The 114,910-nt window shown below is 53.9% G+C and carries 113 protein-coding genes, 1 tRNA gene and 1 pseudogene (2 of these 115 only partly in view); 49 read left to right on the forward strand and 66 right to left on the reverse strand.

Features of this window, described 5'->3' with window-relative positions:
- The 9 genes from murD to ftsZ form a co-directional block, all read left to right on the forward strand.
- A protein-coding gene (gene murD, locus GQF03_RS09535; protein ID WP_161339035.1) for a UDP-N-acetylmuramoyl-L-alanine--D-glutamate ligase crosses the window boundary here: on the forward strand, positions 1-743 show its 3' portion. Its footprint begins 646 nt before the window's first position; only the last 743 of its 1,389 coding nucleotides appear in the window; its start codon lies beyond the left edge, outside the window; its stop codon occupies positions 741-743.
- Positions 740-1,864, forward strand: a complete 1,125-nt coding sequence (gene ftsW, locus GQF03_RS09540; RefSeq protein WP_161339036.1) for a putative lipid II flippase FtsW — start codon at positions 740-742, stop codon at positions 1,862-1,864. Before murD ends, ftsW begins: the two co-directional genes overlap by 4 nt.
- Entirely contained in the window at positions 1,861-3,000 is a 1,140-nt protein-coding gene (gene murG, locus GQF03_RS09545) for an undecaprenyldiphospho-muramoylpentapeptide beta-N-acetylglucosaminyltransferase (protein WP_161339037.1), read from the forward strand. Before ftsW ends, murG begins: the two co-directional genes overlap by 4 nt.
- Complete coding sequence (murC, locus tag GQF03_RS09550; protein ID WP_161339038.1) at positions 2,997-4,421, forward strand: UDP-N-acetylmuramate--L-alanine ligase; 1,425 nt, start codon at positions 2,997-2,999, stop codon at positions 4,419-4,421. The genes murG and murC overlap by 4 nt, the downstream gene beginning before the upstream one ends.
- Positions 4,422-4,426: 5 nt before the next feature.
- On the forward strand, positions 4,427-5,380 hold the full coding sequence (gene murB, locus GQF03_RS09555; protein WP_206376179.1) for a UDP-N-acetylmuramate dehydrogenase: 954 nt from the start codon (positions 4,427-4,429) through the stop codon (positions 5,378-5,380).
- Positions 5,377-6,285, forward strand: coding sequence for a D-alanine--D-alanine ligase (locus GQF03_RS09560; protein WP_161339040.1), 909 nt, complete (start codon positions 5,377-5,379; stop codon positions 6,283-6,285). The genes murB and GQF03_RS09560 overlap by 4 nt, the downstream gene beginning before the upstream one ends.
- Positions 6,273-7,322, forward strand: a complete 1,050-nt coding sequence (locus tag GQF03_RS09565) for a cell division protein FtsQ/DivIB (RefSeq protein WP_161339041.1) — start codon at positions 6,273-6,275, stop codon at positions 7,320-7,322. The genes GQF03_RS09560 and GQF03_RS09565 overlap by 13 nt, the downstream gene beginning before the upstream one ends.
- A 50-nt stretch (positions 7,323-7,372) precedes the next feature.
- A complete protein-coding gene (gene ftsA / locus GQF03_RS09570; RefSeq protein WP_161339042.1) occupies positions 7,373-8,614 on the forward strand; it encodes a cell division protein FtsA in 1,242 nt (413 codons plus the stop codon).
- A 107-nt stretch (positions 8,615-8,721) separates the two neighbouring features.
- Positions 8,722-10,425: a cell division protein FtsZ gene (gene ftsZ / locus GQF03_RS09575; RefSeq protein ID WP_161339043.1), complete on the forward strand. Its 1,704-nt coding sequence runs from the start codon at positions 8,722-8,724 to the stop codon at positions 10,423-10,425.
- 367 nt (positions 10,426-10,792) lie between these two features.
- Here ftsZ and hemF read toward each other — a convergent pair whose 3' ends face one another.
- Together hemF and GQF03_RS09585 are read right to left on the reverse strand one after the other, a co-directional pair.
- Entirely contained in the window at positions 10,793-11,644 is an 852-nt protein-coding gene (gene hemF, locus GQF03_RS09580) for an oxygen-dependent coproporphyrinogen oxidase (protein ID WP_161339044.1), read from the reverse strand.
- Positions 11,641-12,126: a tRNA (cytidine(34)-2'-O)-methyltransferase gene (locus GQF03_RS09585; RefSeq protein ID WP_161339045.1), complete on the reverse strand. Its 486-nt coding sequence runs from the start codon at positions 12,124-12,126 to the stop codon at positions 11,641-11,643. The genes hemF and GQF03_RS09585 overlap by 4 nt, the downstream gene beginning before the upstream one ends.
- A 148-nt stretch (positions 12,127-12,274) precedes the next feature.
- Between GQF03_RS09585 and petA the strand changes: the two genes are divergently transcribed.
- The 7 genes from petA (at position 12,275) to GQF03_RS09620 (ending at position 17,938) form a co-directional block, all read left to right on the forward strand.
- Positions 12,275-12,802 (forward strand): ubiquinol-cytochrome c reductase iron-sulfur subunit, encoded by a 528-nt coding sequence (gene petA, locus GQF03_RS09590; RefSeq protein WP_161339046.1) that lies wholly within the window; start codon positions 12,275-12,277, stop codon positions 12,800-12,802.
- Positions 12,803-12,813: 11 nt separating this feature from the next.
- Complete coding sequence (locus GQF03_RS09595; protein ID WP_161339047.1) at positions 12,814-14,052, forward strand: cytochrome b; 1,239 nt, start codon at positions 12,814-12,816, stop codon at positions 14,050-14,052.
- Positions 14,045-14,812, forward strand: coding sequence for a cytochrome c1 (locus GQF03_RS09600; protein WP_161339048.1), 768 nt, complete (start codon positions 14,045-14,047; stop codon positions 14,810-14,812). Before GQF03_RS09595 ends, GQF03_RS09600 begins: the two co-directional genes overlap by 8 nt.
- 103 nt (positions 14,813-14,915) lie before the next feature.
- Positions 14,916-15,797, forward strand: a complete 882-nt coding sequence (locus GQF03_RS09605; protein ID WP_161339049.1) for an S-methyl-5'-thioadenosine phosphorylase — start codon at positions 14,916-14,918, stop codon at positions 15,795-15,797.
- A 13-nt stretch (positions 15,798-15,810) separates the two neighbouring features.
- Positions 15,811-16,338: an adenine phosphoribosyltransferase gene (locus GQF03_RS09610; RefSeq protein ID WP_161339050.1), complete on the forward strand. Its 528-nt coding sequence runs from the start codon at positions 15,811-15,813 to the stop codon at positions 16,336-16,338.
- An 80-nt stretch (positions 16,339-16,418) separates the two neighbouring features.
- Positions 16,419-17,042 carry a LysE family translocator gene (locus GQF03_RS09615; RefSeq protein WP_161339051.1) on the forward strand — a complete coding sequence of 208 codons (624 nt, stop codon included), beginning with the start codon at positions 16,419-16,421 and terminating at the stop codon, positions 17,040-17,042.
- A gap of 35 nt (positions 17,043-17,077) precedes the next feature.
- Complete coding sequence (locus GQF03_RS09620; RefSeq protein ID WP_161339052.1) at positions 17,078-17,938, forward strand: VOC family protein; 861 nt, start codon at positions 17,078-17,080, stop codon at positions 17,936-17,938.
- 2 nt (positions 17,939-17,940) lie between these two features.
- On the opposite strand, the gene GQF03_RS09625 is transcribed toward GQF03_RS09620, so the two are convergent.
- From GQF03_RS09625 to lgt, 13 genes are all read right to left on the reverse strand, one after another.
- Entirely contained in the window at positions 17,941-18,597 is a 657-nt protein-coding gene (locus GQF03_RS09625) for a dienelactone hydrolase family protein (protein ID WP_161339053.1), read from the reverse strand.
- A 13-nt stretch (positions 18,598-18,610) separates the two neighbouring features.
- Positions 18,611-19,078 (reverse strand): NfeD family protein, encoded by a 468-nt coding sequence (locus tag GQF03_RS09630; protein ID WP_161339054.1) that lies wholly within the window; start codon positions 19,076-19,078, stop codon positions 18,611-18,613.
- Positions 19,079-19,083: 5 nt separating this feature from the next.
- On the reverse strand, positions 19,084-20,061 hold the full coding sequence (locus GQF03_RS09635) for an SPFH domain-containing protein (protein ID WP_161339055.1): 978 nt from the start codon (positions 20,059-20,061) through the stop codon (positions 19,084-19,086).
- 108 nt (positions 20,062-20,169) lie between these two features.
- A complete protein-coding gene (locus tag GQF03_RS09640; protein WP_161339056.1) occupies positions 20,170-20,619 on the reverse strand; it encodes a MaoC family dehydratase in 450 nt (149 codons plus the stop codon).
- Entirely contained in the window at positions 20,616-21,083 is a 468-nt protein-coding gene (locus tag GQF03_RS09645) for a MaoC family dehydratase (protein WP_161339057.1), read from the reverse strand. The genes GQF03_RS09640 and GQF03_RS09645 overlap by 4 nt, the downstream gene beginning before the upstream one ends.
- Before the next feature lie 72 nt (positions 21,084-21,155).
- Positions 21,156-22,253, reverse strand: coding sequence for a redox-regulated ATPase YchF (ychF, locus tag GQF03_RS09650; protein ID WP_161339058.1), 1,098 nt, complete (start codon positions 22,251-22,253; stop codon positions 21,156-21,158).
- Between the two features lie 2 nt (positions 22,254-22,255).
- The gene (pth, locus tag GQF03_RS09655) at positions 22,256-22,864 is read right to left on the reverse strand and encodes an aminoacyl-tRNA hydrolase (protein WP_206376176.1); all 609 of its coding nucleotides are present in this window, start codon (positions 22,862-22,864) and stop codon (positions 22,256-22,258) included.
- 10 nt (positions 22,865-22,874) lie between these two features.
- On the reverse strand, positions 22,875-23,540 hold the full coding sequence (locus GQF03_RS09660; RefSeq protein WP_161339059.1) for a 50S ribosomal protein L25/general stress protein Ctc: 666 nt from the start codon (positions 23,538-23,540) through the stop codon (positions 22,875-22,877).
- 95 nt (positions 23,541-23,635) lie between these two features.
- Positions 23,636-24,571: a ribose-phosphate pyrophosphokinase gene (locus GQF03_RS09665; RefSeq protein ID WP_161339060.1), complete on the reverse strand. Its 936-nt coding sequence runs from the start codon at positions 24,569-24,571 to the stop codon at positions 23,636-23,638.
- A gap of 161 nt (positions 24,572-24,732) precedes the next feature.
- Positions 24,733-25,548 (reverse strand): hypothetical protein, encoded by an 816-nt coding sequence (locus tag GQF03_RS09670; protein WP_161339061.1) that lies wholly within the window; start codon positions 25,546-25,548, stop codon positions 24,733-24,735.
- Between the two features lie 130 nt (positions 25,549-25,678).
- Positions 25,679-26,443: a peptidoglycan editing factor PgeF gene (gene pgeF / locus GQF03_RS09675; protein WP_161339062.1), complete on the reverse strand. Its 765-nt coding sequence runs from the start codon at positions 26,441-26,443 to the stop codon at positions 25,679-25,681.
- Position 26,444: 1 nt separating this feature from the next.
- A complete protein-coding gene (locus GQF03_RS09680; protein ID WP_206376174.1) occupies positions 26,445-27,434 on the reverse strand; it encodes a class I SAM-dependent methyltransferase in 990 nt (329 codons plus the stop codon).
- Between the two features lie 71 nt (positions 27,435-27,505).
- A complete protein-coding gene (lgt, locus tag GQF03_RS09685; RefSeq protein ID WP_161339064.1) occupies positions 27,506-28,315 on the reverse strand; it encodes a prolipoprotein diacylglyceryl transferase in 810 nt (269 codons plus the stop codon).
- Positions 28,316-28,429: 114 nt separating this feature from the next.
- Here lgt and GQF03_RS09690 point away from each other — a divergent pair, with 114 nt between their 5' ends.
- From GQF03_RS09690 to GQF03_RS09715, 6 genes are all read left to right on the forward strand, one after another.
- A complete protein-coding gene (locus GQF03_RS09690; protein WP_161339065.1) occupies positions 28,430-28,744 on the forward strand; it encodes an accessory factor UbiK family protein in 315 nt (104 codons plus the stop codon).
- A 238-nt stretch (positions 28,745-28,982) separates the two neighbouring features.
- Positions 28,983-29,489 carry a type III secretion system chaperone family protein gene (locus GQF03_RS09695; protein ID WP_161339066.1) on the forward strand — a complete coding sequence of 169 codons (507 nt, stop codon included), beginning with the start codon at positions 28,983-28,985 and terminating at the stop codon, positions 29,487-29,489.
- A 3-nt stretch (positions 29,490-29,492) separates the two neighbouring features.
- Positions 29,493-30,305 (forward strand): pyrroline-5-carboxylate reductase, encoded by an 813-nt coding sequence (gene proC, locus GQF03_RS09700; RefSeq protein ID WP_161339067.1) that lies wholly within the window; start codon positions 29,493-29,495, stop codon positions 30,303-30,305.
- An 81-nt stretch (positions 30,306-30,386) separates the two neighbouring features.
- Positions 30,387-30,857 (forward strand): hypothetical protein, encoded by a 471-nt coding sequence (locus GQF03_RS09705; protein WP_161339068.1) that lies wholly within the window; start codon positions 30,387-30,389, stop codon positions 30,855-30,857.
- 62 nt (positions 30,858-30,919) lie between these two features.
- Positions 30,920-31,261 (forward strand): tRNA-binding protein, encoded by a 342-nt coding sequence (locus GQF03_RS09710; protein WP_161339069.1) that lies wholly within the window; start codon positions 30,920-30,922, stop codon positions 31,259-31,261.
- 24 nt (positions 31,262-31,285) lie between these two features.
- On the forward strand, positions 31,286-31,651 hold the full coding sequence (locus GQF03_RS09715; RefSeq protein WP_161339070.1) for a hypothetical protein: 366 nt from the start codon (positions 31,286-31,288) through the stop codon (positions 31,649-31,651).
- Between the two features lie 15 nt (positions 31,652-31,666).
- Here GQF03_RS09715 and GQF03_RS09720 read toward each other — a convergent pair whose 3' ends face one another.
- The 3 genes from GQF03_RS09720 to GQF03_RS09730 are packed head-to-tail and all read right to left on the reverse strand — an operon-like array spanning position 31,667 to position 34,226.
- On the reverse strand, positions 31,667-33,034 hold the full coding sequence (locus GQF03_RS09720) for an ATP-binding protein (RefSeq protein ID WP_161339071.1): 1,368 nt from the start codon (positions 33,032-33,034) through the stop codon (positions 31,667-31,669).
- Positions 33,022-33,705: a response regulator gene (locus tag GQF03_RS09725; protein WP_206376168.1), complete on the reverse strand. Its 684-nt coding sequence runs from the start codon at positions 33,703-33,705 to the stop codon at positions 33,022-33,024. Before GQF03_RS09725 ends, GQF03_RS09720 begins: the two co-directional genes overlap by 13 nt.
- Before the next feature lie 26 nt (positions 33,706-33,731).
- Positions 33,732-34,226, reverse strand: a complete 495-nt coding sequence (locus GQF03_RS09730; protein WP_161339072.1) for a MarR family winged helix-turn-helix transcriptional regulator — start codon at positions 34,224-34,226, stop codon at positions 33,732-33,734.
- Positions 34,227-34,330: 104 nt separating this feature from the next.
- Between GQF03_RS09730 and GQF03_RS09735 the strand changes: the two genes are divergently transcribed.
- Positions 34,331-35,215 (forward strand): branched-chain amino acid aminotransferase, encoded by an 885-nt coding sequence (locus GQF03_RS09735; protein WP_161339073.1) that lies wholly within the window; start codon positions 34,331-34,333, stop codon positions 35,213-35,215.
- 177 nt (positions 35,216-35,392) lie between these two features.
- Positions 35,393-36,808, forward strand: coding sequence for an SEL1-like repeat protein (locus tag GQF03_RS09740; protein ID WP_161339074.1), 1,416 nt, complete (start codon positions 35,393-35,395; stop codon positions 36,806-36,808).
- Between the two features lie 2 nt (positions 36,809-36,810).
- Here GQF03_RS09740 and GQF03_RS09745 read toward each other — a convergent pair whose 3' ends face one another.
- From GQF03_RS09745 to GQF03_RS09790, 10 genes are all read right to left on the reverse strand, one after another.
- Positions 36,811-37,281, reverse strand: coding sequence for a molybdenum cofactor biosynthesis protein MoaE (locus GQF03_RS09745; protein WP_161339075.1), 471 nt, complete (start codon positions 37,279-37,281; stop codon positions 36,811-36,813).
- Between the two features lie 2 nt (positions 37,282-37,283).
- Positions 37,284-37,535: a molybdopterin converting factor subunit 1 gene (moaD, locus tag GQF03_RS09750; RefSeq protein ID WP_161339076.1), complete on the reverse strand. Its 252-nt coding sequence runs from the start codon at positions 37,533-37,535 to the stop codon at positions 37,284-37,286.
- Entirely contained in the window at positions 37,532-38,785 is a 1,254-nt protein-coding gene (locus GQF03_RS09755) for a molybdopterin molybdotransferase MoeA (RefSeq protein ID WP_161339077.1), read from the reverse strand. Before GQF03_RS09755 ends, moaD begins: the two co-directional genes overlap by 4 nt.
- Positions 38,769-39,329: a molybdopterin-guanine dinucleotide biosynthesis protein B gene (gene mobB / locus GQF03_RS09760; protein ID WP_240958687.1), complete on the reverse strand. Its 561-nt coding sequence runs from the start codon at positions 39,327-39,329 to the stop codon at positions 38,769-38,771. The genes GQF03_RS09755 and mobB overlap by 17 nt, the downstream gene beginning before the upstream one ends.
- Complete coding sequence (gene pgsA, locus GQF03_RS09765) at positions 39,316-39,879, reverse strand: CDP-diacylglycerol--glycerol-3-phosphate 3-phosphatidyltransferase (RefSeq protein ID WP_161339078.1); 564 nt, start codon at positions 39,877-39,879, stop codon at positions 39,316-39,318. Before pgsA ends, mobB begins: the two co-directional genes overlap by 14 nt.
- 74 nt (positions 39,880-39,953) lie before the next feature.
- Positions 39,954-41,864 carry an excinuclease ABC subunit UvrC gene (gene uvrC / locus GQF03_RS09770; RefSeq protein ID WP_161339079.1) on the reverse strand — a complete coding sequence of 637 codons (1,911 nt, stop codon included), beginning with the start codon at positions 41,862-41,864 and terminating at the stop codon, positions 39,954-39,956.
- A gap of 427 nt (positions 41,865-42,291) precedes the next feature.
- Entirely contained in the window at positions 42,292-42,702 is a 411-nt protein-coding gene (locus tag GQF03_RS09775; protein ID WP_161339080.1) for a dihydroneopterin aldolase, read from the reverse strand.
- The gene (locus GQF03_RS09780; protein ID WP_161339081.1) at positions 42,695-43,453 is read right to left on the reverse strand and encodes an SDR family oxidoreductase; all 759 of its coding nucleotides are present in this window, start codon (positions 43,451-43,453) and stop codon (positions 42,695-42,697) included. Before GQF03_RS09780 ends, GQF03_RS09775 begins: the two co-directional genes overlap by 8 nt.
- A gap of 22 nt (positions 43,454-43,475) precedes the next feature.
- Positions 43,476-44,450, reverse strand: coding sequence for a calcium/sodium antiporter (locus GQF03_RS09785; RefSeq protein WP_161339082.1), 975 nt, complete (start codon positions 44,448-44,450; stop codon positions 43,476-43,478).
- Between the two features lie 201 nt (positions 44,451-44,651).
- Positions 44,652-45,578, reverse strand: coding sequence for a TraB/GumN family protein (locus GQF03_RS09790; protein WP_161339083.1), 927 nt, complete (start codon positions 45,576-45,578; stop codon positions 44,652-44,654).
- Positions 45,579-45,677: 99 nt separating this feature from the next.
- Between GQF03_RS09790 and modA the strand changes: the two genes are divergently transcribed.
- Positions 45,678-46,463: a molybdate ABC transporter substrate-binding protein gene (modA, locus tag GQF03_RS09795; RefSeq protein ID WP_161339084.1), complete on the forward strand. Its 786-nt coding sequence runs from the start codon at positions 45,678-45,680 to the stop codon at positions 46,461-46,463.
- 3 nt (positions 46,464-46,466) lie between these two features.
- Here modA and uvrB read toward each other — a convergent pair whose 3' ends face one another.
- Entirely contained in the window at positions 46,467-48,641 is a 2,175-nt protein-coding gene (gene uvrB / locus GQF03_RS09800; protein ID WP_161339085.1) for an excinuclease ABC subunit UvrB, read from the reverse strand.
- Positions 48,642-48,803: 162 nt separating this feature from the next.
- Positions 48,804-49,034, reverse strand: coding sequence for a DUF1127 domain-containing protein (locus GQF03_RS09805; RefSeq protein WP_161339086.1), 231 nt, complete (start codon positions 49,032-49,034; stop codon positions 48,804-48,806).
- 150 nt (positions 49,035-49,184) lie between these two features.
- On the opposite strand from GQF03_RS09805, the gene GQF03_RS09810 reads away from it, so the two are divergent.
- On the forward strand, positions 49,185-50,114 hold the full coding sequence (locus GQF03_RS09810; protein WP_161339087.1) for a transcriptional regulator GcvA: 930 nt from the start codon (positions 49,185-49,187) through the stop codon (positions 50,112-50,114).
- A 10-nt stretch (positions 50,115-50,124) separates the two neighbouring features.
- Here GQF03_RS09810 and GQF03_RS09815 read toward each other — a convergent pair whose 3' ends face one another.
- Entirely contained in the window at positions 50,125-51,525 is a 1,401-nt protein-coding gene (locus GQF03_RS09815) for a methyl-accepting chemotaxis protein (protein ID WP_161339088.1), read from the reverse strand.
- A gap of 225 nt (positions 51,526-51,750) precedes the next feature.
- Here GQF03_RS09815 and GQF03_RS09820 point away from each other — a divergent pair, with 225 nt between their 5' ends.
- The 4 genes from GQF03_RS09820 (at position 51,751) to GQF03_RS09835 (ending at position 56,658) form a co-directional block, all read left to right on the forward strand.
- A complete protein-coding gene (locus GQF03_RS09820) occupies positions 51,751-52,953 on the forward strand; it encodes a pyridoxal phosphate-dependent aminotransferase (RefSeq protein WP_161339089.1) in 1,203 nt (400 codons plus the stop codon).
- Positions 52,954-53,143: 190 nt separating this feature from the next.
- The gene (locus GQF03_RS09825; RefSeq protein WP_161339090.1) at positions 53,144-55,159 is read left to right on the forward strand and encodes an elongation factor G; all 2,016 of its coding nucleotides are present in this window, start codon (positions 53,144-53,146) and stop codon (positions 55,157-55,159) included.
- 102 nt (positions 55,160-55,261) lie between these two features.
- On the forward strand, positions 55,262-56,233 hold the full coding sequence (msrP, locus tag GQF03_RS09830) for a protein-methionine-sulfoxide reductase catalytic subunit MsrP (protein ID WP_161339091.1): 972 nt from the start codon (positions 55,262-55,264) through the stop codon (positions 56,231-56,233).
- Between the two features lie 131 nt (positions 56,234-56,364).
- Positions 56,365-56,658, forward strand: coding sequence for an encapsulin-associated ferritin-like protein (locus tag GQF03_RS09835; protein WP_161339092.1), 294 nt, complete (start codon positions 56,365-56,367; stop codon positions 56,656-56,658).
- Positions 56,659-57,441: 783 nt separating this feature from the next.
- On the opposite strand, the gene GQF03_RS09840 is transcribed toward GQF03_RS09835, so the two are convergent.
- The 3 genes from GQF03_RS09840 to GQF03_RS09850 form a co-directional block, all read right to left on the reverse strand.
- On the reverse strand, positions 57,442-58,332 hold the full coding sequence (locus tag GQF03_RS09840) for a LysR family transcriptional regulator (RefSeq protein ID WP_161339093.1): 891 nt from the start codon (positions 58,330-58,332) through the stop codon (positions 57,442-57,444).
- Positions 58,333-58,384: 52 nt separating this feature from the next.
- Positions 58,385-59,353, reverse strand: a complete 969-nt coding sequence (gene trxB, locus GQF03_RS09845) for a thioredoxin-disulfide reductase (protein WP_161339094.1) — start codon at positions 59,351-59,353, stop codon at positions 58,385-58,387.
- A 114-nt stretch (positions 59,354-59,467) separates the two neighbouring features.
- Positions 59,468-60,493: a mitochondrial fission ELM1 family protein gene (locus GQF03_RS09850; protein ID WP_206376167.1), complete on the reverse strand. Its 1,026-nt coding sequence runs from the start codon at positions 60,491-60,493 to the stop codon at positions 59,468-59,470.
- Between the two features lie 119 nt (positions 60,494-60,612).
- Between GQF03_RS09850 and GQF03_RS09855 the strand changes: the two genes are divergently transcribed.
- From GQF03_RS09855 to GQF03_RS09865, 3 genes are all read left to right on the forward strand, one after another.
- A complete protein-coding gene (locus tag GQF03_RS09855; RefSeq protein WP_161339095.1) occupies positions 60,613-61,116 on the forward strand; it encodes an Lrp/AsnC family transcriptional regulator in 504 nt (167 codons plus the stop codon).
- A gap of 46 nt (positions 61,117-61,162) precedes the next feature.
- Positions 61,163-62,788, forward strand: a complete 1,626-nt coding sequence (locus GQF03_RS09860) for an acyl-CoA synthetase (protein ID WP_161339096.1) — start codon at positions 61,163-61,165, stop codon at positions 62,786-62,788.
- Positions 62,789-62,876: 88 nt separating this feature from the next.
- Entirely contained in the window at positions 62,877-63,149 is a 273-nt protein-coding gene (locus GQF03_RS09865; RefSeq protein ID WP_206376166.1) for a hypothetical protein, read from the forward strand.
- A gap of 409 nt (positions 63,150-63,558) precedes the next feature.
- Here GQF03_RS09865 and GQF03_RS09870 read toward each other — a convergent pair whose 3' ends face one another.
- Positions 63,559-63,741, reverse strand: coding sequence for a DUF1192 domain-containing protein (locus GQF03_RS09870; protein WP_161339098.1), 183 nt, complete (start codon positions 63,739-63,741; stop codon positions 63,559-63,561).
- A gap of 108 nt (positions 63,742-63,849) precedes the next feature.
- On the opposite strand from GQF03_RS09870, the gene GQF03_RS09875 reads away from it, so the two are divergent.
- From GQF03_RS09875 to GQF03_RS09890, 4 genes are all read left to right on the forward strand, one after another.
- A complete protein-coding gene (locus tag GQF03_RS09875; protein ID WP_174238727.1) occupies positions 63,850-64,848 on the forward strand; it encodes an NAD(P)H-quinone oxidoreductase in 999 nt (332 codons plus the stop codon).
- A 91-nt stretch (positions 64,849-64,939) separates the two neighbouring features.
- A complete protein-coding gene (locus tag GQF03_RS09880) occupies positions 64,940-65,704 on the forward strand; it encodes a DUF1013 domain-containing protein (RefSeq protein WP_161339099.1) in 765 nt (254 codons plus the stop codon).
- Positions 65,705-65,867: 163 nt separating this feature from the next.
- A complete protein-coding gene (locus tag GQF03_RS09885) occupies positions 65,868-67,769 on the forward strand; it encodes a propionyl-CoA synthetase (RefSeq protein ID WP_161339100.1) in 1,902 nt (633 codons plus the stop codon).
- A 16-nt stretch (positions 67,770-67,785) separates the two neighbouring features.
- Positions 67,786-68,556: an SDR family NAD(P)-dependent oxidoreductase gene (locus GQF03_RS09890; protein ID WP_161339101.1), complete on the forward strand. Its 771-nt coding sequence runs from the start codon at positions 67,786-67,788 to the stop codon at positions 68,554-68,556.
- Between the two features lie 12 nt (positions 68,557-68,568).
- Here GQF03_RS09890 and GQF03_RS09895 read toward each other — a convergent pair whose 3' ends face one another.
- Positions 68,569-69,054: a hypothetical protein gene (locus tag GQF03_RS09895; protein ID WP_161339102.1), complete on the reverse strand. Its 486-nt coding sequence runs from the start codon at positions 69,052-69,054 to the stop codon at positions 68,569-68,571.
- A 21-nt stretch (positions 69,055-69,075) separates the two neighbouring features.
- Positions 69,076-69,561, reverse strand: a complete 486-nt coding sequence (locus GQF03_RS09900) for a response regulator (RefSeq protein WP_161339103.1) — start codon at positions 69,559-69,561, stop codon at positions 69,076-69,078.
- 166 nt (positions 69,562-69,727) lie between these two features.
- Here GQF03_RS09900 and GQF03_RS09905 point away from each other — a divergent pair, with 166 nt between their 5' ends.
- Positions 69,728-70,114 (forward strand): cupin domain-containing protein, encoded by a 387-nt coding sequence (locus GQF03_RS09905; protein ID WP_161339104.1) that lies wholly within the window; start codon positions 69,728-69,730, stop codon positions 70,112-70,114.
- Positions 70,115-70,182: 68 nt separating this feature from the next.
- Here the strand turns inward: GQF03_RS09905 and greA are convergent, their stop codons facing one another.
- The 3 genes from greA to carA all read right to left on the reverse strand — a co-directional run bounded on the left by greA (position 70,183) and on the right by carA (position 75,174).
- Complete coding sequence (greA, locus tag GQF03_RS09910; protein WP_161339105.1) at positions 70,183-70,659, reverse strand: transcription elongation factor GreA; 477 nt, start codon at positions 70,657-70,659, stop codon at positions 70,183-70,185.
- A gap of 95 nt (positions 70,660-70,754) precedes the next feature.
- Positions 70,755-73,997: a carbamoyl-phosphate synthase large subunit gene (gene carB / locus GQF03_RS09915; RefSeq protein ID WP_161339106.1), complete on the reverse strand. Its 3,243-nt coding sequence runs from the start codon at positions 73,995-73,997 to the stop codon at positions 70,755-70,757.
- Positions 73,990-75,174: a glutamine-hydrolyzing carbamoyl-phosphate synthase small subunit gene (carA, locus tag GQF03_RS09920; protein WP_161339107.1), complete on the reverse strand. Its 1,185-nt coding sequence runs from the start codon at positions 75,172-75,174 to the stop codon at positions 73,990-73,992. The genes carB and carA overlap by 8 nt, the downstream gene beginning before the upstream one ends.
- A 220-nt stretch (positions 75,175-75,394) precedes the next feature.
- Here carA and GQF03_RS09925 point away from each other — a divergent pair, with 220 nt between their 5' ends.
- The 4 genes from GQF03_RS09925 (at position 75,395) to GQF03_RS09940 (ending at position 80,161) form a co-directional block, all read left to right on the forward strand.
- Positions 75,395-75,853 (forward strand): GatB/YqeY domain-containing protein, encoded by a 459-nt coding sequence (locus tag GQF03_RS09925; RefSeq protein ID WP_161339109.1) that lies wholly within the window; start codon positions 75,395-75,397, stop codon positions 75,851-75,853.
- 71 nt (positions 75,854-75,924) lie between these two features.
- Positions 75,925-77,814, forward strand: coding sequence for a DNA primase (gene dnaG, locus GQF03_RS09930; protein WP_161339110.1), 1,890 nt, complete (start codon positions 75,925-75,927; stop codon positions 77,812-77,814).
- 69 nt (positions 77,815-77,883) lie between these two features.
- Positions 77,884-79,956 carry an RNA polymerase sigma factor RpoD gene (rpoD, locus tag GQF03_RS09935; RefSeq protein ID WP_161339112.1) on the forward strand — a complete coding sequence of 691 codons (2,073 nt, stop codon included), beginning with the start codon at positions 77,884-77,886 and terminating at the stop codon, positions 79,954-79,956.
- A 128-nt stretch (positions 79,957-80,084) separates the two neighbouring features.
- Positions 80,085-80,161 (forward strand) — tRNA-Ile (locus tag GQF03_RS09940).
- Between the two features lie 177 nt (positions 80,162-80,338).
- On the opposite strand, the gene GQF03_RS09945 is transcribed toward GQF03_RS09940, so the two are convergent.
- The 7 genes and pseudogenes from GQF03_RS09945 to GQF03_RS09975 form a co-directional block, all read right to left on the reverse strand.
- Positions 80,339-82,021 carry a recombinase family protein gene (locus GQF03_RS09945; RefSeq protein WP_161339114.1) on the reverse strand — a complete coding sequence of 561 codons (1,683 nt, stop codon included), beginning with the start codon at positions 82,019-82,021 and terminating at the stop codon, positions 80,339-80,341.
- A 9-nt stretch (positions 82,022-82,030) separates the two neighbouring features.
- On the reverse strand, positions 82,031-82,444 hold the full coding sequence (locus GQF03_RS09950) for a DUF2924 domain-containing protein (protein ID WP_161339115.1): 414 nt from the start codon (positions 82,442-82,444) through the stop codon (positions 82,031-82,033).
- Between the two features lie 4 nt (positions 82,445-82,448).
- The gene (locus GQF03_RS09955) at positions 82,449-82,775 is read right to left on the reverse strand and encodes a DUF3489 domain-containing protein (RefSeq protein ID WP_161339118.1); all 327 of its coding nucleotides are present in this window, start codon (positions 82,773-82,775) and stop codon (positions 82,449-82,451) included.
- Positions 82,776-82,931: 156 nt separating this feature from the next.
- A complete protein-coding gene (terL, locus tag GQF03_RS09960) occupies positions 82,932-84,422 on the reverse strand; it encodes a phage terminase large subunit (protein ID WP_161339119.1) in 1,491 nt (496 codons plus the stop codon).
- A complete protein-coding gene (locus GQF03_RS09965) occupies positions 84,412-84,807 on the reverse strand; it encodes a DUF5681 domain-containing protein (protein WP_161339120.1) in 396 nt (131 codons plus the stop codon). The genes terL and GQF03_RS09965 overlap by 11 nt, the downstream gene beginning before the upstream one ends.
- Positions 84,800-86,308, reverse strand: coding sequence for a site-specific DNA-methyltransferase (locus GQF03_RS09970; RefSeq protein WP_161339122.1), 1,509 nt, complete (start codon positions 86,306-86,308; stop codon positions 84,800-84,802). Before GQF03_RS09970 ends, GQF03_RS09965 begins: the two co-directional genes overlap by 8 nt.
- Before the next feature lie 179 nt (positions 86,309-86,487).
- Positions 86,488-86,598: pseudogene (locus GQF03_RS09975) on the reverse strand (IS6 family transposase); the annotation flags it as partial.
- A 489-nt stretch (positions 86,599-87,087) separates the two neighbouring features.
- Between GQF03_RS09975 and GQF03_RS09980 the strand changes: the two are divergent.
- Entirely contained in the window at positions 87,088-88,101 is a 1,014-nt protein-coding gene (locus GQF03_RS09980) for an amidohydrolase family protein (RefSeq protein WP_161339123.1), read from the forward strand.
- An 8-nt stretch (positions 88,102-88,109) separates the two neighbouring features.
- On the opposite strand, the gene GQF03_RS09985 is transcribed toward GQF03_RS09980, so the two are convergent.
- From GQF03_RS09985 to GQF03_RS10005, 5 genes are all read right to left on the reverse strand, one after another.
- Entirely contained in the window at positions 88,110-90,134 is a 2,025-nt protein-coding gene (locus GQF03_RS09985) for an oxidoreductase (RefSeq protein ID WP_161339125.1), read from the reverse strand.
- 131 nt (positions 90,135-90,265) lie between these two features.
- Complete coding sequence (locus GQF03_RS09990) at positions 90,266-91,036, reverse strand: enoyl-CoA hydratase-related protein (RefSeq protein WP_161339127.1); 771 nt, start codon at positions 91,034-91,036, stop codon at positions 90,266-90,268.
- Positions 91,037-91,042: 6 nt separating this feature from the next.
- The gene (locus tag GQF03_RS09995) at positions 91,043-92,683 is read right to left on the reverse strand and encodes a class I adenylate-forming enzyme family protein (protein WP_161339129.1); all 1,641 of its coding nucleotides are present in this window, start codon (positions 92,681-92,683) and stop codon (positions 91,043-91,045) included.
- A gap of 115 nt (positions 92,684-92,798) precedes the next feature.
- Complete coding sequence (locus GQF03_RS10000) at positions 92,799-94,115, reverse strand: TRAP transporter large permease (RefSeq protein WP_161339131.1); 1,317 nt, start codon at positions 94,113-94,115, stop codon at positions 92,799-92,801.
- Entirely contained in the window at positions 94,112-94,630 is a 519-nt protein-coding gene (locus GQF03_RS10005) for a TRAP transporter small permease subunit (protein ID WP_161339133.1), read from the reverse strand. Before GQF03_RS10005 ends, GQF03_RS10000 begins: the two co-directional genes overlap by 4 nt.
- A 430-nt stretch (positions 94,631-95,060) precedes the next feature.
- Here GQF03_RS10005 and GQF03_RS10010 point away from each other — a divergent pair, with 430 nt between their 5' ends.
- Entirely contained in the window at positions 95,061-96,068 is a 1,008-nt protein-coding gene (locus tag GQF03_RS10010; protein ID WP_161339135.1) for a TRAP transporter substrate-binding protein, read from the forward strand.
- Positions 96,069-96,137: 69 nt separating this feature from the next.
- On the opposite strand, the gene GQF03_RS10015 is transcribed toward GQF03_RS10010, so the two are convergent.
- From GQF03_RS10015 to GQF03_RS10065, 11 genes are all read right to left on the reverse strand, one after another.
- Positions 96,138-97,649: a class I adenylate-forming enzyme family protein gene (locus GQF03_RS10015; RefSeq protein WP_161339137.1), complete on the reverse strand. Its 1,512-nt coding sequence runs from the start codon at positions 97,647-97,649 to the stop codon at positions 96,138-96,140.
- A complete protein-coding gene (locus GQF03_RS10020; RefSeq protein WP_161339139.1) occupies positions 97,649-98,839 on the reverse strand; it encodes an acyl-CoA dehydrogenase family protein in 1,191 nt (396 codons plus the stop codon). The genes GQF03_RS10015 and GQF03_RS10020 overlap by 1 nt, the downstream gene beginning before the upstream one ends.
- An 87-nt stretch (positions 98,840-98,926) precedes the next feature.
- Complete coding sequence (locus tag GQF03_RS10025) at positions 98,927-99,745, reverse strand: enoyl-CoA hydratase-related protein (protein ID WP_161339141.1); 819 nt, start codon at positions 99,743-99,745, stop codon at positions 98,927-98,929.
- A gap of 28 nt (positions 99,746-99,773) precedes the next feature.
- Positions 99,774-100,184, reverse strand: coding sequence for a MaoC/PaaZ C-terminal domain-containing protein (locus GQF03_RS10030; protein ID WP_161339143.1), 411 nt, complete (start codon positions 100,182-100,184; stop codon positions 99,774-99,776).
- A gap of 10 nt (positions 100,185-100,194) precedes the next feature.
- Positions 100,195-100,647, reverse strand: a complete 453-nt coding sequence (locus GQF03_RS10035) for a MaoC family dehydratase N-terminal domain-containing protein (protein ID WP_162858460.1) — start codon at positions 100,645-100,647, stop codon at positions 100,195-100,197.
- A gap of 67 nt (positions 100,648-100,714) precedes the next feature.
- On the reverse strand, positions 100,715-101,854 hold the full coding sequence (locus tag GQF03_RS10040) for a thiolase C-terminal domain-containing protein (RefSeq protein WP_161339145.1): 1,140 nt from the start codon (positions 101,852-101,854) through the stop codon (positions 100,715-100,717).
- Positions 101,855-102,265 (reverse strand): Zn-ribbon domain-containing OB-fold protein, encoded by a 411-nt coding sequence (locus GQF03_RS10045; RefSeq protein ID WP_206376165.1) that lies wholly within the window; start codon positions 102,263-102,265, stop codon positions 101,855-101,857.
- A 219-nt stretch (positions 102,266-102,484) separates the two neighbouring features.
- Entirely contained in the window at positions 102,485-103,255 is a 771-nt protein-coding gene (locus tag GQF03_RS10050; RefSeq protein ID WP_162858461.1) for an SDR family oxidoreductase, read from the reverse strand.
- A 157-nt stretch (positions 103,256-103,412) separates the two neighbouring features.
- Positions 103,413-104,414: an AraC family transcriptional regulator gene (locus GQF03_RS10055; protein ID WP_161339146.1), complete on the reverse strand. Its 1,002-nt coding sequence runs from the start codon at positions 104,412-104,414 to the stop codon at positions 103,413-103,415.
- Between the two features lie 44 nt (positions 104,415-104,458).
- The gene (locus GQF03_RS10060; protein ID WP_161339147.1) at positions 104,459-105,061 is read right to left on the reverse strand and encodes a TetR family transcriptional regulator; all 603 of its coding nucleotides are present in this window, start codon (positions 105,059-105,061) and stop codon (positions 104,459-104,461) included.
- 33 nt (positions 105,062-105,094) lie between these two features.
- Positions 105,095-106,255 carry an acyl-CoA dehydrogenase family protein gene (locus GQF03_RS10065; protein ID WP_206376164.1) on the reverse strand — a complete coding sequence of 387 codons (1,161 nt, stop codon included), beginning with the start codon at positions 106,253-106,255 and terminating at the stop codon, positions 105,095-105,097.
- Between the two features lie 191 nt (positions 106,256-106,446).
- Between GQF03_RS10065 and GQF03_RS10070 the strand changes: the two genes are divergently transcribed.
- Positions 106,447-107,562, forward strand: a complete 1,116-nt coding sequence (locus tag GQF03_RS10070; RefSeq protein ID WP_161339149.1) for a CaiB/BaiF CoA transferase family protein — start codon at positions 106,447-106,449, stop codon at positions 107,560-107,562.
- A 306-nt stretch (positions 107,563-107,868) separates the two neighbouring features.
- Here the strand turns inward: GQF03_RS10070 and GQF03_RS10075 are convergent, their stop codons facing one another.
- Complete coding sequence (locus tag GQF03_RS10075) at positions 107,869-108,567, reverse strand: IS6 family transposase (RefSeq protein ID WP_161339150.1); 699 nt, start codon at positions 108,565-108,567, stop codon at positions 107,869-107,871.
- Between the two features lie 591 nt (positions 108,568-109,158).
- Between GQF03_RS10075 and GQF03_RS10080 the strand changes: the two genes are divergently transcribed.
- The gene (locus GQF03_RS10080; RefSeq protein ID WP_161339151.1) at positions 109,159-109,983 is read left to right on the forward strand and encodes an SDR family NAD(P)-dependent oxidoreductase; all 825 of its coding nucleotides are present in this window, start codon (positions 109,159-109,161) and stop codon (positions 109,981-109,983) included.
- 140 nt (positions 109,984-110,123) lie between these two features.
- Here the strand turns inward: GQF03_RS10080 and GQF03_RS10085 are convergent, their stop codons facing one another.
- Complete coding sequence (locus tag GQF03_RS10085; RefSeq protein WP_161339152.1) at positions 110,124-110,633, reverse strand: MarR family winged helix-turn-helix transcriptional regulator; 510 nt, start codon at positions 110,631-110,633, stop codon at positions 110,124-110,126.
- A 299-nt stretch (positions 110,634-110,932) separates the two neighbouring features.
- Entirely contained in the window at positions 110,933-111,724 is a 792-nt protein-coding gene (locus GQF03_RS10090; protein WP_161339153.1) for an SDR family NAD(P)-dependent oxidoreductase, read from the reverse strand.
- Positions 111,725-112,398: 674 nt separating this feature from the next.
- Between GQF03_RS10090 and GQF03_RS10095 the strand changes: the two genes are divergently transcribed.
- From GQF03_RS10095 to GQF03_RS10105, 3 genes are all read left to right on the forward strand, one after another.
- Complete coding sequence (locus tag GQF03_RS10095) at positions 112,399-113,589, forward strand: ABC transporter substrate-binding protein (protein WP_161339154.1); 1,191 nt, start codon at positions 112,399-112,401, stop codon at positions 113,587-113,589.
- Positions 113,590-113,665: 76 nt separating this feature from the next.
- Positions 113,666-114,523 (forward strand): branched-chain amino acid ABC transporter permease, encoded by an 858-nt coding sequence (locus tag GQF03_RS10100; protein ID WP_161339155.1) that lies wholly within the window; start codon positions 113,666-113,668, stop codon positions 114,521-114,523.
- Positions 114,520-114,910 carry the start of a branched-chain amino acid ABC transporter permease gene (locus GQF03_RS10105; RefSeq protein WP_161339156.1) on the forward strand. It continues 557 nt past the right edge of the window, so only the first 391 of its 948 coding nucleotides appear in the window; it begins with the start codon at positions 114,520-114,522; its stop codon lies off the right edge, out of view. The genes GQF03_RS10100 and GQF03_RS10105 overlap by 4 nt, the downstream gene beginning before the upstream one ends.

The raw sequence follows: 114,910 nt of genomic DNA on the forward strand, positions 1-114,910 counted from the left end.
TTGCGATTATCAATATCGACGATCCACTTTGCGAACATATTGCATCCTGCCTCGCCATTCATGGCGACGGCAAGCTGGTTCCCATCTCGACCGAGTCTCCGGTTGCTGGGGGCGTGAGCGTTATTGACGGCCGTCTGGAGGACCAGACGGTAAGCGATCAATCTTGGACGATGGATATTTCAACGATTGGTTCTCTGCGCGGCCGTCATAACTGGCAGAATGCGGCCGCCGCCGTCGCCGCCGCAAGAAGCGTCAGCTTGACGCCTGCGGAAATACGCGAAGGGTTGCAATCCTTCGGCGGCCTTGCCCACCGGATGGAGGAGGTCGGGCGAATCGGAAAGATCCTGTTCATAAATGATTCCAAGGCAACGAACGCGGAAGCGGCCGAAAAGGCGCTGGTAAGTTTCAAGAATATCTTCTGGATCGCCGGCGGACGGGAGAAGGCGGGCGGTATCACGTCGCTTGAACCGCATTTCAATCGCATCCGCGAGGCCTTTCTGATCGGCGAGGCCGCGGATCATTTCGCGAATACGCTCGAGGGGAAAGTGTCATACCGGAAATGCCGCGATTTGAATGAGGCTGTGCACACAGCGGCGGACGCCGCCGGAAAGGCCATGGGCGAGCTCGCCGTTGTCCTGTTGTCACCCGCCGCCGCGAGTTTTGATCAGTTTACGAGTTTTGAAGCCCGTGGCGATGCCTTTCGCGACGCCGTCGCACGATTGGTCGGGGAGGAAATAACATGACCACCTTTACCCGTCTCGATCGGTCGGTTGTCGGCAGCTGGTGGTGGACCGTGGATCGCTGGACGCTGGTCGCCGTCGGCGTGCTGGTGCTGATGGGCGGCGTAATGGTGCTCGCCGCCAGCCCGGCCATTGCCGCCCGTCTTAATCTCGATAGTTTTCATTTTGTCCGTCGTCAGTTCATGTACCTGCCGATGGCGGTGATCATGATTTTTGCGATTTCGCTGCTTTCGCCACTTTGGGTCCGCAGGCTGGCGGTCGTCAGTTTCGGATTTTTCTCGCTCCTGACGATCGCGACACTCTTGGTCGGGCCTGAGGTCAAGGGCGCGCACCGCTGGCTGCAGTTCGGCAGCTTTACCTTGCAACCGACCGAGTTTTTGAAGCCGTCGTTTGCTGTGGTCGCCGCCTGGATGTTCGCGGAGCAGCGCCGCAGCGATGAAATTCCCGGCAATCTGATCTCGATCGCCCTCTTTGCATTTGTCATTACCCTGTTGCTCCTGCAGCCGGATGTCGGGATGACGCTGGTCGTTTGCGCCGTCTGGTTCGCGCAGTTTTTCCTCGCCGGCCTGCCGATTATCTGGGTCGTCATGTTCGTCGTCGTGGGCATTGTGAGCGCGGCGGCCGCCTATAGCCTGTTTCCCCATGTCGCAAGCCGCGTCGATCGTTTTATGGATCCGTCGGGTGGCGGCAACTACCAGATTGAACGCGCGATGGAGGCTTTCCAGACCGGCGGATTCTTTGGTGTCGGTCCAGGCGATGGCTCCGTGAAGCGCCAGTTGCCGGACGCGCATACAGATTTCATTTTCGCGGTGCTGGGAGAGGAATTCGGCGTTGTCGTCTGCCTTATCGTCGTCGCGCTGTTCGCCTTTATCGTCCTGAGGGGGTTCAGTCGCCTGCTGGAAGAGAAGAATTTCTTCGTCGTTCTTGCAGCGGCGGGGCTGCTTACCCAGTTCGGGTTGCAAGCTGTCATCAATATTGGTGTCAATCTCCGGCTTATGCCCACAAAGGGCATGACGCTGCCCTTTATCTCCTACGGCGGTTCCTCCATGTTCGCGCTGGCATTGCTCATGGGTATGCTGCTCGCGCTCAGCCGCCGCCGGGCCGGGACGGGGGAGCTTAAATGAACGCCGGGAAAAGACCGATAGTACTGGCAAGTGGCGGCACGGGCGGACATATATTCCCGGCCCGCGCACTCGCCGAGGAACTGACGGCGCGCGGATTCGCGGTGACGCTGATTACCGACATGCGCGGTGAAAAATATGATGATCTGTTTCCGGGCGTGGCAATTCTTCAGGTGAAATCCGGCTCGCCGTCCGTCGGCGGCCTTGTTGGTAAGATCAAGGCGGTGGGCGCGCTGCTGGTTGGTTTTCTGCAATCGAGAAAGATCCTTCGCCGTATCAAGCCCGTCGCCGTTGTCGGTTTTGGCGGCTATCCTTCGATGCCGCCCGCCGCGGCCGCCGCAAGTCTCGGCATTCCCTTGCTGCTCCATGAGCAGAACGCAGTGCTCGGGCGTGTCAACAAGCTACTCGCGGGTTATGCGCGGATAATCGCGACGTCCTTTGACAATACGGAAAGTCCCGATGATGAAATCGCGGGCAAGATGGTCTATACTGGAAATCCGGTGCGTCGCGCGATCCTGCCTCTCTTCGGCAAGGGATATCGGAGCCCCGCACCCGATGGTCCGATCAATCTTCTGGTGCTGGGCGGAAGTCAGGGAGCGACAATCCTTTCCGAAGTGGTTCCGGCTGCGTTGATCGCGCTTCCTGATGACCTGAAGTCGCGCCTGCATGTTACCCAGCAATGCCGCGCCGAGGATCTGGAGACGGTGCGTGCGCGTTATCAGGAAAACGGGATCGATGCGACCCTTGCCCGGTTTTTTGATAATATTCCGGAATTACTGGAAAATTGCCATCTCGCAATTACCCGCTCCGGGGCGTCGACCCTGTCGGAACTAACAGTCGCCGGACGGCCCTCGCTTCTCGTCCCCTACAAGCATGCGATGGATGACCACCAGCGCAAGAACGGTGAAAACGCCGTGGCGCGGGGGGCGGCACGTCTTGTCCTACAGGATAACTTTACGGTTGAGGAAGTCAGTCGCCAGCTTTCAGATCTCCTGCGTCATCCCGATCTGTTGTCGGTGATGGCGAACGCGGCGACGAGCCTTGGCGAAATCCACGCTGCCGAAAAGCTTGCCGATCTTGTGGAACGTTTTAAACCCGCGAACAACGACGCCAGGAAATCCGGAAAGGCTGCTGCATGAGAACGCTTCCTCTAGATATGGGCCTTGTTCATTTCGTCGGGATCGGCGGGATCGGGATGAGCGGTATTGCCGAAGTCATGCACACGCTCGGTTATCAGGTGCAGGGCTCCGACCTCTCCGCCAACGCGAATGTGGAGCGGCTTCGCGGCCTCGGCATTACCGTGTATGTCGGCCATGACGCCAAAAATCTCGGTGAGGCACGGGTCGTGGTGATTTCGTCGGCGGTGAAGCCTGATAATCCGGAAGTGCGCGAAGCCCGTAAACATCTGATACCTGTTGTCCGCCGCGCCGAAATGCTGGCGGAGTTGATGCGCCTCAGATGGGCGATTGCTGTTGGCGGCACCCATGGCAAGACCACAACCACGTCCCTGCTCGCCAGCCTGTTGGATGCCGCCGGAATGGAGCCGACCGTGATCAACGGCGGTATAATCAACGCCTATGGCACGAACGCGCGGCTCGGTAAAGGCGACTGGATGGTCGTGGAAGCCGATGAATCCGACGGTAGTTTCACTAAACTGCCGGCCACAATTGCGGTCGTCACCAATATCGATCCCGAGCATCTTGATTTTTATGGCGACTTCGATGGCGTCCGTGACGCGTTTCAGACCTTCGTTCAGAATATCCCATTCTACGGTTTCGCCGCTGTCTGCATCGATCATCCGGAAGTCCAGGCCCTGATCGGACGGATTTCGGACCGCCGGTTGGTTTCCTATGGCCGATCGCCGCAGGCCGATTACCGGGCGACAAATATTCGCTTCGAGGACGGGCATGCGCATTTTGATGTGGAGATCAGCGATCGCGTTGACGGGGACATCCGTCGGATGAAGGGCTTCGAGCTGCCGATGCCGGGGACCCACAATGTACTCAATTCCCTCGCCGCCATCGCCGTCGGAACGGAAATGGGATTTGCCGAAGCGGACATCAAAAAGGGCCTCCGCAATTTCGGGGGGGTCAAACGTCGCTTCACCAAGACCGGTGAGGTTGGCGGTGTAACTGTTATTGACGATTACGGCCATCATCCGGTGGAAATCGCATCGGTTCTGTCCGCGGCGCGTCAGGCTTATGACAAGAAAATCATTGCCGTCGTGCAGCCGCATCGCTATTCGCGCCTTCACGATTTATTCGAGGAATTCTGCACCTGCTTCAACGATGCGGACATTGTCATTGTTGCCGAGATCTATTCGGCAGGGGAGGCGCCAATTCCAGGCGTCGACAAGGACCATTTCGTTGAGGGGCTTCGCGCGCGCGGGCACCGCCATGTGCTGTCACTGGAAGGACCGGACGCTTTGGCACCGCTGATTCTGGAAAATGCGAGCCCGGGCGATGTTGTGGTCTGCCTTGGCGCCGGATCGATCTCCAACTGGGCGAATGCGCTACCGGTGGAGCTTGAAAAGCTGGCGACGGGGAAAAAGGCGGGATGATTGAGATGAGCGCAATGAAATCCACACTCCCGACAACGGAAAACCTGATGGACCGGATGCCGCCAGTGCGCGGACGGCTCCGTCAAAATGCGGAACTTGGTAAGGTGACATGGTTCCAGGTGGGCGGCCCGGCGGATATTCTGTTCAAGCCGGAGGATGAGGGTGATCTCGCAGATTTCCTCAAAAACCTGCCCGCCGATATACCGGTTTATATGATCGGCGTGGGCTCGAACCTTCTGGTCCGTGACGGGGGCGTGCGCGGCGTCGTTATCCGGTTGGGTCGGCATTTTGCCAAAATGAATACGGACGATGACAAGCTGATTGTCGGCGCCGGTGCGCTCGACGCCCATGTCGCACGCTTTGCCGCGGATGCCGGGCTTGAGGGCGCGGAGTTCCTGAGCGGCATCCCCGGCGGAATTGGCGGCGCGTTGCGGATGAATGCCGGTGCCTACGGTGCGGATGTCTCGGATATCTTCCTCTCCGCTATTGCCTATGACCGCGCCGGAAACCGCCATGAACTGTCGCTAAAGGACATGGGGTTTTCCTATCGCCATACGGATATTCCCAAGGACTGGATTTTCACGCAGGCGACCTTCCGCCTTTCCTTCGGCGACCGGCAGGAAATTCTCGACCGCATGGCGGATATTTCACGCAACCGGGAGGAAAGCCAGCCGGTGCGGAGCCGGACGGGAGGCTCCACATTCGCAAATCCATCCGGCAAAAAAGCATGGGAGTTAATTGACGATGTCGGCGGCCGCGGTTTGACCATAGGCGATGCCATGGTGTCCGACAAGCATTGCAATTTCCTGATCAACAAAGGCACCGCCCGGGCGGCCGATCTGGAGACGCTGGGGGAAGAACTTCGTCGCCGTGTCTTCGCCAAACATGACACCCTGCTCCGTTGGGAAATTGTCCGTCTTGGCGAACCCGCAGAGAAAACGCAAGGAAACAGGCCATGAAACATGTCGCCGTTTTGATGGGCGGCTGGTCCGCCGAGCGGGAAGTGTCGATGAACAGCGGCCTCGCCTGCAGCGAGGCCCTGAAGAAGTGCGGCTATCAGGTCACGCCGGTCGATGTCGGGCGCAACATTGCCCAGACGCTTGGCGAACTCAAACCCGATGTGTGCTTCAATGCGCTGCATGGCCGCTATGGGGAAGATGGCTATATTCAGGGCATGCTGGAAATCATGGGAATTCCCTATACCCATTCCGGCGTGCTTGCCTCGGCGCTCGCCATGGACAAGCCGGTTGCGAAGACATTGTTTGCCGAGGCGGGAATACCGGTCGCGGAAGGCCGGATCTTCACCCATCAGGAAGTAAAGCAAGGCGCGAGCTATCCGAAACCCTTCGTAGTCAAGCCGCTGAACGAAGGCTCCAGTGTCGGTGTCACGATCATTCTGGAAGGCGAGAATATTGCGCTTCAGGATCTGCCCTGGACCTTTGGCGAAAAGGTGCTGATCGAGACATTCGTTCCGGGCCGGGAAATCCAGGTCGCGGTGATGGGGGATGAAGCGCTCGGCGCCGTTGAAATCCGTCCGCTTGGACGCTTTTATGACTACGAAGCGAAATATACGGCGGGCAAGGCTGAACATCTGATGCCGGCCCCGCTTGATCCGGACGAGTACGAGGAAGCGCTTCGTCTCGCCCTGCTGGCGCATCAGACCCTCGGGTGCCGTGGCGTCAGCCGGAGCGATCTTCGCTTTGACGATACCGGGGAGGGGCCTGGTAAATTCTATATGTTGGAAACCAATACTCAGCCCGGCATGACATCGCTCAGCCTTGTGCCGGAAATCGCCGGCCATACCGGCATTTCCTTTGAAGAGCTTGTCCGCTGGATTGTGGAGGATGCATCATGCGACCGATAACCATAGACAAGGATGACCGCGTAGTTCCCGCGCCGCGTCCACGGAAATCGAAAAGGAAAAGCGGTCCGTCCAGAAGCTTTTTTGGTGGCGGCAAAAAGAAGAAAACTGCTAGCGGCAAGGCTGAACCGCGTTTTTCCACGGGGGCGGCTTTCTCCCGGCTTGGCGGAATGACTGTCGAGATTACGGACCGGATCAGCGCCCCGTTTAGAACCGAAAAGCCAAAGCGTGGCGGACGACGCAAGCCGGCACCGGCCTGGCGCAAGCCCACGCTGATCTGCGGCGCGGTGCTCCTGGCCGCTGTCATTATCGGCGGCGTCACAAACTTCATGGTCCGTACGGAAGTGCTGGATCGGAGTGCGGCCTGGATCGATGAGCAGCAACAGGCGCTCGCTGAGTTTTTTGGTCTGACGGTGCAGGAAATCAGTGTAATCGGCCGCGACAAGACCTCTGGCGACGATATTTTGAAAGTGCTGAATGTGAAGAGAGGCGACAGCATCCTCGGCGTCGATCCGGAGGCTGCGCGCGAGCGGCTTGAGACGCTAGGTTGGGTGGAGACAGCGTCCGTCATGCGCCGCTATCCAGACGAAATCTTCATCGAGATCAGGGAAAGGCGGCCCTATGCGCGGTGGCAGATCGACGGGCGCACGGGCGTGATCGATCGGACTGGCGCGGTTGTCTCGAAAAAGGATGAGGCATCGTTCCGCTATCTTCCGAAGGTCGTCGGCCCGAATGCGAATGAGCACGCCGCCGAACTGTTCGATATGCTGGCGCAGACCCCGGAACTGTTCACCCGGGTGCAGAACGCCGTACGCATTCGCGACCGGCGGTGGGATCTGGAATTCGATAACGGCGTGAAAGTGCTGCTGCCCGAGAAAGGGGCGCTGCAGGCCTGGAAACAGCTTAACAAGCTGCAGGATGAACAGAAGATTCTCGACAAGGATGTGGTGGCCATCGACATGCGCGCGGAAGACCGCATGTATGTCCGGCTCAATGCGGACGCGGCGAAATCTCGCCGTGTTGCCGGAAACGACACGTGAAAATTGATAAAGAAGCCAAATGAACAGAAGACGGAGCATGTGGAACGGTAATGGCAGCGGGACGTAACGGACCTTTGGCGGCACTTGATGTCGGCTCTACAAAAGTATGCTGCTTTGTCGCGTCGGAAGAAGCGGGGCGTCTTCGCGTGACCGGCATCGGCCATCAGGTTTCCCGCGGACTCCGGGCGGGCGGGATCACCAACATGGAGATGGCGGAAGAGGCAATCCGCTCCGCCGTGGATGCCGCGGAACGCATGGCCGGGGAAACGGTGCGGGAAGTCTTTCTCGGCGTCTCCGCCGGCAAGCCGGCGTCGCAGACTGTTGATGTGGAAATGTCGATCGGCGGCCAGGAAATTACGGAAAAGGACCTGCAGCGCACCCTGAAGGAAGCCCGGGCGAGCTACCAGCCGGAGGGGCGGACAGTGATTCATGCGCTACCGGTCGGATATACGGTGGATGGCAATCGGGGCATTCGCGATCCGCGTGGCATGTATGGGGAAACCCTCGGGATCAGCATGCATATGGTCTCACTGCAAAACAGCCATATGCGCAATCTCGCAAATTGTGTTGAACGCTGCCATCTCGGAGTCGCGGGTATGGTTTCCGCGCCCTATGCCTCCGGTCTTTCCTGCCTTGTGGAAGATGAAATGGATCTCGGGGTGACGGTCATCGACATGGGCGGCGGCTCAACCTCCTTCGCCGTCTTCTATGATGGCGAGATGGTCTATAACGAGGTTATCCCGGTCGGCGGCGGCCATGTCAGCAATGATATCGCCCGGGGCCTGTCGACGACTCTCGCCAATGCGGAGCGTATGAAAACCCTTTATGGCAATGCGCTTGCCAGCCCCGCCGACGAGAAGGAAATTATCGATGTGCCGCTCATCGGCGAGACCGATCACGACGTCGCCAATCATGTGCCGCGCTCGATGCTCGTTGGCATCATCAAGCCGCGTCTTGAGGAAATACTCGAGCTGGTCAGGGACCGTCTGACAGCCTCCGGATTCAACAAAGTGGCAGGACGTCGTGCGGTGCTGTGCGGTGGCGCGGCGCAGCTTGCCGGCGTACAGGAACTGACGGCGCGGGTCCTCGACAAGCAGGTGCGCATGGGTAAACCTATCCGTGTTAAGGGGCTGGCCGACGCAACGGACGGCCCGGCGTTCACGACCGCCGCAGGTTTACTGTCCTATGCCGTTCGCGAGCGATTTGATGAAGGGATCAAGATGTCGGTGGCGGAAAAGCCGCCCAAAAACCGGTTTTTAAAGGTCGGGAACTGGTTCAAGGAGAATTTTTAGGCAAAAATCTGTCGAAAAATTGTCAATATGTAAGAAGTGGGGTTTCATTAACCACAATATTTGGTATTAATTAGCTGTTCGTCAGCGTCTTTAAGGAGGAGAGTACCGTGAGTATCAATTTGTCAGTGCCGGAGCAATCAGAGCTGAAACCAAAAATCCTGGTATTGGGCGTTGGAGGAGCTGGCGGTAACGCGGTAAATAACATGATCACCTCTGAACTTCAGGGGGTCGAGTTCGTCGTCGCCAACACCGATGCGCAAGCGTTGAAGCAGAGTTTGGCGGAGCGTCGTATTCAACTAGGAGCTGAGCTGACGGAAGGTCTTGGTGCGGGATCAAAGCCCCATATCGGCGCCGGCGCAGCAGAAGAAGCGATAGAAGAAATTACCGGCCATCTTGAAGGCGTTCACATGTGCTTCATCACCGCTGGTATGGGCGGCGGCACGGGAACCGGCGCAGCGCCTGTTGTGGCGCGGGCAGCCCGGGAAAAAGGAATTCTTACGGTTGGCGTCGTGACGAAACCCTTCCAGTTTGAAGGCAATCATCGGATGCGGATTGCGGAAGAGGGTATCGAGGAATTGCAGCGCTATGTTGATACGCTGATTATCATCCCGAACCAGAATCTCTTCCGGATCGCCAATGAGAAAACGACTTTCGCCGACGCCTTCAACATGGCGGATGAAGTGCTGCATTCCGGTGTTCGCGGCGTAACCGATCTGATGGTTATGCCCGGACTGATCAATCTCGACTTCGCCGATGTGAATACCGTCATGAACGAAATGGGCAAGGCGATGATGGGTACTGGCGAGGCGAGCGGCGAAAATCGTGCGATCGAAGCTGCGGAAGCCGCCATCTCAAACCCGCTCTTGGACGACGTCTCCATGAAGGGCGCGCGTGGCGTGCTGATCAACATTACCGGCGGCATGGATCTTACATTATATGAGCTGGATGAGGCGGCGAACCGGATTCGCTCCGAGGTTGATCCGGAAGCGAACATCATTGTCGGCTCCACTTTCGATACGGAAATGGAAGGCCGTATGCGGGTTTCGGTTGTCGCGACAGGTATTGACGCGCTGGAAGTACAGAAGGCCAATTCACCCAATGTAACGTCGCTTCGCACTGTCAAGGGTGACGGAAAAGCAACGTCAGCGAATTCCGGTGGCGCCGGTGAGGCCGCCAGTCCGATGGTGCCTGCGGCGGCGGCTATTTCCGCATCCGGCTTCGGCGCAAGTGTTCCGGGCGGCAATTTCTCCGGTCAGCCGGTCGCTCAAGGCGCGGATGCATCTGGCGCGTCGGAAAGCTTTGAAATGGGATCAACGTCAGCTGACAATACGTCGGTAAGCGGCAATCTGGCGATTGATCGGGATCGTGATCTCCTCTCTGACATTGACGCGGAGATGGAGGAAAGCGACCGCACTCAGGACGAGACAACGGGAAAGGACAGCCCGTTCAAGGCACCGCCCGCGATCCGAGTCGATAAAAGCCCGGAGAAGCTTCTCAATCCCGATGCGCAGCAGGTAGCATCAGAGGCGTCCGATCCGAAGGCGAAAAAGCGCGGGGCCAGCCTGTTTGAACGGATGACTGGCGTCAGCCGCTCCTTCCGGAAAGAGACCGCAAAAGAGGAAGCGCCTGCTCCGGCCCGGCGCGAACCGACCAGCAGCCGCGTGGCGCCGCCCCCTGCGGCATCGGCGCCGGCTGCGCCGCAAAGCCAGCCTGTGAAGAAGGAGGTAACGTCTTCGGTCAAGATCGACCAGAAACAGGAAGACGAGGATCTGCTCGATATTCCGGCGTTTCTGCGCCGTCAGGCAAACTAGTCTGAGACAATAAAAAGAGGCGTGAAACATTTCGTTTCACGCCTCATATCGTTTACTCGGCAGTTACTCGTAAGAAACTCGTCTGTATTTAATCCGCGAAGGGAGGCAACGAGTCTTCCGGTCTAGAAACAATCGCAGCCGTGACAGGGCTTTGCGCCTGCGGTCGAGCCCATCAGGGCATCCCGCAAACTGCGAACGGCCTGTGCCACCAGTGTCAAAAGGCTGTATCTAATTCTGACCATCGTACCAATCCCCTAAAAAGTTCTCGATCACGGAAAGATATTACACCCGAAGGGGCGTTATCCCAAGCGAAAGAGATGTGCGCATTGTCACAGCTTGGTACGAAAAGCGGCTATTTATACCATATTTAGGGCCATTTCACCTCTGGCGGGAGGGACATGAGGATAGCCTCCGTGTTTCCTCCAGTCTTCAGGCCGAAAGTCGTGCCGCGGTCATAGAGCAAATTAAACTCGACATATCGGCCACGCCGGACGAGCTGATGTTCCCGCTGCTCGGCTGTCCATTCCCTGTTCATATGGCGGCGGACAATTTCAGGGTAAATATCGCGAAAGGCGCGACCGACATCCTGGGTAAAGGCAAAATCTTTCTCCCAGTCGGTTGCCAGGCGGTCAAAGAAAATGCCGCCGACGCCGCGCGGTTCATTCCGGTGCGGCAGGAAAAAATATTCGTCGCACCATTTCTTGAAGCGTGGATAGTAATCCGCGTCATGGCGGTCGCAGGCGTCTTTGAGGGCGGCGTGAAAGTCCTTGGTGTCCTGATCATCCGGATACATGGGCGTAAGGTCCGCGCCGCCGCCGAACCAGCCCGCGGTCGTGACGATATGCCGCGTATTCATATGCACGGCGGGGACGAGCGGGGACTGCATATGCGCGACGAGGGAAATACCGCTCGCCCAGAACCTGCCATCTTTCTCGGCACCGGGAATCGATTTGCGGAATTCTTCGGAAAATTCGCCATGGACCGTCGATATATTGACGCCCACCTTTTCAAATACGCGGCCTTTCATGACCGACATTTCGCCGCCGCCGCCGCCCGGCCGGTTCCATTCCGTCACCTCGAAACGACCCGGTTCACGATCGCTGAAACTGCCGGTCAATTCCGCTTCGAGGGTTTCGAAACTCTCGCGTATCTGATTCCGCAGCATACGGAACCAATCCGCCGCTCGCTGTTTTTGTAATTCTGTCGTTTCGTCTGTCATACAAGTCCCGTGGTTTCGGAGAGAGAGCCGATCTTCGGAAACCCGGCTGTCTGGCGAAGCGCTTCGCCAAGGACCATGGCCGCGGACACTGCGACATTAATAGAGCGCATGCCCGGAACCATCGGGATGACCAGCCGGTGGTCGACGATGGCGTGGATGTCGTCCGGTACGCCCGCACTTTCGCGCCCCAACATGAGAATATCCGATTCTGTGAATGTAAATTCCGTATAGGGGGCATCCACCCGAGTGGTCAATAAAACGAGGCGATTTCCGGCGATGCTCTTGTGAAAGGCCTGAAAGGAAACATGACGCGTGACATCGGCGGCGTCACGGTAATCCATTACCGCCCGCTTGAGGTCGCGGGCGCCGAAAGGAAAGCCGCAAGGCTCTATAATATCGACAGGAACGCCAAGGCAGGCGCCCAATCTGAGCAGGGTTCCGACATTGGGCGGAATATCCGGTTGGTAAAGTGCAAGTCGCATCTTGCTGTTGTACTGGGAGTGTTGTAACAAATACAGAAAAAATCCGCGCTTTATTGTCGCATTCGTCACGTTCGGGCTGGACATGACGGCATTATGATGACAAAAAGCGGTCGCAGTAGAATAATTTTTTAGGCTTTGGGGAAAGTAAATGACGACAACCACCCCTGAAGAAGAGAACGGCGTCAAACGCCGTGATTTTCTTTATATCGCTGCCGGCGGCCTTGGTGCCGTGGGGACGGCAGCCGCCATCTGGCCCTTTATCTCGCAAATGAACCCGTCTGCGGATGTTCTGGCGCTTTCTACGACGGAAGCGGATCTGGAAGGCATCGAAGTCGGTTCCGAAGTCACTGTCGTATGGCAGGGCAAGCCGGTCTTTGTAAGGCACAGGACAGAAGAAGATATTCAGCGGGCCGAAGATGTGGACCTCGCCGAATTGCGGGATCCCCAGCCGGACGCGGACCGCGTGATCAAGCCGGAATGGCTGATCATGGTCGGTATCTGCACTCATCTGGGCTGCGTGCCGTTGAAAGGGCAGGGAGAATATGGGGGATGGTTCTGCCCGTGCCATGGATCGCATTATGATACGTCAGGACGTATTCGCAAGGGACCGGCGCCGCTGAATCTGGCGATTCCACCCTACGAGTTCCTTGACGACAATAATATCAAGATCGGGTAGGGGGCCCCAAGATGTCTTTTGAACCGAAAAATCCTGTCGTTAAATGGGTAGAGCATCGCCTGCCGATTACCGGGATGTTGCATCACGCTCTATATGAGTATCCGACTCCGAAAAACCTGAGCTATTGGTGGACCTTTGGTTCTCTGGCCGGGTTCATGCTGGTTGTGCAGATTGTGACGGGTATCGTCCTCGCCATGCATTACACGCCGCATGTGGATTACGCTTTTACCAGCGTCGAACATATCATGCGCGATGTGAACTATGGCTGGCTTCTCCGGTATATGCATGCCAATGGCGCATCGATGTTCTTCATCGTTGTTTATCTGCATATTTTCCGCGGATTGTACTATGGCTCCTACAAGGCTCCTCGGGAACTTCTGTGGTGGCTTGGCCTGGTCATCTTCCTGCTGATGATGGCAACGGCCTTTATGGGCTATGTGCTTCCCTGGGGCCAGATGAGCTTCTGGGGCGCAACCGTTATCACGAACCTGTTCAGCGCCATTCCGCTGGTCGGCGACAGCATCGTCACCTGGCTATGGGGCGGTTTCGCGGTCGACAACCCGACCCTGAACCGGTTCTTCAGCCTGCACTATCTGCTGCCTTTCGTCATCGTCGGCGTGGTTATCCTGCATGTCTGGTCCTTGCACACGAACGGCTCCAATAACCCGACCGGGCTGGACATCAAGGACAAGCAGGACAGCATTCCGTTCCATCCCTATTATACGGTCAAGGATTTGTTCGGGTTGGCGATCTTCCTGATTTTCTTCTCCGCCTTCCTGTTCTATGCGCCGAACTACCTCGGTCATCCGGACAACTACATCCCGGCGAATCCGCTGGTGACGCCGGCGCATATCGTGCCTGAATGGTACTTCCTGCCGTTCTATGCGATCCTCCGGGCCGTTCCGGACAAGCTCGGCGGCGTTCTGCTGATGTTCGGCGCGATTGCGGTGCTGTTCGCGCTTCCCTGGCTGGACAAGAGCCGGATCCGCTCCGCTCGTTTCCGTCCGATCTACAAACAGCTTTTCTGGGTGTTTGTCGCGGACTGCGTTTTGCTCACCTACATTGGGGGCAAGCCGCCGGAAGGAGCCTTCATCATCTGGGGCCGGATTGCGACGATCTATTATTTCGTGCATATCCTGATCCTTCTGCCGCTGGTAGGTCTGTTTGAAAAACCAAGACCATTGCCGGCCAGTATTTCGGAAGATGTTCTGCCCAAGAAGGCGGCGAGCGGGGAGACGGCCAATGCGTAAATTACTGACGTCTTTAAGCATTTCGGTTGTGGTATCGCTCCTATCTCTGGGCTCGGCTCAGGCTGCGGGTGATGCGGTTGAACTGAAATCCGTTTCCTGGAAACACGGGGGCCTCTTCGGGACATATGATCGCGCAGCCGCACAGCGTGGCCTGCAGGTATATCGCGAGGTTTGCGCGGGCTGTCACGGCCTTGGCCTTGTCGCCTTCCGCACGCTTGCCGATCTTGGCTTCAGCGAAGAGGAAATCAAGGCACTCGCCGCAGAGTCCGAATTTGTTGACGGACCGGATGGCGACGGTGAAATGTTCGAACGGCCGGGTAAGCCGTCGGATAAGTTTCCGTCTCCCTTCCCCAACGAGCAGGCCGCACGTGCCTCCAATGGCGGGGCCTATCCGCCGGATCTGTCACTGATAACCAAGGCGCGCGCTCATGGTGACGACTATCTCTATTCGTTGTTGACCGGCTATACCGACGTTCCGGCAGATTTTACCCTCGCAGAAGGAATGAATTATAACGCGTACTTCGCTGGGCATCAGATTGCTATGCCGTCACCCTTGAGCGACGATGCGGTGGAATATGCTGACGGGACACCGGCAACGGTCGATCAGATGGCGAAAGACGTCACCGTGTTTCTTGCTTGGGCGGCTGAACCGAAGCTGGAACAGCGCAAGAGCGTCGGCCTGAAGGTCATCTTGTTCCTGCTGATCCTTGCGGCAGTATTCTATGCCGTAAAGCGGAAGGTCTGGTCCGACCTTCATTAAGTAACCGCGAATTCGGGAAAAGGGCGCTCAACGGGCGCCCTTTTTTATGGCACCGCGCGGATTTCAACGGTAAGTTTTCGGCGGCAACAAGGAGGAGAGGTGAATGGTTTCATCTGCGGGAAAACCGGTGATCGGAGTGATTGGCGGAAGTGGTGTCTATGAACTCGACGCCCTTGCCGACAAGCGCTGGCAACGCGTTGACAGTCCCTTTGGCGCGCCGTCCGATGAACTGCTTTTTGGTTCGCTTGACGGCGTTGAAATGGTGTTCCTTCCGCGTCATGGACGGGGCCATCGTATCCCGCCGGCCGAGGTTAATTACCGCGCCAATATCGATGCCTTGAAACGTGCGGGCGTCACGGACATTATCTCAGTTAGCGCTTGCGGCTCCTTTGAAGAAGAACTTGCGCCCGGCACCTTCGTGATCGTCGATCAGTTTATTGACCGGACCATCGACAGAAAGAAGAGTTTTTTCGGCACCGGGCTTGTTGCGCATATCAGCATGGCCCATCCGGTCTGTCCGCGCCTTGGCGATGCCCTGGAGGCGGCGGCACAATCTTTGGATATCCCCGTACATCGCGGCGGAACCTATCTTGCAATGGAGGGGCCGCAATTCTCAAGCCTCGCCGAGTCCCGGCTTTATCGAAGCTGGGATTGCCAGGTCATCGGGATGACCAATATGCCAGAGGCCAAGCTCGCCCGGGAAGCCGAAATGTGCTACGCGACCGTGGCCATGGTCACCGATTATGACTGCTGGCATCCCGATCACGATGCAGTGGAGGTCGCCACGATCATCGAGGTTCTGATGAAAAATGCAGACAACGCCCGAAGCCTTGTGAAAACGGTCGTGCCGGAGCTGAAACAACGAGACGCGGCATGCCCGGGCGGATGTGATCATGCCCTTGATAATGCGCTGATAACGGCGCCGGACGCGCGGGATCCGGACCTGATGAAAAAACTCGATGCCGTTGCCGGGCGCGTCCTTTAGGAAGGGAAGAACAATGGATATCAAAACGATCATTCGCACCATTCCCGACTACCCGAAAAAAGGGATTATGTTCCGCGATATCACGACGCTCTGGCAGGATGCCGGCGGTTTCCGTCATGTGATCGATCAACTCGTCTGGCCCTATGCAGGTGTCAGGATTGACAAGGTCGCCGGCATTGAGGCGCGAGGCTTCGTGCTGGGCGGCGCCATCGCGCATCAGCTGAGCGTGGGCTTTATTCCCGTCCGCAAGAAAGGCAAGCTTCCCGCAGCCGTTATCAGCGAAGAATACGACCTCGAATATGGAACCGATACTGTCGAAATACATGAGGACGCGATCAAGAAGGGTGAGAATATTCTTCTGGTCGATGACCTGATCGCAACAGGCGGGACGGCGGCGGCGGCAATTAACCTGATCCGCCATGCCGGGGGAACGGTCGTCGGGGCGGCGTTTGTGATCGACCTGCCGGATATTGGCGGCGCGCGGCGTATAGGGAAAATGGGCGTCAATGTCCGTACCCTCTGCGAGTTCGAAGGCGACTAAGCCGTCGTTCCAACAAGGCGCTTGTCAATTTTCCTGATCTATGTCTTTGCTGTTTTAAACACCAGAGAACAGGGAAAGCCATGTCGTTTGAAATATGGATATCTTTTTTTATTGCAAGCGCCGCACTTCTTGCCGTGCCCGGACCGACGGTGATGATTGTTATCAGCTATGCCCTGGGTCAGGGGCGCAGCACCGCCTGGGCAACGGTTCCGGGCGTCGCGCTCGGTGACTTCACCGCGATGACAGCTTCGCTGCTGGGCGCCGGCGCGGTTCTGGCGGCTTCAGCAACGCTGTTTACCGTGTTGAAGATCGCAGGCGCCGTTTACCTGGTTTGGCTCGGCATCAAGCTGTGGCGCGCGGATGGCGGAATGGGAACGGTACAGACGACAGAAAAGCAAAGCCGCCTTTCCATATTTCGAACATCATATATCGTGACGGCCTTAAACCCGAAAAGCATCGTTTTTTTTGTCGCTTTCGTTCCGCAGTTCGTTAATGTCCATGAACCGATATTCGTGCAATTCGCGATTTTGGAGGCGACCTTCCTCGTGCTCGCGGCGATAAATGTTGCAATATGGGCCTCCCTGGTAGGTAATCTGCGGGAGCGCTTCAAGAATCCGAGAACGCTGAAGATTGTAAATCGGATCGGAGCAAGTTTCTTGATCGGTGCAGGGCTGCTAACGGCGCTCGTCCGCCGGACGGCCTGATCAGTCAATGGAAAAACAAAAAACGGAGCGGAAGGATGCTGCATAATATCAAGGGTATAGATCATACACTCATCGGCGTGGCGGATTTGGAAGCCGCCCGGAGCGCATTCGAGAATCTGGGATTTACCCTGACCCCCCGCGGTTCCCATATCGGCTGGGGAACGGCAAACTACTGTATCATGTTCGACGAGGATTATATCGAGCTTCTCGGTATCGTGGATCCGTCGCTGGAGACCAACGGCCTTGACGTTGCACTCGAAGAACGCGGGCAGGGGCTCCTCGGCGTTGCGCTGGCGAGCGATGAGCCGGAGGCGACGCATCGATCCCTGATGGAGGCGGGACTGGAACCCTCCGGCATTCTGTCGCTGGAACGCAAGCTGGAACTGCCGGAAGGAGATGTCCTGCCGGCCTTTCAATTGATCCGGCTCACCTCGTCAGCGGGGCTTTCTGCAAAGAACTTGTTTATTTGCCATCATCTGACGCCGGAGCTTGTGCGCCGCCCCGAATGGCTGACCCATGCGAACGGCGCGAAATTCATCAAGTCGGTCGTCGTTGTTGTGGACAATCCCGGCGCGTTGGCGCCCTATTATCAACGCTTATGCGGGTCCATCAATGTCACCCTGACCGACAATACGATGACTGTCCGCTTTGGCCGCGGCAGCCTTATTTTCGTAAATGAGCGGGATATCGATCTGTTGTTTCCGGGTTTGACGATCATGGACGAGATGCCGCCGCTACCGCATCTGATTGCCATGACCATCGCCGTTGATAATCTTGAAGGGACCGAGACACTGCTCAAAAATAACGGTATCGGGCCGCAAAGAATTGCGAACGGCACTGTGCGGGTCGACCCGGAGGAGGCCTGTGGCCTGCTTCTGGAATTTACAGCAGCCTGACGTTAGCCAATAAATTCCAGCGTGCGTTCCAGGGCGAGCTTTGCCGATGCGGCATCATAGCTGCCGCGCTGATCGCAATTGAAGCCGTGACCCGCCTCATAGACATAGACGGGAATATCCGGCCGTTTCGCCTTTACCTCTTCGACCGCGGTCATTGGAATTGAGGCGTCCGTATCGCCGAAATGGAGTAACACCGGAACTTTGGGGGCTTCCGCGATATGCTGGGCGACCTGGCCGCCATAATATCCGACGGCCTTGTTGATCGAGGTGAGACGGCAAGCCGAAAGATAGGCGAGGCTGCCGCCCCAGCAATATCCGATCACCGTAATCTCGCCGGCATCGGAAATCGCCTTTGCCGCCGCGTCAATGTCCTTAAGCGCATCCTCATCGCTTACCTGCATCCTGTATTTGAGGCCTTGCTGGACGTCGTCTGGCTGGTAACCGAGGGTTATTTCAGGCTCGATACGATCGAAGAGCGCGGGGGCGATGGCAATAAATCCGTCCTTGGCATATCCGTCACAGACTTCCCTGATATGCGAATTGACGCCAAAAATCTCCTGAACGATGACGACGCCCCCTTTGGGCGCCCCCGCCGGGACCGCTTTGTAGGCGGCAAATTTGTGGCCATCGGTTGCCGTGAGGTCGATCATTTCTCCCATGATTATTTCTCCCTTATGTCTTGGCGACGGGTTCGACGATAAGAAGGGTTCCATCAACGCCCGTAACGCGGACAACGGCGCCTGCGTCGAGGTCGGGTCCCTCCACCGCCCATTGCGTGTCGTCCACATGAATTTTGCCCCGGCCGTTTTGTATGGCATCGGTCAGCGTGAATTGTCGGCCGATATATTGAACGCCGCGCTGATTTAACGTGATGTTATCCTCAACACCCGGATGTTTTCTGAGAAATAGGCGCGACAGCACGATACTGCCGACGGAGATGCCGGCGAAGATTATCCATTGATATTCCCAGCGCATGTCGGGAACGACCCAGGCGACCACGCCGACGACACCTGCGGAAATTCCCAGCCAGAGAAAAATCGTACTGGGCGCGAAAACTTCGAGAATGATCAGCACCAGCCCGAGAATCCACCAGGACCAGAATTCGAGGCCTGCGAGCCATGCTATAATCGTTTCCATCATGGCGATTACTCGACTGTCGGAACGGAACCGCTGGTGCGGCGGGCCGCCCCGTTGCCGTCTTTTCCGAACACTTCTTTCGCAATCGCACTGATGCCGCCAAGCGAACCGATGAGGGCGCTCGCCTCCATCGGCAGAAGCACAACTTTAGAATTTCGCGCCATGCCGATTTCCTTCATCGCCTCGGTATATTTCTGCGCGACGAAATAGTTGATGGACTGGATATCGCCGGCGGCAATGGCTTCGGAGACGTCATGGGTGGCCTTCGCTTCCGCCTGGGCGAGACGCTCGCGCGCTTCGGCGTCGCGGAACGCGGCTTCGCGGCGGCCTTCCGCCTCAAGGATCATGGCGCGTTTCTCACCCTCGGCCTTCAGGATTTCTGACTGGCGGACACCTTCCGCCTCCAGAACCACGGCACGCTTGAGCCGCTCCGCCTTCATCTGGCGTCCCATCGCTTCCACCAGGTCGATCGGCGGCGTGATATCCTTGATCTCGACGCGGGTGACCTTGATTCCCCAAGGGGTCGACGCCTGATCGATGACGGTAAGCAGGCGGACATTAATCGCATCGCGCTGGCTGAGTGCTTCATCAAGGTCCATTGACCCCAGAACGGTACGCAGGTTGGTCTGCGCAAGGTTCTGCACCGCGCGTTCCAGATCCCGTACCTCATAAGCGGATTTCGCGGCATCCAGCACCTGATAGAACAGAACGCCGTCGACCTGCACCATGGCGTTATCGCGGCTGATCACTTCCTGCGTGGGAATATCCAGCACCTGTTCCATCATGTTGATCCGGCCGCCGATGCGGTCGATAAAGGGAAGGATCAGGCCAAGGCCCGGATGCAGGCTGCGGGTGTATCTGCCGAAGCGCTCAATGGTGTATTGATAACCCTGCGGCACGATCGTAACGCCCATGAAAACGATAACAATCGCGAAAATGACCAGAACGACGACGAAAATTGCAAAGCCGGATAAGAAAAAATCCATATCGCATCCCCCAATAAACCGGATAATTAACTAGTCTGACGGACTATATAGCGGATCGCCGTCAGACCTAAGTTAAAAATCCACGGGCGGCGAATATCGCCGGCTATCTTAGTCGGGGCGCGTCTGCACCATCCCGATCGATGTGAAGTTGAGAACGACCTCGTCATTCTGGTTGAAGAGCTTGACGTCTGCCTTGATGATACCCATGTCGGGCCGGGATACAGAATTTCGTTTTTCGATGACGGTCGATTCATAGCGCAACCTGTCGCCGGGGCGCACCGGGCGGATCCAGCGCAGATTATCGAAACCGGGCGAGCCCAACCCGGCGCGCTTGTTGGTCATATTGTCAACGAGAAGGCGCATCAGGATGGCCGCCGTATGCCAACCGGACGCAATCAGTCCGCCATAGATGCTTTTCTTTGCCGCTTCTTCATCGATATGGAAAGGCTGAGGATCATATTTGCGGGCAAAGTCGAGGATCTCCGCTTTAGTGACCTCCTTGACCTTGGAAACCGTTTTTTCCCCGATCTCGATATCCTCGAAATATATTGTGCTCATCGGCCGGCCTCCTCGCCCTTGCGGGCCGGATCGCGGAGGAACATGCCGCTCGAGATCATGGTCATTTTGATTTCGTCATTCTGATTCAGGACGGTATGAGAGAATTTGACGAACCCGAGTTCCGGTCGGCTTTTGGGCAGGCTGCTGTCCAGGACCTCGGCCTTGACATGGAGAATTTCACCCGGCCGCACAGGTTTTTTCCAGCGGAGCTGTTCGATCCCCGGTGACCCCATCGACGCCGCGTCGATCAGGTAATTATCGACCATCATACGCATGCACATGGCGCCGGTATGCCATCCGCTTGCGATCAGTCCGCCGAAGAAATGCTCCTTCGCGGCCACCTTGTCCACATGGAAGGACTGCGGGTCGTAATCGGTCGCGAATTCGATGATTTCCTCTTCTGTAACTTCGTATCCGCCGAATTCCATGACCATGCCGACGGTGAAATCCTCCCAATAACGCATTTTCTATACCTTCTGATCTTGTTCCGATCGCTTACGCATTTGTTGCTTGTTCAAGGTTGGTGTCCGGCGCGTCTAGTTGGCAAATCTGAAATGCAGAACATCCCCGTCCTCGACGACATATTCCTTCCCCTCAAGACGCATGAGCCCGGCTTCCTTTGCGCCGGTTTCGCCGCCATGCGCCACATAGGCAGAATAGGCGATAGTCTCGGCGCGAATAAAGCCTTTTTCGAAGTCCGTGTGGATTACGCCTGCGGCCTGCGGCGCCTTGGTGCCTTTGGTGACGGTCCAGGCCCGGCATTCCTTCGGGCCGACGGTGAAATAGGTGATCAGATCGAGGAGGTCATAGCCGGCACGGATAATACGGCCAAGTCCGGTTTCCGTAAGGCCCAGATCGGCGAGAAATTCGGCTCGCTCTTCTGCGTCGAGTTGGGCAACTTCGGCCTCGATTGCTGCGGAAATCACGACCGTTCCCGCATGTTCGTCCGCCGCCTTTTTTGCAACCTTGTCGGAAAAGGCATTGCCCGTTGCCGCGCTTCCCTCATCCACGTTGCAGACATAAAGAACCGGCTTCTGCGTCAGGAGTTGCAGGTTGCGGAAGGCCTTCACCTCTTCGTCCGCAAGGGAGACGGCGCGCGCGGGTTTTCCATCACGTAAGGCCGCGAGGGCGCGATCAATAAGTTCCGCCTGCTTTTTCGCCTCCTTATCACCGCCGCGAATTTTCTTTATCAAAGCCTCCGAGCGTTTCTCGAGACTTTCAAGGTCCGCGAGCATCAGTTCCGTCTCGATGGTTTCAATGTCGGACAGCGGATCGATTTTGCCATCGACATGAGTGATGTCGTCATCTTCAAAACAGCGGACAACCTGGATAATCGCGTCGACCTCGCGGATATGGGCGAGAAACTTGTTGCCAAGGCCTTCGCCGCTCGCCGCGCCGCGAACCAGCCCCGCGATATCGACGAAGGTCAATTGCGTCGGAATGATTTCCTTGGACTTGGCCAGCGCCGCCAACGTTACCAACCGCTCATCCGGAACCGGTACCTGCCCGAGGTTTGGTTCAATCGTGCAGAACGGATAGTTTTCCGCCGCCGCCTGCGCGGTTTGCGTCAGGGCGTTGAACAGCGTCGATTTTCCCACGTTCGGCAATCCGACGATCCCGCATTTGAACCCCATCTTCAGTTTCCTCGTGTCGTATCAGTACTTTTGTTTTTTGGCGGAGAGACATCCAACGCCAGCTTGTTCATGAAGCCGGCGGCATCTCCGGCAACCAGCAGATCGATGTTGCGGGCGACGCTGTCGATTATTTTTTCGGCGACCGACTCTTCGGCCTTGGCAAAATCCTTGAGAACGTAGCCGGAAACGAGATGCTTTTCTCCCGGATGCCCAATACCGAGACGGACGCGGCGGAAATTCTCACCAAGATGCTCTATAATCGACCGGACGCCGTTGTTTCCCCCATGGCCGCCACCAGTTTTCACGCGAACCTTGCCCAGCGGCAGATCCAGCTCGTCATGGAGCACGATGATGTTCTCAAGCGGAATCTTGTAGAAGCGCGCCGCGTCACTGACCGACTGACCGGACAAATTCATAAAGGTGGTTGGCTTAAGGGCGAGAATTTTTTCACCGCCGATATTCCCCTCGGCGGCCAGACCCTGAAAGCGAACGCGCTCCGGCATAAAGGAATGGCGGCGGATAATCTCATCCACCGCCATATGTCCGAAATTATGCCGGTTCCCCGCATATCCCTTTCCGGGATTACCGAGACCCACCAGCAAAATCATCATTCAATCCCGATTATTCTTCGGTATCGCCGGCGTCTTCGCCTTCATCCTCGGCGCTTGCTTCCGTTTCGGCAGCGTCTTCACCTTCACCTTCCTCTTCCGGCTCCGGTTCTACGGTCGGCGCTGCGATCGTCGCAATCGTGAAGTCACGATCCGTAATTGTCGGCGCCGCGCCTTCCGGTAGAGCAACTTCGGAAATATGGACGCTGTCGCCGATATCATATTTGAGGAGATCGATATTGATTGCTTCCGGGATATTGCCTGCCGGCACCATCATTTCGATTTCATGGCGGACAATGTTAAGAACGCCGCCGCGTTTCAGACCCACGCATTCCTCTTCATTGAGGAAGTGAACCGGTACCATAACGGCGATCTGGGATTTCGCGGACACCCGCAGAAAGTCCACGTGAACGGGAATCTCATTCACCGGATGCAACTGCATGTCCCGGGGAAGTACGTTATGCTTCGTCGAGCCCACCTGAACCGTATAGACGGTCGCGAGGAAAGAGTCGCGATGGATTGCCTTCACCAGTTCCTTGGTTTCCAGGGAAATGGAAATCGGTTCTTTTTTATCACCATAAATGACGGCGGGTGTCCGTCCGTCACGACGCAATGCACGGGAGGTCCCCTTTCCGACCCGGTCACGCGTTTCTGCAATTAGCACTGCATTTTCGCTCATTGTTTATCTCCTAAGTAACGAGCAACACCGGGACGAACCCAGTGCCAAATTGGCGCGTGCCTCCAGGGGTGCCCGCGCCGCCTATGCCTGTCCGGTTAGTCGAACAGGCTGGAAACCGAAGTTTCCTTTGAAATTCTGTACATCGCCTCGCCGATCAGCGGGGCAACCGAAACCTGGCGCATCTTGCTGGAGGCGCGAAAAGCATCCGTCGCCATGATGCTGTCGGTCGTGACCATTTCATCAAGGGCGGAGTCATTGATACGCGCAATGGCACCACCCGAGAGAACGCCATGGGTGACGTATCCAGCAACGCTCTTGGCTCCTTTTTCCATCAAGGCCTTTGCCGCGTTGCAGAGCGTTCCCGCGCTGTCAACAATGTCGTCGACCAGGATGCAGCGTTGGCCCTTAACGTCACCGATGATATTCATCACTTCCGATACACCGGCTTTTTCACGGCGCTTATCCACGATTGCAAGGTCGGCGTCAAGCCTTTTGGCGTAGGCCCGGGCGCGGACAACACCGCCCACGTCCGGTGAGACAATCGTGATATCACTGCCCTTGCCGTAATGTTTCTCGATATCCGGGACAATTACCGGCGCGGAGTAGAGGTTGTCGGTTGGAATGTCAAAGAACCCCTGGATCTGCCCCGCGTGAAGATCCATGGTCAGAACGCGGTCAGCGCCGGCCGTCGTGATCAGGTTGGCGACCAGCTTCGCGGAAATCGGCGTCCGGGGTCCGGGTTTGCGGTCCTGCCGGGCGTAGCCGAAATAGGGGAGGACTGCCGTGATTCGTGCGGCCGACGCGCGCTTCAGGGCATCGATACAGACAAGAAGCTCCATCAGATGGTCGTTTGCCGGGAAAGATGTCGGCTGGACAACGAACAAATCCTCGCCGCGGACATTTTCATGGATTTCCACAAAAACTTCCATATCCGAGAAACGCCGGACATCGGCATCGGTCAGGGGGAGTTTTAGATAGCTTGTGATGGCTTCTGCCAACGGTCGGTTGCCATTTCCCGCAAGCACTTTCATAGGAACGTCCTTTAGTCAGTTGAGGGCTTTTCCAGTTAAAAAAACACACTGCCCCTCGCGCGAAAATGAACGAGTCGGCGTCGGCGCGCGGAACTTACCAAGGCCTTTTCCTCCTGTAAACGCTTTAAACGCCGTTTTTTTGCAGTATCGTGCAAATAACGTCAGGATTTCGATTTAAAGTAATCAGGTTCGCTTTTTTTCAGCAGGTTATACACGCCGTCCGCGCCGCCACGGGCCGCCAGACGGGCCGTATCGCCCCAGGCGCCGTTAAGTGACCCCGCCCTGATTCTGTTGCGCTGTCTGATCTGGCCGACCTGTTCGCCGTTTCGTCGCTCCAGGCTCCAAACCAGTTCGATCACTTGCGTCTCGAATTTCGGCGGCGTGATCTCCGCCCGGCCGCGAACAATGAAGTTGGCGCCGGTTTCCGTCGGCAGAACCTCAAGACCGAGACGCACCAGTTCGTCCTGGATGGCGGCGGCAAGGCTTTCCGACCCGTCACCCGGCGCACCTTCGACGATGGGAACGAAAATAACCGGCTTGTCGAGATTTGCGAAATTGATGCCGTCACCGCCAAGCAGCTTGTCGATATGGCTCGCAGAATTCACCGCCAGTCTTTCATATATCTCCGGCGGAATATTGGCCGCGTCTTCAGATACGGGCAGTTTTTCGCGGGTATAAAGGCCTGTATCGCGGTTTTGCGGATCAAAAATCGTCCAGTTGAGATAACGTGCGCCCGCCTCATCGACGATGTTTCCTCGGACAAAATAACGGTTGGGCAACGGTTGGCCCGGAAAGGCGGCAATGCCCAAGGTTTGCAGTTTGGCGGCGATGGCCTGTTCAAGTTCCGGCGGACCGTTCTTTACCGGCTCGACATAAAGTGCCGCGCGCGGACCCGGCGCTGCCCGCCACGAAGATTTTACTTCCGGTTGGAACGGCCGCTCCAATGGTTGGCAGGCGGTCACCGCGGCGATCGCCAATATCAGGCAGGCTCTTATGACGGCTTTACATGGCACAGGTAGCAAGGACCCCCAAAAGACACATCAAAATAAAGATCACCATATAAGGCATTTTTTTCCTCTTGTAAAAGCCGCGCTTATGCCAATTGACCTATGATTTGAGGGCGATGGCAGAGAGTTGGCGCCCGTAATCTGCTTCCCCGCGTTTTGTCATGCGTCGGTAACTGTAGAAAAGATCCTCTTCCGCGCAGGTGTCGTTGTCGATCAGATCAATGGCGCCTATACCCAGTTTTTCCAGTTCCGCCCGGACGTATCCTGTCAGGTCGAACATATGTCGTCCCGGATTTTCTGACGGGATAAAGAAACGCGCCGCCGATGGATCGGTCGCGAGAAAGGGTTCGGGAAACTCCGGTCCGACCTCATAAGACTTTTGCGCGATGGCCGGACCGATCGCGGCTGAAATCGCGGATCTGTCCGCACCGAGGTCGACCATTTGCTCGACAACCCGCTTACTGATATTGCCGACGGCCCCTTTCCACCCGGAATGCGCGGCGCCAATCACGCCGTTAGCGGCGTCAGCAAATAGGACAGGCACGCAATCCGCCGTCAGGATGCCGAGGGCGAGGCCGGGAATTTTGGTGACCATTGCATCCGCCTTGGGACGCGGCGTAAGCGCCTCCGTCCGGTCGAGGACGAGTACTTCGGTGCTGTGTATCTGATAAACAGTCCGGAGCGCCTCCGCCGGTTGCCCGATCATAGCCATGGCCCGGGCGCGATTCTCCTCGACCCGCGCCGGATCGTCTTTCGATCCCGGTCCGCAGTTGAGGCCCCGATAGACGCCTTCGGATACGCCACCCTCGCGCGTGAAAAATCCATGCACAACGGAATCGCTTTCCAATACCCGGCTCTTCAACATGTCAGTTCCCGAACCCTTCTCCGGCCGCCGCCATATTATGGGACAGCGCCATGGCTTTGAAAAGAGTGCCCATTTCTTTGGCGCTGATCAATCGCCGAAACTGTGCGTCCAACTTTTTTTTCTGCGCCTCGGTTGCTTCTTTTCTCAGCATGTAGTGACGTGCCTCAATCCCCAGGCGCTCAAGAAACCGGCCCTGTGGGGTCGGTCCCTGCACCGTTACGCCCTGTGATAGAGCGATTTTCTTGAAGATCGCAAATTTGACATGTGCGGTCAAATCGGCTTCGCCCGGCGCGACGAGGGGATCAACAGGCCTGTGCCCCCTTACAGCCTGAAAGCTGTCGCCGATCAGGGCATCCTCTGCACCGTAATCGATTATGAGCGCCGCGCCTCCTTCTTGCCTGAGGAGGTTGCTAAGGCGGCCGATCAACGCCTCTCCGTCGGGGCATCTTTCATAAATGTCTCCCTCCTTCGCCTCCGGGGCGTCTTTCAGATCGGACGGGCGGGCGGATTTCGTATATTCGAACCCGCCGTTCTGCCAGGTGACCAAACGCTCGAACCAGCGACCGCCGGTAAAGACGAACTGGCGTATGGGTAGCGCATCGAAGAATTCATTGGCGAGCAGGATGACGGGCGCGCCCGAGAGGGTCGGCAATTCTTCGTGCCAAGTGACATTATGATCGGCGAGGGCATCCGCCTGTTTCTTTCGAAGGCGCGCACTGGTTTCGACAAGATGGATGGTCGCCGACGAAAGGAATTCAGGCGCGATTCGGGCGCTTCGCAATATATCCGTCATCAGCGTGCCGTTGCCGGGTCCGAGTTCGACCAAGTGGAATTTCGTTGGGCCGCCGAGTTTGGCCCAGACATCCACGGCCCAAAGACCGATGAGTTCGCCGAACATCTGGCTTACCTCGGGGGCTGTGATGAAATCTCCTGTCTCGCCGAAAGGTTCCCGTTGCGCGTAATAACCCAGTTCCGGATGCCCAAGTGCCATTTTCATAAAGTCATGGACAGGGATAGGGCCGTCCTTTTCGATTTGCGACCTTAGTAACTCACCGAGCGGTGTCATGCGGTTTTTGGCGCGGAGCGGAACATGAAATAAAGGCCGATCACGAGCATCGGCAGCGACAGAAGCTGGCCCATGGTCAGCCCGCCGATCAAAAATCCGAGATAGGCGTCCGGTTCGCGGAACAGCTCGACAATGCTCCGGGCAACGGCATATCCGGCGAAGAACATCCCCATGATAAAGCCCTGCTTTTCTGCAAAACGGGTCCGCCGGAAGATGATCAGAAGGATAAAAAGGACAGCGCCTTCGAGGAATGCCTCGTAAAGCTGGCTTGGATGGCGGGGCATGTCTCCGCCTTCTGGGAACACCATTCCCCAGGGGACATCCGTTGTCCGACCATATAGTTCGCCATTAATGAAATTCGCGATGCGCCCGAAAAAGAGGCCAATAGGGACCACAGTCGCGAGCAGGTCGCCGAAGTCAAGAATGGCTATTTTCTGTTGGCGGCAATAGAGTATGGTCGCGAGCACGACACCAAGAAATCCGCCATGGAAAGACATCCCGCCCTGCCAGACCATGAATATCTCTGCCGGCGCGCTGAAATAATAATCGGGTTTGTAGAAGAGCACATAACCGAGACGGCCGCCAAGAATGACGCCAAGCGTGGCCCAGACCAGAAAATCATCGACCTGTTTCGCTGAAATTCGCGACCCTTCGGCGCGCGCAAAACGCATCATCATCTGCCACCCGATGATAAGACCGGCGACATAGGCGAGCGCATACCAGCGAATGGCAAACGGTCCGATCTGAAAAATGACAGGGTCAATTTCAGGGAAGGCGACGGCCGAAAAGAGGGTCGAAAATATCATGCGGGCTACTATATAAAGCTCTATAAGATAATCGCAAGCCTGTCGAAGCGTTGCGGTTGCTTTCCTCTGGCGCCACTGCCATTATGACGCAAATCTTTTTTGGGGTATAGGACCATGCAGACTAACTCGCGTCTTTTCGATGACCTCGCTCGTCTTGCCACCGGCGCGCTCGGGACGGCACAGGGCGTAAAGGCGGAATGGGAGAATCTTTTTCATCAACGGCTTGAGCGGTTTATCTCGGAAATGGATCTCGTTCCCCGTGAAGAATTTGATGCGGTCAAAGCCATGGTGGTTCTCGCGCGTGAGGAAAATGATGCGCTGAAAGAACGCCTCGCCGCGCTGGAGAAAAAAATAGACGGGCCTGCGAAGGCAGCGCGCGCGCGGAAGAACTCGCCGTCGAAGGGTAAGGCAACCGCATCCGAGAAGTGACCTCCCTCCGGTTTCGTACGTTGGGAGGGGCGTTTGGCGCGAACTTATCCACAAGAAAATACGCCGCCGGGATGTTTTCTTTGTTGCGCCGCACCGCAAGGCGGACTACGCTAGATTTATGGTGTTGATAATTTGAGTGCACCATATATGGCCTGTAGTAGATTTCCTTACCGGCTAGGCTTTGTGGGTAAGTAGCGGGGCGCAAACCGGTGGGGACGGTTCTGAAAGGAATGGCTCCATGACGTCCTTGTACCTCTCTCACGAAGAACTCGAAGACTCCAACCCCCTCGATCTCATAGAAAGCATCATCGCCGACAACGACTGGTCTTTTGATCGTCAGGGGAACAATGAACTGACTGTCGGGGTAGAGGGAAGCTGGTGTCAGTATCATCTCTGGTTTTCCTGGCGCGCCGACCTTCGGGCGATCCACTTTTCCTGTGCATATGACGTCAAGATCCCGGATCGCCAGTATACGGCAATTTACGAATTGCTGGCGCGGGTCAATGAAAGAATGGCGGTTGGGCATTTCGATACCTGGCGCGAAGAGGGTATGGTGCTGTTTCGGCACGCGCTGCTTTTGAGCGGTGCCTCAATTGTGACAAGCGAGCAAATCCAGACACTCGTTGAGATAGGCATGAGCGAGCTTGAGAAATTCTATCCGGCCATCCAATTCTGCCTATGGGGCGGAAAATCCCCGGAGGATGCCATCGAGGCTGCGATGTTCGAGACGATGGGAGAAGCTTAGAATATGGGTCTTTCTTTGCTTCTTGTCGGGTGCGGCAAGATGGGGCAGGCGATGCTCGGCGGCTGGATCGACGATGGGATAATTCCAGCCGAAATCGTCGTTATCGACCCGAATGCTGAGAACCTCGCTGTCGCGCTCGACTTGAAATGCCGGGGTGTAGAAGCCGCCGCGGACATGCCGACCGATTTCATGCCGGATGTCATTGTCCTCGCCGTCAAGCCGCAGATCATCACCGACGTGCTTCCGATTTTCCGGGCGTTTGCTGAAAAAGGCAGCCTGGTTGTGTCTATCGCGGCAGGCACTCGCCTCGCCACATTCGAGGCTGCTTTTGGAGAAAGTGCCGCGATTGTCCGCGCCATGCCGAATACGCCGGCCGCGGTTCATCAGGGAATGATCGTTTGCTGCCCCAACGGCCATGTTTCCTCCGCTCAAAAGTCAGATTGCGATCGGTTGATGCGGGCCATCGGGGAAGTTGCCTGGATTGAAGACGAAGAACTGATGGATGCGGTGACGGGCCTTTCGGGGTCCGGGCCCGCCTATGTCTTTTACATGATTGAGACGATGACAGCGGCGGGCGTAAAGGCGGGATTGCCCGAAGGACTGGCGGTTCAGCTTGCGCAGCAGACCGTCGCGGGGGCGGGCGCGCTCGCGCGGGCATCCGACGAGGACGCAGCGCAGCTCCGTAAGAATGTGACTAGCCCGAATGGCACGACCGCAGCCGGTCTTGCGGTATTGATGGACGATGCATCCGGGCTTGGCCCGCTGATGGAGAGGACTGTGGCGGCGGCGACCAGACGGTCACGTGAACTCGGCTAATCGGCCCGGCATTCGAGAATACTCTTTAAAATAGAATAATACATATTATATACTCCTTTATATCGAGATGATGGAGGAGTGATGAGCGATAAACCGGAAACGCCGGCCGCGTCCGCTGACAGCGGCAGTTCCGCATCGGCTGGGGGTGGCGCCGGTGCGCCAACGGTGGCAGGATGTCTGATTATTCCGGATCTCAGTGCGATAACCACCATGCAGAACGACAATATGCAGAAAATGACCGCGGCCGTTCAGTCGGCGTCGCAGGGTCTTCAGGATATTGTCTCCCAGCAGCGGGCGACACTGCAGCAAACCATCGGCAATTTGCAGAAATCCCTCAACAGCTCCGTTGGGACCGCGAAAGCGGGGACGGGCGCGGCGCCGGATATTCAGCCGGAAATCGATAATCTGAACCTGACGGTGGATAACCTCAGCAAGGCGGCGGATACGCTGACGGCGTCGACGAGTAAATCCTTCGACGCGATCAACAAATCCATGCAGCAATCGCTTGCCGCGATTGAGCAGGTCGCCCAGAAATTTTCGTCGGGTGGATAACCCTGATGATTTTTAGTCAAGTTTGTCCTAGCATCTGCCCAATCAAAGGAGATGCGACTGACATGACCAAAGAGATTACGATTGAAGATTTTCTGAAAGTGGATATCCGCGTTGGCAGGGTGCTTGAGGTATCGGAATTTCCGGAGGCGCGGAAACCGGCCTATAAACTCAAGATCGATTTCGGCGACGGCATCGGTATACGAAAAAGCTCGGCGCAAATAACAAAGTTATATGAACCGGGGGAATTGGTCGGCCGACAGGTAATGGCCGTCGTGAATTTTCCGCCCCGCCAGATTGGCCCCTTTATGTCCGAGGTTCTGGTGCTGGGTTTCAGCGATGCGGACGGAAATATTTCGCTCGCCGCGCCCGATCATGACGTGCCGATCGGCGGGCGGCTCCATTGAGCCTGATGGCGAGGAGGATTGGTAATGACGGATGATAATGCGACGTCGGTGGCGGACGGGGATGTAGATACAGACGACATGCCGACACCGCCCGACCTGACGGCGCTTTTCCAAAAGCAGACCCAGCAGATCAACGACGCCTGTCAGAAAGCCGGCCAGGCCTTTTCCGTTTTCAAATCAAGAGATCAGGATGTCGCGACGCAGACGCAAAGCCTAAACAGCGAGGTGAATGAGGTTTTTATGATGGCGCAGGCGGCAAAAACGCCGCAGCTTGCCATGGCAACGATCCCACCGGTTCTTGCTCTCGCCAATACCACCTTCGCGGCGGTACCTGTGACGGACCAGAAAACCCAGAGTGAAATCCAGCAGGCCTTTGCGCCGTTCAAGTAGGAACGAATGACGAGCCTAGAGGGGAAGGCGGATCTCTATGCGCAGGCCGCCAGCCGGTGACTCGCCAAGAGATATTTGCCCGCCATGCCCGTGAATGACGTCGCGGGCGATGGTCATGCCAAGTCCGCTGCCGCCGGTTTCCAGATTTCGTGACGGATCGAGACGGTAGAAGGGACGAAAGACGTCCTTCCGTCTGTCCGCAGGTATGCCCGGACCATCATCATCGATCAGGATAATGATTTCCGAGTTGCTTTGCTTGACGGTTATCCAGATTTCATTCGCGTAGCGCGTCGCGTTGTTAATCAGGTTGGTTATGCAGCGTTTGAAACCGTTGGGCCGGACTTCGGCGCGAAAACTTTCCGGCGCTTCCAGCGAGACCGCAACACCCTGGCGGCGGGCATTCATGACGACGTCTTGAAAGAGTTCCGGAATGTCCGTATCCTCGACCGCTTCCGCCTCCTGACCGCGGGCAAAGGCGAGATAGCCTTCGACCATTTTCTCCATGTCTGCGACGTCGCCCTCGAGGCTGGCCTTGCTTTCATCATTTTCCGGCATCATGGCAAGCTGGAGCTTCATGCGGGTAAGGGGGGTGCGAAGGTCATGGCTCACGCCGGCCAGCATTTCCGTCCGCTGGGTGATTTGTCGCAGGATGCGATGCTTCATGACATGAAATGCACGGGACGCGGAGCGAATTTCCTGGGCGCCGCTTGGCTTAAAGTCATCAACAAACTGACCTTTGCCGAATTGTTCAGCAGCGGTTGCAAGCTGGCGGATCGGACGCATCTGGTTGCGCAGGAACAATAACGCGACGCCAAGGAGGACGAGGGAAATCGCCACCATCCACATGACAAAAATATAGGTCGTCGTCGAAAACAGCCGTTTGTCACGGACGATCACCTGCAGCACTCCGTCCGGCAGCTGGATCAAAATAATGACGGACTCGAGTTTCTTGTTGGTGGAAATGTGAAAGGGGCGCGCCGGCAAACTCTCTTTGAGCGCGTTCACAAGATGACTTTCCAGGAAACCATAGCTTTGCTGCTTTTCGCTTCCTTCCGGCAATTTGCCTCCCATGTCGATACTGACGGCAAGACGCATTTGCCCGCGACCGATGCTGAGAATATCCGCCTCCGCGGCGTCTCCCGGGAAGCGATCGCGCAATGAAATAATGGCGGCGATATCGCCGGCGACGCCTTGCGCGAGACGGCGGGCGACATCGTCCCAATGCCGCTCGTAAAAGATATAGGTGACCAGAATTTGCAAAAGAAGGATTGGCAGGACGACAATCAGGATGGACCGGCCAAACAATGTTCTCGGCATCATATTCTTGATGAAGCTGCCCACAACCTTGTTATAAAAATCCCGTACCGCGACTAGTCCGCCCATAAAACATACCCTTCGCCGCGCACAGTTTGCAGATGCCGTGGCGTTTTCGGATCAATCTCTATTTTGCGTCTGAGGCGTGTAATCTGGACGTCGACGGCCCGGCCTTGACTGCCGCTTGAAAGAGACAGTTCCTCGCGGCTGATCGGTACGCCCGGTGTTGCCGCCAGGGACTTGAGAAGGACGGATTCACCTGACGTAAGATTGATAACTTCCCCATCTTTCAATAGTTCGCCCCGTTCAATATTGAAAGTAAAGGCGCCAAACCGCAGTTCTTCCTGTTTTTCCGTTTTCGATCGGCGCAAAATCGCATCGATACGGAGCAGCAATTCCCTGGGTTCAAAGGGCTTGCTGAGATAATCATCGACCCCGGCTTCAAGTCCGATGATGCGATCCTCCGCATCGCCCATTGCGGTCAGCATCAGGATCGGAATTCCCCTGTTCGCCCGGCTTCCATCACGCATTTTTCGCGCCAGATCGATGCCGTCGCCGCCCGGCATCATTCTATCCAATACGATCAGATCGAAGAAGAACCCGGTCATTTTCGTCTCCGCAGTATCGATGCTGGTCGCGGTGGAAATACGGTAGCCGTTATCCATAAGATATTTCTTCAACAGTGACAGCAGCCGCGTGTCGTCATCGACAACCAGAATATGCGGGGCGTTATCCATCATTACCGACTATCCTTTGACACCGCGCATCATGGTTTCAACACGCGTCCAAGGACGGTATCCCGATTGTCTTCATCAATCAGTCCCATGAGAACCTTGCGATATCCCGCAACCGCATCGCCACCGGCCTCGCGAAAGGCGCGGGCAACCAGATCGCGCTGCACACGGCTGACTTTCTGCTCAAGCTGGCGACCTTCCTCAGTCAAGTACAAGCAGCGTTGCCTCCGGTCTTCCTCGCCCTGGCGCTGTTCGATGAACCCGCGCTTGATCAGATTGCCGAGAACCCGGTTCAGGCTTTGCTTGGTGATCCTCAGGATGTCGAGAAGTTCGGATACCGTCATTCCCTCGTTCCGGCCGACAAAGTGAATCACCCGATGGTGCGCCCGCCCGAAATTATAGTCTTTCAGGATCTGGTCCGGGCCGGCAGTGAAGTCCCGATAGGCGAAAAACAGGAGTTCTATGGCCTGCCGAAGTTCTTCTTCGCGCAGAAAAAGCGGATTATTTGCTGATTTTACGTCAGTCATGTTGACATATATTTCTTATAATGTTACAAAATTATCATTCGATTCGACATAATCGAACTTTCAATGGGAATATACGATACTATAATAACTTAAGGTGCTTTGAAATGGATACCTCTTCTTTTGCCGATCGTGACGGCTTCATCTGGTTGAATGGTAAACTCGTACCATGGCGGGATGCAAACATCCATGTGCTTACGCACGGACTGCATTATGCCAGCAGTGTGTTTGAAGGGGAACGGGTCTATGACGGTGAAATTTTCAAGCTGCAGGAGCATACGGATCGGCTGATTGAATCTGCGCGCATTTTGGGCTTCAAGCTTGAACAGACGGCCGAGGAGATCAATGAGGCCAGCCGTCAAACCGTCGCCGCCAACAAGATTGTCGACGGATATGTCCGCCCCGTCGCCTGGCGTGGATCGGAAATGATGGGCGTCTCCGCGCAGAATAACCGTATCAATCTTGCGATTGCCGCATGGGTCTGGCCAAGCTATTTCTCGCCGGAAGCCCGCATGAAGGGAATCCGGTTGAAGCTGTCGTCCTGGAAGCGACCGTCGCCGGAAACCATTCCGACAAAATCGAAAGCGGCCGGGCTTTATATGATCTGCACCTTGAGCAAGCATCAGGCGGAATCCGAAGGGTTCGATGATGCGCTGATGCTCGACTATCGTGGCCGCGTTGCGGAAGCCACGGGCGCCAATATCTTTTTTGTTCGCGACGGCGTGCTTCATACGCCGACGCCGGATTGCTTTCTTGATGGCATCACCCGGCGGACGGTCATCGATCTTGCCAAGGCGCGCGGCATTGAAGTCGTGGAGCGGGCGATCATGCCGGAGGAGCTGGCGGATTTCACGGAATGCTTCCTGACGGGCACGGCGGCGGAGGTCACTCCGGTCAGTAGCATCGATACCTATCAATTCACGCCGGGAACGATCTGCGCGCAATTGATCAAGGACTATGATAATTGTGTTCGCCGTAAAATCGCCGCGTAAATCGAATAAGTAGGTTATACTTAAAACCCGTCTTAACCATGTTAGGACGGGTTTTTTGATTTTTGCGTAATTTCGACTAAAATAATGTATATATTGAGACAAGTTAATTAAGGCGCAGACCTTTTGGGATTAAAGGCAATTATGATCACGCACCGATTTTCACTGGCTCTAGGATTGATGCTTCTCAGCACGCATGTCGCCAACGCAAGTTATGAAACGGGACGCGAGGCGCTCGATCGTGATGATCCGGTTGCGGCCGTTGAGGAATGGCGGCCGGTGGCTCAGCGCGGCGACGCCAAGGCGCAACATGCGCTTGGCCAGATTTTCGAAAAAGGTGCAGACGGTGTGGCGGCTGATTTGGTCGAGGCCTATGCCTGGTTCAAACTGGCGGCTGCCCAGGATTTCGAGACCGCGAACGACGCCGTGGAACGTCTGAGGGCCGAGATGACGCCGGAGCAATTGCAGGAGGCCCAGTCCCGGTCTCTTGCCGCGCTTGGGTTCTGGTTCCGTGATCTCACCGGTCAGGACGAAGCCACGTTCCAGGAAACGAAGGCGGCAACGGTCGTCCAGCAGCCGCAGCAGACAGAAACGGTGGAATCTCTTGCAGAACAACGCGCCGCGGCGCAGCGTGAACTTATCGAACAGCGCAAGGCGGAGGCCGAAGCCAAGGCGAAAGCACTAGAGGAAAGTCGGCAGGCGGCCATCCGAGCCGCGCAGGAGCAGGCCGAAGAGGCAAAACGCCAGGCGGAACTTCGTGAAAAGCAGATCGAAGAGCAACGCCGCGCGATCGCCCCGAAAGATGCGCAGCAAAGCCAGAATGATATGGCGACGGCCCGCGCCCGCCTCGCTGCCCTGATGGCGAAGCAAACCGGCACGGACGCGTCCGCGGATACTGCACTCAAAACGGGAACGCCTGAGACTTCCGCGGCGGAGCAGGCAACCGCTGCCGCCGCAACCCCTCCGCAAAAAATGACGGCGGTTGAAGAGCTAAAACCGGAAACGTCCATAGAAAAGACCGCGGTGACGACACCTGCACCGGGACCGTCTCCACAAAAACTGGCATCGACCCCGGAAAAAACGCCGAATCCCGCCGCGGTTTCAGCGACGAAAATAGATAAGGTTGCCCCAACGGAAAAGGTTGAAGCGGCCGCCAGCCCAATGTCCGCCGCCAAAATGGAGGTTGCGCCGACGCCGAAACAGGAAGAGGCGGTGCAAAAAGTGGCGCTTGCCAAGGAACCGGAGCCGGTGAAATCGACGAGGGTTCAGAACCCGCCGGCTTCTGCCCTGTCGGAGGAAAAATCAGAGGCGCTCGCGTCGCTCAAATCGCTTGATGGTCTGGATCGGGATGCCGTTGAGCAAATTTTCGAACAGGCGAAGATCGCGGACCTTGATACCGCCGCCGCACAGGCCGAAATCGAAAAATCCCTGACCCGGATCGAGGCGCTGAAATGGTCTCTCATCTCCGGGGCAAAAGGAGACAAGGCGGCGCCGAAAATGAACAAGGTGCTGATGTCGAGAATGTCGGATGTGCAGATCGCCGAAGCGAACCGTCTTGCCGGCCAATGGCTGATCGACGAGCAGAAACAGCTCTGAATTTAGGATCTCTCGTTCGTTTTTGAGGACCAGCGGTTCGCAGCCATGAGGTCGCCTTCGCGCTCTTTTACCCAATTCTCCTGACCGTCAGCATTCATTTCCCGCTTCCAGAAGGGCGCTTTGGTTTTGAGCCAGTCCATAAGGAAATGCGCTGCTTCAAACGCATCCTTGCGGTGCGGGGAGGCAGTGATCACCAGCACAATAGGCTCGCCCAACGACATATCGCCGTGGCGGTGAATGATCAGGCTTTCCTGAAGCTCCCAGCGTTCGCGCGCTTCCTTCTCGATTTTCTCGAGCTCCTTCTCCGTCATTCCGGGGTAATGCTCGAGGCTGAGCCCCGTCACTTCCGCGCCATCGTTAAAATCGCGTACCAGGCCGATAAAGCTGACGATCGCGCCGATATCTGTGCGGCCGCGAGTGAGGCCATCGATTTCCTTTCCGACGTCGAAAATGTCGCGCTGGACACGGATCATTGCTATCCCCCTGTCACGGGCGGGAAGAATGCCACTTCGTCATTCTCGGACAAGGTGACGTTGCCGGTGATATATTCCTGATTGACGGCAATGCGCACAACTTCCAGATCGCTGAAAACTTCCGCAAAAGCGGGTCCGCGGCTTTTCATCCAGCGAACAAGGCTGTCCGTATCCCCGAGCTCCTTTGACCAGGGCACAGTCTCTTCGTTCATCTGCAGCTTCGCCTTGAGCCAGGCGAAATAAAGAACTTTCATCGCATCAACTCCGAAAAGGGGAGAAATTTGACCAGATCCCCTTTGTCAATATAGGTGACATCGTCGCCGATTTCGATCAATCCGTTTGCCCAGACGGCGGACGTAAGAATTCCGGAGCCGTCCGTAGCAAATTTTTGCACGGTGCCGATTCCCTCGCCGCCGGTGTAGTGGCCTCGCAGCCATTCCGTACGCCCGGCTTTCTTTTTCATGGCGAAGTCGGCTTTTGCCTGAAAGGTCAGCGGCTTCCTGGCGTTTGCGCCACTTAAAATGCCAATCAACGGCCGGACAAAAATGAGGGAGCAGACCAGCGCGGCAATCGGATTTCCCGGAAGGCCGACGAACGCCGTGTTGCCAATCTGCCCAAGCGCAAGCGGACGGCCCGGCTTGATGGCGATCTGCCAGAAATGAAGCTGCCCGACGTCGGTGAGAGCTGTCCTGACATGGTCTTCATCCCCCATCGAGACGCCGCCGGAGGTTATAACCAGATCGTGATTTCCGGCCGCGTCGTTTAACGCCGCGCGAACAACCGGCAGGCGGTCCTTGAGAATGCCGAGGTCGGTAACGGCGCAGCCAAAGGATTTCAGCAGGGCGCCCAGAATGAAGCGATTGCTGTCGTAGATATGACCGGAGGCGTAAGGCTCATCGGGGTTGAGAAGTTCATCGCCGGTTGAAAATAGCGCCACCCGAAGGGGTTTGTAGACTTTGACGGATGCCGCGCCGATAGAGGCGAGGTAGCCGAGTTCCTGCGGGCGAAGGCGGGTTCCCTTTTTTAGTAAAACCTGCCCTTCGCGTATATCTTCGCCGGCTTTGCGGCGGTTTGCGCCAGCCTTCATGCCGGCGGGGAGAATGATATGGCTCCCGTCGGAGGATATATCCTCAATCATGGCGACAGTATCGAAACCTTCAGGCATCATCGCGCCCGTCAGGATTTTTACGACGCCGTCCCCTTCAAGACTGCCTTTCCAAGGATGTCCGGCCTTGCTATGGCCGAGAATCGCGCGCCGCGCATCGGGGTTTTTTTCGTAATCGGCATGGCGAAAGGCGAAGCCGTCTACAGCCGAATTATCTGCAGGCGGCACATTTCGCGGGGCAATGACATCTTCGGCGAGGATGTGGCCCAGAGCGTCGGGCAGACGGCGGGTTTCCGCGTCAACGATGGCCGCGCCTGCCTCGGTGATTTTCTCAATCGCTTCCCGCGCGCTGATCATCTCCGAGGAATTCGCGAAGCAGTCGTTAGCCAGCCGTTCCATGGACAGTGGCCTCCAGCTTGAAATATTGAATGATAAACTCCGCGATGCTGTTTTCATCATTCAGATCGAGAATGGGCACATGGGCCTTGAACGACAGATCCGGTGTCGCCAGGGCGATAATACTGCTGTCCGACGCGACGCGTGGTTCCGTTCCGCTTTCCGGGCGCCAGACTTCAATTTTCGGAAAATCCTCAGACTTGAACCCCTCGACCAGCAGGATATCGACCGGCGCCATCTTGGCGATCAGCTCCTCAAGGCTCGTCTCCGGGCCATCGCGATTTTCATGCATCAGCGCCCATCGGCTTGAAGAGGAGATGAGAACCTCCATGGCTCCTGCCTCACGATGACGGAACGAATCTTTACCGGGCGTGTCGATATCGAATTTGTGGTGGGCGTGCTTGATGGTCGATACTCGGTAGCCGCGCGCAATCAGGGCCGGGATCAGACGCACGAGAAGGGTGGTTTTTCCGTTTCCGCTCCATCCTGAAATACCAATTATATTCATGATCGAACCGCGCGATTTCCAGAGGTCACGGACCTTCATCCATCATATGCTTGAGACCGAGGCGCAAATAGTCGTAGCCCGTCCAGACCGTCAGCGATCCGGCAAGCCAGAGCAGGACCTGGCCGATGATAATGGCGTCGAACTGTCCGGCGACCGCCGGTCCGCCAAGAAGAAAGCAGAGCGCAAAAATCTGCGCGGCCGTTTTCCATTTGGCGAGTTTGCTGACGGGCATGCCGACGCGCAATTCCGCAAGATATTCCCGAAGGCCCGAAACCATGATTTCCCGGCAGAGAATAATTGTCGCGGGAATAAGGTCCCATTCTCCTATCCGTCCGATGCCGACCAGCACAAGGAGAACCGATGCAACAAGAAGCTTGTCTGCGACCGGATCCATGAAACGCCCGAGATTGGACGTCTGGCGATAGCGGCGCGCAAAATATCCGTCGAGAAAATCAGTTATGCCTGCAGCGATGAAAAGTCCAAGCGGCACCCAGCTTCCCAGATCGCCGGGCAAAAACAGCGACGCCAGTAACAGCGGAATGACAACAATCCGTGAAAGTGTCAGTAAGTTCGGCAACCTAAAGAGCATGAGTTTTTTCGACGTCGGCGGTCTGGTGAAAAATCCAGTATAGGCACGGACCCACACGAATTAAAGAGCAGAAATCAGCTTTCTTCATGGAAAAAATTATAAATAGTTTCAGCGGTTGCCCGCGAAATTCCCTCGACGGCCTGCAAGTCGCCGAGCGCCGCCTGTTCGACGCCCTTGGCCGACCCGAAACGGTTGAGAAGCGCCTTCTTGCGTTTCGCGCCAATACCCGGAATTTCGTCGAGAGGCGACCGGCCGATGGCGCGGGAACGCTTCGCGCGATGCGTGGAAATGGCAAAATGATGCACCTCGTCACGGAGCCGCTGCAGGAAATAGAGGGTCGGGTCTTTTTCGGGCAGGGAGAAGGGCGCCTTTCCGGTCATGAAGAAACGCTCCCTGTCGGCATTGCGGTCCGGTCCCTTGGCGATGCCGACAAGCGCAACATCCGTTATGCCCAGTTCCTCGAAGACTTCCTCGGCGACATTGAGCTGGCCCTGTCCGCCGTCAATCAGGATGAGATCCGGCCATTGCTCCCGCGAACCCGAGACGGCCGGTCCGGCCCTGTCCGGATCTTCCTTCTGGAGGCGGGCGAAGCGGCGCGTCAAAACCTCCCGCATCATTCCGTAATCATCGCCCGGCGCAAGCGCGGTGTTCTTGATATTGAACTTGCGGTACGCCTTTTTCTCAAACCCCTCGGGGCCGGCGACGACCATCGCGCCTACCGAATGGGTGCCCGAAATATGACTGTTGTCATAGACTTCGATCCGCATCGGCGGCTCGCCAAGGCCGAAAGCTTCCGCCACTCCTTCAAGATGCCTGCGCTGCGTCGCGTTTTCAGCCATGCGTCGCGCAAGCGCGCCTTTTGCATTCAGCAGCGCATGCTCGACCATCTCCCGTTTTGCGCCGCGCCTCGGCGTTTCGATCTTCACCACCCGATCGGAGGCGATGGAAAGCGCCTCCCCGATCAGATCGGCATCCTCTAGCTCATGGCTGGTCCAGATGCGTCTTGGCGCGCTGCGCCCGTCATAGAACTGCCCGATAAAGGCGCTCAGGACCTCCGCAGGGCCATCCTCCCGATTATGGCTCGGGTAATGGGCACGGTTGCCGAAATTCTGACCGGAACGGAGGAAGAAAACCTGCACGCAGGTTTGGCCGCCTTCCTGATGCGCGGCGATGACGTCGACCTCTTCTTCCGTCGGTAGGTTGATCGTCTGTTTCGACTGAATATGCGCCATCGCTTTCAGCCGGTCGCGCAGAACGGCCGCCTGCTCGAAATCAAGCGCATCGCTTGCCGCCTGCATCCGGCCGGCAAGCTTTTCCTGCAGCATATGGCTTTTGCCGGAGAGAAAACTGCGGGCCTCATCGACGACGTCGAGATAGTCTTCCCGGCTAATCAAGCCCACGCAGGGACCGGAGCAGCGCTTAATCTGATACTGAAGACAGGGGCGGGTCCGGTTCTGAAACTCGGAGTCGGAGCAGGAGCGGAGGGGGAACAGCCGCTGGAACGTCGCGAGCGTTTCATTCACCGCTCCGGCGGAGGCGAAGGGGCCGTAATATTCTCCTTTGCGTGATCTTGCGCCGCGATGCTTGGTAATTTGCGGCCATTCATGGTCCCCGGTAATCAGAATATAGGGAAAAGATTTGTCGTCGCGCAGAATGATGTTGTAGCGCGGTTTCAGATTCTTGATCAGGTTGGCTTCGAGAAGGAGCGCCTCAACCTCGGTATGAGTCGACACGAATTCCATCGACTGGGTCAGGGACACCATGCGCATGATGCGCGTCGACTGGCCCGTCATTTTGACATAGGCGCCCACCCGCTTTTTCAGATTCTTCGCCTTGCCCACATAGAGAATCTGACCGGTGGCATCGATCATCCGGTAAACGCCAGGGGAGTTAGGGAGGTTTTTTAGAAACCGTTCGATCACCGTCGCGCCGCGGCGGAAGGGTGTTTCGTTTTCTTTGTCGGTCGATTCGGCTCTCTGGTCCATCAGCTTTATTTATCTGTCCGCGAAAAATTCCAGCCTAGGTTATTTGATGGAGTTAAAACGATCATCAGTAAAATAGCCTAACTCCCTTATACGTAAGAGACATTGGAAATGAAATTTTTGACCACTTAACATGTCTGTGACAGTTTTTTTACACTATCCACTGAATCTGTGGAAAACTTTGTGAATAAGCTGCCGACATAACGCTGTATGGCCAAGGAAACCTAGCGTTTGACGAAGATGCCTATTTTTTAAGCAATTTCATAAGCATTTGAATTATATATCATTTTTAAAAGTCAAGCCAGTGTTTCAGGGAAAATCAGGAATTTTTTCTGCTGTTGCACGAATATCAGGGCGTTTGCAACGCAATGTGCACAACTATCGCCGAGATTTCGTCAAATTTTATGAATTTGGCCTCCCCGCGCCGATTTTAGCTCTTTCCGCGAAGAATTTCGACACCGACGCTTGTCGTGTTTTTTATCGCGTTAAGCTTCTCGACTTTTACCTGCACAAGGCTAACCCGTTCATTGTTAAGGCAGATCGCGGCAGCTTTCTCCGCCAGCGTCTCAACAAGATTTACATGCTCGCCCTGCGCCATCTCAATAATGCGATTGGCGATGGTCTCATAGCAAACGACATTTTTGTAATTATCGGCGAGCGGTGCCAGCGTGTCGACGACTGTCATCTCGATATTGAACCGGACCGCCTGCGGTGTTGATTTTTCATGCGCATAAACGCCGATCAGCATGTCAACTAGGAGATCATTGATGAAAACCTTGTGGGTTGACGTCGGCCGGGTCATTTGTTCCGGATAAAGTACATTGGCGGTCGGTTTATTCATGCACACCTTCCTTCGCGTCAGCCCGATATATCGGCAGATGCTGGCCCCCATCAAGGGAAATAAATTCACCCGTCATCGATTTCGCTTCCACTATGAACTGCACGGCGCGGGCGATTTCCTCGGGCGTCGGACCATATCCTAGCGGCACTGACTGCTGCTGCTGTTTGAATTGCGCCGGGGTCTGTCTTGTATTGGCCAGCGTCGGTCCCGGCCCGATGGCATTCACCCGGACTTTGGGGGCAAGAGCCATTGCCGTTGTTTGCGTCAGCGTCCAGAGCCCGGTCTTGCTCAAGGTGTAGGAAAGAAATTCGGGCCGCAGATTAAAAACCCGCTGATCGGCAATATTGATCACATTGCCCTGCTCGTCATCCGGCAGTTGTTTCGCAAAGGCCTGTGTCAGCAGCAATGGCGCCAACAGGTTCGTATTCATGTGGCTATAAAAGCTATCCGACGTCGTATCCGTAATCGTATCCTTCTCGAACATCGCCGCGTTGTTGACGAGACAATGAAGCGGGCCAAGGGTGTCACCGACAGTGGAAACTATATGGGATACGGCGGCCGGATCGGCAAGCTCCGCTTTGATCAGCGCGATTTCGACGCCATGCGCCGACAATTCATCCTTGAGGGCGTCCGCCTCGTGACGAGATTGGCGGTAATGAAGGGCAATGCCCCATCCTTTTTCAGCGAAACCAAGGGCGATTGCACGACCGATGCGGCGGGCGGATCCCGTTATAAGAACGTTTCTCTGCATTTACGCGATTTTCCGGTTTTCGTCAGTGTATTGGTGCGGCATAGACGCCAGACATACCATAAAACTGAGCAGTTACATAGGCGACATAGGCGATGCAGAAGGCGCCGCCGAGAACCCGCCCGATGGGCTTCCGTGCGATAAAGATCGGAATCATCAGGAGCGAAACAAACAACATGATCCAGAGGTCGAAATGGAGAATTTGCTCCGGCGCCGCCATAGGCTCGACGATTGCCGTTGCCCCGATAATACCGGTAATATTAAAAAGGTTCGAGCCCAGCACATTCCCGATGGCGACGTCGCCATGACGGCGGAAGGCCGCGATGATAGAGGTTGCGAGTTCGGGAAGAGAGGTTCCAAGCGCGACGAGCGTGAGGCCGATAATTTCGTCGGAAACACCGGCGGCCTGCGCAATCAACTCGGCCCCCTTAACAAGCAGATGCGAGCCGAGCACGAGGCCGATGAGTCCCATCAAGATGAAAATCAAGCTGATCCAGAGGCTCTTCGGCATATTCTGCTCGTATTCCTCGAGAGCCTCGTCGGCGCTTTCGTCCCCTTCCTTCCTGGCACGGAAATAGGATCTCAGAACCACGGCTGCGAGGAAAGCGACAAGCAACACGCCCTGCCATAGTTCGATGGTGCCGTTCCAGGCCAAGACCATGAACAGAATAGACGCGGCAACCATGATAAGGCTGTCCCGAAGCGCCGAACGGGTGTCGCAGACGAGCGGATAGATTAACGCCGGGATGCCGATGACAAGCAGAATATTCGCGATATTGCTGCCGATGACATTGCCAAAGGCGATCCCCGGCACGCCGTCTATCGCGGCCTGAATACAAACCACCAGCTCCGGCGCGGACGTGCCAAAGGCAATGACCGTAAAGCCAATGACCAGCTTGGAGACGCCCATCTGCTCCGCCAGGGCCACTGAGCCCCGGACGAGAAGTTCACCGCAAACCAGAAGGATAACCAGACCAGCAGCTACTTGTAGGTACATCATCTTGGGTTTACATCCCGGGACATATTTCCCGTCACACTCATCCCGTCACCACTGTTCCTTGAAGACAATTGGTTGTTATATAGACATGCCCCCGTACCAGTAAAAGAGCAAAAGGCATTAATATGCCTTATTTTCCGGAGAGTAAGACGAAATGCGGATATAAGTTGATTGCTGTGCAATCGGGATTGACGGTTATTGTCCCTAGTATTTCCGCTCTATAGTATAGCCGAGTTCTTCAAGGAGGGAGAGGACGCCCGCGTCCCCTGGCAGGTGAAGGGCGCCAATCCCGACAAAGGCATTTCCGTTCACTAGCTCGGGTAACATCCGCTTTACCATACGGCGGTTTCTCAGGTAAATCAGATCATCGGTCATGATTTTGCCAAGTGCCGGGCTCACTGTCTCAAGAGTTTCCTCAAGGTTGCAAGCAATCCAGCCCGTATTTCCGGACAGGTAATAGCTGGTCATCTTCTCGATCTCCTCGTCCAGCTGCCCGTTTTCATTGATGGCCTGATCGAGATATTCAAGCTGGACTGTCTCCGGCATGGAATCGAAGACGTCGAGCTGCTCCTGATTGGTTTCAAGCGCCACGACCCGCTTCCCCGCCTGATGTGCGGATTTCTCAAGCTCCTTGTCAAGCAGCGTAAAACGCTGGCCGTCCTGCCCTTGGGGCGGCGGCTGGCTGATAATGGCCGCAGCCGCCCAGATCTTAACCCTATCCAGCGTCGCCGCATCCATTCTGTATGTTGACGCTATCCGTACCAGTGCGTCAAACCGGTCGGAGCCAATTTTCGCCCGTAGGCTTTGTCCTGGTGCGAGCAGCATCTGTTGCTGGTTTCGGATCAGTTCGTCGTCCTTCAAAGACGTTTCGAATACGGCGGTGGAAGACGCGATGAAGACCTGCATGACAACGCCCGGCAGATAGAGAATACGGGGGTCTTTTGAATGCATGGTGCCGAAAATGTAACTTGGCGGGGTGTTCTCCTTGCTGACCTTCCATAAACGGCCTTTGTCGAACGGCCGGTCGGCGCAGTTCTCCGGCGGCAGCGGCTTTGCGATGGAAGAGGGGGCAATGCCCAACAACAGGAACAGGAAAGCGAGACCCAAAAAAAGTCTTGAAAGAACGCTCATATCAGGCCTCGTTAATTGCGAATGCGGCGAATTGCCCCTAGACTAACATATAATAGGACGATTTCACCGATTTGCCGAAAAAAGGACGGAGCCGGGCTGTTGCAAAATCGATATAGAAAATATTTCCGATATTCTGCGATTTTGGGCGCCTTGTTCTCCGGTGCCGTCGGTTCGGCGCAGGCATCTGAGGAAGACGTTGTCGTTTTCGCGGCGGCCAGCACGACCGAAGTCGTTTCGGCCCTCGGCACGGAATTCGAGAAACGGACAGAAATCCCGGTCATCTCGTCCTTTGCCGGTAGCGGTACTCTGGCGCGGCAAATTTACGAAGGCGCGCCTGCCGATATTTTTATTGCGGCGAACATGGCCTGGTTGACCTATCTGGACGAGGCCCGGTTGCTTGAGGCCGGAAGCATTGTAAAGGTCGCGTCCAACAATCTGGTGCTGGTCGCCCCCAAGGATACTCTGGTCCCCGATCCGTTTGATTTTCAAAAACTTCCGGATCTGCTCTCAGGGCGGCGGCTCGCCATCGGCAATCCGGCACATGTGCCGGCAGGGAACTATGCCAAGTCGGCGCTGCAATTTCTCGATCTTTGGCGTGTGCTGCGGGACCAGTTTGTATATCTGCCGAATGTCCGGTCAGTCCTGGCACTTGTGGAACGGGGGGAGGTGCCGTATGCGATTGTCTATGCAACGGATGTGCGCCTGGCCAAAAATATCCGGATTGTCGCTGTTTTCCCCCGGGAATCCCATCCGCAGATTGCTTATGGAATGGCGAAGATCCGCGACAATGACGGGCATTCGACAAATCTTTTCTATGATTTTGTCAAATCAGGCGACGGACAGGAAATATTTCGCCGTTTCGGTTTCGTTACGAAAGTGAACTGAGATTTAGGATGACCTTGTCCGGCCGCCAAGTACATGGCCGTTTCCGGCGCGCCCTTTGCGCGAACGTCCCTGCGGTCGGCCGCTGTTTGGCCCGCCGATACCAAGCTCCCGGTCCTGCAATTTTTTGATCTCGTCTCGCAGGCGCGCGGCTTCCTCGAATTCCAAATTCTCGGCGGCGGCGCGCATTTTCTTCTCAAGCTCCTCGATATGGGTGGCAAGGTTATGGCCGATCATATGGCTCGCCTCTTCCAGGCCCAGATCGACATTATAGTGATCCTGCTCATAAACGCTCTGCATGACGTCGCCGATATTCTTCCGGATCGACATCGGGGTGATCCCATGCTCTGCGTTGAACGCCTCCTGCTTGTCCTTGCGTCGCTTCGTCTCATCAAGGGCGAATTGCATGCTGTTGGTAATCCTGTCCGCATAGAGGATTACGCGGCCATCGACATTTCGCGCTGCGCGGCCGATGGTCTGGATCAACGAGGTCGAGGAGCGCAGGAAACCTTCCTTGTCCGCGTCCAGAATGGCGACAAGCGCACATTCCGGGATATCCAGCCCTTCGCGCAGCAGGTTGATGCCGACAAGGACGTCGAACGTGCCCAGCCGTAGATCACGAATAATTTCAATGCGTTCCAGCGTATCGATGTCTGAATGGAGATACCGGACCTTGATTCCGTTCTCATGAAAATATTCGGTCAGATCCTCTGCCATTTTTTTGGTCAATGTGGTAACAAGGACCCGCTCTCCTTTTGCGGCGCAAAGCTTGCACTCGCGCATCAAATCATCGACCTGCTGGGCGACGGGGCGGATAATGCAGTCCGGATCGGTCAGGCCGGTCGGCCGGATGACCTGCTCGACAAACGCGCCGCCTGTCCGCTCCAGCTCCCAGGGGCCGGGGGTGGCGGAGACGAATATCGTTTGCGGCCGCATGGCCTCCCACTCCTCGAATTTCAGCGGCCGGTTGTCCATACAGGAGGGCAGGCGGAACCCATATTCGGAAAGAGTGGATTTGCGCCGGAAGTCGCCCTTGTACATGGCGCCGATCTGGCTGACGGTCACATGGCTCTCGTCGACCATCAGTATGGCGTTGTCCGGAAGATATTCGAAAAGGGTCGGTGGCGGTTGTCCCGGTCCGCGACCGGAAAGATAACGGGAATAATTCTCGATGCCCGCGCAGGCGCCGGTCGCCTCCATCATCTCAAGATCGAATGTCGTGCGCTGCTCCAGCCGCTGCGCCTCCAGCAATTTATTCTGCGCCTCGAACTCGGCAAGGCGGGACTTGAGCTCAGCCTTGATCAGTTCCTGCGCTTGTTTCAGGGTCGGTTTCGGCGTCACATAATGGCTGTTGGCGTAAATGCGCACTTCCGACAGGCTGCCCGCCTTCTCACCGGTCAGGGGATCGAACTCGGTAATGCTTTCAAGTTCGTCGCCAAACAGCGAGAAACGCCAGGCGCGGTCTTCCAGATGGGCCGGAAAAATCTCGATCGTATCTCCGCGCACGCGGAAGGTGCCCCGGGTAAAGCTAGCGTCATTTCGCCGGTATTGGATCTCGACCAGTTGCCGGAGGAGGTTCTGGCGATCGACCGTCGCGCCGACTTTCAGATCCAGCGTCATCTCGCTATAGGTCTCAACCGATCCGATACCGTATATGCACGAAACCGAGGCCACGATAATCACATCATCGCGTTCCAGGAGTGCCCGCGTTGCAGAATGTCGAAGCCGGTCGATCTGCTCATTCACCGACGCGTCTTTTTCAATGTAGGTGTCCGTCCGCGCCACATAGGCTTCCGGCTGGTAGTAGTCGTAGTAGGAGACAAAATATTCGACGGCATTATTGGGGAAAAATGCCTTCATCTCGCCATAGAGCTGGGCGGCAAGAGTTTTGTTATGCGCGAGGACGAGCGTGGGGCGCTGTAACTTCTCGATGACTTTAGCCATCGTGAAGGTTTTGCCGGAACCGGTTACCCCCAGCAGAACCTGGTCTTTTTCGTTTCGCTGCAGTCCGCTGACGAGTTCAGAGATTGCTTCCGGTTGATCTCCGGCGGGTTCATATTCCGAAACGACTTCGAAGGCGATGCCGCCCTCGGATTTTTCGGGTCTGACGGGCCGGTGAGGAATGAAGAGCGCCGAGGCATCTTCAAGGCCGGATGTTTCATTTTTGTTCTCAAACTGCATGAACTGGTTATAAGGTGCCTGCCGCTAAATTTCCATCCCTAATCACATGATTGGCGGTAAATTTTTCGACAGATATCTGTTCCGGTTCAAGATGGAGGGGCCGCCCGGACGTCTGGGGACAGGAAGGATACAGACGTTGGTCCGGGCGGTCGTTCGACAGGGTCAGGACTGCCAGAATGTTTTTTCGGTCTCGTTCTGCACCTGGGCGACGGTGAGACCCATGTCGGTTAAATAAACCTTATCCAAATCGGCGAGATGATGCCGCAGCGATGCCCGTTCCTGCCATTTCATGACAGTGGCGGCAACTGAACCAATGAAACCGGTCGTGCCGAACTGGCCCTTGGTCGGCGCAAAATGCAGTTTTCCGCCATTTGTGTACAAGTTCGTTGCCATTTTACTACTCCTTAAAAATTCAGGGGGTTCTCTCCGTCTGGAGATGCCCGTATGTTCGATGAACCTTATGTGCCAATTTCCGGTCTTGATTACAAACGACAAATTCTAATAGAATGATTTAGTTTTTCTAATCTGAAGCAGGATCATGATATGCGGCTTCCACCGCTGAAAGCATTGCGCAGCTTTGAGGCCGCGGCCCGGCATTTAAGTTTTTCTAAAGCGGCCGATGAGCTGTTCGTCACTCCGGCGGCGATCAGCCATCAGGTGAAAGCATTGGAAGACTGGCTCGGCATCACCCTTTTCAAGCGGCTCAACAGGGCGGTGATTCTCACGAAAGAAGGGCAGAATTACCTTGTCGGCGTGCGCAACGGGCTGGAAGTGATCGGCGCGGCGACTGAAAATGTCATGCGGCAGGACGCAACCGGGGCGCTGCATGTGGATACGTTGCCGTCATTCGCGGCGCGCTGGCTGCTCCCCCGCCTCAGCCGGTTCCGCGAGGCACATCCCGATATCGACGTCCGCCTGTCCGCGTCTGATCATCTGACGGATTTCAACCGGGAGGATGTTGATGTGGTTATCCGTTACGGCCATGGTAATTATCCCGGCCTCCGTGTTGATAAGCTGCTGACAGAAGAGGTTATGTTCCCGGTTTGCAGTCCCAGCCTGCTCGACGGCAAACATCCGTTGCGATCGCCAGCAGATCTGAAATACCATACGCTGCTCCATGACGATATGCGAATCGACTGGCAGGCTTGGCTGACCATGGCGGGCGTTACGGATGTGGATCCGAAAAAGGGGCCGAGCTTTAACGACAGTTCGATGTTGCTGACCGCCGCGATGGAGGGGCAGGGAGTAGCGCTCGGTCGCAGCACGCTGGCCGCCGATGATCTGCTCGCCGGACGTCTTGCCCAGCCGTTCGATGTTCAGCCGATTCAGGCGCATCACGCCTATTATCTCGTCAGTCCGGAGGAAATGGCCGATCGCCCGCGCATTGCCGCATTCCGCGAATGGATATTGGAAGAGGCGTCGGTCAGCTCTGGCCGCTTCAAATCACGTACGGAGCAGGCGCAATACCGCTGAGCCGGATCGGCTAGCGCTTCGGCTTGTAGCCGATACGAAAACCGCCCCAATGCCGGCCTTTGACGTAAATCGGCGCGGATAAATCCTTCATCATCGCAAAGGTCCCGCCGCCCATATCCCGACGATAGGTCTGCAGAAGGAAGGGTTTCGTATTGCGCCCGGCCGCCAGACCCGTGCGGTCGTCAAATATCCGCCGGTTGCGGCAGTTCGCCGCATTCCAGTCCGGATCGTTCGGCCGCTGCGGGTGCGAAAATTTAAGGTTATGCGTTGGCAAATAGCCGTTTCGATCAACCGCGGCACAGAAGACAATGCTCTCATCGCTTTCAAGCGCGGGCTCCTGTACCTCAGGAAAAAGGCGATCTGTCAGGTCAACGAACCTGGTCATTTGCTGCGGCGGGTCCGTGCCCTCGATATCCACATAATTTTCATCGAACAGGTCATCGATAGAGATCGTTCCCTCCTCAACGGCATCTTCAAGCAGCCTTGAAATTTCCGCGGCCTTTTCTGTTGCCAGCCGGATAAAGGGCGTATCCACGGTTTCATGCCCGCTTCCGGCAATCAGCTCGATCAGGGTTTCGCTGACCTGCAAGAGGCCGGTCGCCTTGGCATCCGCGAGTGAAATGTTTGTATCTGTTTCCGCGACACTCGACTTCAGGGAATCAAGTTCCGCCGATACGCGATCGCATTGGGCAAGATTACCGTCTGCGTCGCCGGCCATGGCGGTAATTTCAGTGCTGATCTGACGGAGGTTGTTTTCGACAGTCTCGAAAATTTCCGCAATATCGGCAGAGCCGTCCTGCGCAGACTGCGCGCGTTGGGAATTGCCGGCAACCTGTGTCTGCAGGCCGCCAACCTGATCGGTCAGAATCTTCACCGTATTGGTGATTTCAACGGTGGCTTTCTTGGTCTCATCAGCAAGGCTTTTGACTTCCGTCGCGACAACAGCGAAGCCTTTGCCCGCTTCGCCCGCACGTGCCGCTTCGATTGTTGCATTCAGCGCCAGCAGGTTGGTCTGGCTTGCGATGCCCTCAATGCCGGCGGCAACCTTTGCGACGTTGGCAAGCGCTTCACTCAGGCTCGCGAGCTGGCCTTCGAGCTGAGTCACGCCGGTGACAAGTTCCTGAATATCCTTGATGGCGTGGGTGATTTTCTCCTTAGAGTCATGAACCTCGGTCGCCGTTTGTGTCGTCGCACTCTTCGATGACTGGGCCGCATCACTGATCTTGTTGTTGGCGGCGATCATGTTGGCCGCGACATCGGAGAGATTTTCAAACTGTTTTGATTGCGCTTTGCTGCGCGCGGACACTTCAGCCAGATGGCCGGCAATTTCGGCGACTTCCACACCAAGGCTACCGACTTCGCTCGCCATTTTTGCAACGAAGGCGTCGGATTTGTTCGTCATTTCGGACATCCGGGATATCCTCCTCTTTCTCATCCCCCAACTGGATAGTGTCCGGCAGTATCGGCAAATATGGTAAAAATTTAGTGAATGAGGGAAGTCCCTTATTTTTTTGCCGCTTTAGGTCGGTTAAGGTGAAAAACGGGTGGTCTGGAAGCGCAATAAACGCTATAGACCAGTTGCTTGTTGGCGCCCGTTCGCGTCGTGATTTTGTCTAGCCTAGAGAGAAGCGAAACTATGTCTATTATTGCGGAAAGCCTGGGTCGTATCAAACCCTCCGTCACCATAGCGGTTACCACGAAGGCTGCGGAACTGAAGGCAGCCGGTCGCGATGTCATCGGTCTCGGCGCTGGGGAGCCCGATTTCGATACGCCGGACAATATCAAGGACGCGGCAATTCGCGCGATCACGGAAGGCAAGACGAAATACACGGCGGTGGACGGTATTCCGGAGCTGAAAAAGGCGATTTGCGCGAAATTCAAGCGCGACAACAATCTCGATTATGAGCCGTCGCAGATTTCCGTCGGCACAGGCGGCAAGCAGATCATTTATAATGCACTGATTGCGACGCTGAACCCGGGCGATGAGGTTCTGATTCCCGCCCCTTACTGGGTTTCCTATCCCGATATGGTGCTGCTTGGCGGCGGGGAGCCGGTCTTCGTGCCGACAACCGCGGCCAGCAAATTCAAGATGAAAGCGGAGGATCTGGAAGCGGCGATCACGCCAAAAACGAAATGGTTGATTTTCAACTCACCGTCCAACCCGTCGGGCGCAGGTTACAGCTACAACGAATTGAAGGCGTTGACGGATGTTCTTCTTCGTCATCCGCAAGTCTGGATCCTGACGGACGATATGTATGAGCATCTCGTCTATGGGGAGTTCAAATTCGCGACGCCAGCGGAAGTGGAACCGAAGCTCTATGATCGGACGCTGACCATGAACGGCGTCTCGAAATCCTATGCGATGACAGGCTGGCGGATTGGCTATGGCGCCGGACCGGTTGAACTGATCAAGGCGATGGCGAAAGTGCAGTCGCAGAGCACCTCCAACCCCTGCTCGATCAGCCAGTATGCGGCGGTCGAAGCGCTGAACGGACCGCAGGATTTTATTGCCGAGCGGGCGAAAGTCTTCGAAGAGCGGCGTGATCTTGTGGTCAGCATGCTTAATCAGGCGTCGGGTCTCAGCTGCCCGACCCCTGAAGGCGCGTTTTACGTCTATCCATCCTGCGCCGGATGCATTGGCAAGAAAACGCCGGAGGGCACGGTGATCAGCAATGATTTCGATTTCGTTTCGGCCTTGCTGGAAACAGAAGGGGTCGCTGTGGTCCATGGCGAGGCGTTCGGGCTATCGCCGCATTTCCGTGTTTCTTATGCAACGTCGACCGAGGCCTTGACCGAGGCCTGTGGACGCATCCAGCGGTTCTGCGCTAGCCTGATCTGACCGAATTCATTCTCCATTCACGGGCGGCCGATGATTCGGCCGCCTTTTTTGTGCGGCTGACTGACGCGAAAAAAAATAGTCGAGGCCCGCAGTTTTCCGCCCGGTCTATTCCTGTCGACAAGTTTTTCCTTGCACCCGTCGAGACGGAGGCAGAACATTAGACTTGTCTAACAAACAAGGGAGGCACGATATGGTCGTAGACAAACCTAAGGGGCCTCGCAGCATCGCGCTGGTAGGCCCCTATTCAAGCGGGAAAACAACACTTCTTGAAGCCATCCTGCATATCTGTAATGAAACCGACCGGAAAGGGAGTGTCACGGCAGGAACGTCCTGCGGCGACAGTTCCAAGGAGGCGCGGGAGCGCCAGATGAGCGTCGAGGTAAACACGGCGCATGCGCATTATCTGGATGACGACTTCACCATTCTCGACTGTCCCGGTTCCATCGAGTTTTTTCAGGAGACAGAAAATGCCTTAACCGGTGTTGATGCCGCGGTGGTGGTCTGCGAACCGGACAAGGATCGCGTCCTGACCCTTTCGCCGCTGCTGAAGACCTTGCAGGAAAGAGGTCTGCCAACCTTCATTTTCGTGAATAAGATGGATAAGGCCTACGGCTCGGTGCATGATTTGTTCAATTCGCTGCAGGCCGTTACCGATCGCGCCCTTGTTCTCCGTCAAGTGCCGATTTTCAAAGACAATATTATCAGCGGATATGTCGATCTCGCGTCCGAACGAGCCTATGTCTATAAGGAAGGGGAAGCCTCCCGTATTATCGACCTGCCACCGGAAATGGCGGAAGAGGAGGGGACGTCACGCTTTGCCATGCTCGAGAAGCTCGCGGATTTCGACGACCATCTGATGGAAGAACTGCTGGAGGATATTGAGCCCGAGCGCGAGGAGATTTATGCGCTTTTGCAAAATGATCTCCGCGAAGGTCTGGTAACCCCGGTCTTCCTCGGATCCGCCGAAAACGACAGCGGCGTTCGCCGCCTATTGAAGGCGCTTCGTCATGAAGTGCCGGCCGCCGACGTGGCGGCCACCCGGGCCGGGTTTGATGCGGCCTCCGATCAACCCGTTGCACAAATTCTCAAAACCTATATGTCGTCTCAGGGCGGCAAGCTCTCTCTTGCCCGCATCTGGTCGGGCGAGATAAAGGATGGCGATAGCTTCGCCATTGGACGCATCGGCGGGATTTTCAGGCTTCAGGGCGCGAAATCGGAAAAGCTGGATCGCGCTGGTCCCGGCGAGATCGTCGCTTTCGGTCGGCTTGATGAAGCCAGAACAGGTGACGTCCTGATGAGCGATAAAACGATCAACTCGCCAGCAGAGGCGGTGCTGCCGCCCGTATACAGCATTGCGCTTGTCCCGGAAAAGCGGGACGACGAGGTTAAGCTCTCCGCCGTCCTCAGTAAAATACTGGAGGAGGATAACTCCCTCAGGGCGGAACATAAACAAGAAACCCAGGAGCTGATCCTGTGGGGACAGGGCGAAATCCACCTGAATGTCGCCCTTGACCGGATGCGCAACAAATACGGGCTGAACGTCAAGTCACGGCGCCCGAAAGTCGCCTACAAGGAAGCGATCCGCAAGGCCGCAACCCAGCATGCGCGCTATAAGAAGCAGAGCGGCGGTCACGGGCAGTTCGGAGATGTTCATATCGAGATCAAACCATTGCCGCGGGGATCGGGCTTCAATTTTGAGGAGAAGATCGTCGGCGGTTCCGTTCCGCGTCAATATATCCCGGCGGTCGAGCATGGCGTGAAAGAGTACCTCGCGGAAGGGCCGCTCGGCTTTCCGGTTGTCGATGTGTCTGTCACGTTGTTCGACGGGCAATTCCATTCGGTGGACAGCTCGGAAAATTCCTTCCGGTCGGCGGCTCGTATCGCCATGAGCGAGGGAATGCCGAAATGTGATCCGGTATTGCTAGAGCCTATCTATAAGGTCGAGATTTCCATGCCATCGGAGCATACCTCCAAGGTCAACAGTATTGTCAGCGGCCGACGTGGCCAGATATTGGGCTTTGATGCGCGGGACGGATGGGAAGGCTGGGATGTGCTGGTGGCCATGATACCGGAATCCGAAGTGCATGATCTGATCGTTGATTTGCGCTCGGCGACCCTCGGTGTGGGCACCTATCGCAGCGAGTTTGACCATTTGCAGGAACTCACCGGTCAATATGCGGAGAAAGTACTGCAAAACCGGAACTGAAGGACTTTGGTGGGGCGCCGCTCACAGACTGTTGACTTGTAGTTGAAGCGGCGCCGCCCGATTATCGTCTGTAGCCAATGAACTACAGAAGGATGTGGGCGCGTGTTGATTAAGAATCCAAAGGGCTGGGAACTCCCGGAATCGAAAGCGATTTCGGAATCCGTTTATCTGAACCGGCGGAAAATCCTGCAGGGGATGGCGGGCGCCGGATTGATCGCGTCAATCGGTTCAGCAGTGCCGCTCCACCGGGCGTTTGCCGATGATGCAGATCCAAGCGCCAAACTCTACCCTGTGCCACTGAATGACCGCTACAAGGTTATGCGCGAGCTGACGCCCGAAAAAATTGCGACGACCTACAATAACTTTTACGAATTCGGCTCTCACAAGGAGATCTATGAAGCGGCCCAGGCGCTCAAAATCCGGCCCTGGACGGTAAAGATCGACGGCATGGTGGAAAAGGAGATGGACATCGATATTGATGACCTTCTCGCGAAGATGCCGCTTGAAGAAAGACTTTACAGGCATCGCTGCGTTGAAGCCTGGTCGATGGTCGTGCCGTGGAGCGGGTTCCCGATGAAGGAGCTTGTGAAACTGGCGGCGCCAACGTCCAGCGCGAAATATGTGGTCATGCAGACCTTCGAGGATAAATCCATGGCCCCCGGCCAGCGGCAGTTCTGGTATCCCTGGCCCTATACGGATGGCCTCACCATAGAAGAAGCGACCAATGACCTTACCTTCATGGTGACGGGCCTTTACGGCAAACCGCTGCCCAAGCAGAACGGCGCCCCCCTGCGATTGGCCGCACCCTGGAAATATGGCTTCAAGCAGGTAAAATCCATTGTTCGCTTTACGTTCACCGATAAGCGACCGGTAAGCTTCTGGGAAACGCTTCTCGGTGAAGAATATGGTTTCTGGGCCAACATCAATCCGGAAGTACCGCATCGGCGCTGGTCGCAAGCATCGGAACGCGACATCGGAACGGGGGAAAGGATCCCGACACTTCTTTACAACGGATATGGCGAGTATGTCGCTGATATCTATAAGGACATGAAAGGCGAGCGGCTTTTCATGTAAATTCTCCGATCTCCACCGTTCCGCCGCCGAAAATTTCTGCGCGCCGCGGTATGCGAAGGGCCTTTGTTCTGCTATCAATAATGATCAACGAGACTTGAATCATTCCAATACGCCGAGGAGGGCGAATTTACATGGCGAATGAAGGATACCACGAGCCAATTGCGGAACTGTCAGACGAGACACGGGATATGCACAGGGCAATCACCTCGCTGATGGAGGAACTTGAGGCTGTTGACTGGTATAATCAGCGGGTTGACGCCTGCAAGGATGCGGAGCTTAAAAAGATTCTCGCTCATAACCGGGATGAAGAGAAAGAACATGCCGCGATGGTACTGGAATGGATTCGCCGAAAAGATCCGACATTTGATCACGAGCTTAAGGATTATCTCTTCAAAGAAGGTCCGATCGGTCATCACCACGATTAACGAATCTTGTAGACAAAAAAATGCCGGCCAAATGAATGGCCGGCAAGTCTAACAGGGAGGTGCATCTTGAAGAAAGATGCGATGGAGCGAAAAGGATAGGGAGGAAACCTTCCGCTCCTGCCAGAAACTGGCATTCGAATGATATATATTTCAACACCATTCTTCCTTTATATTGTGTTTCCCGAAATATTTTAAATACGTGAATCTACATATCAGCCATGTGTCAGCGGCATATGCGAAAACCGGACGGCAGGGCAAAAAAAGACCGGCCTCAATTAAGAGGCCGGCTTAGTCTAACAGGGAGGTATTGCCTTTCGACAATACAGATTACATGTGATTGGGAGGAATACATGCAATCGATATCAGCAGGGAGCTGATATAATAAATGCTGCGACGCAACATTCATGAGTAATAAATAGCTAAATCAGGGGCTATATTCCACAGTTAATATTGCACTGCACCTATGCAGAAAATGCATAGCTCAAATTGAGCTTCTCCGGTGACTGCTTTTGAAGTCCTGGATTTTTTGGCAGAATCAGCCAAAAAAATGCCGGCCAAATGAATGGCCGGCAAGTCTAACAGGGAGGTAATATGTCAAGAAGACATAGGATTGCAAAAATCAGGGAGGAGATTTCGCAATCTCATCAAGATCAGGGATCTTCATGAAAACGATTATTGCGTCGCAACATCGTTCGGGGACTTTCTATAAAAATAGGTGCGCGGAGAAAAGAGCAATCTCGACAATGCTAATATGCGCGCCCTGCATAGCTATGTCTGAGCGGCCTAGAAGGAATATTCGGCGACCTTCTGAATAAGGAAGTCACGGAAAATGGTAACCCGCTTCGATTTGCGCAGTTCTTCGGGATAAACATAATAGGAATCGAACGTCGGGCCGCCAACGTCCGGCAAAATGCGGACCACATTGGTATGACCGTGCACGATATAGTCGGGCAGGCTGGCAATCCCGAGACCGCTTTGAACAGCGAGCAACAGGCCATAGACGTTATTTACCTTGAAGACCGGTTCCTTCGTCCGCCCGATCGCGGTAAGTCTCTTCATTAACCAGTTCACGTTTGACAGGTTGGTGGGGGCTTCCTCGCCATAGGTGATGAGGTTGCTCTCCAGAACATCTTCAAGACAGGCTGGCGTCCCGTGCTTCTTGAGGTAGTCGGGCGACGCGTAAACGTGATGGTTGACTGTCATCAGCTTGCGCTGGATGAGGTCGGGCTGGACCGGAGCGCGCAGCCGAATGGCGATGTCGGCTTCCCGCATGCCAAGATCGAGCTCCCGGTCGGCAAGTATCAGATTGACAGTAATTTCCGGATACAGCTCGATAAATTCCCGGATGCGCGGCGTCAGCCAGTTGGCGCCGAGGCCGACCGTCGCCGTCACCCTGAGTTCGCCGGACGGTTTTTCATGCGCATCCATCAGCTGCGCCTCGGTCATGGCGAGCTTGGCGAAAACCTCATGCGCCGTCTGGAATAGCAGCTCGCCTTGTTCGGTGAGCAGCAGTCCACGGGCGTGGCGGTGAAACAGGGCAACCTGCAGGCTTTCCTCAAGAGCGCTGATCTGCCGGCTGATGGCGGATTGACTGAGATGCAGCGTCTCGCCAGCGCGCGTGAAACTGCCCGCTTCGGCGACCGCATGAAATATGCGCAACTTGTCCCAATCCATATTTCCGCCCGCCTTTACCTTCCGATGTCAGTATCGGATGCCTGCGGTCTCCCTACTCGGCGGCTTCTGCCGATGCATTTTCGTTCTGTGCAATGAATTTCTCGGCTTCCAGCGCGGCCATGCACCCGGTGCCCGCCGCCGTTACCGCCTGGCGGTAAATCTTGTCCTGAACATCGCCGCAGGCAAAAATGCCGGGAATATTGGTTGCGGTGGAGTCTGGAGCGGTGATCAGGTACCCCTCGTGATCCATATCTAACTTGCCTTTGAACAACTCCGTGTTCGGCGTATGGCCAATGGCAATGAAGACGCCATGGACGGACACGTCCCTGACTTCTCCGGTCTTGACATGGCGAAGCCTGGCGCCTGTCACGCCGAAAGGATCCTGCTCGCCGATGATTTCGTCAAGCACATGGTCCCAGATGATTTCAATTTTCGGATTTTTCATCAGTCGGTCGACGAGAATTTTCTCCGCGCGCAACTCGTCGCGCCGATGCACGAGGGTTACCTTGTCGGCATGGTTGGTGAGATAGATTGCTTCCTCGACCGCGGTGTTGCCGCCACCGATGACCATGACCTCCTTGCCGCGATAGAAAAAACCATCGCAAGTCGCGCAGGCAGAGACGCCAAAGCCCATGTATTTCTCTTCCGATGGCAGGCCGAGCCATTTGGCCGCGGCGCCGGTCGCGATAACAACCGATTGCGCGATAAATTTTGTGCCCGAATCCGCCGTCGCAACGAAGGGCCGCTGGTTGACATCGAGATCGACAATATAATCATTGAAGATACGGGTGCCGACGTTGCGGGCCTGTGCTTCCATCTGTTCCATCAGCCAGGGACCCTGGATCGGATCGGCGAAACCCGGATAGTTTTCGACTTCCGTTGTGATCGTCAGTTGTCCGCCGGGCTGCAGTCCATGCACAAGGATCGGGTCGAGGGACGCGCGCGCGGCATAAATCGCCGCCGTGTCGCCGGCCGGGCCGGAGCCGATGATAAGAACCTCTGTATGGTGAACGTCCGCCATAGTAAACTCCGGGATATAGATGCCGCTTTGCTGAAGTATAAAGTTATTTATAACGTGCAGCGAAGCCATGCAAGGGGCAGGCGCAACTTTGCGGCGCCGGTCACAGTTGCCTGTTTATTGCGCGGGGGTTGAACGCTCTTTTAAAATACGTTGAACCTCAGCGGCAACCTTACGCGTTTCAAGGAGTGGCGGGTAGGTCCAATGTTCCAGCCGACCTTTGAAAGGTCTGGTGTAGCCTTTATCGCGCATGCTTTTGTGGAACCGGTTGAACTTGTCATTGCCGCCGGGCAGCTCATAAATATGCACAGGTTTGCCAAGCGCGCAGGCCTCGCAGACCATATTGACAGAATCACCGGTGACAATCAGGGCATCGGCGAGCGCCAGAAAGCCGAAATAGGGATTCTCCCCATCCCCCGTCCAAAGCCTGTGAGGAACGCCGGAAAGCGCCGATTTCAGTATTTTCTCGTTCTCCGTCCCCGTGCGGCGGGATGTGGTCACGAGAAAGCTGCAATTTGTCTCCTGATGCAACTCCGTCAGTTTCGCGGCAAGATCGCGCATTGTCTCTTCGGTCATGTCGTAACAACGGTTGCTTCCGCCGACGAGGACCGTCACGAGCGGTTGGGAGAGATGAGCGAGACCGGGCGCCAATTTTTCGCCTTCCTTCTCAAGCCGTTCCGGCGTCGTACGGCCAAGGGCCCCAATGGCGACCAGCACATTGGTCCCGCGCAGTTTGTCGTGCTCGGGGACGATCACGAGATCGAACTCGGCGGCGGCGCAATTCGGGGTCTGGATATGAATAGTGAATGTTTTGTCGCCATTTGCCTTTTTTATCGCCAGGCTGAGCGGTATCGATTGCCGCCCGCAGGTAATCAGGATGTCCGGCCAGGGCGGATTCAGCAAATCGCCGCTTTTGTCGAGTGTTTTAAGTGGATTGAGCCAGAATTTCGGTGGCAGCCAGCGCCAGGGCCTGGTTGTGACAATTCTCTTGACCTCGAACTCGAGCCCCATGGCCTCCGCAAGGCCGATACACTGGATTTCCATGCCGGCGCTGCCGTCCGTAACGACCCAGCAGGAGGGATTTTGTGCTGCCGATTGTGTCTTCATTTTGATGGCATAGGCCGCGCCTTTGCCGCGGGTCAAGTGAATATGCGTCGCGTTGGGTGATTTTCTTGGCTATTTGGCATAGTCCCTGCTTCTATACCTTGGCCTCGCGCCATCTTTGTAATAATATTGCGCGTAACTGACAGTCGGAGGACATAATGCAACGCGTAAAGCTGGACGAAATCGATCGCCGTATCCTGCATGATTTGCAGGAAGACGGGCGCATCACCAATGTAGAACTGGCAAAAAACGCCGGCATTTCAGCGCCTCCGTGCTTGCGGCGGGTGCGGGCCCTTGAAGAGGCCGGCTATATCGAGGGCTATCACGCGCGCCTGAATGCCGAACATCTTGGCTTCGGCGTGACCGTTTTTGCGCTTGTCGGGCTGCAAAGTCAGGCGGAAGTCGACCTTTCCGCATTCGAAAACCTTGTTCAATCCTGGCCATTGGTGCGGGAATGCTACATGCTCGCGGGTGAAAACGATTTTATTCTAAAGGTGGTCGCAAAAGATTGGGACACCTATCAGCATTTCCTGACCCATGAACTGACCGCCGCCCCGAATGTGGAACATGTCAAGACGTCGCTCGGCATCCGCGTCTCGAAATTCGTGCCCGGGGTTCCCGTGGAACTCGGCAGCGGGAAAGACGGGGGCAATTCGAGTTAGCTGCTGAAATATTTAGCTATTTTTGTGAGGAGACTGGGAGATTCTTTTGACTAAAAATCCATATCAGACGGATCTGGACCGCAATCCGGCAAATTATGAACCCCTTACACCCTTGACGTTTCTGCCGCGCTCGGCGGAGGTGTATCCCGACAAGACGGCAATCATTCATGGAGATCTGCGCTTTACCTACCGGGAATTCTACGCGCGCGCGCGCCGCCTCGCGAGTGCGTTGAAGGGCCGCGGCATCGGTGAGGGGGATACGGTATCGATGATGGCGCCAAATATCCCGGCCGTGCTGGAGGCACATTTTGGCGTGCCGATGATCGGCGCAATTCTGAATACCCTCAATACGCGGCTCGATGCGCCAGCGCTTGCCTTCATCCTCGACCATGGCGAATGCAGGCTCTTGCTAACGGACCGTGAGTTCTCGCCGCTGATCAAGGAGGCACTCTCCCTCGCCAAGGTAAAGCCGATCGTTATCGATATTGATGACGCGCTTGCCGAAGGCGGCGATTTCATTGGTGACATGGAATATGAGGCATTCCTCGCAACTGGCGACCCTGAATTTGAATGGAAGGGACCCGCGGACGAATGGCAGGCGATTTCGCTGAACTACACATCAGGTACGACAGGCGACCCCAAAGGCGTCGTTTATCATCACCGGGGCGCCTATCTGGCCGCCATGGGTAATTCCGTTTCCTGGAGCCTGCCGAAACATCCGGTCTATCTCTGGACACTGCCGATGTTCCATTGCAATGGCTGGTGCTTCCCCTGGACGCTGACGGCGGTGGGCGGAACGCATGTCTGCCTGCGCAAGATCGAGGCAAGCGCGATATATCATGAGATGCAGCACTGCCAGGTGGACCACATGTGCGGTGCACCGATCATTCTTTCCATGTTGATCAATGCCTCACCGGAAGACAAGGCAAAGGCCCCCTCCGGCGTCAAGTTCATGGTGGCGGCGGCGCCCCCACCGGCGACTGTGCTTGCGGAAATGGACAGCATGGGATTTGACGTCACTCATGTCTATGGCTTGACGGAGACATATGGTCCCGCCGTCCTTTGCGACTGGAATTCGGATTGGGATAGCCGGCAGGTCGAGGATCGCGCCGCGCTGAAAGCGCGTCAGGGTGTCCGTTATCATGCTCTTGCCGGGCTCGAGGTGATGGACCCCGAAACCATGACGCCAGTCCCGAATGACGGCAACACCATGGGCGAGGTGATGCTGCGCGGCAACCTGATCATGAAGGGATATCTCAAGAACCCGAAAACGACCCAGGCCTCGTTCAAGGACGGCTGGTTCCACTCTGGCGACCTCGGGGTGGTGCATGAGGATGGCTATCTGGAGCTGCGGGACAGATCGAAGGACATTATCATCTCCGGCGGCGAGAATATCTCGACGATCGAAGTGGAGGGGGTGCTTTACAAACATCCGGCGGTGCTGGAGGCCGCGGTGGTTGCACGGCCCGACGAGAAATGGGGTGAGACGCCTTGCGCGTTTGTCGTTCTCCGGCAGGGCGCGAGCGCCACAGCAGACGATATCATCAAATTCTGTCGCGAAAACATGGCCCATTTCAAATGTCCGAAAACGATCGTATTTGAGGAGTTGCCGAAAACCTCAACCGGCAAGGTGCAAAAATTCGTCCTGCGTGAGCGGGCGAGGAATTTGTGAGGGTTGACGGTTACGTCGCCGGATTATCGAAAAATTAACCAAGATTGTTTCATACTGCAGGTCAGATCCCGGTTAGGAGGGCATGAAGGTGACCCATTACTTGGTAACAGAAGATAACCCGGCAGGCAAAAAGCTCGAAGAAGTCCTGGCCATGGTGCGCAAGGATATTCTCGAGCGCTGCGCGCTGATCACTGATGATCCCCGCGCCGAGGCGAAGGCGGTGCTCGCCAACAATATGCGTATTCTCAATTTCCTGACGGATGCCATTTTACTCGCTGAAGACAGCACCAGCATTCTTGATAAAGCATTTGGTCCAAGCCAGGCCTCGAAGGGCGGACCGCCGCGGATAGGTCATCTCTAAGGGATTGTAAAACAGGCCGGAATTGATTGAGGGGGCTGCCATATCGGCGCCCCCTCTTATTTTGCCTCAACCTGTCAGACTTGCTTCTGAAGGGCCAAATTAAAACGCTGAAATTCAATAAGAGTCAAGAGGCTATGTTGTATTTTCATGAAATGCGGAGTAGTTGCGGCGACAGATCAAACAAAAAAAGAGCCGCCTTCAAGAGGCGGCCCAAGTCAACAGGGAGGCGTCATAAAGACTGGAATAGGGATTCCAATCTCAGGCAGCCCATCAAGGGCTACAACTGACAACTTAACCATCAATTCTTAAATTACAATTAACGAATATGCATTTTTTAGGCTTTTTGGCACTTTTTTTAGCTGGAATTTCCGCCGATTCGCACCCCTCAATCCGCTCAATGCCATGCGTGTCAGGTCTTGAAAAAACCTGACGCGGCATTTTGCGCTGCCTTTTTCTTTTCGATAATTGTCCTGGTTTTCTGAATTTCCGCATTCAGCGCGATTATATAGTCCTCTAGATCGCCGATCGACATGCTGTCGAAATTCATTGGCTTCTGTCCCAATATGGGTTTCTCGTCATCATCACTTGTCATCGTCGCGTTCCTCAATATGCTATGCTGCAAATTCGAAAACAAAATTGAAACTTGCGCGGACTGTCTCGGCTTTTGCAAGCCACAGTCCATATCATCCTGGAGAATAGAATGACGAGCCTGCCAAAGACAATGACGGCGATCGAAATCAAAGAGTTTGGCGGTCCGGAAGGACTGGTACCTGCAACCCGCCCCGTACCGTCGCCCGGTCTTGATGAAGTATTGATCAAGGTTGCCGCCGCCGGGGTTAACCGGCCGGATGTATTGCAGCGCAAGGGGGGCTATGCCCCGCCGCCGGGTGCCTCCGATATTCCGGGTCTCGAGATTTCAGGGACGGTTGTTGCGACAGGTGCGGGCGTCACCCGTTATAAGATCGGCGATCAGCTTTGCGCGCTGGTGGCAGGTGGCGGTTACGCGGAATATTGCGTGGCGCCGGAGGCCCAATGCCTCGATATACCGGACGGATTCGATTTGGTGCGGGCGGCGGCGTTGCCGGAAACCTTTTTCACTGTCTGGACCAACGTTTTCGACCGTGGGCATCTGACGGGCGGTGAGACCTTTCTTGTGCATGGCGGAGCGAGCGGCATCGGCACGACGGCGATACAGCTCGCCAAGGCGTTTGGCGCACGGGTCTTTACGACTGCCTCCACCGACGAGAAATGCCGCGCTGTAGAGAAACTCGGCGCAGAGCGGGGGATCAACTACAAAACCGAGGATTTTGTCGCGGTGGTCAAGGAACTGACCGGCGGAAAAGGTGTGGACCTTATCCTTGATATGGTGGGCGGGGACTACATTCAGCGTAATATCTCCGCGTTGGCGGTCGAGGGCCGCCTTGTTTACATCGCGTTTCTTGGCGGGCCCGAGGCGACCGTCAATTTCGCCCCCATGATGCTGAAGCGGCTGACGATCACCGGATCAACCTTGCGGCCGCAGTCTGTTCAGGCGAAATCGGAAATCGGCGAACGGTTGAAGGCGAAAGTCTGGCCGCTCCTGTCGGCAGGGACGGTAAAGCCCGTCATGGATAGTACTTTCCCGCTGACGGACGCGGCTGCGGCGCATCGCCGTATCGATGATTCGGGACATATCGGGAAAATCGTTTTAACGGTTTAGGTGTGGACTTTGGCGCCGTTTTTCGCCATATAAGCATAAGAAATAGATCTTGGTCCGAACAGACATTGTTCGGACCGTCAAAGGAGACTTTATGGTAACGCCATTATTGCCAAAGGCGACGGCTGTTTGGCTGATTGACAATACGTCTTTGTCATTTGAACAGATTGCGGATTTTTGCGGATTGCATTCCCTGGAAGTTCAGGGGATTGCCGATGGCGAAGTCGCCGTGGGGATTGTCGGGCTCGATCCGATTTCGAACGGACAACTGACCCAGGCGGAGATCGACCGGTGTCAGGCGGATACGTCTGCCCGGCTGCAGATAAACAAACCGACCGGCGATGTCCCGCAACCGCGTCGGCGCGGTGGCCGTTACACGCCGGTTTCGCGCCGTGGCGATCGCCCAGATGCGATTTCATGGCTCATCAAGTTCCACCCGGAACTGACGGACGCCCAGATATCCAAGCTTGTCGGGACGACGAAAACGACAATCAACGCTGTTCGTGACCGGACGCACTGGAATGCGCAGAATATTCGGCCGCGCGATCCGGTTAGCCTTGGTATCTGTACGCAGCTTGAACTTGATGAGGCCGTGCAGAAATCCGCGCATCGCCGCAAGGACGAAGATCGCGGCAAGCTGATGGAAGAGGTCGCCGCCGCTGTCGCCGCCGAGGCGGCCGCGGTTCCGCTTACGCCTTATGAAATCAAAAAGCAGCAGGTTCAAAAGGAAGAATCCTATGATCCGCGGGCCGAGGCCGAGGCGGTTTTCGGCAAGTCTGCTGAGAAAAAGAGGGAAGACGACAAAGCCGCATCCGCCAAGAGTTTTGATGAGCTTTTCAAGTCGTCGTCACGCGACTGATTTCAAACATTTGAATTGCGAAAACCCGCGTGCTTTCCGGACGCGGGTTTTTTCATGAATTTCGGCGCAGGATGCGTCGCTTTGTCCCGCCAGTTTCTGTTGACATCGCGAGCCCGCCGTTGTTTTTCTAGAGTAAAGAGAAAACAAGCCAGGGAGGCGGTCAATGACCAGCTATGAAAAGGATTATCAGCGTTCACTTGAGGACCCGGAGGCATTCTGGGCGAAAGCGGCCGAGGGTATCAGCTGGAACAAGACATGGGATCGCGTGCTGAATGCGGATAATCCGCCCTTCTACCGCTGGTACGAAGGCGCGGAGATGAATACCTGCTTTAACTGTCTGGACCGGCATGTCGAGGATGGCCGCGGCGACCAGAACGCCCTTATCTATGACAGCCCGATGACGGGACAAGTGAAAAGCTACAGCTATCGGGAACTGACCGATATTGTGGCACGCTTCGCCGGTGCCCTTGCCGGTCAGGGTATCAAGAGGGGAGATCGGGTTCTCATTTATATGCCGATGGTGCCGGAAGCCGCCGTTGCCATGCTGGCCTGTGCGCGGATCGGCGCTATTCATTCAGTGGTTTTCGGTGGCTTCGCCCCGAAGGAACTTGCGACGCGTATCGACGATGCCAAACCGGTTGCGATCATTGCGGCGTCCTGCGGATTGGAGCCGGGACGGACGATCGCCTATAAGCCGCTGATCGACGGTGCGATTGATATGTCCGCGCATAAACCGAAAAGCGTTATCATTCTGCAGCGCCCCGAATGTGAGGCGGAGATGACCCCGGGCCGCGATCATGACTGGCGCGAACTGGAGGCGGCGGCCGCCCCCGTTCCCTGCACGCCGGTTTTGGCGACCGACCCGCTATATATTCTGTATACCTCCGGCACGACAGGCGTTCCGAAGGGGGTGGTCCGCGATAACGGCGGTCATGCTGTGGCGCTCCGCTGGTCGATGAAGCATGTCTATAATATCAACCCCGGCGAGGTTTTCTGGGCCGCTTCCGATGTCGGCTGGGTTGTCGGTCATTCCTACATTGTCTATGCGCCTCTCCTGCATGGTTGCACGACGATCATGTTCGAAGGCAAGCCCGTGGGCACGCCGGACGCGGGCACTTTCTGGCGCGTGATCCAGGACCATAAGGTAAAAGCGCTATTCACGGCGCCGACGGCCTTTCGTGCCATCCGCCAGCAGGATCCTGAGGGGGAGTTCATCGCCAAATATGATTTCAGCGATTTTGACACGCTGTTTCTCGCCGGCGAAAGGGCCGACCCGGATACCATTATCTGGGCACAGGATCAGCTGAAAGTCCCGGTTATCGATCATTGGTGGCAAACGGAAACCGGCTGGGCGATTGGCGCGAATTGCATGGGATACGGCATGAAGCCCGTAAAGCTCGGCAGTCCGACGCTGCCGGTTCCGGGCTATGACATCCGCATCATCAATGAAGAGGATGGCAAGACCGAGATGAAGCGCGGCGAAATCGGAGTGATCGCCGTGAAACTGCCGCTTCCGCCGGGCTCGCTTCCGACACTCTGGCAGAACGATGAGGGCTTCTTCAAATCCTATATGGCGGATATTCCCGGTTACTATAAGACCGGGGATGCCGGATATATCGATGAGGATGGCTATCTCTTCATCATGGCGCGGACTGACGATATCATCAATGTCGCTGGGCATCGCCTTTCTACGGGCGGAATGGAAGAAGTCCTGGCGAGCCATCGCGACGTTGCGGAATGCGCAGTGATCGGGATTCAGGACAAGCTGAAGGGCCAGATTCCGATGGGGTTTGTCGTGCTGAACGCCGGCGTCAATCGGCCCGCCGGAGAGATCGAGAAAGAACTCGTCGCGCTGGTGCGCGAGAAAATCGGTCCTGTCGCCGCCTTCAAGATCGCTTTGATCGTGAAGCGGCTCCCGAAAACGCGGTCCGGCAAGATATTGCGCGGGGTCATGCGGAAAATTGCAGATGGGGAAGCCTATAACGCACCGGCGACGATCGATGATCCGGCAATTCTAACGGAAATCACTGAAGTTCTTGCGGCGGCGGGATATCCTGCGAAATAGAGAGTTGGAGGCATCAATGCGGTTGAAAAACAAAGTCGCGATCGTTACAGGAGCGGCGCAGGGCATCGGGTTTAGCGTTGCGGAACTTTTCCTGCGTGAAGGAGCTGTTGTTTACCTTGCAGATGTAAATAGCGATGCAGTCGCCGCCGCGGCGGCGAAGCTTGGCGGTTCGGCTATTGCCAAATCCTGCGATGTCTCCAAAAAAGCAGCCTGCAGTCAACTGGTTGAAGACGTCATGAAAGAGCAGGGGCATCTGGATATTCTGGTCAACAACGCCGGAATTCTTCGCACCGGTGACGTGCTGGAGATTTCGGAAGAGGATTTCGACGCGGTTCTGGGTGTCAATCTCAAGGGGGCATTTCTATTGAGCCAGGCGGCGGGCAAGGTCATGGTCGACCAGGAAACCGGCGGCAGTATCATTAATATGTCGTCGGTCAATGCCCTCCTCACGATCCCCAACATTCTCCCCTACAACGTCTCCAAGGGAGGGTTGAACCAGCTTACAAGAGTGATGGCGGTCGCGCTCGCGCAGAGGGGCGTCCGCGTGAACGGCGTCGGCCCCGGATCGATCGCGACAGAAATGCTGGAAAAGGTAATGGAGGATGACGCGGCCCGTCATGCAATCCTGTCACGTACGCCGATGGGCCGGACGGGTACGCCGGAAGAGATTGCTAGGGTTGCACTCTTCCTTGCTTCGGAAGATAGTTCCTACGTTACCGGGCAGATAATTTATGCCGATGGCGGGCGCCTCGGCCTCAACTATACCTCGCCGGTTCCCGCTGCCTGAGACGGGATTGTCCTAGATCGCTGCCTTGGCGGCGGCGAGGGCGCTCAGGATCGGCTCCGCCTTGGGATCGCTGTCATTCTTGATGCGGTTGGCGGTGACATAGCTCAAAAGGTCGAGATGTACGCGGATAAGCGGCAGGTTAAGGGATGCCGTCTCGATCTCCTTGTGGGTGAGACCGCAGATGCCTGCCCCGATCGTTCCCATGATAGGATAGTCGAAGGACCCGCCCAAACCCTTGAGGTCATGACCGTGGCGGAACAGGTCGGCCTGGGCCGTTTCGTCGCCCGCACCCGTCTCCAGCTGGCCCAGCGACTTTTCTATCGCGTCAATCATGGGCGGAATGCTCGAAAGGAAATCCTCGGTCAGCGCCGACATTTTCTTCGCCATCCGCTTTTCGATTTCCGCAAGCGACAAACCGCCCTTGGTGGTCACCTTGCTTTGCAGTTTCTGGACGGGGTGATGGATTTCATATCCGTCCATTTCGACTATTTTCGTCATTTTCTGCCCTCTTGCGGTAAGTTATTTCCGCCGTTCCATGCCTTCATAGCCGCGCATCGCGCGCCGCCGATCCGGTCCGATATAAGTTGATGCCTTGATAAAAGGGCGCGGATTTTCGACCATCCAGACCATGCGGTCATGCAAGGACCCGACGGAAACGGGTTTTGCGAGGAACTCGGTTGCGCCAGCGTCGCGCGCAGCCAGCACGTCCTTGATATTGGTCTGGCCGGAAAGAACAAGGATCGGCGTATAGCGATCGACGCCATGTTCTCCCTGGCGAATGCGGCGGATCAATTCCAGGCCATTTTCGGGATTTAAGGAAAGGTCGGTGATGATGAGATCCGGCGGCTCCTCACGCATTTCCTCGAAGCAACTTTCCGCGTCGAAACAGCCTCGCGAATTGACAATATTCATTGCCAACAACAGATTCTTGATGAGCGCATGCATGTTCTTGTTGTCGTCAACAAAAATGATATCCAGATTCCTGAAATTGTAGTAATTCGACATCCAACCAACTTTTAACTCTGTATTTCGCTCTAACTGTTTATATTTATAAAAAATTAGCCATAATTTCCTAACATTTCATAAAGCTGCGCTTAGAAAATGGCTGTTATTGGATGAAAAGCCGGACAAATGCCGCACCATTGGGAACTTAATGTAACAGGAGGGAAATTTGCCGAAAGCGATTGACATAGAAGCCGCCTTGAAAGGGCTGGCGCGGCTCAGAAACCGCGGTCCCGAGACCGCGCCGGAGGATGAAGAACCTGCGTTTGCAACACTTGAAAAATTTGGAAATGGCGCGGTTTTCACCGGAAGCTTTGACGGCAGCAGCCCTTGGGAGCGGCATCGGGGCGGCGATGAACTCGTCCATATTTTGAAGGGCGAGACGCAATTAACGATCCTGTCCGGAGAGTCGGAGGATATTCTGACGTTAAAAGCCGGAATGCTGACGGTCGTGCCGCAAGGGTGCTGGCATCGTTTTCAGGCGCCGAATGGCGTCACAGTCCTGACGGTGACACCGCAGCCGACGGACCATTCGACCGCGAGAGATCCGCGTTAAATCCTCACCTAGGACCATAAAAAAGCCCTTGAGCGGAAGCACAAGGGCTTTTTCAGCGAATAACAACGTCAACCCGAATAGCTGACTTCAATCACTTCATAGGCTTTGGATCCGCCGGGTGTCATCACCTCGATGCTGTCTCCCTGTTCCTTGCCGATCAGCGCACGGGCCAGCGGTGCGGTAATCGACAGGCGGCCTTCCTCAATATTGCTTTCGTCCTCGCCGACGATCTGATAGCTCGTTTCCTCGTCGGTGTCTTCGTCGGCAAGCAGAATGGTCGCGCCGAACTTGATCTGGCGGCCGGAAATAGAGGCCACATCTATGACTTCCGCCCGCCCGAGTTTGTCCTGCAGTTCCGCAATGCGGCCCTCGATGTGAGACTGCTGCTCTTTCGCGGCATGATATTCGGCATTCTCCGAAAGATCCCCATGCTCACGCGCGGTCGCAATCGCCTGGATCACCGCCGGGCGAGCCGTCGATTTCAATTCTTTCAGTTCTTTTTCCAGCCGCGCATAGCCCGCGGCCGTCATTGGTAGTCTTTCCATTTGAAATCTCGATTACGTCGTTTTGCAAAAATTACGTTTTTCGCCACTCGCAAAAGTCGCCTTGACTATAGTCTCATGGGTAGCTTGTCAAGAAATTAAGAATAGGATTGAAGGGATTTGACTTCAAGGGTCCCCGTCATAATTTTCTCAATTGCCTGCACCGTCGCATAGGCGCCGGCGACTGTCGTCGAGTAGGGCGTTTTCATGACCAGAGCGGTATGACGGATATCATAACTGTCACGCAGCGCCTGGGCACCTTCGGTCGTATTGAAGACCAACGCGATGTCACCGTTTTTCATGGTATCGACGATGTTCGGCCGACCTTCCATGACCTTGTTGACCCGGGTGACCGCAAGGCCCTGGTCGCTAAGATATTTAGCCGTTCCCCCCGTCGATACAACCTTGAATCCAAGGTCGATCAGCTTGGCGACCGCATCCTTGATCGGTTCCTTGTCGAGATCTTTCACAGAAACGAAGACCGTTCCCGAGGTTGGCAGTTTTACGCCCGCGGCAATCTGGGATTTGAGAAAGGCGGCACCGAAATTGGTATCGATTCCCATAACCTCGCCAGTCGACCGCATTTCCGGACCCAGAACAACATCGACGCCAGGAAAGCGAGAAAACGGGAAAACGGCTTCCTTGACCGTCACATGGTTGAGCGTGCGGTATTCTAGGTTGAAGGAGGCTAGGCTTTCCCCGGCCATGACACGCGCAGCAATCTTCGCGATGGGATAATTAATGCTCTTGGCGACGAACGGAACGGTCCGGCTCGCCCGCGGGTTAACCTCGAGGATATAAATCACACCGCCTTTTACCGCGAACTGTACATTCATCAGCCCGACGACGTTGAGCGCTAGCGCGAGGGCCTCCGTTTGCCGTTTGATCTCGTCAATAATGTCGGCCGGCAGGGTATGGGGCGGCAGGGAGCAGGCGCTGTCGCCTGAATGGATGCCTGCCTCCTCAATATGCTCCATAATCCCGGCGACGAAGACGGTTTTGCCATCGCAAAGGCAATCGACGTCGACTTCGATGGCGTTCTGTAGATAGCCGTCGACCAGAACCGGATTATCGCCGGAGACAATTACCGCTTCGCGCATATAGCGATCGAGCGAGTCTCCATCGCGCACAATTTCCATCCCGCGACCACCCAGAACATAAGACGGCCGGACAACGACCGGATATCCGATCCTTTCGGCAATATCGAATGCTTCGCTGACGGAACGCGCAATCCCGTTCTCAGGCTGTTTGAGGTCGAGTTTGTGTAGAAGCTGCTGAAATCTCTCCCGGTCTTCGGCAAGGTCGATCGCGTCCGGCGAGGTGCCCAGAATGGGAACGCCGGCCGCTTCCAGCCCTGCCGCCAGCTTAAGCGGTGTCTGGCCGCCGAACTGGACGATGACCCCATGGAGCGTGCCCTTGGACTGTTCCTTGCGGATGATCGCGAGGGTATCCTCGACCGTCAGCGGTTCGAAATACAATCGGTCCGAGGTGTCATAGTCTGTGGAAACCGTCTCCGGGTTGCAGTTGACCATGATGGTCTCATAACCCGCTTCGGAAAGTGCATAAGCGGCGTGAACGCAGCAATAATCAAACTCGATGCCTTGGCCGATCCGGTTGGGGCCGCCGCCGAGAATAACGATCTTCCGGGCGTCTGTCGGTTCCGCCTCGCACATCGCCTCATCCCATTCATTGCCTTCATAGGTCGAATACATGTAAGGCGTCTGCGAGGGAAACTCCCCGGCGCAGGTGTCGATGCGTTTGTAAACCGGCTCAATTCCGAACTTCTTGCGCGCTGCCAGCACATGCTCTTCGCGGGTGTCGGCGAGATCGGCCAGGCGACGGTCGCTAAACCCCATGGATTTAAGTGCAAGAAGACCCCCTTTGGTCGTCGGGATGCCGCCTGTGCGCACGGCGGTCTCCATCTCGACGATGGATTCGATCTGGGCGAGGAACCAGGGCTCGTACTTGCTGGCGGTCTGAATTTCCTCAAGGGTGAGGCCTTCCCGAAATGCCTGCGCGATGTTCAGCAGGCGCTCAGGTGTCGGCTGCGCAAGGATCGCCTGAATACGCTGCTTGTCGACATGCTGCTCGCCATGGCCGCTGAAATTCTGTTCATTGAGCCCGGACAGTCCCGTTTCTAGGGAACGCAGGGCTTTTTGCAAGCTTTCGGCAAAAGTCCGTCCAATGGCCATGGCCTCGCCGACGGATTTCATTGCCGTGCCGAGCTTGGCCTCGGCGCCCGGGAATTTTTCAAAGGTGAAGCGCGGAATCTTGGTTACGACATAGTCGATCGTCGGCTCGAAAGAGGCCGGCGTGACGCCGGTAATATCATTGTCCAGCTCGTCCAGCGTATATCCGACTGCAAGCTTTGCTGCGATTTTTGCGATGGGGAAACCCGTCGCCTTGGACGCCAGCGCGCTGGAGCGGGAAACGCGGGGGTTCATCTCAATAATGATGAGGCGACCGTTCTCCGGATTGACGGCAAATTGCACGTTTGATCCGCCGGTTTCTACCCCGATTTCCCGCAGCACGGCAATCGAGGCATTCCGCATGATCTGGTATTCTTTATCGGTGAGAGTCAGCGCCGGGGCAACCGTGATGGAATCCCCCGTATGCACGCCCATCGGATCGACATTCTCAATGGAGCAGATGATTATGCAGTTGTCCGCCTTGTCGCGGATCACCTCCATCTCATATTCCTTCCAGCCGACAATGCTCTCTTCGACCAGCACTTCGGTAGTGGGGGAGGCATCGAGACCTCCGGTGACAATTTCCTCAAACTCTTCGCGGTTATAGGCGATCCCGCCGCCTGTTCCGCCCAGGGTGAAAGACGGGCGGATAATGCAGGGAAGCTTGACCTCTTCCAATACTTTCCAGGCTTCCTCGAGGGTATGCGCAACGGCGCTCGCCGGCATATCAAGCCCGATTTTCAGCATCGCCGTGCGGAACTGGTCGCGGTCCTCCGCCTTCGCGATGGCTTCCCGGTTGGCGCCGATAAGCTGCACACCGTGGCGGTCGAGTGCACCGCTTTCGGCGAGTGCGAGCGCGGTGTTTAGCGCCGTCTGCCCGCCCATGGTTGGGAGGATGGCATCCGGCCGTTCCTTCTCGATGATCTTCTCGACAATTTCCGGAGTGATCGGTTCCACATAAGTGGCGTCGGCGAGGCCCGGATCGGTCATGATCGTCGCCGGGTTGGAGTTCACCAGGATAACGCGATAGCCTTCTTCCTTCAAGGCCTTACAGGCCTGGGTGCCGGAATAGTCGAACTCGCAGGCCTGGCCGATAATGATGGGCCCGGCGCCGATGATCATGATGGAATGGATATCGGTACGTTTAGGCATTTTTTCTATCGACCAGATCTATGAACCGTTTGAAAAGATAGTAGCTGTCCTGCGGGCCCGGGCTCGCCTCGGGATGATACTGCACCGAGAAGACCGGCTTGCCGTCGATTTCAAGTCCCTCGACAACACCATCGAAAAGGGACTTGTGAGTTTCCGTGACCCCGTCGGGCAGGCTTTCACGGGTGACAACGAAACCATGATTTTGCGAGGTGATCTCGACCTTCCCGGTCGTCAGATCCTTGACCGGCTGATTGGCGCCGCGATGCCCCTGATGCATTTTCTTGGTTTTCGCGCCAACCGCGAGCGCCAGCATCTGGTGACCGAGGCAAATTCCGAACGTCGGTATGCTGCTGTCGACACATTGCTGGATCACCGGCACAGCATACTCACCAGTCGCCGCCGGATCCCCGGGGCCGTTGGCAAGGAAGATCCCGTCTGGTTTAAATGCCATGATGTCATCGAAGGTGGCGGTTGCCGGCACGACGGTTACGCGGCAGCCGAGCTCCGCCAGGCAGCGGAGTATATTGCGCTTGACCCCGTAATCGACGGCGACGATATGGCGCGCCGGCGCGGTTTGTTCGCCGTAGCCCGAACCCATGGCCCAGCGGGTTTCCGTCCATTCGTAAGGTTCCTTGCAGGAAACTTCTTTGGCAAGGTCCATACCTTCCAGGCCGGGCCAGCTCGCGGCTTTCTCCGTGAGGGCGGGAATGTCAAACTTGCCGTCCTTGCTATGGGCGATCACGCCGTTGGGGGCGCCGGACTTGCGGATGAAATGGGTCAGGCGCCGCGTATCGACGCCGGCGATGCCGATCAGGCCCCGGGATTTCAGCCAGTCGTCAAGCGGCCCGACCGCCCGCCAGTTGGCCGGGTCGGTAATGCTGGCCCGGATAATGAGGCCGGCTGCGGCGATGCCGGTCGTCTCAATATCCTCGTCATTGAACCCGACATTGCCGATATGGGGAAAGGTAAAGGTGATGAGCTGTCCGGCGAAGGACGGGTCGGTCAGGCTCTCCTGATAGCCGGTCATCGAGGTGTTGAAGCAGACTTCCCCGACGGTTTCACCCACGGCCCCAATGCCGAACCCGTGAAAAACGGTACCATCGCCCAGCACAAGAACCGCTGTCGCCGTCCGGTTGCTGTTCAGATCGACCGCGTCATCTTTGTTTGCATAAGACATGATAATAGGGACCCTCTTGCGGTAGTTCCGCTGAGCCGAATTTCCTCTGGCCTGGTAGCTGAATATTGCGCAGCAACATAAGCAGTTTGCGCAGGCGCGTCAAGTTTTTCCACGCAAAAAAAACCCTTTAAAATCAACTGGTTAGAAAGAATTATTGGTTTGCTATCAGGCGCGGTTTCAGCTAGTATTGCGCCTTTCTCCACAATAGATTCGGTTATTTATGTTACGAAACGAAATAAAAGAGTCACTAAAAGAGGCAATGAAATCAAAGGATAAGCGGCGTATATCAACGCTTCGTCTGATCATTGCGACCCTGCAGGACCGGGATCTTGCGGCCCGCGACAAAGGCGCCGAAGGGGGAATCACGGATGACGAGATTCTGCAGATGCTGACAACCATGGTGCGGCAGCGCAAAGACTCCATAGCCGCTTATGAAAAAGGCGGGCGGGTTGATCTTGCCGCCTCTGAACAGGAGGAAATTGATATCATATCCGACTATCTCCCGAAGCAGTTTGACGAGGCGGAAACGCGCGCAGCCGTGGAGGAGGTTATCGCCGAAATCGAGGCGAAGGGTTTGAAGGATATGGGACGGACAATGGCGGAATTGAAAAATCGCTTCGCCGGACAAATGGATTTTTCAAAAGCGAGCGCTATTGTAAAGGACATGCTTGGCGCATGAGCCGGGCGGACGCGGGCCCGAAAGCCTGTAAAATAAAATTAACCGGTTAAATAGCAGGATTAGACGTAAGAATGGCCTTTCCAACGCAATTCATGGAAGAGCTTAAAGCCCGCGTCAGCCTTGTTGATTTGATCGGTCGCCGGACGAAACTTGTCCGTAAAGGGCGGGAATATTCCGGCCTTTGTCCATTCCATAATGAGAAAACACCGTCTTTCACCGTCAGCGAGGAGAAGGGGTTCTATCATTGCTTCGGATGCGGCGCGAATGGTGATCTGATCGAATTTGTGAAACAGACGGAAGGCGTCGGTTTTCCTGAGGCCGTCGAACGGTTGGCGGCCATTGCCGGATTGCAGATGCCGGTTCAGCGGCCCGAGGAGAAAGCCCGCCAGCAGCGAGCGGCGACTTTGCATGACGCCATGGAACTTGCGGCAAAATGGTTTACGGCGCAATTGGCGGGGCAGGCAGGCGGCGGTGCGCGGCAATATCTGGCCCGCCGTCAGGTATCCGAGGGAGCAATTTCGTCCTTTCGCCTTGGATATGCGCCCAACAGCCGGAGCGCTCTCAAAGAAGCGCTGCTGGCCCGTGGTGTGACGGAGGCGACGCTGATCGAAGGCGGTCTTGTCATCCAGCCCGATGACGGACGGGAAACATATGACCGTTTCCGCGAACGCCTCATGTTCCCGATTTCCGATCGTCGCGGCCGCGTGATCGCCTTTGGCGGCCGGGCGCTCGGCGATGCTCCGGCAAAATATCTTAACTCACCCGAAACCCCGCTCTTTCACAAGGGGCATGTCCTCTACAATATGGCGACCGCCCGACAGAAGGCGTTTGAGATTGGCAGTATCATCGTTGCGGAAGGATATATGGACGTCATTGCCTTGAGCGACGCAGGATTTTCGCAGTCCGTTGCGCCGCTTGGAACCGCCATTACAGAGGACCAGTTGCAGATCCTCTGGCAAATGGCGGCGGAGCCGATCATGTGCCTTGATGGTGACGCCGCCGGATGGCGGGCGGCGCTGCGGGCGTCGGAGCGGGCGCTGCCGTTATTGCGGCCGGGATATTCGCTCCGTTTTGCGCTTTTACCCGAAGGAGTTGATCCGGACGACCTGATCCGGAAAGACGGACCCGGCGCGATGAAGGAGATCCTGGATAACGCGCTGCCGCTTTCTGAAATCCTCTGGCGCAAAGAGACGGAGGGGCGGCCCGTCGATACGCCCGAACGCAAAGCGGCGCTAGAAAAGGCGCTCTACGGTCTTTGCGATGCCATCGGTGATCCGGCGGTGCAGAACCATTATCGCAACTTTTTCAAGGAGCGGCTCTGGCAGTCTTTCAGACCTAAACGGCAAATGCCTGAGCGACGAGGCGGTGCGACCTCGGGCAGCAATCGATTCGGTCGATTCGCGAATCAGTCAGGTGATTCGCGATTTCCGGTGTCCGGATCACTTCGCGGGCCGTCGACGCCGGATGGCGGCAGGCGGGAGGAATTAATCCTGCTAACTGTCGTAAACCACCCGAAAATAATAGAAAATCACTTTGAAACGCTGGCGTCGCTGCAGCTTTCCAGCCCCCAGCTTGACAGATTGCGGCGGGCGATAATAGATATTGCAACAGTCGAATCATCCCTTGACTATGCGGGCTTGGCTCACCATCTAGCTAAGCGTAAATTGTCTGAACAGGTAAAGGGGTTGCACGGAGCGACGACCAGGTCTTTGGATTGGTTCGCTGATCCCGAAGCGGCCTATGAAGATGCGCTGAACGCCTGGCTGCATATTGTGGCTCGCCACAAACTGGAGGCACTGCAGAAAGAACTCGAAATGGCGGAGCGTCAATTGGGGGAAAATGCGACGGCGGAAAATCTGGATAGATTGAAGTTGGCGAAGAAGGCGCTGGAGGATGCCTCCGGCAATGAAGCTAATCTGGATGGATTTGGAATGGCGTCCGGGCGCAGCAAGAATGTTTAGGAGAATCAGGATCTGGCCAGAACCGCGATGCGGGTTCCAGTGGCGGATACTTTTCAGGAGTTAAAATTTATGGCGACAAAAAGTGCGGAAGCCGTCGATACGTCAGACCAGAGCGATGAAAGCCCGGATAGCCCGCTGATTGATGCGTCCCAGGCTGCCGTCAAGAAGATGCTCGCGAAGGCGAAGGACAAGGGATATGTGACGTTCGACGAGCTGAACGCGGTTTTGCCGCAGGACCAGATGTCCTCGGAGCAAATCGAAGATACCATGTCGCTGCTGTCCGAGATGGGCATCAATGTCGTTGAAAATGACGAGGAGGGGGGCGATGAGGCCTCCCCGAGTTCGGATGACGACGACAGCAATGACGACGACGATGTCGATGAGAAAGCCAGCCGGGAGGTTGTGGAAAAACCTGCCTCGACCGCGGGGGATCGCACGGATGATCCGGTCCGTATGTATCTTCGCGAGATGGGCACCGTGGAGTTGCTCTCGCGCGAAGGCGAAATCGCCATCGCCAAGCGGATCGAAGCCGGCCGCGGCAAGCTGATCGGCGCCATTTGCGAGAGCCCGCTGACAATCCGTGCCATTTTGAACTGGCGTGAATTGATGCTCCAGGAAAGGCTGCTGCTTCGCGATGTTATCGATCTCGACGCCACATATGGCGCTGGCGCCGCCGCCGAAAAAGCGTTGCAGGAAGGCTTCAGCGAAGATAGCGAGGACGACGAATTGCCGGCCGCTGGTCTTAGCGACGACGAGGAAGACGACGATTCCGATTCCGATGCGGAAGAGGGCAAGGACGATGACGAGGACGGTGAAGAGGGTAGTAGCCGTGAAGACGATGCCGAAGAAGACGATGATGATGTGGAAGAAAACACCATGTCGCTCGCGGCGCTTGAGGAAACGCTGAAGCCGGAGGTTTTTGAGCGGTTTGACGAGATCGCCAAAACATACAAGAAGCTCCATAAACTCCAGGAAGCGAGGCTTACGGCGGCGCTGGAAAACGAATCCGTTTCGAGTGCCCAGGAAAAGAAATATGAAAAGCTGAAACTCGAGCTGGTCAAGCTGATGGATGATGTCCATCTCACCAATAACCGGATCGAGGCGCTGGTCGATCAGCTCTATGGTATCAACCGCCGGCTGATGAGCCTGGAAGGCAAGCTTCTTCGTCTTGCGGAACGGCACAAGGTCTCTCGTGCGAGCTTCCTCGAAAATTATTTCGGCAATGAGCTTGATCCGGGCTGGGTTGACAAGATGGGTACCCTGAAAGCCAAAGGCTGGAAGGATTTCATCGCCAACGAAACCGACGGCATCGGCGAAATCCGCAGCGAAATTATCAAAATCTCCTCTGAATTCGGCATGCCAATGAACGAATTCCGCCGCATCGTCAGCACCGTACAGCAGGGTGAGCGCGAAGCGAGCCGGGCGAAGAAAGAGATGGTGGAAGCCAACCTCCGCCTCGTGATTTCCATCGCCAAGAAATATACCAACCGCGGTTTGCAGTTCCTCGACCTCATCCAGGAAGGCAATATTGGCCTGATGAAGGCGGTGGACAAGTTCGAATATCGCCGGGGGTATAAATTCTCCACCTACGCCACCTGGTGGATCCGGCAGGCGATCACGCGGTCAATCGCCGACCAGGCTCGAACCATCCGTATTCCGGTGCATATGATTGAGACGATCAACAAGCTGGTGCGGACCTCGCGCCAGATGCTCCACGAAATCGGCCGCGAACCGACGCCGGAGGAACTGGCAGTGAAGCTCGGTATGCCGCTTGAAAAAGTGCGCAAGGTGATGAAGATCGCCAAGGAGCCGATCAGCCTCGAAACACCGATTGGCGACGAGGAAGATAGTCACCTCGGTGATTTCATCCAGGATGAGAACGCGGTTCAGCCGCTCGATGCGGCAATCCAGTCGAACCTGCGGGAAACAACGACCCGGGTTCTGGCCTCGCTCACCCCGCGTGAAGAAAGAGTACTGCGCATGCGCTTTGGCATCGGGATGAACACGGACCATACGCTTGAGGAAGTGGGGCAACAATTCTCGGTGACGCGGGAACGTATCCGCCAGATTGAGGCAAAGGCGCTCCGCAAGCTCAAGCATCCGAGCCGCTCGCGCAAGCTCCGCAGTTTCCTCGATACCTGATCAGGCGCGCCTGCGTGCCGATAAAATTGGCGAAAATGTCATTTCGCCAATTGCGTCCCTATTGTGAACAGGCTAAATAGTCACGGATAGCCGATTGTCACGTCAGGTATTATGACGGATCGAAATTCGGGCCTGTAGCTCAGCTGGTTAGAGCCGTCCGCTCATAACGGACTGGTCGTAGGTTCAAGTCCTACCGGGCCCACCACTAACACTGAGGCGAACCTGGCTCCAGTCCAGGTTCGCCCCTGAACCCCGCAGAACCGGGGCCTTCGGGGTTATCCAGTGATGGCAGAGACTCTCTGTTAAAGGCTTCTTCCTTATAATTTCCCATTCGTCTCTGTCGCCCTGTTTCAGGGTCCAGTTCATGGGATATTACGATGGACTATTGATGGAAACCGAGGCGCTTTTGTTGCTCATTCCAGTCGGATGGGAGGGAACTTGTTCTTTTGAGGGATTTAACGTTCAACGTCTCCGGCTGACGACCGTTAAGAATATCCTCAATGATGGCGGGCGCCAGAAAGGCGAGGGGAAGGACCCGGGTTATCTCCGTATCAAAGACCATTTCCCGTTCGGCAATTTCCTTCACTGATCCGGCTTCCCCTGACGCCAACTGATCAAACCAGTGTCTCGCTTGTGCGATCAAGCGGCAGAGATCTGGGTCGGGCTGTCGAACACGCGAGTGTCCGGCAATTGCCAGCTTTGCCTCAATTCCCTTGCGTTGCAAGGTAATGGCATGGTTCAGAGAAATAATATCATTGTGCTCATTATTGGTGACGGTCTCTTCCATCGTTAACAATCTGGCCAGTGCCTTTCGGCTTAGATCAATTGTGATGGTGTCGGCGGACAGGCCAACTCTGTGTATGAGTGCTTGCAAGATGGCCTGCTGATGCCCGGTATCGTCATCAACCAACTTGCCGGCCAATTCATCCGCCTCGACTTTTAATCTTTGCAACAGGGATGGAGCGGGGTTGGCAAGTTGGAGAAAATCCATCAGCCTTTGCTGGTCGTGCAGCAGATCCCGAACAGGATGGATAACCGTCGCCTCCAATGTTCGGGCCGATAACCGCCATCCACCTGCTTCCGGTTCCGCATTCTGCGCCAACTGTTTCGAGATATAGTAGCGATAGCGCTTGCCGTTTTTGCTGGCCTGGGCCTGATATAGCGGTTCTCCCGCTTCGTCGAAGACCAGCCCCGTCAGCAGAAACGGTGCTTTCACATTTGTCGGCGAAGACCGCTCCCGGCGATTGCCGCTCATCATCTGCTGAACCTGGTCCCAGACCTCCTGGTCAACGATGGCTTTATGCATCCCCGGAAAGGTTTCTCCTTTATGTGGGATCAATCCTATGTAAAGCGGATTGGAGAGCAGCCGATACAGGTTACCCCGCAAGAAGGGCTTGCCGCCTGTAACAGATCCATCCTTTCGGATAATTTTCTTGGTAACAATGCCGAGACGGTCTGCCTCTGCTTTTAAAAGCCGGACCGTCCCGAGCTCGACATAGAGATCGAACAATAATCTTACTGTTGCGGCTTCCTCCTTATTGATCACCAGCTTGCGATCCTCAACATCGTAACCTAGGGGCAGATTGCCGCCCATCCATATGCCTTTCTTCTTGGAGGCCGCGATCTTGTCTCGGATCCGCTCGGCGGTGACCTCCCGTTCAAACTGGGCAAAGGAGAGAAGCACATTCAATGTCAGCCGACCCATGGAGGAGGTGGTATTGAATGCCTGCGTCACCGAGACAAAAGACACGTCCTGTTTATCCAGCCTCTCAATGATCTTGGAGAAGTCAGCGAGGGACCGGGTGAGGCGATCCACCTTATAGACGACGATAATATCAACCTCGTGCCGCTCAACAGCCGCCAGCAGTTTTGTAAGGGCAGGGCGATCCATGGTACCGCCGGAGAAGCCCCCATCGTCATAGTCTGTGGTTAGAGGTTTCCAGCCCTCATGGCGCTGGCTCTTGATATAGGCTTCACAGGCCTCACGCTGGGCTTGTAGGGAATTAAAATCCTGCTCCAGACCATCCTCGGTCGATTTACGGGTATAGATGGCGCAACGCTGCATGACGGAGCCTCACAGGCCGAAGAACCGAGGTCCGGACCAGCGGGCCCCGGTAATGGTTCGGGCAACCTCTGAAAGAGAACCAAAAGATTTTCCCTCATAAAGGAAGCCGTCACTTCGGACATCGACCATATGCGTCCGACCCCGCCATTCCCGAACCAGCCTGGTTCCAGGCATTGGCTTTGCAGTCGCTGTTGGTGTTTCAATGGCCGGACTTGTCTTATGAGGCGCAGGAACATATCGCCCAAGCTGGCGAAGGGTTGATTTCCGAAGCCCGCCATATTCCTTTGCCTGACGGTTGTAATGAATGGCATAGCGAAGAAGCCGGGTGCTCAGTCCCTTGGGCGGAGGTCCGCTGTAAGCTTCGATCCAGGCGTCAATAAGGTTATCCCGGGAAAGTTGGCATTCAGAGGAGATATTCGCCATACCGTCATCCCTCAACCGCTTTATATAAGGTCTTTCCCGAAGCCGTCCGGGTGAGATTAATCCGGATCCCATTTTTGCGCAGTCCCGAAAGTCCCGCCCGGATACTATGGGCCTGCCATCCGGTTGCCTTCTGCAGGTCCTGCATGCGGGCGCCGTTGGAGCGCCTGATAAGCTTCAGGATGATATCGGGCTTTTTAGGGGTGGGCATTGACTGCTTCAGTGTGCGGGACGAGGATGCCTGTTTGCCAACAGGTTTGGCTGAAGTGGCGTTAGTCTTAGCGGCTTTTTCCTTAGCTGGGATTAGATCTGATTGTGATGATGTCGCTGTCATATTGACCTCCGTGATATTGCTCCGGCCCGATGCCGGAGCTTGCACTGAGGAAGGCCTGCCTCGAATTGGGTCGAAGGTCAGGCATACGGTGAGGCGGGATAAAAAAGAGCGTCACTGCACAATGACAGTGACGCTCTGTTCGCTCCGGAAGTCCAGTCAAAAAAGATTATCGAAAACACCCATTCCCGTGCGCGCAAAGTAATTGTCTTGGTAGGTTATTTCATGGCTGCCGCCTGTGAATTTGTGCACGGTAATGGCAAGTTTAGGAATTTGGGATTCCTTTGCCCAAAGCAGAAACTGGGTCATTGAGTCAACCTGATCCGCATACTTGCTTCCGGGGAAGCTGAATATTTCATGCTCAAAGGTCTGGAGCCATTCCGCCTTCTCTGGCAGGAATACCTTGCCTGCCTCGACAATAGGTGTCGCCATCTTGGCGCGGCTTTCTTTGTCTCCTGTCGGCTTTATCGGAATTGCCGGTACGTTCGTATGTTGCAGATTTTGATAGACCTGAATACCGCTTGAGGCATGCTCTACAAGCACGGCATTCGCCTTATGGATATGCGCCAGCTCAACTATCGTTTTCAGCAGTTCCGGATATTCGAGCTTAAATCTTTGGCAGTCCAGCAGGAAATATCTTCCGCCACGGATACCCCAAGACGTGCAGCAGGAATAGGCGTTGTTTGGTCCAGTTCCAGCCGCGGTATCCCAACTGTCAACGATACTGTCGAACTTTTCCAAATATATGACATCGGTATATAGCCGAAGCCATTTTTTCTTGAATAAAGTACCACCTGGGGGTGCGGGGTTCTGTTGATACTGAGCTTCAAAATCATAAATGCCGGCTTCTTTCCTGATGCCTTCAAGTATCTCGAGGCTTTCCCGCTCTGCATGCAGTGGTTCTCCGGGCTCGCGCTCATAGCATTCATCGTCGCCAATTGGATAGCTTGTACATTCCGTCTCAATCGCCGGAATATCGAGATAGCACCATTCTTTTTCATTTATTTCCCGAAGATGGCCGATGAGATCATCGCAATGTACGCGTTGGGAGATGATGATAATCCGGCCCGTATTCTTGTTGTTTAACCGGCTGAAAGCTGTGTGGTGATACCAGTCATTTACTTTCTTCCGCTCTGCCTCCGACATGGCTTCATTTGGTTTGATCGGATCATCGATAATCAAATAGTCGCAGCCAAACCCGGTGAGTGTCCCACCAACCGACGTCGTATAAATGCCTCCGCCTTCGGTCATAAAAATGCTTTTTTCTGTATTCTTCAGCTTGCTGATCTTGAGCTTTGGAAATAGCTTGTTGATAAAGGGATCTTCCAGAAGCTTGCGTCTCTTCGCGGAGAAATCAGCGGCAAGCCCGTCCGAGTAGCTTACGCAGATGATCTTGGCCGTTGGATCATTTCCCAAAATCCAGATCGGGAGGGCAATTGATGCGCAAAAGGATTTCAAATATCTCGGGCCAACGGCAATCATCAATCTCTTCGTATCTCGCGTAACACAGCATTCCAAATAATAGGCCATGCAGTCAATATGCCAGTTTTCCAGACATTTCTTGCCCTCAAAAAGCTCAAACAACTTGAGGCAAAAGCCTTTGAAGACAGTTCTGTATAGAGCGTTGACGGCCTGAATATTATTCTTCATCGGATTTCTCCATAAATTTAGTTCTTGAAATAATTTTTGCGGTAAATGCGTCTAAAACGGCTTTATCGGTCGCCGTCAGTTCCTGTTCTTCTGTAATTTCCCCCTCATCAGTCAAAAGTTTTATCGTCATGGTTAGTAAGGTGTTTGCGGCGCGCGGATCGCCCTGCACAGCCTTAACCGCAAGGCTTTTGAGCACCGCCCTTTGCTTCGAGATCTTTTTCGGCTTGCCGCCTTCCTTGATGGTGATCATTTCGCCAAGCTCCTCCATCAGGTCTGTCTTGAGGTTCTTCGCCCCCTTCGGGCGGCCTTTCTTGTTGCCGGACTGACCTGGCTTGAACTGGTGCTTTTTGGGTGGCTTTTTATAGCCGATATCGTCGTCACTCATGGCTTTGTCCTCCTTCCGGCACATAGGTTGAAGGGGGCGGTAAAAGCTTGAGGCCTGACCGACCCTGATCCCGTATCTGATCGAAGGTCAGTCCCAGTTCGGCATGGATCGCCTGTTGTCCGGTAAAATCCTGCCAGCGCTTGACCGCTACGTCCACATAGCGGGGGTCGAGTTCCATACCTCTGCCCTTGCGACCGGTTTTTTCCGCGGCCATGATCAGGGTGCCGCTTCCGAGGAACGGATCGAGGATTGCGTCTCCCGGCGCCGAGCTATCCAGAATTGCATCGGCGATCATGGCGACGGGTTTGACCGTCGGGTGCAGGTCGAGATTTTCCTGGCGGTCCGGTCCGAAACTGTTCGTTCCGGTATACTCCCAGACGTTTGTCCGGTTGCGACCGTACTTTCCCAATTGAATATTGTTGAGATGCATTGCTGTCCCATTTTTGCAGACGAGAACGAGTTCATGGCGGGACCGGTAGAAGGACCCCATCCCCCCATTGTTTTTTACCCAGATGCAGAGATTCAGCTGTTCGTGATAGAGATGTTCACAAACAGCCTGCAGCTGCGGCAAATGCCGCCAGTCCATAAATATGTAATGAACTGAGCCATCCTGGCTGAACTTGGTAAGATTAATGATTGCGTCGATCAAGAATTCGGTGAATTCTTTATCTGACATTTCGCCGGACGCCATTATGAATTCTTCATGATCGCGTTTCTCCGAAACCCTTATGTGGCCCTTCACTTTCACATTGTAGGGAGGGTCTGCTATCACCTGCCGGGCAAATTCGCCGTCCAATAGACGGTCATAGCAGGCCTCATTCAGGGCATCTCCGCAGAGCACCCTGTGGCCACCAAGAAGCCAAAGGTCGCCGAGCCGGGAAACAGGAGGGTTTTTTAGATCGGGATGCGGAATCTCATCATCTTGCGTATTGTCAGCGGAATGCTGCAGCGTTTCAAAAGTGAAATCAATCTCCGGAATGTCAAATCCGGTTATCTCCAAATCGATGCCAACCTCCAGGAGATCCGCAAATTCAATAGCAAGACGCTGATGATCCCACGAAGCCTCTTCGGATAAGCGATTGTCTGCGAGACGAAAGGCCTTGACCTGTGCTGCTGTCAAGTGATCTGCGAATATGACCGGCAGCTTCTTTATGCCAAGTTCCAGGGCGGCGAGCACCCTTGCGTGTCCCGCAATGACCGTGCCGTTCGTATCAACCAGGACAGGGAGAATAAACCCGAATTCAGTGATACTGACTTTCAGTTTCCTGATCAGGCTTTTTGGGTGCTTTCGCGGGTTATTTTTGTATATTTTCAGCTGATCAATCGGTACGCGCTCCATCCTGATAGAGACGTGCGGATTGTCTTCAGCTTTTTGGTTGTGGGATTTTTCAGCCGCAAGGTAATGTGCCTGTTGTTTGTTTTTACGCTTTGCCATCTTCTGTTCCTTTCGTCTACATAACGAACTTGCAGACGAAGGAACCGGAGGGCCTGACGTCAGCAAGTAAACCTGCTTCCGTCTTCTCGATCAACGCCCTCCTTGGCTCACGAGAAAACTACTTAATGTAATAAATATAGTGCTCCAGGAACGCTGTCAACACAAGATATGCGAAAAAGCAATTCGTTTACTGTGCAATGCGTTCTTGTTTTCATTCTATCAAGTATTCGTGCTTAACTCACTTATCGTTCGGCCAAAAGATCTTCAATATCTCGGTAGCTAAGAGTAAACCGAGCATAGAACCAGACCGCATGCTGAATTATTTGAGATGGAAAACGATGCCGGGAATAAGAGATCTTTTGCCTCGAAGAAAACTAAACCAAGGTCGAATTCCTTTCCACGAAGCTAATGTGATGGGATGGACGCCTCCTGTTGATGAAGTTCTGCAACTTCCATTATGGCGCAAACAATGCCGGAACAGGAGGCGTCCATCCCATCACATTAACTCAAAACTCGCCCGATTTAGTCATATTGAAGGAATTGGGAACCTCCTAAATCGTTGAAATACAACGACCCGCATTTTAGGAGGCGTCCATAGATGACAATACCATCATCACTGCTAAGCGAATGATCTCGGGTGAAGTTTTGAAATAACGAAATAGATTCTTCATTGGCCGATCGTAAATCCAGCTTCAACACGGCTCAAGTGATTTTTCTCTGACAAAGCCCTGATTTGATGTCATTAGACATTTAAATTGGTCAAACCGGCAATGGCACATCTCCAGAAACGTTGCGATGATCATATAAAGTCTAATTCATTGCCAATAAATCGGAGGTATACAACATTGGCGCGAAATCCAACTGATCGTCCGGAGTGGTTTGCACAAGTACAGGAAGATGTGATTGAACCTGAGATGCCAATTCTGGATCCGCATTTCCATTTTTTTACGGGACGCGGGCATGAGTTTCTGGCGCAGAATTTTCTGGATTACGTAGATCAAGGCCACAAGATTGTTGGTGCGATCCACGTCGAAGCCAACGCTGATTTTTTTGCTGGCGGCGGCGCTTGCGGGGAAATGAGATTTGCCATCAATCAAGGTGCCATAATGCGTAAGCTCCAGCAGGGACGGGAAACGATTTGTGATCCTACATCCGGTGTGGTCGGTTATACCGATCTGCGGGGAGGGGAGGTGGAGGCGGAATTGGAGGTACTTCAGGAGGCCGCTGAGAACAGACTGTGTGCCATCAGAAATTCAGCCGCGTGGGACGAGGACGAAAAGGTGCCAAATGGCCACACCAAGCCACCGCAAGGGTTGTTGATTGATCCTAATTTCCAAAAGGGAATCCGCCAATTGGCCCAAAAAAATCTATGCTTTGATTCATTTTGCTACTTTACGCAAATTCCGGAACTGATCGCACTTGCACAGGCAGTGCCCGAGGCAAAAATCGTTTGTGAACATTTAGGAGGAATTGTTGGTGTAGGACGTTACCAAGACCAACAAAAGGCGTATTTTGATCAGTGGCGTGCTAATATCTCGGAACTGGCGACATGCGAAAATGTAGTCATAAAATTAGGTGCCGTGGCGATGTCACTTAGTGGTTTCGGTTGGCACAAACAGGGCAAACCACTTGGGTCAAATGAATATGCCGATTTTTATTCTCCCTGGTTTCTCCATGCCATAGAGGCATTCGGGCCGGAACGCTGCATGTTCGAGAGCAATTTTCCTGTCGATGGTGTATCGATTTCGTACGGCGTTTTATGGAATGCTTTCAAGCGCATCGCTGGTTCTTTCTCAGTCGACGAGAAGGCATTCCTCTTCCATAAAACCGCCGCCACGACCTATCGGTTGGACATTTAGCATTCTCGCTAGAATGGGAGTGCCTCCAGAGCCTTGCCGGAGGGCGCCGCGCGAATTGTGAAGTCGCGCATCACTCTATATGCTTCATGTACGGCGTCCCCAATTCTGCGAACATCAGAGGCATCACCGATCGTCACGCATTCGATCCCGGCGGCCTGCACTTCCTCAAAAGAAGAGGAGTTCGGCAACCGTCCGACCGCCAAAAGAACCTGCCCAGCATTCCAAATAACTTCTTTTCCCTCACGTTGCATGCGGACGATGCCGGGTTCAATGGAACGCAATTCGGCTCCCAGTTCAATTCGGATATTCTTATAGGCCTTTATCGTTTCCACAAACTGTTCGCGGTATATTCTGAGGTTATTGGATCGCGACAGGGCACCCTCGTCACTGGATCTTGTCGCCAGCACGACATCATATCCTCGATCCGCTGCATATTTAGCCGCCTCACACCCGACTTCACCAGCGCCGTATATTATGATCGGGTTTTGCCCGATTTCCTCGGCCCTGCTGAGGACGTCATACGCTGACTTGACAAATGGCAAGTCCAATCCAGAGACATTTTCCAGTTTTCGGTCGACGCCCCCTGTCGCCACAACTACCAAACGAGGAGAACGTTCAACCAAGTGCGAAGCCTCGACGTTAAAATTCAGCTGCACATCGACATCGGAAGTTTCGAGCTTTTGAAGAAGATAGTCTCGGTACCAATGAAATTTTTCTTTTTTCGGAGCCGCAGCAGATGCCACCAATCCAGGCGCCAGATTGCCGGTGCGTTCGAAGAGTGTTACATTATATCCGGCTTGGTCCAACATTAGCGCAGCTGCGATGCCCCCAGGGCCGGAACCGACGACAAGGGCACGCTCACTATTGCCGACATAAACTGGATAGGTCTCGGTTTCGTGACCCGTTCGTGGGTTTTCCGCGCATCCAACAGGAGTATGGCCAGTCCCAATCTGCGCGACACACCAGTTGCAGGATGTACAAGGCCGAATTTCATTCGCTTGGCCCACTCGTGCCTTGTTTGGCCATTCCGGGTCCGCCAAGAGCGCCCTACCCAGTGCAATAAAATCGGCTGAACCGTCCTTTAGCGCCTGTTCAGCGATCTGGGGACGTCTTATTACTCCAACTGTAATAACAGGTTTGTCTATAACCTGGCGTACTGCCCGTGCCAAGGGGATGCGCCAACCCTCGGGCATCCATGCAGGCTCTACGTTCCGGTCAATACGCTCATGACATCCGGTCGATACATGTATAGCATCCACTCCGGCCTCTACGAGTCTTTTGGCTGTATCTTTTGCCTCTTCGATCTTAGTTCCATCCTCGACAAATTCATCTGCGGACAACCGGAAAATAAGGGCTTTGTCTGCCAAGTTTTTTCGAACGGCAGAAACGATCATTAATGGAAAGCGCTGGCGATTTTCGAGTGATCCTCCAAATTCATCCTCCCGCTTGTTTGATGCAGCGGACAGAAAATTAGCAGGTAAATAACCGTGCGCACCGTGAATTTCAACAGAATCATAGCCGGCCTCAACTGCACGTCGCGCGGCGTGGCCATACATCTCGGTAACTCTCAGAATGTCGTCGCGGTCCATTTGACGCGGCATCTTGCGATACATCGGACACGGAATAGGCGAGGCAGAGATAGGCTGGAGACCATTAGTAAATTTAGGATGCGTTTGTCTGCCTGCGTGAAATAATTGTACGCAAGCCTTGCTACCTGCTTTATGGATACTCTTTACTAAACTGCGATGGCTATCGATCAAACTATCGTCATCAATCCCGAGAGAAGGATCTCCTCCTCGTCCAATGGGTCGATCGATACAGGTGTATTCAACGATGACCATGCCCACCCCACCCGCCGCGCGTGCGACGTAATATTCACGCATAAGGTCGGAGACGGCCCCGTCTTTCGCGGCCAGATTTGACTCCATCGGCGCCATAAATACTCTGTTCCGCAATTCCAGATTTCTAATTTTTCCGGCCTGAAAAAGATGCGGGTAATAAATACTATCGGACTTTTCTCGAACTGAGGCCATAGCTACATCCTATCCTTGGAAATACGAATAACTACTTTATGGTTTGCTTCACAGTATTCCATGACAGAATATGACAATTGAATTGCCAAATTAACCAGGGTCAAAGGTAATGCCATAGTCTGGTCAGTGACTTATTTTGCTTTTTTAAAAAACTGAGAAATTCTGGCACATGCTTCACGGGTTTCCCATGAATCTGCAGAAATTTGCGCTACGTCTTCTATCGCATCATCCAGGTTTCTGTCGGCCACCGTCTCGATCATTTTTTTGGTTATGCTCATAGCATCTGATGCTGCAGCTAAATGACCATCAATCACCGTTGCCAATGCGTTCTTAAGTGATTGCTCGTTAGCGCAAATTTGATCAATTAAACCGATCCGTTGTGCTTCTTCACCATCAAATGTGGCGCCGGATAACATTACTCTGCGGGCATTTACTGCACCTATCCTGCGCACGATATAGGGAAAGAAAGTTGCGGGCACCAATCCCAGCCTGGTTTCCGAAAATCCAAATTTAAAGTCGGGTAAGGCAAATGTTATATCACATACGGATATCAATCCCACGCCGGCACCAAAGGCAGGCCCGTTGATTGATCCAATTAATGGCTTGGATAAAGAATACAATGATCGGTAAAGGCCGCCAAGAACCCGGCTTCGTTCCATTCTCTGTTCACGATTTTCAACAATGGCGTCCTTGAAACTATTCAGATCCCCCCCAGAGCAGAAGCTTTTGCCGGTTGCCGTCAGAATAACCAATCGGATTTCGGGGTTCTCGTTCATCTGTTGAACTGCATGCTGCAATTCAGACATCATGATGTCGCCAAGCGCATTGTGCTTTTCGGGACGCATCAGGGTCAGCGTATAAACACCTTGTTCGTCCAATGAGGTATCGATTGCCTGGTACATCAGGGATTATGCCTGTACATTCGAAGATAATCGGGTAGCGGCATCTTGCCGCAAGTCCACTTTCCGAATCTTTCCCGATGCCGTCATTGGGTATTCATCGACAAATACAATATGTTTCGGAATCTTGTAACTCGCCAATTTGTTACGGCAGAATTCAATAATATTTTCTTTTGTTATCGAACTGTTATCTTTCTTCTGGATATACGCTATCGGGACTTCACCCAACCTCGGGTCATATACCCCAACCACACTAATTTGCTGTATACCATCCAGACCGAGAATATACCCTTCGACTTCCATGGGGTCGACGTTTTCTCCGCCGACCTTCAGCATGTCTTTAAGTCTACCGACGAAACGCAGGTGCCCGTCTTCCCGGAAATATCCCAGATCACCTGACTTCAACCAGCCATCCTCTGTAAATGTTTCTTTCGTTTCCTTGGGCTTATTGTAATACCCTCTGGTGACCGTGAGCCCCCTGATTTGGATCTCTCCTTCAACACCTGCCGGCAGCGGCTCGTTCGTTTGTGGATCAGCAACCCTGACTTCGGATGTCATCGCTGGCGTGGCGGATGCTTCGAAACGTTGTTCCTCCGTATCGTCGAGTGCGCTAATACAGGCGCCAGTCCATATCTCCGTCATGCCAAATCCTGTCAGGCTTTTCCATGTAGGGAAAACATCCTTGGCTTTTCTCGCGACAGGTGTAACATTCGAAGGGCCAGCAGGCAACCAGCCAAACCTGAGCGAGTCGGTACGTCGCGGTTTTTTCTGCTGTGCATCTATCAACATCTTAATTTGGATGTCGAACCCGTGCATTATCGTCACTTTTTCGCGTTCTATCAAATCCAGCGCTTCATCGGGGATAAAATTTTCTGTCAGCACCTGCATCGATCCGGTCAGCATTGACATCAATGATCCTTCGGATAGTCCAAATGCATGGAATAGTGGCATATAGTTTATAATCACATCCTTCGATGTAATATTCAGGCGATATGCACGTTCTTCCATCGCACGGATAATATTATGCGAATGCATAACGCCTTTCGGAAAACCCGTTGATCCGGAAGTATACAGGATAATGGTCACATCGTCGGGATCGACATGCTCACTACGTTCTTTAAGCTCGCTTTCGTTAATAGATTTTCCGGCTTCCTTGGCATCGCGCCACAGAATAGTTCCCGAGTGTTTCGTATCGCTGAGTATGACAATCTTTTTTAAACTTGGAAAATCGGGGTCCGTGATATCTGTGCCATTGTCAGGTATTTTGACGGCTTCTTTGAGGAGAGCAAGATAATCGATTGGCCCGGAAACATCGTGCGTAATAAGTAGCTTGCTGTCTGACTGCCGCAAAACATAATCGATATCATGTGACCGAAAGCGAGTATTCAGGGGAACAATGATGGCGCCTATCTTTGATATTGCGTATTGCAAGAATAGCCAATCTGGGCTGTTATTCAGCCAAACAGCAACATGGTCACCTTGCTGGATTCCGAGGCTCATTAATGCGCGCGCCGCACTATCCACATGATCAGCCATTTCAGCAAATGTGTATTTTCTGCCATTGAAAGACAGCCCTGTTTTGCCGCCCATTTGTCGGGCAAGGTCGTCTACCAAATTACCGATACATTTCTTAGGGTACCATTCAGTCATTGTGCCCTCCCACACTTCATTTTCTTAATATTACTCAAATAGATGAGCCGGTTTTCTTTTCAGAATCTTTCAAATCAAGAAACTTAGCAGCAATGCTCCGCCATTCTGACCATTTCTACCCCTTCATTTTTGCGGGTAACCATGTGGCGATATCGGGAAATATGATCAATATTGCCAGAAACCCGAATTCCAGGAGAACGAAAGGAAGAATACCTTTGAATATCTGATTAGCGCTCACCTCTCCCTTGCTGGCGGCCATAACTGCGTACAGGTTCAATCCGACCGGAGGTGTGATCGCCGCGATCTCAACCATTTTGATCAAAAGTACCGAGAACCAGACGGGATTCAGGCCGAGTGATTGCGATAACGGGAAGACAAACGACAAGGTAATAACCATGACCGATACGGAATCGATAAACATACCGAGCACGAAATACATGAGTATTATAATCGCTAAAAAAGTACTTTCTGAAATTCCGTATGCAAGAATCATGTCATTTAGGTCGCTTATGAACCCCATTATCAACAACGCGCGGCTAAGCAATAATCCCCCGATGAAAACAAAAAACAAAACCGTCGAGATGCGTGCGGCTTCAAGAAGGGACTCCCAAAAATCCTTCAAGCTCAATCGACGGGAAAATGCCGCTATTAATGCTGCCCCCGCGGCACCAACGGCACCTGCAGCCGACGGTGCGAAGAATCCCATGTAAATCCCGCCCATAACGAGGAGTACAAGCAACAAAACCGTCCAGATCCGGGACAAGGCCTGAAATTTTTCACGCCACGAGTAGGTTTCGTTTGTTGGTGGTGCCCAGGATGGCCGGAAGAGAACAAAAAAGCGAATGCCGACAATGTAGATGAGTGCAGTCAACAGTCCCGGTATAAGTCCGGCCATTAATAGCGTACCGATTGATTGATCCGTTAGCACTGCAAGGATAACCATGATAATTGACGGTGGAATAAGCGCCGCCAAGGTCCCGGCAGCAGCGATACAGCCGGCTGACACTCCCAGATTGTAATTAAAGCGCTTCATTTCAGGCAAGGAAATTGTCGTGAATACGCTTGAGGCAACCACCGTCGAACCAGATGCTGCGCCGAACCCGGCAGAGGCGAGGATCGTTGAAAAATAAAGACCACCTCGGACACGGCTCATGAATCGGTGGGCTGCCCGGTAAAGGTCTGCTATAATTCCCGCCTTTGCCGAAAGAACCCCCATTAGTACAAACATTGGCACCACAACATAAGTGTAATTGGAGGTAACTGCATAAGGTAGCGACTTAAAATTTGCCTGGCTGAAATCAAACCCGGCGACGAGCCACATTGCAGCACCAGCAACGGCAATCATTGCAACAGAAACTGGCACGCCTATGGACAACAATCCCAAAACAGAGGCAATTGTGATCGCGCCTTGCTCTAAACCAGATAAGGTCATCGGCGACTCCCCGCTGAACGATCAAACTTTTCGCAATGCCAACATAAAAAACGGCATAAGCATATAAGTGCCGCGACAAACAGGCCCAAAGTTGCTGCAAATTTGACGGGGTAAATCGGGAAGGTGAAAATTGAAAGCGACTGTTCCTTTACTTCCCAGCTTGCGGCAAACAAGTCCCACATTGCATAGGCCATGGCAGCGTAGACAGCACAACTGATCAATGTGGCTGACCATTCGCATAATCGCTGCACTGAAACAGGCAGAATATTTATGAACAGGTCGACTTTAATGTGCTCCTGACGCAATACAACATGCGGAAGAGCCAGAAAGATACTCACCACAAATAAGGACTGGGAAACATCAACAGTGCCTGGCGGTCGATATCCGATCGTATTGCCGAGCACAACGTCCGCAGCGCCGACGACCATAATCATAAATATGCAAACTCCACATATCTGAAAAGCGTAACGATCAATATTTGAGGCCATCCGCACTATTCTTGCCGCCATAGTCATAGAGCTCTCCCAAAACCCAAATTCAATTTCTTTGGATGCCGGCGCCTGTTAATCAGGCCATTCTCGGCTTTTATTGTCCAACTATGAGACTATAAATACTATCCATACATACCGAAAGCAGCCATTATGCTGCACAAATCATTAGAATAATTGTTTCCCCATTCACGGCAACCAGTCCCGAGAACAAAGGCACCTATAACAGTTTCTCGGAGTCTGATATCTGTCATTTTAGCATACGATAATGTCGGGGTCGGTTATTTACAGAACCATCGGTCGAGCTAGTATTTATCATGCAAGAAGGCGTATTGAAGCGCTTCTCACTCACAGGCTTGAATATTGAGCCCGATTATAAATAGCGGCGTTCTTACGCCTGCTGCAGTACTATAAAATGGGAGGAAACTATACTATGTTGGTCCGGATACTATTTGCGTTGGCCCTTATTTCGCCGTTGACAACAATTCAAGTTGTTGCCGCTGAGGAATATCCAGAGCTTTCATTCACTTACGCTCACATCGTTCCGTCGAACCATACCTTGGCGAAATTCGATAGACGGTGGACTGAATTGGTTACTAAACGAAGCGGCGGGAAAATAAAATTTAAAATGTTCTGGGCTGGTTCCATGGGCGGCCCCACTGAAATTCCCGATCTGGTTTCCTCCGGCGCACTGGATTTTGGATCAACCGCATTGGGGTATTTACCCAGCGAGTTCCCATTAGCCGGCGTGGTTGGAAACATGCAGCGGACATTCGCAACGCCATCAGATGCACATGAAGCATCGATGGATATTTTCGATCTACCGGCTGTCGACGAGGAACTGAAAAAGCATAACTTGCTTATTCTAAACACAACGACGGCGAACCCTTACAACCTTACTTGCACCAAGCCAATCACAAATTTGGAAGAAATGAAGGGTACGCGGGTGCGAGCAAATGGAAAATATCCACCAATATTCTTTAACTCACTCGGGATGAGCCCGCAAACTATGTCATTCGCGGAAATGTACGAAGGGCTGGAAAAGGGCTTGATCGATTGTTCTTGGATGTCACATGACTTGGCGATTTCCTCCAAATTATATGAAGTCGCAAAATATGCGATAGATCTGAACCTGGGGGCGGTGCCTGCGACGCAACTGCTAACCAACCGCACAAAATTCGAAAAGCTTCCGAAGAATGTGCAAACCTTGATGAAGGAAGCGGCCCACGGTTCAAGCGTCGAAGAGGCCAAGTATCTAAAGGAAGTTTTTGATAGGACGATCAATGTAGATATGCCTGAAAATGATATGACTTACGTCCATTTTAAAGATGTCGGTGAGTTCAAGAAAATCGAGCCAGACATGCCGAAAGTCTGGGCGGACGACACAACTGAAGCCGGCATGCCGGAGGCTGCCAAGGAGATTTACAAGATACTCGAGGATGCCAGATCTAAACTCGTGAATTAATGACTTGCGACATACGGGAAATCCGGGGCATTCTCTAAAGAATGCCCCGTTTTTTATAGTAGCTAAAGTTTATGGTTTTTGAGCGTCAATGATATTGGCATGGTTTTCCTGCAGCAGGTTTCGTTTGATTTTCTCCGTTTCCGTTCTTGGAATTTGTTGTAGGAACTGCAGATACCTCGGGAACATGAATTTCGGAATCCGTCGTGACAAAAACTCCTGCAACTCAGTCGCAGAAAATTGCTCTTCCGCAACAATACAAGCCTTAATCTCATCGCCCATGATGGAATCGGGAACTGCGACGACCGCGACATCCCTGATTTTCGGGAACTCCAACATTGCCTGTTCAAGCTCTATCGGTGAAATATTCTCGCCGCCCTTGCGTACTATTTCCCTGTCGCGGCCGAGGAAATAAAGAAACCCATCCTCATCAAAGCGACCAATATCCCCCGTGTGGAACCAAAAGTTTCTGGAAGCCCCACATGAAGCCACCGGATTATCCCAGTACTCCATCAGAAGTCGAAATGGCAGTCGAGGACGTAAAGCGATTTCGCCAGATTCTCCTGCTGGCAAAATACTGTCTTCCTTGTCGACAATGACAAGCTCCAGGTCGTCCCGGACTTTCCCACAAGAGCCGATGCGATAATCTTGGAAGGAGTTTGCGCTTGCCCATCCGGCAGTCTCCGACATTCCATATAATTCAAATGGCTTGATCCCGAATGAATCCTGCAACTTTAACCAGGTCGCTTCGGAGCAGCCCCCGCCCACACATCTATCGAGGTTGTGGTCAGTGTCTCCCTCGGGGAAACGTGCTGCGATCATCGCAAGAATAGTGCCGACGTAGGTGAACATCGTCGCCTTGAATTGACGGGCATCCTCAAAAAACCGGCTGGCTGAGAATTTTGGCCGGACCACCATTGTGCTGCCCGTAAGTAAGGCGCTCATAACGGCATAAATCTGCGGATTGGCATGGAAGAGGGGGAGTACTATCATAATACGCTCTTCTGGCCGGATCCGAAGCGCGTCGACCATTCGCTCGCCACTCGCAATATATGCCTGGTGGCAGTTCAATACCCCTTTCGGGCGGCCGGTTGTTCCCGACGTATAAATGAGCGTGACCGGATCTGATCCGTGCAACTCACAAAGATCATCTTCTTCCTCCTGCTGGATATCCTGAAAAAAATGCCGGTCGTCTTCAATCCGGATTAACTGAACCTCCGGGGGCAAACTGGAAATTTCTTCGGAGACTTGAGGATACAGGGTGTCATCAACTAACAGGTAGCTGGACTTCGATTGTGTTATGGCGTACTGGAAACCCTCACTGACTAAACCGGTATTCACGCAAACAGTGACGGCACCACGGTTTGCGATCGCAAACCAGGAAATCAGGAACGCCGCCCGATTACCGCAAAACAAGGCAACATGGTCCCCTTTTTTTACGCCGGCGTTTCTCAGCCGCGCCGACATCTTGAATGACAGGGTGCCTAATTCAGCCCAGCTAAGCGAGACATCGTCCGTCTCTATGGCAATGGCTTGACTATATTGAGTTACACATTCGGCCAGTTTGTGGACTATTGAGGTCATCAACGCAGACCTTTGCCATCTTGCAGGCCCGATAAAGACAATAGGCATTTGGCAATCGTATTCTTTAATATTTCTGCGGACCCGCCCGCCACTTGGTATGCCTTAGCATCGCGAATGTATCGACCGAACGGAGCGTTCTCCATAATGCCATAGGCGCCGCAGATTTGCGCTGCCTGTGATGCGACGTAGGTAGCAACAGCCGCTGCCTTGTACTTTGCTTCACTTCCCCAACGCGGTACTTGATCACCACTATCAAGAGATTGCGCCGCACGATGGATTAAAAGTCGAGAGGCATCTATTTCTGTGAGCATATCGGCCAAATACCACTGTATCCCCTGAAACTCCACGACCCGTTGATTGAAGGCCTTGCGGTCTCGGGCAAATGCCAATGCTCCTTCGAAGGCGGCCCGCGCAACGCCTAGGGAAACGGCACCTGCAAGAGTGCGGGAATAATTAAGGACGGAAACCGCTTGGCGCACTCCCTTACCTTCCGTCCCGATCATATGATCATCAGGCACACGGACGTTATCGAAAATGACGTTCATATGTGGCCCATTCCGGAGGCCAAAGGTAGAAGAATTTTCGCCCGTATATTTTGAGACCCCCTCAAAATCTGAAGGAACCGCGAATACGGACACACCAACCTCTGTCTCGGCAAGAAGAATGTAGAATTCGGTGGCCATGCTGGAGGTAATAAAATGCTTCTCTCCATTAATTACCCACCCATTGCTATCGTGAACTGCTTTCGTATCCAGCTTGGTTATGTCACTCCCGTGATTGGATTCAGTGAGCGCATATGCACAAATCAACCCCTCCGCAAACCGGGGTAGATACTTTTGTTTTAGGCTTTCCTGGCCAAATAAACGTATCATTATTTGCGCCTGATAAATCGTAATCAGGCAAATACCGGTCGCTGCGCTCGCGACTGAAATTTCTTCAAATGCGCTGGCGGCGTGCAGGAAAGATAACCCACCTCCTCCGAACTCGGGCTCGAGAGTTAATGTATTATAGCCGTGTTTCGCAAGAGACTTGACGATTTCCGTCGGGTAAATGTCTTCGCGGTCTATTCGATCGCCCTCAGGCGCGATGTCGCGTGCGACGATAGCTTGTAGGTTATCGACAAAATCCCGCTCTACGTTTGAAGGCCAAAGATTTTTGGTATCGATCTTTAAATTATTACTTGTCGACATCGCTCGTTTTCCTTCCTGTTTTTTTCTAATTAGTGGCTAAAGCACATGATGACCGTGTAGTCGTCATCGTCCTGCTCACATAGAGATTCAGAATCGTTTAGCGTCCCCCGTCTGCCTGTTGAAGATAGGGGCACGGCGTTCAATCAATGCATTTACTGACTCTTTATGTTCGCGGGTTTGATGAAAGACACCTTGATATATAGCTGCCATGTCGAGAATATTATCCAGGCCAGACTGGAGGCTTTCCCGCATCAGTCGCTTCGAAGCCCGTAATTGTTGCGGTGGATGTCTAGCGATGCGCGCAGCCAATGAATTTGCACTAGCCAAGAGTTCCTTTCCCGGCACGACAGATGAGACAAGGCCCCATTTAAGAGCGGTTGCTGCATCTACAGGGTCGGCAGTAAAGGTCATTTCGGCGGCGCGGGACAATCCTATTTGCTTTGGTAACAACCAGGACCCGCCATCTCCAGAAATCAGTCCTAGCTCAAGAAAATTTTCGGCGAAGGAAGCTGTCGGGGCTGCAATTCTTATATCTGCCATCATCGCCAGATCGCAGCCCGCCCCATAAGCAGGCCCGTTTACGGCGGCGATTACCGGTAGCTTGCAATTCCAGATCGCTTTTGCAAGCCGTTGAACGCTAGATCGATACTGATCCATTACCTCAAGGGAATCCCCAGCGAAAATCGACTTTTTGTCGCGTATATCCTTGATATTCCCACCTGAGCAGAAAACATCCCCCGTTCCGGTCAAAATGATGCAATGAACATTCAAATTCTGGCTGAACTGGTCAAATTTCTGGATAAGCGGCAAACAAACATCAGGATCTGAAAGCGCATTCTTTGTTATCGGCGCGTTCAATGTAAGGGTCGCTATATGCTGCCTTACTTCAACTATCAACTTGTCCACAACCTTATTTCCTTTGCACTTGCGCTTATTACAGCTTTACCACTGACTTTCCAGACATCACAGTGCGGCCATCTTGCGCAACGACAAGAATGGATATGTCTGCATGCCGCTCTTCCAGAACCTCCCGAATTCCGATAATCTTCCCGGTATACCGCAAGGCATTGCCTACATTGACGATGTCAAGAAATCTTCCTTCCAGATGCAGCAAATTTCGTTGGGGGCGCCAGTCCGTCAGCAAGCGCGCCATATTCGCCATAACATACATGCCGTGAGCGAAGACATCGTCTCGACCCATCTGTCGGACATAATCAATATCTATATGTATCGGCGTATGATCATGAGATGCACCGGCAAACAGTGCCAAATTTGCCCGGGTGATCGGAGGCAATCTGAGTTCCGGCAGGTCGCTGCCGATGATCACACTTTCTGCAAAAGACAAATCACACCTCTCAATTTTTTATTATGAGGACCATCGTCATTCCGGCAACGAACTCATTGAGTTGATTTCTTAACTGAGATTCCGAAACAGCGAATTGCAACGTTCCCGTTTTCTTCTTCTTTTCGTAAATGTCGATGATTTTCTCATTAATGGAAATGCAGTCGCCCGCACAGATGGGCTCACCAAACTGGAAGCGTTGTTCCCCATGCAGCGACCGCCCGATTTCATCGTCGGACAGATCGAGTGCGGTTACCAAAGGCAGTTGGTCAGCGGCTCCGCGCACGCAGCTGAATGCGAATGTTGGCGGCGCAATTATTGAACGGTATCCTGCCGACTGTGCCGCTTCTTCATCAAAATAGATGGGGTTTGTTTCGCCCACCGTTTTTGAAAAGAAACGCAATTGACCCAGTTCGACCCTATATTTCAGGGTCGGCAGGTGGTATCCGATTTTGCTCCTGTCCAATAAGAAATCTCCTGTTTCGTTTTGGATTAATCACTAGCTGCTGTGCCGGTTTTTACCCGGTTGTTACTTAAGCAACATTTGTCAGCACGGCAGTTGCCGCAGCGAAGAACATACCGCCGACACCTTGTGCCACCGATATCTCTACATTGTCGACTTGTGCGGGTGCGGTCCCTCTCAACTGTCGAATGCATTCCTGCAATATAAACATGCCATAACGGCCCGGGTGCGTATAACACAGACCTCCGCCATTTGTGTTGAGGGGTAACCTACCGCCAGGCGCTGTATTCCCCTCGGCGATGAAGTCACCAGCCTCCCCCCGGCCTACAAAACCGAGAGCTTCCAACCCATAGATGGGAAGATGAGAGAAAGCGTCGTAAATCATGAGATGATCAATATCATCAAGTGTGATTCCGGCCTCCTGAAACGCCTTTTTCGACGAAACACTGAATACTTCGGCGAAGGTGAAGTCAGGCATCTGACTAACATTATTCAACAATGCGGTCTCGCCACCGCCCATGAAATATACCGGTTTTTGTGGCATATCCTTGGCACGCTCGGCAGAGGTAAGGATAATCGCGCCGCCTGCATCCGTAACAAGACAACACATCAGTTTGGTTATGGGATCTGCAATCATTGTCGAGTTGAGTACATCCTCAATGGTAACCGGGTCACGCAGCATTGCCCGTGGGTTTTTTGCGGCCCATTCACGTTGGCGAACGTGAACCCATGCTAAGTGTTCTTTCGTCAACCCGGTCTCATACATATACCGGCGTACAGGCAGGGTGAACATGGTAGGGGGCATTGTTGCACCATACGGCAATTCGAACTGCCGATGATTGTCAGTGTATTTCATATCCATGCCGGTCGTGCCGATTTTCGACCTTCCACTTTCGCCATGCGTAATCAATATGGTTTTTGCATGTCCCGCTTCTATTGCGGCAACGGCGTGACGAAGGTGGTGAATGTAAGCGCACCCTCCGACATCCGTCCCGTCGACCCAAGTCGGGGTAATCCCGAGAGCTGCAGCAATCGTCCAGGGGACCTCTTCGGCAGAGGCTATCCCATCTATATCCTTTGCGGTTAGTCCGGCATCATTCATCGCTCTCAAGGCCGCATTGCAATGCAACTGCACCTGACTCATGGTTTCAACGACGCCGATTTCGCTGGTCTCTGCCGCGCCGACGATCGCCACTTTGTTCTTTGGCATTTATACGACCTCCGTCAGCTTGAATTTTACCAGATTAATTTCATCGCTTGCTGGTTCGAAGACCGCCTCTACATCCATCTCCATCTTGATGACGTCTGAACTCTGTTCGCAACCGACGATATTGGTGAGCATTCGTGGACCTTCCTCCAGCTCTACCACAGCGATCGAATAGGGCGTATCGAAGCCCGGCGAGCGAAAGTTAGAGATAATGAAAGTATGGATTTTTCCCTTACCGCTTGATGTAATTATTTCGATTTCTTTGGAGCTACATGCTGGGCAAAACGGCCGCGGCGGGAAATAAACGCTGTAGCAGGATACGCATTTTTGTAATCTCAACTCGCCCATCCGTGTCCCATCCCAGAAATGCTGTGTTTCCGGGGTTGGGACTGGGATTATTTTCTGTCGGCTCAACTTTTCCTCCTACATATTCACGGCGAGGACACAAACAGGCCCCTGCATAATCTCTTGATATTTCAACCCAAGCCACAACGACCTTGTTCTGCAGGTCAGTTCATCTGTTTCCCGGGAGGTCTAGTATCCAATGAGTGGCCCGCGCCAAGAATACCCGATCCCGACATTCTACTGTCCATGTGAGCTTTCGTTCGACAAGGGTTTAATGCGGGCGGATATTCAAACTGTCATCCCACCATTGACTTCTAGAATAGACCCGGTCAGATAGTCATTTTCGAAAATTTGAACGACAGCCTGAGCGATGTTTTCTATTTGCCCGATCCGGCGAAGAGGTATGGTTGCGGCAAGCGCGGTCAGGCTGTCAGCAGACATTGAACGCAACAGGTCCGTCTCGACCGCGCCTGGTGCGATAATCATGGATCGTATATTGAAGCGGCCATATTCCTTTGCCCAGACCCTGCTCATGGCAACGAGCCCGGCTTTCGCCGCGGAATAATTCGTCTGTCCGAAATTGCCGCGGAATGCGCCGGAGGAGATATTGATAATAACCCCGGCCTCGCAACCACTTTCAATCATGCTTGATACGCCTTCGCGTGCGCAGAGGAACGCGCCTCGCAAACATACTCCGAGGACAAATTCGAAGTCATCCAGACTAAGCTTTGAGACGACCTTTCCGCCTTTAGCCTTCACCATTAGTCCATCGCGAATGGTCCCGGCGTTGTTCACCAGTCCATCTACTCGTCCAAAGTCCGTGACGATATTTCGAAAGGTAGTGACAACTTCGTCTTCATTCGTAATGTCACATTTATAGGCAATTGCAGTCACACCTTCTGCTTCAATTAACTTGACGGTTTCTCGCATTCCAGACTCATCCAGATCCAGAATAGCCAATTGCGCGCCCAGTGTTGCAAGCCGGCAAGCGATGCCCCGTCCGATACCGCGACCGGCTCCGGTTACCACAACAACTTTGTTTCCAAAGACTTCCAGCATTTCCCATTTCCTCTTGCAGACAAAAACCATGCGAGTTAGTCGCACACTCAAATCGACAAAAAGAATATCGACGCTTGAAAGTTGGAGAATAGCCAAAGAATACAAACCGTTGTGCAACAGCGGACAATCTAAACACAAAGCCGAGGGCGAATGCCTGTTACCGGTTTCGGTATTCCTCCGGAGGGACGCCGGTCCAATTCTTGAAGGCACGACTGAAGGCGCTTGGGGTGGAGAAGTTTAGTTTTTCCGAGATTTCAGCAATTGTGTACTTGTCTTCTGTGAGGTGAAAAACTGCAGAATCCAGACGCAGGCTATCTTTTATTTTCTGCACGGAACTCCCTTCCGAACGCAATTTTCGGCGTAAAGTTTGTTCCGTCATGGCAAGTTCACTCGCAACCGTTTTCGCATCTTGCGCGTCATCGCAGTCCTTTTTACTTAAAACGGCGTAAACACGATTGGTGAAACTGTCACTGCCGACCAGTTTATTTAGCAAATCCGCTGGGGCACGACTTATATAAGACCGTATATCGGATGCCGTCTTGAGGACTGGAAAATTCAGAAAATCTGCATCGAACGCTAAAATATTCGGGCCCGTTCCCGCGAAGCGGTGTTCACAGGGAAACAGGAATATATACTCGTTTTTATTTTCAACAGGTTCATAAGAAAATTGACAAAATTTTAGCGGGATAGCGCGACCGGCAAGCCAGGAGGAAAGCCTGAAACCGATACAGAGAAACGTCTCAACCAGAAAAAATACCTTGTCAAGTTCCGGCTTTCGAAGTTTTATCGAGAAATGAGCCTCTTTCCCGACAATTTGTAAATCGAGTTTTAAATCATCGGTGACAACGCTGTAAAATCTGCTGATTTTTTCTAATGCCCGCCCGATTGTTTCTGCAGTGCCTGCATATTCACAGGCAATTGCAAATGTCCCAAAGCGCAAAGGATGCTCAAGATACCCAAAGGATTCGTCATTAATGTAGGGGGCGATTTTTTGATACAACTTGACGTGGCTCTCAATGGGTACGCGGGCTCTGCTGTCATTAATAACTGATGGAGAAATTTGAGCATCCGACAAGAACTCGGCACAGAGGCCTTTCTGATCCTGGATACAATGCAAAATGGTTCTCGGATAATGGGTACTCAGTGTGAGCGTTTTCATCTCTTGAATTCTCTATTTATGCATTTAAAAATCTGCGCTATTTGCTATTTAGCTTTCGCCAACGCCTCCACAATCTTCACGAAGATATCGCATATCCACTCTGAACTTTCGTCGCTTTCGGCAAAGCGCTCATAAAATTCGACCCTTGCCATGGTTAGCATAGTTGCAACCACTTCAAGTTCCTTTTCGCTGAATTTCTGGAACTCGCCCTGTTCTTTTTGCCGGCGGAGGACTTTGCTATAGCGCCGCAGAATATTTGCAAGATACTCATTATAAGCATCTGGGGCATATACTTCTGCTTCCTTGAACACCCTCATAATCGATTTATCAGAATCTAGATAATCGAAATAAGCACGGATAGCTCGCTTCTCCCCCTCAACCGCATCTTTTACGCTGGACGATTCTTGCCCCAATGTTGCAATAAGGCGGGACCCGACGGCGGGAAGGAGTTGATTAAACAGATCTCCACGACTTTCAAAATATTGATAAAAAAGGCCGAGGGAAAGGCCGGCTCTGCTTGTAACTTCAGCAATTGTCGCACCCTCGTATCCTTTCTCACCAACTGTCTTTGCCGCAGCGTTAATAAGGGACTCTCGGTTTTCCCGAGCCCTTTGTTCCCAAGAACGACGCTTGCGTGCCGGTTTCACTGCTCTAACCCCCATAAAAATAAAATAACTTTCTCAGAGCCCATAATCTTCAATAACCTTCGGCATGGATTTGGCGATAATTTGGCGCATAATTTCATTGGTTCCACCGACTATACGCTGTGAGCGCGCATCGGCAAATGCTCTCGTAATCGGGTAGTCCCAGATAAAACCGTATCCCCCATGCAATTGTACACAGCCATCAAGGACCTTTCCTTCAAGTTCCGTAACCCAAGCTTTCGCCATAGCAGCGGTCACGGCGTCTAAGGTACCGTCAACGGAGCGCTGGATGCAATCATCGACAAAAACCCGGGCAGCTTTTGCGGCCATCGCATAGTCAGCCAGTTTAAATTGAGTATTCTGGTACTGCGAAAGAGGCATACCGAACACATCTCGTTCGCTGGCATACTGGTATGTATCGGCTATTGCTTTCTCAATGACGGCAATTGCCTGAATAGCAATTAATATTCTTTCCCATGCGAGTTCTGTCATTAGGTAAGCAAACCCTTTACCCACTTCTCCGAGGAGGCTTTCCTTCGGCACCCGCATGTCTTCGAAGAACAGTTCCGCGGTATCCTGCGCCTTCATGCCTAACTTTTTCAATAACTTACCTTTATTGAAGCCCGGTGTATCGGATTCTACAAGAAACAACGAAATTCCTTTTGCTCCGGCATTTAAATCCGTTTTCGCGACGACCAGAACAAGATCCGCTAAATATCCATTTGAAATGAAGATCTTGGAGCCGTTGATAATATAGTCATCTCCATCCTGATCCGCACGGGTCCGTATGGCCGCCAGGTTCGACCCGCCACCGGGTTCGCTCATGGCGATCGCCATGATCTTCTTCCCGCTGGCCAATTGCGGAATCCAGTTCGTCTTTTGGGCACCGGTTCCATAGTGAAGTATGTAAGGAGTGGCCATATCTGAATGAAGCCAGAATGCTGGTCCGGTCTGGCCTGCGTACGCGGCCTCTTCCAGAATTACCGCTGAAAACTTTCTGTCGCATCCTGCGCCACCAAGTTCAGGCGGGGCTACTGTGCAAAGGAAGCCCAGTTCACCAGCACGTTCCCAAATGCTTCTGTCAACATACCCCTGGGTTTCAAATTTTTCCCGATGTGGGGCGACTTCGTCTTCGAAAAAGCGGCGCGCCGATGCGCGGAAGAGTTGGTGTTCTTCTGAGAAAATTGTCCTTTGCATGACGCGAATGCCTCCTGTGGAATTGTAATAATCACCTTGCATAAACAGGCCTTATTCGCAGAACAATAGGGCATTCACTCAAACCAATCAACAAAATTAAAAAATGGTTCAATTTTTAATTTTGTTGATTAACAGTTTCTCTAATGATTAAATGTATGGCATGTATCAACGAACTTTACAGGGAGCAAAACATGAGCGGCCCACTAGACGGCATTCGAGGAATTGAGTTAGCAGGCATTGGGCCGGCTCCCTTGGCGGCGATGCTGCTCGCGGATCTTGGCGCAGAGATACTGAGAATTGAAGCCCCCTTTGAAAGGGAGCCGGCGGTGACGATTAAAAGAGATAAAGATGTAACTCTGCGGGGCCGGAAGGCTATGATACTGGACCTCAAATCGAAGAAGGGCCGCGAATATCTGTTGGAGCTATGTACGAAAGCAGATCTCTTGATAGAAGGATTTCGCCCCGGTGTGATGGAGAGATTGGGGCTTGGGCCGGAAGATGTTTTCAAAGAAAACCCGAAACTTGTGTATGGCCGCATGACAGGCTGGGGGCAGACTGGGCCAATGGCGGACCGCGTTGGGCATGACATAAACTACATTGGTTTGGGAGGTGCGCTCAATCCTATTGGTCCTGCAGATCGCGTGCCGCCGCCGCCATTGAATCTGGTCGGCGATAGCGGGGGAGGAACAATGTTTCTGGTGCTGGGGCTGCTATCGGCCTATATCGAAACTCAAAAATCCGGGTTAGGGCAAGTCGTGGATGCGGCCATCGTCGATGGCACTGTGGCCCTTATGGCACCTTTTTTTGGTATGCTCGCATCGGGAAAATGGAAGAATGAGCGGGAGTCGAATATGATTGATGGCTCATGTCCTTGGTACCGCGTTTATGAAACAGCAGACGGTAAATATATATCAGTCGGTGCAATTGAAACGAAATTTTACAAGTCACTGATAACCCAACTTGGTCTAGATACTGGAGAGCTGCCCGATCAGTTCGACGAATCCCGTTGGAACGAAATCGGAGCTTCCTTTGAGAGGGCTTTCGCGACAAAGACACGGGACGAATGGGCGGCAATCCTAGAACAGCATGACTGCTGCGCCACACCTGTTCTCTCTTTGCATGAAATGGGCTCACATCCGCATATTCAAGCACGGGGAACTGTGGTTGAACATGATGGAGTACCGCAACCTGCCCCGGCACCAAGGTTTAGCCGAACACCGGGGAAAATTGCACATATCGCAGGAACCGCCTTTTGGGAAACCGAAGAACTTTTATCCAGATGGGGCATTGTCAGCCCAGGTTGGTAAGTGGGGGCCATGCTTTTAGAGGAAGTTGAACAACCATTTTCTGTTATTGTCTCAAATGCGACTGATGGGAAACTTATAAAAATAGGCGTTGTCATCTATGGACGCCTCCTGAAATGCAAGAGTTTTTTTGATCTGAGGCAGGGTGGGTTTGCAGTCATCTATCCGGCCTCTGTGTGCAGCATCCTGCTGCGGGCCCTGATGGAATCCATGGATCGATGTCCTATCACATTAACGGGCTGTGAGCCCGGACAACGGCACTGTCAGATTAAAATAACCCGGCGCCAAATTGAAGCGTATCGTAACTTTTCAGGCAGCGAGCTGACGCCAGTCTGCAAGAGTAGCTTCTCGATTAAGTTTGAATTGTTGTCGGCTTGTGAGATGGCGTTCTAAATTAAAATGATTATGAATTGACGATTGGACTGAGGCAAATTTTTGTAGCGTCTTTCCTTTCCTAAATTTGATCATTGCCTGTTCTCGTCGTCGGAAGGGCTGATGTGAATTCTCAGCGCGATTGTTAGCCCACCGACCGGTTTCCTGGCGATCCGCGTTGCCGATATCTTTCATTGCGGCTTGATAGGAGCGAAGCTTATCCGTTACGATCACTTTCGGACTGCCATACTTCTTCATGGTTTTCTTCAAGAACTTCATGGCAGCCTTGCGATCCCGTCTTTTGGTGACAAAGGCCTCCAATACTTCACCTTCATGATCGACGGCTCTCCAGAGATAATGGACTTCGCCGTTGATCCGGACGAAAACTTCATCCAGATGCCATCTCCACTGAGGTGAGTTATGGAAGGAAACAGAGCGGGCTTTTCTGATTTCTGCCGCAAACACTGGCCCGAAACGATTCCACCATGCTCGGACTGTTTCATAGCTCACGTCAATACCCCGCTCATTCAGGAGATCTTCGACTTGTCGCAATGAAAGCGGATATCGAACATACATCATGACGGCTAGACGGATAATTGCAGGTGATGTTTTGTAATAACGGAATGGATTTTTCATGCGCTGACCGTAATTCCACTACAATAACTGCTCAAGCCGTATTCCTCTGACAACACCTAATCTTGGGCTCGGTGGTGCTTGTGTTGTCACACTCTATCAAGCTGCCTGAGTTCGTCCTCCCACAGGGGCGTTTTGCTTTCGCGAGACGCTCCTGATTTATTATCAATGAGTTGCTCCAATGATTGACCGCAGTGATATCGGATTTGATTTAGGTGTCCACTTGACCGATATTGAAATAGGCTGGCTCCGGTTTTTTGCAAACGCCACTGGCGAGACCAATCCGTATCGATATTGATGTCGTCCGGGAAGCGGCGATGGAAGGCGTGTACTCCCATGACACGAATTTGGCGCAGATGCTGACAAGCTGGATGTCGCAGACCGCATTGCGGAACATTGGGGGTCTTTTTACTGCGATTATGCATGGGAAGGACAGGATTAGCTGTTCTGGTAAAAATACTGAAACATTTTGATGAAAATGGCAAAACCCGAAGTCACTTTGCCGTGCAGGACGTCAAACAGGACAGAAGTATCAAGCTTGCAGGGCGCGCCGTCGTTGCTCTTCCTTAATACAACGAAAACAGAGTTAGAAAAATGAAAAAACTAGAAGGAAAAGTTGCCTATGTGACCGGTTCAGGCCGGGGGATAGGCCGTGCCGTTGCGCTCAAGCTGGCGCGCGAAGGCGCGAAAGTTGTGGTTAATGATTTGGATCGAGAACCGGCCGGTGAAGCGGTGGCGGCAATTGAAGCCCTTGATGGAAATGCAATAGCAGCTATTGGCAGCGTGACAGATGCCGATTTTGCCGACAGGTTTATCAATACCGGGATTGATGCGTTCGGCGGGGTGGATATCATCGTCAACAATGCGGGTTACACCTGGGACGCCTTGGTGCATAAGATGGGCGATGAGCAGTTCGATGCAATGATTGACGTTCACCTGAAGGCGCCGTTCCGGATTATTCGCGCAGCCTCTGGCTTTATCCGGGCCGAGGCAGAGAAGGAAGCGGCGGAAGGCCGCGAAGTTTTCCGTAAGATCGTCAATATTTCCTCTATCGCCGGAATGGGCGGCAACGCGGGCCAGATCAACTATTCATCGGCGAAATCCGGTGTTCTCGGGATGACCAAAACCATGGCCAAGGAATGGGGGCATCTGAAGGTTAATGTCAATTGTATTGCCTTCGGCTTTATCGAAACGCGCCTGACGGAGGCCTCGGACGAGAAAAAAACCATTGTTGTCGAGGGCAATGAAGTGGGCATTGGTATTCCAAAAAAGCTGGTTGCGGGCATGCAGATGATGATCCCGATAGGCCGCGCCGGCACACCGGAAGAAGCCGCAGATGGCGTTTATCTTTTATGCTCTCCTGAATCCAATTATGTAAGCGGCCAAACACTGATTGTTGGCGGCGGCCTCACGATATAACTGGGATCGACGGGAATACGCGATGAAGTTTGAGGAGCCGTTGTTTGGAATTAAGGATCTTGGCGGTTGGCCAAGCCAGCCCATGCCGTTTATTTAGATGTGGAAATACGGGCTGAGGAGCTGGACAAATTTTTTGATGTTTAATCTACTATGTCCTCAAGGAAATAAGTCTCGTCTTTCCATACTACGTCGAGTTGACGCCGACCTTTTTCGTTTATCATTGCATAAACCGTGCGTGCATATCCGTTTGCATTCTCGAAGCCTACGCTCTCGTAGGCTTTTTTTAGGTGGGCCCGTTGACATTCAATAACACCGTTCCAGGCCGACAATCCTTTCTTTGTCAAATATAGATGACGGCTGCGACGATCTTTTAGGTTTTCTTTCTGCGTGATATATCCGTCAGCAATTAAGGTCTTGATCGTCGGGCTGAATGACTGTTGAGTAACGTCCAAAAAGGTAAGAATTTCCTTCACCGTTGCGCCCGGTTTGCGCTGGATTACATAGAGTACTCTAAAATGCGGTCGACGCAGGCCGATGGATTCCAGATAATTATCACCCGCTTCGAGTATGCTGTTATACCCTATAAACATAACTGCAAAAAGCCAGCGTGCATGTTCTTCCGGGCAGAGGCTGTCTATGTCTTGCGTCATCTTGGTGATTACTCCTTGTAAAATTTGGCGAAAAGGTTTGTGGCACGCCGATGGTATTCTTATAACTGATTGTATTGTGGTCTCATATAATTACACCTTAACATGAAACCCCTTTTATAAAGAACGGTTGAACATTTCCGCAATTTTCTTGTGGTGGAGGAAGACGAAAAATAGAGACGGCACTCCGAAGATGAAGGTTTATCCATAATATTGCTTAGTGCACTTAACCCAAATTGACTCCCGATAAACGAAGGAGAATCTATCTATTTTAATGTTCTTATTCCACTTGCAAGCCGAATTCATTTATCCCCACTAGCCGTCATATCCAGTTTTCCTGTTTGTGTCATTCCAGATGAATAATATCCTCCATCAACGGTTAATATTGCTCCGTTTACATAACCGGTTCCGGGGTTTGCCAGATAGCAAACAGCATCACCAATATCTGAGCATTTTCCGAAACGCCCTACTGGGATCATTGGCAAAAGGCGGGAAATAGTTTCTTCAGTATAGTTAGCTTCTATCAACGGAGTCATGATGGGGCCCGGAGCAATGGCATTTGCAGTTATCCCATAGGGAGCCATTTCCAGCGCTATTTGCCGGGTCAGTCCAATAATCGCCGCTTTCGATGTACCATAAGCTGTCCGACCGACCCCGGCCCGAAGACCGCTGACTGACGACATGTTGATAATTCTTCCGTAAGACTGTTTTGCCATATCGCGCGCGGCACGTTGAGCGCAAAGGAAGCTGCCGGTGAGGTTGACTTGCATGACCTGATGCCAGTCCTGTGGGGTGTAGTCGAGAAAGGTCTGAATATTGACAATGCCGGCATTATTTACCAACACATCGACACATTTATCCCACTGCTCGGCAGCCGAAAATGCGGCTTCTATTTCGTCCGGATTGGAGACATCAAGTCTTTGACCCAACGCTTTGCCGCCCATTTCTTCAATTTTACGCACTGTATCTGAGATTCCCGCCTCAGAAATATCAGTGACGACTACCCTTGCGCCTTTTTCGGCCAAGAGCATGGCCGTTGTTTGTCCAATCCCCGAACCGGCCCCGGTAACCAATGCAACTCCATATTCTTCCATGACCAACTCCTCCCTTATCCTAGTGTCTTCTCGAATTTACATCTGCAACAATGGCGGATGATATTTTAGAGAAAATTTTTAATAACTTGCATATTTGAACCTCGATATTCATGTCGAATTTGCAGTAGATAATTGCGTTCGTAGCCGTCTTTTTCCTGTCGTTTTGATCACTGATTCTTACTTTTTTTTTGGGCGTAACAGCCTCATTTTTGTGGCGCTTAAATAAATTGTTTGCCAGCAGTAACCATCATTTTCGAGGGATATTTAATAGACAGTTAGCCTTATTATATCAATATATTTGTTATATTATAATTTCGAAAGGGGTGTTGGCTACGTATGGGTATGCCGGGAATTTGAGCAACTTCGTCGAACCAGTTGAAACAGTTTCAGTCGACATAAACGGGTGTAGATAGGTGGCGATTTTCCGAAAAATACCGTCTGTTATGAGTGATCCAAGTTTCATTTTGGGCGATGAAAAATTTACTAGAATATACCATGCGACATTTTCTGTTTGTATATAACATATAAATTGACTTAAACAGTTATCCTGTTATACAATTTCACCGGCTTTGGGGAAAGTGTGCGGCGGGTGTCTTGCGCACACTGAAATTAAAAAAAGTATCAAATCGGTTCGGCAAAAAGCCGGTAAAAACCACTAATTAAAGGGAGACATAATGAATATAGTTAAATCCACCATGATGGGTGTGGCATGTGCTGCGCTCATTAGCGTTGCCGGGGCATCTCCTGTATATGCGGATGATCCGGATGCCTTCAAGATCGGTGCAGTGCTGCCATTTTCCGGACCATACGGAATTATTGGAAAGGGTATGAAGCAGGGCGCCCAGCTGGCAATTGAAATGCGCGGCGGCACAGTGCTCGGCAAGCCGGTCGAAGTGACTTGGGAAGATAGTGAAACGAAGCCTCAGCCTGCGGTACAGAAAGCGACGCGCCTGATTTCCTCCGGCGCCCAGATGATTTTTGGGGCCGCAAGCTCTGCTTCTACGGCGGCCTTGCAAGGTATTACGGAGCAACGTAAAATTCCGCTTCTGGTTACAATCTCCGCAGATGATAAAATCACGCGCGCCAACGGATATCGCTATACTTTCCGGACATCTAACACGCTTGGCATGGAAATCCGCATGGCGATGGAATACACCAAGGCGGCGGGTCTGAAGAAAATCTACGCGGTTGGCGCTGATTATGCCGTCACCCGTGATGGTTTGGAAGCCTACAGCGCGGCAGCTAAGGAAGCTGGCGTCGAAATCATCGGCGTTGATTATGCCCCGCTAGGCAATCGTGATTACTCCGTTATTATTGATAAAATCGCCAAGACGGATGCCGATGGCGTTGTCCTTATTGTTACGGGCAGCGATGGCGTTACGTTCCTGAAGCAGGCCGGTCAGGCGGGCCTCGGTAAGACCAAGACCTTGTTTGGCCCCGTCCTGCAGGATGAAGTTCTGGCAGCGGCAGTTGGGCCCGATTCAATAGGTGCCGCCTCAGGTGTTCGGTATCACTATTCTTTTGATAATCCTGCCAATAAGGCGTTTGTAGAAGCATATCGTGCGAAGTACAACGAATGGCCGGACAGCTTTGCCGGAGAAGCATTCGATGGCATGAGCTGGTTTCTGGATGTTGTTGACAGCACTAACTCCTGGAATCGTGAAGATTGGATCAAGGCATTTGAAGGAAGTGTCCGTGAAAATTCTGTAGAAGGCCGAAAAGAAATGCGTGCTTGTGATCACCAGGCACTGCAGGTTGGTCTATGGGGTGTCGTTGAAAAGGGTGAGGCCCCTTACCCTGATCTGAAGATGAAGATTACGAACGTCTTCCAGCCGGATGTACTCTTTCCCGAGTGCGCTGAATAGGCTGATTTAAAAGACCGGGCGGTCGCACGTATCGTGTCGATCGCCCTCATTTAATTGCAGGTTAGGTGATCCGGTTATGTCTACCATTGTGATAGGCCTTTCTATGGGCATGCTGCTGTTTTTGCTGGCGGCGGGGTTGACGCTTATTTTCGGCATGTTGCGGGTAATTAACTTTGCGCATGGCTCGTTATATATGCTTGGTGCATACCTTGCATTTCAGGTGGTGAACGTCACTGGAATTTTTTGGGCGGGACTGATTGCGGCTCCGATTATTGCGGCGGTTGTTGGTGCGCTGATGGAGCGAATTGCCCTTCGTCCGGTCTATAACCGTGATCATGTTTATCAGCTTTTGCTGACGTTTGGTTTCATTCTTGTCATCGACGAAGCGGTCCGGATTTTGTGGGGGCTGGAATACAAGCAGATGTATCCGCCGGAATTGCTGTCCGGAGCAATAGAAATGTTCGGTAGTTCGGTGCCCAGTTACCGCCTGTTTATTATAGGATTTGGTGCCGCGGTATCTGCAGCTTTATTTTTCATGCTCGATCGGAGTCGATACGGCATGATAATTCGCGCGGCCAGCGGCGACCCTGAAATGGTCCGAACGCTTGGCATTAATGTGTCCTTGGTTCGTACCGGGGTTTTCTCCTTCGGCGCTGGCCTCGCGGCCCTTGGCGGCGCAGCCGCAGGTCCGTTATTTCCCATCGAGCTTGGGATGGGATTTAACATTATCATCGATAGCTTCATCGTTGTGATAATTGGAGGGCTTGGCAATATTCGCGGAGCCGTTATGGCAGCCTTGTTGATCGGAATGACGCGTGCTCTCGGTTACAGTTATGCTCCGAGCTGGGTCGATTTTCTCACATTTATCCTCTTGATCGGTACACTTATTCTCCGACCAGAAGGGTTATTCAGTCGTAAGGGGCGGACGGCATGAACGCGCAGCGCTTATTGGCATTACTTGTTGCCATCATTATTTCTGTGCCTTTGTTGTTCCCGGATGGACAGAGTGTCAGCTTGGTGAATGCCATTCTGATCTGGTCGATATTCGCGATCGGGTTTGATCTGGTATTTGGTGTTGCGGGAATGCTCTCCTTTGGGCATGCGGCATTTTTTGGCGTTGGCGCATATACGCTCTCCCTTCTAACAATGCGCATGGGCTGGGATTTCATTCCATCGCTCGGAGCCGCCGGTGTAGTTGGTGGAGCGGTGGCGCTGTTATTTAGTTATTTTGCGATCCGGGTTTCGGGGTTGTTCTTTGCACTTCTTACGCTGGCTCTTTCTCAATTGATTTATATTATGGCGGGAACCAAGCTCCGGATGT

This window comes from Sneathiella chungangensis (genome assembly GCF_009882935.1).
Classification (GTDB): Bacteria; Pseudomonadota; Alphaproteobacteria; order Sneathiellales; family Sneathiellaceae; genus Sneathiella; species Sneathiella chungangensis.

Excerpts from the sequence above, each read along its gene's own strand:
- ftsW (WP_161339036.1), top strand. The coding sequence starts at position 740 with ATGACCACCTTTACCCGTCTCGATCGGTCGGTTGTCGGCAGCTGGTGG.
- murG (WP_161339037.1), top strand. The coding sequence starts at position 1,861 with ATGAACGCCGGGAAAAGACCGATAGTACTGGCAAGTGGCGGCACGGGC.
- murC (WP_161339038.1), top strand. The coding sequence starts at position 2,997 with ATGAGAACGCTTCCTCTAGATATGGGCCTTGTTCATTTCGTCGGGATC.
- murB (WP_206376179.1), top strand. The coding sequence starts at position 4,427 with ATGAGCGCAATGAAATCCACACTCCCGACAACGGAAAACCTGATGGAC.
- GQF03_RS09560 (WP_161339040.1), top strand. The coding sequence starts at position 5,377 with ATGAAACATGTCGCCGTTTTGATGGGCGGCTGGTCCGCCGAGCGGGAA.
- GQF03_RS09565 (WP_161339041.1), top strand. The coding sequence starts at position 6,273 with ATGCGACCGATAACCATAGACAAGGATGACCGCGTAGTTCCCGCGCCG.
- ftsA (WP_161339042.1), top strand. The coding sequence starts at position 7,373 with ATGGCAGCGGGACGTAACGGACCTTTGGCGGCACTTGATGTCGGCTCT.
- hemF (WP_161339044.1), bottom strand. The coding sequence starts at position 11,644 with ATGACAGACGAAACGACAGAATTACAAAAACAGCGAGCGGCGGATTGG.
- GQF03_RS09585 (WP_161339045.1), bottom strand. The coding sequence starts at position 12,126 with ATGCGACTTGCACTTTACCAACCGGATATTCCGCCCAATGTCGGAACC.
- petA (WP_161339046.1), top strand. The coding sequence starts at position 12,275 with ATGACGACAACCACCCCTGAAGAAGAGAACGGCGTCAAACGCCGTGAT.
- GQF03_RS09595 (WP_161339047.1), top strand. The coding sequence starts at position 12,814 with ATGTCTTTTGAACCGAAAAATCCTGTCGTTAAATGGGTAGAGCATCGC.
- GQF03_RS09600 (WP_161339048.1), top strand. The coding sequence starts at position 14,045 with ATGCGTAAATTACTGACGTCTTTAAGCATTTCGGTTGTGGTATCGCTC.
- GQF03_RS09605 (WP_161339049.1), top strand. The coding sequence starts at position 14,916 with ATGGTTTCATCTGCGGGAAAACCGGTGATCGGAGTGATTGGCGGAAGT.
- GQF03_RS09610 (WP_161339050.1), top strand. The coding sequence starts at position 15,811 with ATGGATATCAAAACGATCATTCGCACCATTCCCGACTACCCGAAAAAA.
- GQF03_RS09615 (WP_161339051.1), top strand. The coding sequence starts at position 16,419 with ATGTCGTTTGAAATATGGATATCTTTTTTTATTGCAAGCGCCGCACTT.
- GQF03_RS09620 (WP_161339052.1), top strand. The coding sequence starts at position 17,078 with ATGCTGCATAATATCAAGGGTATAGATCATACACTCATCGGCGTGGCG.
- GQF03_RS09625 (WP_161339053.1), bottom strand. The coding sequence starts at position 18,597 with ATGGGAGAAATGATCGACCTCACGGCAACCGATGGCCACAAATTTGCC.
- GQF03_RS09630 (WP_161339054.1), bottom strand. The coding sequence starts at position 19,078 with ATGATGGAAACGATTATAGCATGGCTCGCAGGCCTCGAATTCTGGTCC.
- GQF03_RS09635 (WP_161339055.1), bottom strand. The coding sequence starts at position 20,061 with ATGGATTTTTTCTTATCCGGCTTTGCAATTTTCGTCGTCGTTCTGGTC.
- GQF03_RS09640 (WP_161339056.1), bottom strand. The coding sequence starts at position 20,619 with ATGAGCACAATATATTTCGAGGATATCGAGATCGGGGAAAAAACGGTT.
- GQF03_RS09645 (WP_161339057.1), bottom strand. The coding sequence starts at position 21,083 with ATGCGTTATTGGGAGGATTTCACCGTCGGCATGGTCATGGAATTCGGC.
- ychF (WP_161339058.1), bottom strand. The coding sequence starts at position 22,253 with ATGGGGTTCAAATGCGGGATCGTCGGATTGCCGAACGTGGGAAAATCG.
- pth (WP_206376176.1), bottom strand. The coding sequence starts at position 22,864 with ATGATGATTTTGCTGGTGGGTCTCGGTAATCCCGGAAAGGGATATGCG.
- GQF03_RS09660 (WP_161339059.1), bottom strand. The coding sequence starts at position 23,540 with ATGAGCGAAAATGCAGTGCTAATTGCAGAAACGCGTGACCGGGTCGGA.
- GQF03_RS09665 (WP_161339060.1), bottom strand. The coding sequence starts at position 24,571 with ATGAAAGTGCTTGCGGGAAATGGCAACCGACCGTTGGCAGAAGCCATC.
- pgeF (WP_161339062.1), bottom strand. The coding sequence starts at position 26,443 with ATGTTGAAGAGCCGGGTATTGGAAAGCGATTCCGTTGTGCATGGATTT.
- GQF03_RS09680 (WP_206376174.1), bottom strand. The coding sequence starts at position 27,434 with ATGGCACTTGGGCATCCGGAACTGGGTTATTACGCGCAACGGGAACCT.
- lgt (WP_161339064.1), bottom strand. The coding sequence starts at position 28,315 with ATGATATTTTCGACCCTCTTTTCGGCCGTCGCCTTCCCTGAAATTGAC.
- GQF03_RS09690 (WP_161339065.1), top strand. The coding sequence starts at position 28,430 with ATGCAGACTAACTCGCGTCTTTTCGATGACCTCGCTCGTCTTGCCACC.
- GQF03_RS09695 (WP_161339066.1), top strand. The coding sequence starts at position 28,983 with ATGACGTCCTTGTACCTCTCTCACGAAGAACTCGAAGACTCCAACCCC.
- proC (WP_161339067.1), top strand. The coding sequence starts at position 29,493 with ATGGGTCTTTCTTTGCTTCTTGTCGGGTGCGGCAAGATGGGGCAGGCG.
- GQF03_RS09705 (WP_161339068.1), top strand. The coding sequence starts at position 30,387 with ATGAGCGATAAACCGGAAACGCCGGCCGCGTCCGCTGACAGCGGCAGT.
- GQF03_RS09710 (WP_161339069.1), top strand. The coding sequence starts at position 30,920 with ATGACCAAAGAGATTACGATTGAAGATTTTCTGAAAGTGGATATCCGC.
- GQF03_RS09715 (WP_161339070.1), top strand. The coding sequence starts at position 31,286 with ATGACGGATGATAATGCGACGTCGGTGGCGGACGGGGATGTAGATACA.
- GQF03_RS09720 (WP_161339071.1), bottom strand. The coding sequence starts at position 33,034 with ATGGGCGGACTAGTCGCGGTACGGGATTTTTATAACAAGGTTGTGGGC.
- GQF03_RS09725 (WP_206376168.1), bottom strand. The coding sequence starts at position 33,705 with ATGATGGATAACGCCCCGCATATTCTGGTTGTCGATGACGACACGCGG.
- GQF03_RS09730 (WP_161339072.1), bottom strand. The coding sequence starts at position 34,226 with ATGACTGACGTAAAATCAGCAAATAATCCGCTTTTTCTGCGCGAAGAA.
- GQF03_RS09735 (WP_161339073.1), top strand. The coding sequence starts at position 34,331 with ATGGATACCTCTTCTTTTGCCGATCGTGACGGCTTCATCTGGTTGAAT.
- GQF03_RS09740 (WP_161339074.1), top strand. The coding sequence starts at position 35,393 with ATGCTTCTCAGCACGCATGTCGCCAACGCAAGTTATGAAACGGGACGC.
- GQF03_RS09745 (WP_161339075.1), bottom strand. The coding sequence starts at position 37,281 with ATGATCCGTGTCCAGCGCGACATTTTCGACGTCGGAAAGGAAATCGAT.
- moaD (WP_161339076.1), bottom strand. The coding sequence starts at position 37,535 with ATGAAAGTTCTTTATTTCGCCTGGCTCAAGGCGAAGCTGCAGATGAAC.
- GQF03_RS09755 (WP_161339077.1), bottom strand. The coding sequence starts at position 38,785 with ATGGAACGGCTGGCTAACGACTGCTTCGCGAATTCCTCGGAGATGATC.
- mobB (WP_240958687.1), bottom strand. The coding sequence starts at position 39,329 with ATGAAGGTCCGTGACCTCTGGAAATCGCGCGGTTCGATCATGAATATA.
- pgsA (WP_161339078.1), bottom strand. The coding sequence starts at position 39,879 with ATGCTCTTTAGGTTGCCGAACTTACTGACACTTTCACGGATTGTTGTC.
- uvrC (WP_161339079.1), bottom strand. The coding sequence starts at position 41,864 with ATGGACCAGAGAGCCGAATCGACCGACAAAGAAAACGAAACACCCTTC.
- GQF03_RS09775 (WP_161339080.1), bottom strand. The coding sequence starts at position 42,702 with ATGAATAAACCGACCGCCAATGTACTTTATCCGGAACAAATGACCCGG.
- GQF03_RS09780 (WP_161339081.1), bottom strand. The coding sequence starts at position 43,453 with ATGCAGAGAAACGTTCTTATAACGGGATCCGCCCGCCGCATCGGTCGT.
- GQF03_RS09785 (WP_161339082.1), bottom strand. The coding sequence starts at position 44,450 with ATGATGTACCTACAAGTAGCTGCTGGTCTGGTTATCCTTCTGGTTTGC.
- GQF03_RS09790 (WP_161339083.1), bottom strand. The coding sequence starts at position 45,578 with ATGAGCGTTCTTTCAAGACTTTTTTTGGGTCTCGCTTTCCTGTTCCTG.
- uvrB (WP_161339085.1), bottom strand. The coding sequence starts at position 48,641 with ATGCAGTTTGAGAACAAAAATGAAACATCCGGCCTTGAAGATGCCTCG.
- GQF03_RS09805 (WP_161339086.1), bottom strand. The coding sequence starts at position 49,034 with ATGGCAACGAACTTGTACACAAATGGCGGAAAACTGCATTTTGCGCCG.
- GQF03_RS09810 (WP_161339087.1), top strand. The coding sequence starts at position 49,185 with ATGCGGCTTCCACCGCTGAAAGCATTGCGCAGCTTTGAGGCCGCGGCC.
- GQF03_RS09815 (WP_161339088.1), bottom strand. The coding sequence starts at position 51,525 with ATGTCCGAAATGACGAACAAATCCGACGCCTTCGTTGCAAAAATGGCG.
- GQF03_RS09820 (WP_161339089.1), top strand. The coding sequence starts at position 51,751 with ATGTCTATTATTGCGGAAAGCCTGGGTCGTATCAAACCCTCCGTCACC.
- GQF03_RS09825 (WP_161339090.1), top strand. The coding sequence starts at position 53,144 with ATGGTCGTAGACAAACCTAAGGGGCCTCGCAGCATCGCGCTGGTAGGC.
- GQF03_RS09835 (WP_161339092.1), top strand. The coding sequence starts at position 56,365 with ATGGCGAATGAAGGATACCACGAGCCAATTGCGGAACTGTCAGACGAG.
- GQF03_RS09840 (WP_161339093.1), bottom strand. The coding sequence starts at position 58,332 with ATGGATTGGGACAAGTTGCGCATATTTCATGCGGTCGCCGAAGCGGGC.
- trxB (WP_161339094.1), bottom strand. The coding sequence starts at position 59,353 with ATGGCGGACGTTCACCATACAGAGGTTCTTATCATCGGCTCCGGCCCG.
- GQF03_RS09855 (WP_161339095.1), top strand. The coding sequence starts at position 60,613 with ATGCAACGCGTAAAGCTGGACGAAATCGATCGCCGTATCCTGCATGAT.
- GQF03_RS09870 (WP_161339098.1), bottom strand. The coding sequence starts at position 63,741 with ATGACAAGTGATGATGACGAGAAACCCATATTGGGACAGAAGCCAATG.
- GQF03_RS09875 (WP_174238727.1), top strand. The coding sequence starts at position 63,850 with ATGACGAGCCTGCCAAAGACAATGACGGCGATCGAAATCAAAGAGTTT.
- GQF03_RS09880 (WP_161339099.1), top strand. The coding sequence starts at position 64,940 with ATGGTAACGCCATTATTGCCAAAGGCGACGGCTGTTTGGCTGATTGAC.
- GQF03_RS09885 (WP_161339100.1), top strand. The coding sequence starts at position 65,868 with ATGACCAGCTATGAAAAGGATTATCAGCGTTCACTTGAGGACCCGGAG.
- GQF03_RS09890 (WP_161339101.1), top strand. The coding sequence starts at position 67,786 with ATGCGGTTGAAAAACAAAGTCGCGATCGTTACAGGAGCGGCGCAGGGC.
- GQF03_RS09895 (WP_161339102.1), bottom strand. The coding sequence starts at position 69,054 with ATGACGAAAATAGTCGAAATGGACGGATATGAAATCCATCACCCCGTC.
- GQF03_RS09900 (WP_161339103.1), bottom strand. The coding sequence starts at position 69,561 with ATGTCGAATTACTACAATTTCAGGAATCTGGATATCATTTTTGTTGAC.
- greA (WP_161339105.1), bottom strand. The coding sequence starts at position 70,659 with ATGGAAAGACTACCAATGACGGCCGCGGGCTATGCGCGGCTGGAAAAA.
- carB (WP_161339106.1), bottom strand. The coding sequence starts at position 73,997 with ATGCCTAAACGTACCGATATCCATTCCATCATGATCATCGGCGCCGGG.
- carA (WP_161339107.1), bottom strand. The coding sequence starts at position 75,174 with ATGTCTTATGCAAACAAAGATGACGCGGTCGATCTGAACAGCAACCGG.
- GQF03_RS09925 (WP_161339109.1), top strand. The coding sequence starts at position 75,395 with ATGTTACGAAACGAAATAAAAGAGTCACTAAAAGAGGCAATGAAATCA.
- dnaG (WP_161339110.1), top strand. The coding sequence starts at position 75,925 with ATGGCCTTTCCAACGCAATTCATGGAAGAGCTTAAAGCCCGCGTCAGC.
- rpoD (WP_161339112.1), top strand. The coding sequence starts at position 77,884 with ATGGCGACAAAAAGTGCGGAAGCCGTCGATACGTCAGACCAGAGCGAT.
- GQF03_RS09945 (WP_161339114.1), bottom strand. The coding sequence starts at position 82,021 with ATGCAGCGTTGCGCCATCTATACCCGTAAATCGACCGAGGATGGTCTG.
- GQF03_RS09950 (WP_161339115.1), bottom strand. The coding sequence starts at position 82,444 with ATGGCGAATATCTCCTCTGAATGCCAACTTTCCCGGGATAACCTTATT.
- GQF03_RS09955 (WP_161339118.1), bottom strand. The coding sequence starts at position 82,775 with ATGACAGCGACATCATCACAATCAGATCTAATCCCAGCTAAGGAAAAA.
- terL (WP_161339119.1), bottom strand. The coding sequence starts at position 84,422 with ATGAAGAATAATATTCAGGCCGTCAACGCTCTATACAGAACTGTCTTC.
- GQF03_RS09965 (WP_161339120.1), bottom strand. The coding sequence starts at position 84,807 with ATGAGTGACGACGATATCGGCTATAAAAAGCCACCCAAAAAGCACCAG.
- GQF03_RS09985 (WP_161339125.1), bottom strand. The coding sequence starts at position 90,134 with ATGGCCTCAGTTCGAGAAAAGTCCGATAGTATTTATTACCCGCATCTT.
- GQF03_RS09990 (WP_161339127.1), bottom strand. The coding sequence starts at position 91,036 with ATGTACCAGGCAATCGATACCTCATTGGACGAACAAGGTGTTTATACG.
- GQF03_RS09995 (WP_161339129.1), bottom strand. The coding sequence starts at position 92,683 with ATGACTGAATGGTACCCTAAGAAATGTATCGGTAATTTGGTAGACGAC.
- GQF03_RS10000 (WP_161339131.1), bottom strand. The coding sequence starts at position 94,115 with ATGACCTTATCTGGTTTAGAGCAAGGCGCGATCACAATTGCCTCTGTT.
- GQF03_RS10005 (WP_161339133.1), bottom strand. The coding sequence starts at position 94,630 with ATGACTATGGCGGCAAGAATAGTGCGGATGGCCTCAAATATTGATCGT.
- GQF03_RS10015 (WP_161339137.1), bottom strand. The coding sequence starts at position 97,649 with ATGACCTCAATAGTCCACAAACTGGCCGAATGTGTAACTCAATATAGT.
- GQF03_RS10020 (WP_161339139.1), bottom strand. The coding sequence starts at position 98,839 with ATGTCGACAAGTAATAATTTAAAGATCGATACCAAAAATCTTTGGCCT.
- GQF03_RS10040 (WP_161339145.1), bottom strand. The coding sequence starts at position 101,854 with ATGCCAAAGAACAAAGTGGCGATCGTCGGCGCGGCAGAGACCAGCGAA.
- GQF03_RS10050 (WP_162858461.1), bottom strand. The coding sequence starts at position 103,255 with ATGCTGGAAGTCTTTGGAAACAAAGTTGTTGTGGTAACCGGAGCCGGT.
- GQF03_RS10055 (WP_161339146.1), bottom strand. The coding sequence starts at position 104,414 with ATGAAAACGCTCACACTGAGTACCCATTATCCGAGAACCATTTTGCAT.
- GQF03_RS10065 (WP_206376164.1), bottom strand. The coding sequence starts at position 106,255 with ATGCAAAGGACAATTTTCTCAGAAGAACACCAACTCTTCCGCGCATCG.
- GQF03_RS10070 (WP_161339149.1), top strand. The coding sequence starts at position 106,447 with ATGAGCGGCCCACTAGACGGCATTCGAGGAATTGAGTTAGCAGGCATT.
- GQF03_RS10075 (WP_161339150.1), bottom strand. The coding sequence starts at position 108,567 with ATGAAAAATCCATTCCGTTATTACAAAACATCACCTGCAATTATCCGT.
- GQF03_RS10080 (WP_161339151.1), top strand. The coding sequence starts at position 109,159 with ATGAAAAAACTAGAAGGAAAAGTTGCCTATGTGACCGGTTCAGGCCGG.
- GQF03_RS10085 (WP_161339152.1), bottom strand. The coding sequence starts at position 110,633 with ATGACGCAAGACATAGACAGCCTCTGCCCGGAAGAACATGCACGCTGG.
- GQF03_RS10090 (WP_161339153.1), bottom strand. The coding sequence starts at position 111,724 with ATGGAAGAATATGGAGTTGCATTGGTTACCGGGGCCGGTTCGGGGATT.
- GQF03_RS10095 (WP_161339154.1), top strand. The coding sequence starts at position 112,399 with ATGAATATAGTTAAATCCACCATGATGGGTGTGGCATGTGCTGCGCTC.
- GQF03_RS10100 (WP_161339155.1), top strand. The coding sequence starts at position 113,666 with ATGTCTACCATTGTGATAGGCCTTTCTATGGGCATGCTGCTGTTTTTG.